Below are 101,304 nucleotides of genomic sequence, written 5' to 3'. Positions count from 1 at the left end.
CGGACTGCGTGAACGGGTCGCCCGGCTTCAGCGAGAACGCGAAGCGGGTCGCGGCCTCCTGCTTCGGATCTTCGATGTCGACGGGGCCCTTGAACGTCAGGTCGACCGTCGACACGACGGTCTGCGGCCCCGGATCGACCGCGATGCGCACGTCGCGCTTGCCGTCGCGCATACGCACGTCGGTGCGCACGACCGGCGAGAAATAACCGGCTGTCGCGGTCAGGTCGCGCACCTGTTGCGGCGTGGCGGTCACGAGGAAGTCGAACTGGTCTTCGCTGATGTCGTCGCGCTTCGCGAAGCGCGCAATATCGAGATGCGACTTGAGCAGCTTGCGGACCGAGCGCGGCGCGTCGATGTCGACGTCGTACTTCGCGTGGGCCGGCAGCGCGAAGAACGCGGCGACGCACCCCGCGAGGACCGCCCGCGCGGCGCGGGCCGCGGCGCCGGCGCGATTGCGTGCCGCGCGCGGGCCCGGGTCATGCGCCATGTGTGCTTGCTGGTTCGACTGCCCCGCCAAATATGACCTCGCCCTCGGTTGTCACGGTTTCGTGGAAACCCTGTATTTGACCACAGGGCAGCGGCCATGCCCGCACGCGCAAGGCTTTGACGCTTGCGCGCAACGGCGCGCACCGGCCGGGGCCGCTTCGCCGCAGGTGCGGGCCCGCGGATTCGACGCGCGATTGGCGCCGGCCGTTCCCGCGATGCGGTAAAATCCCGCCAACGCGAATCCGGCGCATCGTGCGCCGCCCGAAACGGAAAATCCAGCCATGCCGTACCAGTCCGACGTCACGCAGTTCCTGAACCAGCTCAAGCAGCAGAAGCCGACGCTCGAGGAAGAGCAGCGCAAGGGCCGTTCGCTGCTGTGGGACAAGCAGCCGATCGACCTCGAAGAGCGCGCCGACCAGCAGGAATCGCGCGTGAAGCAAACGTCGTACGTCTACTACCAGAACTTCTGACGACGTGAGCGCCGCCGACGAGGCCAGCGCCGCCCGGCAGGACGACGCGATCGCCGCGCCCGCGGGCGCCGATTCGACGCCCGACACGGTCGACGGTGTCGCGGCGTTCGCGCGCCTGTACGGCGAGCCGCTCTTCAAGCTGCCGCAGGATCTCTACATCCCGCCCGACGCGCTCGAGATCTTCCTCGAGACGTTCGAAGGCCCGCTCGACCTGCTGCTGTACCTGATCCGCAAGCAGAACTTCAACGTGCTCGACATCCCGATGGCGCAGGTCACCGCGCAATACCTGGGCTATGTCGACCAGATCCGCACGTCGAACCTCGAACTGGCGGCCGAATACCTGCTGATGGCCGCGATGCTGATCGAGATCAAGTCGCGGATGCTGCTGCCGGTCAAGAAGGCCGACACCGGCGACGAAGCGGAGGATCCGCGTGCCGAACTCGTGCGCCGCCTGCTCGAATACGAGCAGATGAAGCTCGCCGCGCAGCGCCTCGACCAGTTGCCGCAACTCGGCCGCGACTTCCTGCGCGCCGAGGTCTACATCGAGCAAAGCATCACGCCGCGCTTTCCCGACGTGAACTCCGACGACCTGCGCGCCGCGTGGGCCGACGTGCTCAAGCGCGCGAAGCTCGTCCAGCACCACAAGATCTCCCGCGAGGAGCTGTCGGTGCGCGAACACATGAGCCTGATCCTGCGCCGGCTGCAAAACGCGCGCTTCATGGAGTTCGCCGACCTGTTCGACACGTCGCGCGGCGTGCCGGTCGTCGTCGTGAACTTCATCGCGATGCTCGAACTCGCGCGCGAATCGCTCGTCGAGATCACGCAGCCGGAGCCGTTCGCGCCGATCTACGTGCGCCTCGCGTACCTCCCCGCTTAAGGCCCGCGCCCGCCCTTCCCGTTCTCCCGATTCACGCCGACGCTCGCCGCTTCGCCGCGGCGGGTGGCCGCGCCCCCCAGTCGCCGCTCGTTTTTCGGCACGCCCGATTAAAAAGTGAACGATCGTTCTCTTTTCGATGCGTTTGGCGGCCAAATCCTCTACAATCCGCCGACGCCCGATGCGCCGCCCGCGCGCCGGCGTTCTCCGCTTCGACCCCGACGCCGCTGCCGCGGCGCCAACGCGCGCATGCGCGAGGAACCCGCTACCCGATCATGAAAGTCATCAGCTCGATCCATGAACTGCGCGACCAGCTGCGCGGCCAGAACCGCACGGCGTTCGTGCCGACGATGGGCAACCTGCACGAAGGGCACCTGTCGCTGATGCGCCTCGCGCGCCAGCACGGCGACCCGGTCGTGGCGAGCATCTTCGTCAACCGGCTGCAGTTCGGCCCGAACGAGGATTTCGACAAATACCCGCGCACGCTGCAGGACGATATCGAGAAGCTGCAGAAGGAAAACGTCTACGTGCTGTTCGCGCCGACCGAGCGCGACATGTACCCGGAACCGCAGGAATACCGCGTGCTGCCGCCGGACGATCTCGGCGGGATCCTCGAAGGCGAATTCCGGCCCGGTTTCTTCACCGGCGTGTGCACGATCGTGTCGAAGCTGATGGCCTGCGTGCAGCCGCGCGTCGCCGTGTTCGGCAAGAAGGACTACCAGCAGCTGATGATCGTGCGCCGCATGTGCCAGCAGCTCGCGCTGCCGGTCGACATCATCGCGGCCGAAACCGTGCGCGACGAGGACGGCCTCGCGCTGTCGTCGCGCAACCGCTACCTGTCGGCCGACGAGCGCCGGGAGGCGCCCGAACTCGCGAAGACGCTGCAGCGCATGCGCGAAAGCGTGCTCGGCGGCGAGCGCGACCTCGGCAAGCTCGAGCAACAGGCGCGCACGCACCTGGCCGAGCGCGGCTGGGCGCCCGACTACCTGTCGATCCGCCGCCGCGCGAACCTGATCGCGCCGAGCGCCGCCGAACTCGAAGCCGGCGAGCCGCTCGTCGTGCTCGCGGCCGCGAAGCTCGGCGCGACGCGCCTCATCGACAACCTGGAAATCTGACGGGCCGCCCGCCCGCGCCTCTCACGACGCATCACGGAGACACCATGCAGCGCCACATGCTCAAATCGAAGATCCACCGCGCGGCAGTCACGCACTGCGAACTGCATTACGAAGGCTCGTGCGCGATCGACGAAGACCTGCTCGAAGCGTCGAACATCGTCGAAAACGAACGGATCGACATCTGGAACATCAACAACGGCGAGCGCTTCTCGACGTACGCGATCAAGGGCGAGCGCGGCAGCGGGATGATCTCGCTGAACGGCTCGGCCGCGCGCCGTGCGCAGCTCGGCGACCTCGTGATCATCGCGGCGTTCGCGATGGTCGACGAAGCCGAACTGCAAGCCGGCTGGAAGCCGAAGCTCGTGTTCATCGACGACGGCAACAAAATCAAGGGCCACCGCGATCACGTGCCGACGCAGAACTGGACCTAACCTGACCGGCCGCCCGCGTGCCGTGGCGCGCGGGAGCGGCTGCGCCGCCTGTGGTCGAAGGGCCGGATCCCGTGCGACACGGGATCCGGCCCTTTCTCATTTCAGCGCGCGCCGGCCTCGGGGCCGCGCGATCGGATCAGGACGCCTTGGCGGCCTTCTCCGCCTTCGGCGCAACGCGCTCGGCCCATTCGACGATCGGCCGCCACTGTTCGAGATCCTTCTCGACGCGGCTCTTCGCGACATCCCACAGCGTGAGGCCGTGCGCGGCGATCTGCACGTAGTTCTGCGTGTCGCGCACGTAGCCGAGCACCGGCAGGCCGAGCCCTTCGACGAAGCGGTGCAGCTGGTCGGACGAGCGCGTGCGCGCATCGACCCGCATCCCGACGATCCCGACCTCGACGCTGCCCTTGCGCATGGCCTTCTCGCCGGCGAGGCGCTCCAGAAACTGCTGGGTCGCGAGAATATCGAACATCGACGGCTGCAGCGGCACGATCACCTTGTCGGCCAGTTGCAGCGCGACGCCGAGCCGGTTGCCGTGCAGGCCGGCCGGCGTATCGATCACCGCATATTCGAGGCCGCGCGGCGGCTTCGACGGCGCGTCCGGATCGAGATCCCATGACTCGATCGCCGGCAAGCCGGCCGGCCGCAGGTCGAGCCATGCGTGCGCGGACTGCTGCCGGTCCAGGTCGGCGAGCGCGACCCACGCGCCCTGCGCCGCGAAATAGCCGGCAAGATTGGTGGACAGCGTGCTCTTGCCCACGCCGCCCTTCGGATTCGCCACCACGATCACCGTCATGAATTCCCCCGAAAAAGCCACGCGGCACCGGCCGCATGGCTGGCGCCGCTCGATTGCGGATACAGGGAGCGATGATATCGGCAAACGGGGGATCACCGGAACGGGTCGCGCTGAACCGCGCCCCTGATACTTCCTTACACGCGCTGAACCGCGGCCTCCCGGGCGCCGATCGCGAACGCGCCGCCGCCCAGCAGCGCCTGCACGGCAAGCGTGACGGCCCAGAAGGCCGGATATTCCCAGCCGCCGTTCGGCGACGAGAAGCTCCAGCCGTTCGGCAGATGCGCGGCCGTCGCGCCGAGCATGAACGGCAGCAGCGCGAGCGCGGCAACCCGCACGCGGAAACCCGCGAGCAGCGCCAGGCCGCCGGCCAGTTCGACGAACGTCGTCAGGTATGCGAGCCAGCCCGGCAGGCCGATCGACGCGAAGAACTGCGCGGTGCCGGGCAGCGTGAAGACGAACACCTTCTGCGCGACGTGCGCGAGGTACAGCACGCCGAGCGCGACGCGCAGCAGCATCGCGGCGAAATCGTTCAGGCGATTGGGGTTCATGGCGGATTCCTTCGTGAGTGGATGAGAATGGGCCCCACTCTATTCGAACCGATTTGGCCGATAAACATGCCAATCCGCTTTAACTGATTCCCAACAGGAACGAATAAGATTCAAAAAAAGGGGCACGACCGATCATGCCCCGATCCCCACTTCAGTACCCGCTCTTGCCTTGTGTGGCGTCGCCGGAACCGGACTGGCCGCCGCCCGGTGTGTACGAATCGCACGCGTGCGCAACCGCCGATGCGCCCAGCAGCGCCGCGAGCAGCACGCTCCACCACCATCGAACCTTCATCATCGGACTCCTTCAGGCGGACCTCCGCCCTCCTTGTGTTGTACGCGATCCGGCGGAAAAAGCGAGGGCGGCCCGGAGCCGCTTCAGCGAAACTCGGCGTACAGCGCGTCCAGGTCGAGATGTTCGGCGAACGTGTCGGCCAGCCGTTCCAGCGATGCCTCGCGCAGCGCCGGATAGTCGATGCGCTCCGCGCCGTCGAGCCCGGCCCACGCGAGCAGCGCCGCGCACGCGTCGGGCGCGTCGAACAGCCCGTGCACGTAGGTCGCGAGGATCTGGCCGTCGGCCGAAACCGCGCCGTCCGGGCGCGCGCCGTCCTGTGCGGTGTCGGCTGCCAGCGCCAGCGCGGGCGCGGCGAGCGCGGGCCCGCGCGTGTCGCCCATGTGGATCTCGTAGCCGCGCACGGCGGCCCCGCACGGCAGCGTGAGATGACCGGTCACGTTCTTCAGCGTCTTGTCGGGCTGCAGCGTCGTGTCGAAATCGAGCAGCGCGAGCCCCGGCACGCTGCCGGGCGCGCCTTCGAGGCCGAGCGGATCGTCCAGCGTGCGGCCGAGCATCTGCATCCCGCCGCAGATACCGATCACCTTGCCGCCGTAGCGCAGGTGGCGACGGATCACCGCGTCCCAGCCCGCGTCGCGCAGCCATTCGAGATCGCGCTGCACGCTCTTCGAGCCGGGCAGGATCAGCAGGTCGGCATCCGGCACCGGGCCACTCTTCCAGTACGTGAACTCGACCTGCGGATGCGCGCGCAGCGGATCGAAATCGGTGTGGTTGCTGATGCGCGGCAGCGCGGGCACGACGACGCGCAGTACGCCGGCGGCGCCACGTGCGGCGGCGCTGCGCGCCTGCGCGGGCAGCATGTCCTCCGCATCGAGCAGCAGCCCGTGCAAGTACGGCAGCACGCCGAACACGGGCTTGCCGGTCTGCGCGCGCAGCCAGTCGAGCCCCGGTTCGAGCAGCTTGAAGTCGCCGCGGAAACGGTTGATCACGAAGCCGCGCACGCGCGCGCGCTCGCTATCCGACAGGCACGCGAGCGTGCCGACCAGATGCGCGAACACGCCGCCGCGGTCGATGTCGGCGACGAGCACGACCGGGCAGTCGACGCGTTCGGCAAAGCCCATGTTCGCGATGTCGCCGTCGCGCAGGTTGATCTCGGCCGGGCTGCCTGCGCCCTCGACGATCACCGTGTCGTAACCGGCACGCAGGCGCGCGTACGACTCGAGCACCGCGTCGAACGCGACCGGCTTGTAGCCGTGATATGCCCGCGCGTCGAGGTTCGTGCGCGCCTTGCCGTGAATGATCACCTGCGCGCCGCGATCGCTCGTCGGCTTCAGCAGCACGGGGTTGAAATCCGTATGCGGCGCGACGCCCGCGGCCAGCGCCTGCAGCGCCTGCGCGCGGCCGATCTCGCCGCCGTCGGCCGTCACCGCGCTGTTGAGCGCCATGTTCTGCGGCTTGAACGGCGCAACGCGCGCGCCGGCACGGCGGGCCAGGCGGCACAGGCCCGCGACGAGCGTGCTCTTGCCCGCGTCGGACGTCGTGCCCTGGATCATCAGCGTACCGCGCGGCCGCGGCTCGGGTGCATTCATCGTGTTAAAGGTCGTCGCGAAGCAAAGGCCGCATTATCGCCCGCGCCGGTACGCCTGCGCCGTTACAATCACGCGATGATTCCGCACGACCTCACCTTCGTCCTCGGCGGCGCTCGCTCGGGCAAGAGCGCGCATGCCGAGCGGCTCGCGGCCGACAGCGGCCGCCCCGTCACCTACATCGCGACCGCGACCGCCGCCGATGCCGAATTCGCGCAGCGCATCGCGCATCATCGCGCGCGCCGGCCGGCCGACTGGGGGTTCGCCGATGCACCCGTCGACCTCGCCGGCACGCTCGCGCGGCTCGACGATCCGCATGCATGCCTGCTGGTCGACTGCCTGACGCTGTGGCTCACGAACCTGCTGTGCCCGGCCGCCGGCGAACCGCTCGACGATGCGCAGTACGCCGCGCAGGTCGAGCGGCTCGAACACGCATTGCGCGGCACGCGTGCGAAGGTGATCGTCGTCAGCAACGAGATCGGGCTCGGCGTCGTGCCGCTCGGGGCGGCCACGCGCCGCTACGTCGACGAACTCGGGCGCCTGAACCAGCGCGTCGCCGCGCTCGCGACGCGCGTGACGCTGCTCGTCGCCGGGCTGCCGCTCGACCTCAAGACGGGAGCGCCGTCATGCTGATGCTGTCGCTGCCCGTCGTCGCGATGCTCGCGGTCGCGGCCGCGATCATCGACCGCGCGATCGGCGAACCCGCCGGCTGGCATCCGCTCGTCGCGTTCGGCCGGCTCGCCGCGCGCATCGAAGGCGCATTGAACACGGGCCGGCGCGGCCGCGTAGTCGGTGTCGCCGCGTGGGCCGCGGCCGTCGTGCCGCCAGTGGCCGTCGCCGCATGGCTCGTGGCCGTGCTGCCGTGGCCGCTCGCGGCCGCGCTGCACGTCGCGCTGCTGTGGTTCGCGCTCGGCGCGAAAAGCCTCTCCGACCATGTCGCGCCGATCGCCGCGGCGCTGCTGCGGCGCGATCTCGACACCGCGCGTAAGCTGACCGCGCGCATCGTGTCGCGCGACACGAGCGACGCCGACGAAGGCGCGTTGTCGCGCGCGGCCGTCGAATCGGCGCTCGAAAACGGCAACGACGCGATCTTCGGCGCACTCTTCTGGTTCGTCGTCGCGGGCGGCCCCGGCGCGCTGCTGTTCCGGCTCGCGAACACGCTCGACGCGATGTGGGGCTACCGCACGCCGCGCTTCCTGACCTTCGGCTGGGCCGCCGCGCGCCTCGACGACGCGCTGAACTGGATTCCTGCGCGCCTCACGGCAGCAAGCTACGCGCTGCTCGGCGACACGGGCGCCGCATGGCGCTGCTGGCGCACGCAGGCGCGCCACTGGGACAGCCCGAACGCGGGCCCGGTAATGGCCGCGGGCGCCGGCAGCCTGAACGTCCAGCTCGGCGGCCCGGCCGTCTATCACGGCGAAATCGAGGATCGGCCGGCGCTCGGCACCGGTGCAACGGCGACCGCCGTCCACATCGTCGCCGCGCTATCGCTCGTCACACGCACGCTCGCACTGTGGCTCGCGCTGCTGGTCGCGAGCGGCGCTCTCGTCATGGCCACCCATCATGTCTGACACACGCATCGCGCACGGCGGCAACCTGCATGAAGCCGCACGCCGCCACGGCATTCCGTACGACGCGTGGCTCGACCTGTCGACCGGCATCAATCCGGTCGGCTATCCGGTGCCGCCCGTCCCGGCCGACGCGTGGCGCCGGCTGCCCGACGACGGCGACGGCCTCGCGGCCCGTGCCGCGCAGTACTACCACGCGCCCGATCCCGCACACGTGCTGCCGGTCGCCGGCAGCCAGGCCGCGATCCGCGCATTGCCTGCGTTGCTGCCGACCGGCGACGCCGGCGTCGCGTCGCTCGCGTACGGCGAATACGCGCCCGCGTTCGCGCGTCACGGCCATCGCGTCGTTCCGCTCGACATCGGCACGGATACGCTGCCGGCGACGCTGCGCCACGTCATCGTCGGGAATCCGAACAACCCGACCGCCGAATTCGTGCCGGCCGAGCGCCTGCTCGGCTGGCATGCGCAGTTGTCGGCCCGCGGCGGCACGCTGATCGTCGACGAGGCGTTCGCCGATACGGGCGCGACGCAATCGCTCGCGCCGCAGGTTGATCGGCCGGGGCTCGTCGTGCTGCGCTCGGTCGGCAAGTTCTTCGGTCTCGCCGGTATCCGCGCGGGCTTCGTGCTCGCATGCCCCGAACGGATCGTCGCACTGCGCGACATGCTCGGCGCATGGACGGTCGGCGGCCCCGCGCGTCACGCGGTCGCCGCGGCGTTCGCGGATCGCGCATGGCAGGCCGCCGCCCGCGAACGGCTCACGGCCGACGGCGAGCGGCTGGCCGCACTGCTGCGCGCGCATGGCTTCACGGTTCGCGCGACACCGCTGTTCAGCTGGACCGACGATCCGCGCGCCGCGGCGCTGCATGCGGCGCTCGCGGCACACGGGATCTGGACGCGGTACTTCGCAAAGCCGTCGAGCGTGCGCATCGGCCTGCCGGACAGCGAAGCCGAATGGCAGCGCCTCGGTGTTGCGCTCGCGCACTGCGTGCCGACGCTGCAACAGGAATCCGCATGAACCCGCGCATGTTCCGCCGGCTCGCGCCGGCTGCGACGCTGGCCGCGCTCGCTCACGCGCCGTTCGTTCATGCCGATGTCACGACGCGCGACGACGCCGGCAATACGGTTACGCTGCCTGCACCCGCGCAGCGCGTGATCAGCCTCGCGCCGCACGCGACCGAGCTGGTCTACGCGGCCGGCGGCGGCGCGAAGCTCGTCGGCACCGTCACGTACAGCGACTATCCGCCCGCCGCGCAAGCGGTGCCGCGTGTCGGCGACAACAAGGCGCTAGACCTCGAACGAATCGCGGCGCTGAAGCCGGACCTGATCGTCGTCTGGCGGCACGGCAACGCCGAGCGGCAGACCGACGCGCTGCGCGCGCTGCATATCCCGCTGTTCTTCAGTGAGCCGAAACATCTCGACGACGTGTCGTCGTCGCTGCGCCGGCTCGGCACGCTGCTCGGCACGCAACCGGCGGCCGATGCGGCCGCGGCGTCCTTTGCGCACGACATCGCGACGCTGCGTGCACGTTACGCCGCGCGGCCGCCCGTCACGATGTTCTTCCAGGTCTGGGACCGCCCGCTGACGACGCTCAACGGCGCGCACCTGATCAACGACGTGATCGCGCTGTGCGGCGGCCGCAACGTGTTCGCGTCGCTCAAGCCGCTCGTGCCAAGCGTCACCGACGAGGCCGTGCTCGCGGCGAATCCGGAAGCGATCGTGACGACGAGCGCCGGCGCGACGCGCTCGGACGAACCGTTGCCGAGCCTTGCACGCTGGCGCGCGTGGCCCGCGCTGACGGCCGTGGCGCGCAACAACCTGTTCGCGATCGACGGCGATCTGCTGACGCGGCCGTCGCCGCGGATCGCGCAGGGCGCGGCCGCGCTGTGCGAGGATCTCGATGCCGCGCGTGCGCGGCGGCCGGCGCGCTGATTTCCGCTGACTTGCGCGTTTGCCGCGCACCTACTGATGCGTTCGTGCTTGAGGTGGTTCGATCGCGCGTTGTGTCGTTCACATGCTGACTCAGGCGAGCCTATTCGTCCCAGTGCACGACTTCCCATGTTCGCGCCGCGTCGTCCGCACGCAGCCAGACGACACCGCCCGTCGGCACCGGCCGCGACAGCAGCGTATCGAGCGGCACACGCAACACATGCGATGCGAACGCGCGGATCACACCCGCATGCGTGACCGCCCATTGCGTCCGATCGACCTGCGCAACCGCGTCAGCCTGCCGCGCAACCCGCGCGGCGAACCGCGCGACGCTTTCGCCGCCATGCGCGCACGCATGCATCAGGTCGGCCGCCCACGCATCGAGCGCTGCACGGTCGATATCGTCCCAGCGCCGCATTTCCCACGCGCCGAAATCCATTTCCTGCCAGCCGGCATCGCGCTGCAGCGGCACATCGAATGCGTGCGCGAGCCGTTCGGCAACCGAAGCGCATCGCGTCAGCGGGCTCGTCCAGAGCTGTTCGGGCGGCGGCGCGCCGAGAGCCGACAGATGCGCACGCACGGCATGCGCGCCGACGTCGGCCGACGCGGCGAGCGGCACGTCGCTGCGTCCGTAACACATGCCCGGCTCGACGCCGACGGCCGGATGACGGATCAGGACGACGTCCATCCGAGCACCACGAGATAGATCGCCAGTTCGCTCAGTTGCTGCGCGAAGCCGAGACAGTCGCCCGTATAACCGCCGATCCGTTTCACGAAGTAGCGGGCCACCCACACGCGCACGAGCACGAGCGCGACGCCCGCGGCGACACCCGTGCGCCAGTCCGGCCAGAACAGCCACGGCAACCCGAATACCGCCGCGACGCACGCCGCGCGTGCGCCCATCCGTTGCGCGACCGGCTTCGCCTTGCCTTCGGGCCGCACATAGTCGAGCGACATCAGCAGGCTGACGGCCGCCGCACGGCTCGCCGCATGCGCGGCGATCATCGTCCACGCGGCGCGCAGCGGCGGCATGGCCGCGAGCGCCTGCCATTTCAGGCCGAGCGCGATCACGAGCGCGACCGCGCCGAACGTGCCGATCCGCGAGTCGTGCATGATGCGCAGCACGTCGTCGCGCGTATAGCCGCCGCCGAACGCATCGCAACTGTCGGCGAGGCCGTCCTCGTGGAATGCGCCGGTCGCGAGCAGCGTCGCAGCCATCGACAGCCCGACCGCGATCGACGCGGGCAGCACGCGCAGCGCGGCGAGATAGACGAGCGCACCCCACGCGCCGACGCATGCGCCGACGAGCGGGAAATAGCGCGCGGCCTGGTCGAGATCGCCGGCTGCGTAGCCGATCGCGCGCGGCACGGGCACGCGCGTGAAATAGCCGAGCGCGACGAAGAAGTAGCGCAGTTCGGCACGCATGCCGCTTGCGCGATCAGGCGTCACGATTGTCGACGCCGGCGGACTCGAAGCTCGCCATCTCGCTGAGGAACGCAGCCGCCGCGCGCACGAGCGGCAGCGCGAGCGCCGCGCCCGTGCCTTCGCCGAGCCGCAGGTCGAGCGCGAGCAGCGGCTTCGCACCGAAATGCTCTAGCATGCGCCGGTGCCCGGCCTCGTGCGACGTATGCGAGAACACGCAGTAGTCGCGCACGCCGGGCGCGATGCGCTCGGCGACGAGCAGCGCGGCCGTCGCGATGAAACCGTCGACGAGGATCGTCATCCGCTCGCTCGCGGCCGCGAGATACGCGCCCGTCATCATCGCGATCTCGAAGCCGCCGAACGTCGCGAGCACGTCGAGCGGCGCGATCGCGTGCGAGTGCTTGACGAGCGCGCGGCCGAGCACCGCGCGCTTGTGCGCGAGGCCCTGGTCGTCGAGGCCCGTGCCGCGCCCGACGCACGCGTCGATCGGCACGTCGAGCAGGCGGCTCATCAGGCACGCGGCCGACGACGTGTTCGCGATCCCCATCTCGCCGAAGCCGATCACGTTCGTGCCGAGCGTTGCATGCAGGCGCACGCGTGCCGCACCGGCCGCGAGCGCCGTCATCGCCTCGTCGTGCGTCATCGCCGGCTCCGTCGCGAAGTTGCGCGTGCCGCGCGCAACCGGCAGCGACACCAGCCGGTCGGACAGCGGAAGCGGCGACGCAACGCCCGCATCGACGATCTCGAGCGTGCTCTGCGCGACGCCCGAGAACGCGTTGATCGCCGCGCCGCCGGCCAGGAAGTTCGCAACCATCTGCGCGGTCACCGCTTGAGGGTAAGGACTCACGCCCTCGGCCGCGATCCCGTGGTCGCCGGCGAACACGATCGTCACCGGGCGCTGCACGGTCGGCCGCTCGGTGTGCTGGATCAGGCCGATCTGCAGCGCGACCGCCTCGAGCTGGCCGAGGCTGCCGGGCGGCTTGGTCTTGTGGTCGATCACATGCTGCAGGCGCTTGCGCAGCGCGTCGTCGAGCGGCGCGATCGCGGGTGGGAAGTGGGTCGGAGTCGTCATCGGGAAGCCGTGTCGTTGGCGCGGCCTGCGCCGCGCATCATCGGAAAGGAAAAGGTCATTGTCGCTCGGGCCACGCAGGTAATAGCGCGTCGCGGCCATGCTCGCGGATCAGCACGAGCGGATAGCCGAATGCATCACTCGCACGCTCGGGCGTCAGCACGTCGTGCACGGGGCCGGCCCACGCATGACCGCGGCCGTCGAGCAACAGCGCATGCGTCGCGAAACGCCGCGCGAGATTCAGGTCGTGGCACGAGAACAGCACCGTGCGCGGGCCCGCGTCAAGCCACGCTGCCAGCGCCGTCAGGCAGTCGATCTGGTGATGCAGGTCGAGATGCGCGAGCGGCTCGTCGAGCAGCATCAACGGCGCATCCTGGCACAGCGTCGCGGCCAGCGCGACCCGCTGCCGCTCGCCGCCCGACAGCGACAGCACGTCGCGCGACGCGAGCGCGGTCAGGTCGAACGTCGCGAGCGCGTCGCGCGCGGCCGCGCGATCGCCGTCGCGCTCCCAGCCCCAGCCGCCGAGATACGGAAAGCGGTTGAGCAGCACCGTGTCGAACACGGTCGCGCTGAATGCATCGTGCAGTTGCTGCGGCATCAGCGCGCGACGCTGCGCGAGCTGCGCGGGCGGCCATGCGGCGAGCGGCCGGCCGTCGACCTCGACCCGGCCGCCGGCCGGCGGGTGCAGCCCCGCGAGCGTCGCGAGCAGCGTCGTCTTGCCCGCGCCGTTCGGCCCCGCGACGCACCAGATTTCGCCGGGACGGAAGGCCTGCGTGAAGCCATCGAGCAGCGTGCGCGCGCCGGCCTTCAGCGTCAGGTCGACGGTCGCGCAGGCCATGTCGTTGACGGAAGCAGCGGCGTGCCGCGCAGTACCTGTCATCGCATCGGCCTCCTCAGCAACATCCACAGGAACACCGGCACGCCGATCAACGCGGTCATCACGCCGACCGGCAGTTGCGCGGGGGCGATCGCGGTGCGCGCGAGCAGGTCGGCCGCCATCACGCCGCCGCCGCCCGCGAGCATCGCGGCCGGCAGCAGCATGCGCTGGTCGTTGCCGAATGCGAGCCGCAGCGCGTGCGGCACGACGAGGCCGACGAAGCCGATCGTGCCCGCCGTCGTCACCGCGGCCGCCGCGGCCAGCGACGCGACGAGATAGATCCGCACGCGCAGGCGCGCGACGGGTACGCCGAGCGCAAGCGCGGTCGCGTCGCCACGCAGCAGCACGTTCAATTGCGGCGCGGCCGGCAGCGCGACACATGCGGCCAATAGCAGCGCGCCCCACGCGAACCACGGTGCGGTCACGCCGTTCAAGTCGCCCGTCAGCCAGAAGATGATCCCGCGCAACCGCGCATCGGGCGCGAGCGACAGCAGCAGCGTAACGAGCGCGCCCCACCCTGCCGCGATCACGACACCGGTGAGCAGCAGCCGCGGCGACGCGTCGCGCGCATCGCCGCGCCACAGCTCGCGGCGCGCGAGGCCGAGCACGAGCGCAACCGACACGAGCGCGCCGGCGAACGCCGACGCATCGACGAGCCACCACGCACCGCCCGCGATCATCGCGACCAGCGCGAACCCCGCCGCGCCGCCGGACACGCCGAGCACGTACGGTTCCGCGAGCGGGTTGCGCAGCAGCACCTGCAGCAGTGCACCGGCAAGCGCGAGCAGCGCGCCGCACGCGAAGCCCGCGAGCGCGCGCGGCAGGCGCAGCGTGCGGACGATGTCGGCGAACAGCGCATCGCCGCCATGCGGCGCGAGCGACGCGAGCGCCTGCCACGGCGACATCGGCACGCTGCCGATCGACAGCGACGCGACGAACAGCAACGCGACCGCGGCGGCCAGCGCGGCCCAGATCGCGGCGGCGCGCGCGGCGCTCATGCCGCGCACGGCGCTGCGCACGACGCGCGGCGCATCCGCTTACTGCTGCTGCCAGCCGAGCGTGACATAGGCGCCGCGCTTCGGCGTGTTGTAGGCATATGCAAGCTCGTAGTCCTTGTCGAGCAGGTTGTCGATGCGCGCGCTGACGTACCACGACTTCGTGATGTTGTAGCGCGCGGACAGGTTGACGATCCCGTAGCCGCCGAGCCGCCCGCCGCCCGGATCGTTGCGCGCGCCGCTCACGAGCCATTCGCCGCCGACGCGCCACGCGCCGAATGCGCGGTTCACGGCCATCGACGCGAAACGTCGCGCGCGGCGGTCGAGATCCTGATTCTGCGTTTCGTTGACCGGGTTCTGCAACGTGGCGGCAACCCGTACGTCGGTCGCGCCGACATGCCCCTGCCACGACCCTTCAAGCCCCTGCACCTTCGCGCTGCCGACGTTCTGCGCAATATAGTAGAAACCGCTCCCGTCGGGCCGATAGTTGATCAGGTTCGCGTAGCGCGTCTGGAACGCGGTGAGCCGCATCACACCCACTGTGTCGGACGCGTACTGCAGCGCGGCCTCGATCGAATGGCTGTGCTCCGGCTGGATCGACGGGTTGCCGGCCATCGGGTAATAGAGGTCGTTGAAGCTCGGCGCGCGAAACGCGTCCGAATAGCTCGCGGTCACCTTCCAGCGATCGGTCAGTTCGAGGCCGTAGCCGAGATAGTAGGAATTGGCGCCGCCGAAGTCCGAGTACTGGTCGCGGCGCAGGTTCGCCTGGAACTGCTGGCGGCCGAAGCGCCCCGAATAACCGATCCAGCCGGAATTCACGTGACGCTGCGGCGCGGCATACGCATTCGACATGAATTGCTGGTCGAGCCGCTCGTAGCCGGCCTGGATCAGGTGATCCGGTGCGATCCGGAAATCGTTCTGCCACGTGTACTGGCGGTTGTCGGTATTGAAGTGATCGGTATAGACGCCGTTCAGCGCCGACTGGCTGCGATCGTTGCCGGTCGACACGCTCAGGCGAGCGGTCCACCAGTCGGTGAGCTTGCCGTTCGCGAACGCACGCACCTGCTGTACGCGCGAATAGAGGTTGTTCAGGTCGGTCGGCACGCCCCACGCATTGTCGTAGCTGTTGTTGCCGTTCGACTGGAAATAGCTGACGCCCGCATCCCAGCGGTCGTTGAAGCGGTGGCGCAGCGCCGCGGTGATGCTCTCGTTCAGGTAGCCGTTCGCATTCGGGTTCGCGTTCGGCTTCTTCGCCGGGTCGAGCGCGGAAAAACCGTTGTCCTTGTCGCGTGCGATCGACACGCTGAACGTCGTCTTCCCGTCGCTGTCGAGCCGGCCCGCTACGCCGGCCTGCTGCGTCTGCGTGCCGTAGCTGCCGACGCCGACCGCGAAGTTGAAGCGCGGCGGATGATTGCCGCCGTCCTTCGTGAACACCTGCACGACGCCGCCGATCGCGCCCGAGCCGTACAGCGACGACACGTTGCCATTCACGATCTCGACGCGCTCGATCTGATCGAGCGGCAGTTGGCTCAGTTGCGCGGCACCGAGACTCGCGGAATCGACCCGCACGCCGTCGATCAGCACGAGCGACTGCGTCGACTCCGCGCCGCGCAGAAACATCGTCGTGCTCGCGCCGGGGCCACCGTTACGCACGATCTGCGCGCCCGGTGCGAACGCGAGCAGCGTCGGCAGGTCGGCGCCCGGATGCGCGGCGATATCCTGCGCGTCGAATACGGTGGTTTGCGGAATCGTGTCGGCCAGCGCCTGCGGCGCCCGCTGCGCGGTGACGACGACCGGTTCGAGCATGGTCGCAGCGGCAGGCCGGGCCGTTGGCGCGGCGGACGTTGCCGCGGGTACGGCGGGCGCCGCGGCATCGGCATTCGCCGCGGTCTGCGCGGCGGCGGCAAGCGGCAATCCGCAGAGCGCGCCGAGCGCCGTGCGGACGATTGGGGTCAGCATGAAGATAAATCCCGTGAAGCACTGCGCACCCCGCCTCCCCGCAGGCCGCGCGTCACGAAGCCCGTGCGGGCTCCCCGCCTCGGCCGGTATCCGGGCTGGCGGCGTACCGGCTCGCCTTCCCGCGCGATGACGCGCAGTGGCCCGCGCCCGCGTGCGAAACCTGCACGCGGAACGCGCCTGAGCCGGCCTGCGTCACTGGACGCGGCCGCTTACCGTTGCGGGGGCAGCGCAGGTTGGCGGCCTCCCGGCGGAGCCCGCTCCCTGCTTCCCGTTTAACCGCGCGTTTCACGCGCGAGCACCGAGGCGGCGCCAGTTTAGGAGCCGCTCGCGCGAGCGTCAAGGAAGCGTCCGGACCCGCACGTGGCGCGCCTATTCGCGGCAAGAAGCGGGGGTGTTACGACTGGAAACGTTACAGATGTCGGATTGCGCGTTATTCCGCGCTAAAATGCTGGGTCTTTAGAGGACGCAGCAAATGCTCAACGAACTCGAAACCCTATCTCAAAATATTGGCCGTCTGATTTCGCTGAACAAGCGCTATCACTCGGAACGGCTCGCGCTCGAGGAGCAGGTCGCGCAATTGCGCGCGGAAGCGGACACGGTCCGCGCGGAACTCGCGCAACTGCGCGATGAACGCAATGCGCTCGCGGCCGAGCGCGACACGCTGTCGGCAAAGATCGACGACGCGCAGGTGAAACTGAACGCGATTCTCGAAAAGCTGCCGCGCTCGAAAAGCGCGGAGCAAGCCGACAACCAGCTCGACCTGCTGGATGCGCAGGCGCGTACGGATGGCGATGACGCGGCCAGCCACGGAGAACATGCATGAGCACCAAGCAGATCGAAGTCTCGATTCTCGGTCAGGCCTATCGTCTCGCCTGTTCGGCCGAGACCGAAGCGGCACTGCTCGAGGCGGTCGCGCGCGTCGACGCCGAAATGTCGAAAATCCGCTCGAACAGCTCGGTACGCGGCACCGATCGCATCGCGGTCATGGCGGCACTGTCGCTCGCATCGGAATTGCTGCGGCTGCAAACGAGCGTGCGGCACGGCGAAGCATTTCCGGCGGAGGAAATCCGTCGTACAATGCACCAGATGAACGAACAGCTCGGCGCTGTGCTCGCACAGCACGAGACGCAGTAAGGTTTTAATCGATGCGTCGATTCTCCTTGATCTCGGCGATCAACGGTGGTCAAATTGGCGCATCGAAACACAGTTCAGTCAGCTTCCCTGCCTGGTTCGCCAAGGTCATATATTCCTTGAACCAATGCCATGTGCACGGTTGCGGAAATTTGTAGCACGGGCGCGCGCGTCACTCTGTCTGATGTACCCGAAGTGCTGCTAACTGCGACCAATTCTGAACCTCAGGTTCAGGATGCCGGCCTAGCGGCCAAGGCGGGGGCCTATCCAACGGCATCGGGCGAGTCCCGGTGCCGTTTTCTTTTTCAGGGTCTGTTTGCATGCGGAACGCGCATGCAAACAGACCATCATGCCTCCTGCTGCGTCGATCACGATCCATGCAATACTGGCTGATGAAGTCCGAACCGGACGAAGCAAGCATCGACGATCTCGCCAACGCACCGCAGCGCTCGCTGCCGTGGACCGGCGTGCGTAACTATCAGGCGCGCAATTTCATGCGCGACACGATGAAGATCGGCGACGGCGTGCTGTTCTATCACTCGAGCTGCCCCGAGCCGGGCATCGCAGGCCTCGCCGAAGTATCGTCGACGCCCTACCCCGATCCCACACAGTTCGATCCGAAAAGCCCCTATTACGACCCGAAGTCGACGCAGGAAGCGCCGCGCTGGCTGCTCGTCGACGTGCGCTATGTGAAAAAGTCACCGCTCGTGCCGCTCGCCGCACTGCGCGAACACGACGAGCTCGCCGACATGCGCGTGCTCGCACGCGGCAACCGGCTGTCGATCACGCCCGTCACGCGCGCCGAATGGCGGTTCATCACCGAAAAGCTGATGAAGTAGGCGCACGCAGTAGGCGCACGCGCCAAACGTCAAATCTGGTCAGCACGCGCTGCCGCCGCGGAACTCGCGGGTCTTTCGCGCAGCCTAAGCAACCGCTGTCGGCCAATCGGGCCGGCTGTTGTTTTTTTCGCGCGGTACGCCCGCGTCGCGCACGCGTGATCCGCGTACGCGCCCTCGCACAAGGAGTCCAACAATGACCAAGAAATCCGCACTCGCGCTGTCGCTCGCACTCGCCGCCGCCGTTCCCGTCGCACTGACGCTCGCGTCGCCCGCCGCGCACGCGCAGACCGCGAACCCGCACTTCCCGGAACCGGCGGGCGTGCTGTCGCTTTCGTCGCAGGCCAGCGCCGACGTGCCGCAGGACATCATCCACATCACGCTGTTCTACGAGCAGCAGGCAAAGGATCCGGGCAGCCTCACGTCCGCGCTGAACCAGCGTGCCGATGCCGCGCTGTCGCAAGCGAAGGGCGTATCGGGCGTCACCGCGCACACGGGCGCATTCTCCGTGTATCCGAGCACCGATCGCGACGGGAAGATCTCCGCATGGCGCGGCCGCACCGAGGTCGCGCTCGAATCGCGCGATTTCGCCGCGGCGTCGAAGCTTGCAGGCCAACTGTCGAACCTGATGCAGGTCGCGAACGTCGAGTTCTCGCTGTCGCCTGAAGCGCAGCGCACGGCCGAGCAGAAGCTCACGACCGAAGCGATCAAGTCGTTCCGCGCCCGCGCTGACGAAGCCGCGAAGGCGTTCGGCTACAGCAGCTACACGATCCGCGACGTCAACGTCGGCAGCGGCCGCAACGTGCAGCCGTACCCGCGCATGATGGCGATGGCCGCGGCGCCGATGGACAGCGCGAAGATGAGCGCACCGATCGCGGTCGAAGGCGGCAAGGCCACCGTGTCGGTCACCGTCAACGGCTCGGTGCAGATGAAGTAACGCGCAACGCGCGGCTTTCGGAAATGAAAAACGCCGGCCCGAGGGCCGGCGTTTTTCATTTGCACGCGTGTTGCCGATGCACGCGCCAGTTGCGCGCGCATCGGTATCGCATCACGCTGCCGCATTCACCGCGCGGCGACGATACGCCCAGACCATCAGCGCGATGCCCCCGAGGATCATCGGCAGCGACAGCCACTGCCCCATCGACAGGCCGAGCGCAAGCAGGCCGAGGAAATCGTCGGGCTCGCGCGCGAACTCGACCGTGAAGCGCGCGAGGCCGTAGCCGATCAGGAACAGCGCGGACGCGGCGCCCATCGGCCGCGACTTGCGCGAGAAGAAGAACAGCGCGAAGAACAGCGCGATGCCTTCGAGCGCGATTTCATAGAGCTGCGAAGGATGGCGCGGCAGCATCTGGTACTGCATGAACACGTCGGCGAGATGCCACTTCTCGACGAGCGCCGGATGTTTCGGCAGCCACGCCGCATCGTCGCGCATCGCGCCCGGGAACAGCATCGCCCACGGCGCCGCCGGGTCGGTCACGCGGCCCCACAGCTCGCCGTTGATGAAGTTGCCGAGACGCCCGGCCGCGAGCCCCGTCGGCACCATCGGCGCGACGAAATCGGTGACCTGCAGCCAGTGGCGCTTGCGCTGCCACGCGAACAGCATCATCGCAAGCGTCACGCCGAGGAAGCCGCCGTGAAACGACATGCCGCCCTCCCACACCTTGAACACGTCGAGCGGATGCGAGAAGTAGAAATCGGCCTTGTAGAACAGCACGTAGCCGAGCCGGCCGCCGAGCACGGTGCCGAGCACGCCGTAGAACATCATGTCGTCGATGTCCTTCGCGGTCCAGCCCTGCGCCGCGACGTGCGGCAGTTTCAGGCGGACCCGGCCGACGACGATCGCCGCGATGAAGCCGACGAGATACATGAGGCCGTACCAGCGCACGGCCAGCGGCCCGAGATGGATCGCAACGGGGTCGAAATTCGGGTGAATGATCATGGGTTAGCGAAGAAGTTTTCGAATGCGGTACGGCCATCGCGAACGCGCAGCACCGCGCATTGGACGGCACCGGTGCTCCATCGTTCACGTCACGCGGCGAGGCCCTGCGCACGCACGACGTCGATGAAGCCGGCGAGCACGGGACTCACGTCGCCCGTGCGCCACACGAGGCCTGTCTCGACGACCGGTGCGTGACCGGCGAGCGGCCGGTAGACCACGCCGGTGCGCCGCAGGTTACGCAGCGATTGCGGCACCAGTGCGACGCCCATGCCGGCCGACACGAGGCTGACGATCGTCTGCATCTGGATCGCCTCCTGGCCGATGCGCGGAGTTTCCCCCGCCGCGCCGTAGCAGCCCGTAATGATGTCATAAAAGCCGGGCGCCAAACGACGCGGAAAGATCACGAGCGGCAATGCGGCGACATCGGCGAGATGCACGGGTTCGTCCTCGGGTGCGTCGGATGCTGCGGCCGGCATCGCGACCACCAGCGGCTCGCGCACGACGGGCAGGTACGACAGCCCGGCCGCGTGACGCGGCGGCACGGGCGGAATGACGAGCCCTGCGTCGATGCGGCCGGCGACGAGCTCGTCGATCTGCACGTCGCTCGTCGCCTCCGCGAGCTGCAGGCGCACCTGCGGATAGCGCGCGCCGAACGCGCGCAACAGCGACGGCAGCAGCCCGTAATCGGCGGTCGACACGAACGCAAGCGACAGCGAGCCGGCCTCGCCGCGTGCGAGCCGCCGCGCGAGCGGCGGCAGCGCATCGGCCGACGCAAGCAGCCGGCGCACGTCGGGCAACAGCGCCGCGCCGACCGCCGTCAACGCCACCGAGCGCTTGGTGCGCACGAACAGCGCGACGCCGAGCGCATCCTCGAGCGCCCGGATCGCCTGCGACAGCGGCGGCTGCGTCATCGACAGGCGTTCGGCCGCGCGGCCGAAATGGCGCTCGTCGGCAACGGTCATGAAATAGCGCCACTGGCGCAAGTCGGGTGTCGGATCGGCCATGCGTCACTCATTCGCAAAACGACTTAATAGGCGACAAATAATATATTGGACATCCCAATCCGGACACTCCATTCTTGTTTCATCCGAACCGGCGCGCCGCTCACGGGCGTCGCCCAGACAACGATGGAGTCCCCCATGCCGTACAACCGTCGCTCGAAGCACATCACGCAAGGCGTGGCCCGTTCGCCGAATCGCTCGATGTATTACGCACTCGGCTACCAGAAGGACGATTTCGACAAGCCGATGGTCGGCATCGCGAACGGCCATTCGACGATCACGCCGTGCAATTCCGGCCTGCAGCGCCTGTCGGACGCGGCCGTCGCGGCCGTGAAGGCGTCCGGCGCGAACCCGCAGATCTTCGGCACGCCGACGATTTCGGACGGCATGTCGATGGGAACCGAGGGCATGAAGTACTCGCTCGTGTCGCGCGAGGTGATCGCCGACTGCATCGAGACCTGCGTGCAAGGGCAATGGATGGACGGCGCAGTCGTCGTCGGCGGCTGCGACAAGAACATGCCGGGCGGCATGATCGCGCTCGCTCGCCTGAACGTACCCGGCATCTACGTGTACGGCGGCACGATCCGCCCCGGCCACTGGAAGGGCCGCGACCTGACGATCGTATCGTCGTTCGAGGCCGTCGGCGAATTCACCGCGGGCCGGATGTCGCAGGAGGATTTCGAAGGCGTCGAGCAGAACGCGTGCCCGACGTCGGGTTCGTGCGGCGGCATGTACACCGCGAACACGATGAGTTCGTCGTTCGAGGCGCTCGGGATGTCGCTGCTGTACTCGTCGACGATGGCGAACCCCGACCAGGAGAAGGTCGATTCGGCGGCCGAATCGGCGCGCGTGCTCGTCGAGGCCGTGAAGCGCGACCTGAAGCCGCGCGACATCATCACGAAGGCGTCGATCGAGAACGCGGTGTCGGTGATCATGGCGACCGGCGGCTCGACCAATGCGGTGCTGCACTATCTCGCGATCGCGCATGCGGCCGAGGTCGACTGGACAATCGACGACTTCGAGCGCATCCGCAAGCGCGTGCCCGTGATCTGCGACCTGAAGCCGTCGGGCCGGTACGTCGCGACCGACCTGCACCGGGCCGGCGGGATTCCGCAGGTGCTGAAGATCCTGCTCGATGCGGGGCTGCTGCACGGCGACTGCATGACGATCACCGGCCGCACGATCGCCGATGAACTGAAGGACGTGCCGAGCGTGCCGCGCGCGGACCAGGACGTGATCTTCCCGATCGACCGCGCGCTGTACAAGGAAGGCCACCTGGCGATCCTGAAGGGCAATCTCGCGGAAGACGGCGCGGTTGCGAAGATCTCGGGCCTGAAGAACCCGGTGATCACGGGCCCGGCCCGCGTGTTCGACGACGAGCAGAGTGCGATGGATGCAATCCTCGGCGACCGGATCCGCGCCGGCGACATACTCGTGCTGCGCTATCTCGGCCCGCAGGGCGGCCCCGGCATGCCGGAAATGCTCGCGCCGACGTCCGCGATCATCGGCAAGGGGCTCGGCGAATCGGTCGGCTTCATCACGGACGGCCGCTTCTCGGGCGGCACGTGGGGCATGGTGGTCGGCCACGTCGCGCCCGAGGCGTTCGTCGGCGGCACGATCGCGCTCGTGCAGGAAGGCGACTCGATCACGATCGACGCGCACCGGCTGCTGCTGGAACTGAACGTCGATGATGCCGAGCTCGCGCGCCGTCGCGCCGCGTGGAAACAGCCGGCGCCGCGCTACACGCGCGGCGTGCTCGCGAAATTCGCGGCCCTCGCCCGGCCGGCGAACCAGGGCGCCGTCACGGGTTGACGCGATATCGCCGCCGCATGCGCCCCCAATGGAAATGGCCGCCGGGGGAACGCGCAAAACGTGCGTTCCCTTTGCTTTTATAATGCGCGGACCATGAAGCCGGCCGTCCCCGCCGGCGGAGAACCGCATGAAACAGACGATATTGCGCGCCCTGCTCGTGATGCTGCTGACCGGCGGCGCAGCGGCGGCGCGCGCCGATCAGGCCGACGGGCTCGCGCTTGCGCAGCGCAAGAACTGCATGGCCTGCCACGCGGTCGGCAAGCCGCTGATGGGCCCGTCGTTCCGCGACATCGCCGGCAAGTATGCGTCGCGCGGCGATGCCGTCGATTACCTTGGCCAATCGATCGTGAAAGGCAGCGTCGGTGTATGGGGCAGCGTGCCGATGCCCGCCAATACGCAACTGACGAGCGGCGAAGCCCACGCACTCGCGCAATGGGTACTGTCGCTGCGCTGAACCGGATGCCCCGGCGGGCATGACCGTTGTGCCGGGCGCCGCCGACAGGCGGGCTTGCCCGTCGCCGGCAGCTTCGCCGGCACTTACTGGAACCACCCTTTTTTCTGTCGCCGGAACGACCGGGCGTTCAGCCCGAATGACCGGCGCGGCGGCGCGCGATCTCTTCGTCGACCGCGTCGCGAACCCAGTCCATGACCTCGGTTTCCAGCGTCAGCGCCACCTCGCGCGTGACCTGGCCGACCAGCCAGGCCGAATGCTCGTGCAGCGCGTCGCGGCAGCGGGCCTCGATGGCCTCGCGCCCTGCTCCGGTCAGATAGCTCGTCAGCCGATTGCGCAGGCGCTCGGCGATATGCTGCGCATCTTCCGGCGTCAGCCCGACGGCTGCCTGCCCATCCGGCTGCGGCGCCGCGACCGGTACGACCACCTCCGGCATGGCCGCTTCAGACGCGTGGTCAACCGCATCACGCGCCACCTCTGCGAACGCATGCTGCGGCACATCGTCGTCGGCCAGCGACGACCGGAGCGGCGCATTCATGACCGCTGCGTCCGCGGCGACCACGTGCTCCGCGGCGCCCGGTTCGGCCGGCGCATCGGTCTCGCCCATTGCCGCCGCAGCAGCCGTCGCGACGTCGCCCGGCAGCTCGACCGCCGGCACGTGCAGCGTCGGCACGGGTTCGATCACGACAAATTCGGGGTCGGCCTCGGTTTTCGTGGAATCGGCCGGCGCGATCACGTCGGTCAACACCGGAATCGCCGCGCCGGCGTGCGGCTGCGGCGCGTCGGGCGCGGGCGAGCGCGCCGGCACCGGCTTGCCCGGCACCAACACGTCGGTCAGCGTCGGGATCGAGGATGAATCGGCTTGTGTCACGGGAACGCTCCGTCGACGGTTGCGGCTAGCTGCCCTGCTTGTAGTTGTTCAGCGCGTATCCGCGATCGCGGTAGAAGCGATAGCGGTCGCGGCCCGCGGCCAGTTCGTCCGGCGCGTTGCCGACCACTTCGAGCAGGCGCTCGAAGCGGGCGAACTGCGCGGGCACGGCCGCGCCGAGGTTCAGCAGCACGTGATGATGCGGCGCCTTGTCGAGATCGGCGGCCAGCACGATCGGCGTGCCGGCCGCGTGCTCGCTGTCGACGCCGCAATGCGGAATGAAATCGAGCGGCGAGAACGTCCAGAGCCGCTCGTCGAGCGCGCGCAAGCGCGCGGGCTCGGCGAGCACGACGACCGGCTGCCCGGCCTGGTAGGCCTTGCGCAGCAGCCGGCACGCGTACGCGAGCGAATCGCCGACGTTCGAGTGGAAATCGATCCGCGTCATTGCCCGCGCACCCGCATCGTCGTCAGCACCGCCATCACTGGCCGGCGCGGTCGATCAGGAACTGCGCGAGCAGCGGCACCGGACGGCCCGTCGCCCCCTTCGCGGCACCGCCCTTCCATGCGGTGCCCGCGATGTCGAGGTGAGCCCACGGATAGCTGTCGGTGAAGCGCGACAGGAAGCACGCGGCCGTCACGGCACCGGCCGGGCGCCCGCCGATGTTCGCGATGTCCGCAAAGTTCGACTTCAGTTGTTCCTGGTACTCGTCGTCGAGCGGCATGCGCCACGCCGGGTCGTTCGCCTCGCGCGACGCGTCGAGCAGTTCGCCCGCGAGCGCGTCGTCCTTCGAGAACAGGCCGCTGTTGTGGCCGCCGAGCGCGATCACGCACGCGCCCGTCAGCGTCGCCACGTCGATCACCGCGGCCGGCTTGAAGCGCTCCGCATACGTGAGCGCGTCGCACAGGATCAAGCGGCCTTCGGCGTCGGTGTTCAGCACCTCGATCGTCAGGCCCTTCATGCTCGTGACGATGTCGCCCGGCTTCGTCGCGTTGCCGCCCGGCATGTTCTCGCAGGTCGGCACGATCGCGACGACGTTGATCTTCAGGCCCATCTCGGCAACCGCGCGCATCGTGCCGAGCACGGAACCGGCGCCGCACATGTCGTACTTCATCTCGTCCATGCCCTCGCCCGGCTTCAGCGAGATGCCGCCCGTGTCGAACGTGATGCCCTTGCCGACCAGCACGACCGGCGCGGCCTTCGCGGCGGCGCCCTGGTAGTGCAGCACGATGAACTGCGGCGGCTCGACCGACGCGCGTGCGACCGACAGGAACGAGCCCATCTTCAGCGCCTGGATCTGCTTGAGCCCGAGCACCTCGGCCTTCAGGCCCCAATCCTTCGCGAGCTTCTTCGCGGTATTGCCGAGATAGGTCGGCGTGCAGACGTTGCCGGGCAGGTTGCCGAGGTCGCGGGTAAGATCCATCCCGTTCGCGAGCGCGACGGCCTGCTTGACCGCGACCTTCGCTGCCTTTTCGTCCGACGGATCGACGCTGAACACGACACGCTTGAGCGTGTGCGACGCCGGTTCCGGCTTGCTCTTCATCTGCGTGAAGCGGTAGGTCTCGTTGCGCAGCGCGAGGATTGCCGCGCGCACGCCCCAGTCGGAGCTGCGCTCGTCGACCGGCAGTTGCGCGAGCGTGAACGTGACCTGCACGACCTTGGTCGCCAGCAGCGCACGCCAGGCGGCCGTGGCCGCGTCGTTATAGGCTTTCTGGTTGAAAGCATCCTGCTTGCCGAGGCCGACGAGCAGCACGCGCGACGCGCCGATGCCCGACACTTCGTGCAGGAACAGCGTCTTGCCGCGCTTGCCGTCCATGTCGCCGGCCTTCACCACGCGCGAAATCAGTCCCTTGGTGGCCGTGTCGATGTCGAGCGCCGCGCCGGAAAGCGTCTGCGCCTCGAAGATGCCGAGCACGATGCAGTCGGACTTCCCGGTCAGGAACCCCTTGGCCTCGCCTTTGCTCCAATCACAGCCTTTTATGCTAAAGTCCATCGCGCTTGTCCTCGGATAAAATCTGGGCTAAGGATGAAAGCCGCAATTATCCGCTATTTTTCCCGTGGCGGCGCGAGCGCTCCACCACGCGTGCGCAGCCTCCCGCCCTCTTCTCATCAAGAATGATCTTCGAACGCTCCCTCCAGCGCGAGCTTGCGTATACGGCTGGCGCCGTGTTCATGGTGCTGCTCACGATCATGCTCACGACGATGATGATCCGCATCGTCGGCTACGCCGCGTCCGGCGAAATCGACCCGCGGGACGTGCTCGTGCTGATCGGCCTGACCGTGATCGGCTATCTCGCCGTGATGCTCGTCGTCACGCTGTTCGTGTCGATCCTGTTCGTGCTGACCCGGTGGTACCGGGACTCCGAAATGGTGGTGTGGCTCGCGTCGGGCGTGAGCCTCACGCGCCTCATCAAGCCGATCGGCGTGTTCGCCACGCCGATCATCCTGCTGATCGCGTTCTTCGCGTTCGTCGGCTGGCCGTGGTCGAACCAGCAGAGCAAGATGATCAAGGCACGCTTCCAGCAGCGCGACGAGATCTCGCTGCTCGCGCCGGGCCAGTTCCGCGAGTCGGCCTCGAACCATCGCGTGTTCTTCATCGAGAAGATGACGCCCGACCAGAGCAAGGTGCAGAACGTGTTCGTGACGTCGACCGAGAACGGCAAGGTCAACGTCGTCGTGTCGCAGACGGGCCATACGGAAACGTCGAAGGACGGCGACCGCTTCGTCGTCCTGGAAGACGGCCGCCGCTACGACGGCACGCCCGGCCAGCCGAACTTCAAGATCATGGAGTTCGAGCGCTACGGCGTGAAGATCACCAGCAAGCCGGTCGTGAACGTGCAGACCACCAACAGCACGCCGACGCCCGAGTTGCTGCGCAACCCGACGCGCGACAACCTCGCGGAATTCGCGTGGCGCGCGGGGCTGCCGCTGATCGCGCTCAACCTGATGGTGCTCGGCATCCCGCTCGCGTACCAGAACCCGCGCCGCAGCCGCACGATCAACCTCGTGATGGCCGTGCTGATCTACCTCACCTACTCGAACCTGCTGAACGTCGTGCAGGCGCAGATCGAGCAGGGCAAGATGTCGTTCGGCGTCGGCCTCGTCGGCCTGCATGCGCTCGTCGCGGCGATCGTCGCCGTCATCTTCTGGTTGCGCGTGCGCAATCGTCCGCTGTTTACACGCGCGCTGTTCGGCCGCTCGGGAGCATGATCGATGCGGCTCTATGAAAAGTACTTCGCGCGACAGATCTACGTCACGTTCGTCTTCATCCTGTTCGCGTTCTCGGGCCTGTTCTTCTTCTTCGACCTGATCAGCGAACTGAACTCGGTCGGACACGGCAACTACAAGTTCGGCTACGCGGTGATGCGCGTCGCGCTGCAGACGCCGTCGCGCTTCTACGAGATCATCCCGGTCGCCGCGCTGATCAGCGCGATCTACGTGTTCGCGCAGATGGCCGCGAATTCGGAATTCACGATCTTCCGCGTGTCGGGCCTCGCGACCAACCAGGCGCTGCGCTCGCTGCTGAAGATCGGCGTGCCGCTCGTGATCGTCACCTACCTGATCGGCGAATTCGTCGGCCCGTACGCCGACCAGTTGTCCGAACGCGTGCGGCTGCAGGCGCTCGGCGCGTCGGTGTCGTCGAACTTCCAGTCGGGCGTGTGGGTGAAGGACACGCTCGCGGCCCGCGAAAACGGCGAACAGGTCACGCGCTTCGTCAACGTCGGCAGCCTGTCGCCCGACTCGACGATCAGCAACGTGCGCATCTACGAGTTCGACTCGAAATTCCAGCTGCAGAACGTGCGGATCGCGCAGACGGGCCGCTACGAGCCGCCCGGCCACTGGCTGCTGACGGGTGTCACCGAAACGGAGCTCACACCGATCAAGCCGATCAGCGGCCAGCCGGCCGACGCGCTGAACCCCGTCTACCGGTCGCAGCAGGTATCGCTGCCCGAATACCGGCTGCGTTCGGACCTGACGCCGCAGATCCTGTCGGTGCTGCTCGTGTCGCCGGAGCGCATGTCGATCATCAACCTGTTCCGCTACATCCAGCACTTGCGCGAAAACCAGCAGGACACGCAGCGCTACGACATCGCGCTGTGGCGCAAGCTGCTGTATCCGTTCGCGGTGTTCGTGATGCTCGTGCTGTCGCTGCCGTTCGCGTATTTGCACACGCGCGCCGGCGTGGTCGGCGTGAAGGTGTTCGGCGGCATCATGCTCGGCATGAGCTTCCAGCTGCTCAATACGCTGTTCTCGCACATCGGCACGCTGAACACGTGGCCCGCACCGCTCACCGCCGCGACGCCGGGCCTGATCTATCTCGCGCTCGGCCTGTTCGCGTTAAAGTGGGTCGACCGGCACTGAGCGCCGCATCACGACGGAGACTTCGACATGAGCTCGCACGGCATCGTCCTGTTCGGCCACGGCGCCCGCGATCCGCGCTGGGCCGAGCCGTTCGAGCGGCTCGCCGCGCGGCTGCGCGGCGCCGGCTCCCCGGCGTCGCACGTGTCGCTCGCGTTCCTCGAACTGATGACGCCGTCGCTCGGTGAGGCCGTGGCCGCGCAAGTTGCCGCCGGCTGCACGCGCATCACCGTGGTACCCGTGTTCTTCGGCCAGGGCGGCCATGTCCGCCGCGACCTGCCGCAGCTCGTCGATGCATGCCGCGCCGCGCATCCGGGCGTCGAGATCCGCTGCGCGACGGCTGTCGGCGAAGACGACGGCGTGCTCGACGCGATCGCACGCTATTGCATCGACCGCATCGGCGACGACGCGTAGGCGCAACGGCGGCTCCAAATAAAAAAGCGCTGGCTTCCGCCAGCGCTTTTTTCGTTTCGGACTGCGGCCGGATTCCGCTCAAGCCGCATCCCGCAGCGGATCGCCCGTTTTCGCGTGCCGTGCGCGCTCGGCGAACGCGTCGCCGATCATCAGCAGGCTCGGTTCCGCGGGATCGAGCCACGCCTGCGCGTCGCCCGCCGCCATCTGCGCGAGCGTCAGCGTCAGCGAGCGCTCGCGCGCGGTGCTGCATGCCTCGACGATCGCCACGGGCGTCGCCGGCGCACGGCCGGCATCGATCAGCTCCTGCGCGATGCCGGGGGCGCTGTCGCGGCCCATGTAGTAGACGATCGAATCGGCGCGCGCGGCTTCGCGGATCTCGTCGCTGCCCGGCGCACGGCTGTGCGTCGCGAACGCGACGCTGCGCGACACGCCGCGCAGCGTCAGCGAACGCTTCAGCGTCGCCGCGCCGGCCAGCGCCGCGGTGATGCCCGGCACGACCTCGTAGTCGATGCCGGCCTCATCGAGCGCGCGCATCTCCTCTTCGGCGCGACCGAACAGCATCGGGTCGCCGCCCTTCAGCCGCACGACGCACGCATGCTCGCGCGCCGCATCGACGATCTGCTTGTTGATGAAGTGCTGCGCGGTCGAGCGCTGCCCGCAGCGCTTGCCGACCGCGATCCTGCGCGCGTTCGGCGCGTAGTCGAGCATCGCGGGCTCGACCAGCGCGTCGTGCAGCACGACGTCGGCCTGCGCCAGCAGCCGCGCGCCGCGCACCGTGATGAGGTCCGCTGCGCCCGGCCCTGCTCCGATCAGATGTACCTTGCCCATGTTTGTCGCTTCGCTTGTCCTGCGGACGGCGGCGTCCGGCTCGCGCCGCCGCATGGCGGCGCGGTTTGCCGGTGGTTACGCCGAGAACGCCCGGATCATGCCTGCGGCGACCGTGTGGTGCGTCGCCTCGTCGATCAGCACGAACGCGCCCGTGCCCGGATGCGCGTCGTAGGTGTCGCAGACGATCGGCTTCTGCAGCGTCAGCGCGACGCGGCCGATGTCGTTCATCTTCAGTTCGTGACGGTCGGTCGCGTGCGACAGCGTATGCACGTCGAGCACCTGCTTGACCGCGCCGATCTTCGCGAACACCGTGCTCGTGGTCTGCTTCAGCAGGTACTTGCGCTGCTGCGACAGCGGCGCTTCGTCGAACCAGCACAGGTCGGCCTCGAGCTTCTTGGCCGGCTCGACCGGCTCGACGGTCGTGACGAACATGTCGCCGCGCGACACGTCGACATCCTGTTCGAGACGGATCGTCACCGTCTGGCCCGCGAACGCTTGCGCGACGGACGCGGTGCCGCCCGGCACCGGCGCGACGATCTCGGCCACCGTCGCGGTGCGGTTCGACGGCAGCACGACGATCTCGTCACCGACCTTCACTTCACCCGACTCGATGCGGCCCATGTAGCCGCGGAAATCGTCGGCCGAGCTGCCGTCCTGGCGCGCGACCCACTGCACCGGGAAGCGCAGCGCGTCATGCGCCTGCGTCTCGACCGGCAGCGCCTCGAGCACGTCGAGCAGCGGCTCGCCCGCGTACCACGGCATGCGCTCGCTCGCGCCGACGATGTTGTCGCCCTTCAGCGCCGACACCGGCACGAAGCGCACGTCGTCGAGGCCGAGCTGCTTCGCGAGCGAAACGTACGCGTCGCGGATCTCGTTGAAGCGCGCCTCGCTGTAGTCGACGAGGTCCATCTTGTTGATCGCGACGATCACGTGCTGCAGCGCAAGCAGCTTGACGATCGCGCTGTGGCGTTTCGTTTGCGGCAGCAGTTCGGCAACGCCGTTCTCGACCGTCACGCGCGTCGCGTCGATCAGGATGATCGCCGCGTGCGCGGTCGACGCGCCGGTCACCATGTTGCGCGTGTACTGCTCGTGGCCCGGCGTATCGGCGATGATGAACTTGCGCTTCGCGGTCGCGAAGTAGCGGTATGCGACGTCGATCGTGATGCCCTGCTCGCGCTCGGCTTCCAGGCCGTCGGTCAGCAGCGCGAGGTCGAGCTCGTCGCCGACCGTGCGCTTGTTCTTCGCGCGCGACAGCGCGGACAGCTGGTCGGACAGCACGGCCTTGCTGTCGTACAGCAGGCGGCCGATCAGCGTGCTCTTGCCGTCGTCGACGCTGCCTGCGGTGATGAAGCGCAGCACGCCGAGGTCTTCGTGATTTTCGATGATGCTCATGATGTGAATGTCCTCGTGTGCTTCAGAAATAACCTTGCTTCTTGCGCTGTTCCATCGCGGCTTCGGAGGTCTGGTCGTCCATCCGCGTCGCACCGCGCTCGGTGATCTCGGTCACCGCCGTCTCGGCGATGATCTTCTCGACGTCGTCCGCGTCGCTCTCGACCGGGCACGTGCAGCTGATGTCGCCGACCGTGCGAAAGCGCACCTGGGCGACTTCGCTCGTCTCGCCGTCGCGCATCGGCGTGAGCGGCGTGACGGGCACGAGCAGGCCGTTGCGGCGCACGATCTCGCGCTGATGCGCGTAATAGATCGACGGCAGTTCGAGGTTCTCGCGCGCGATGTACTGCCACACGTCGAGCTCGGTCCAGTTCGAGATCGGGAACACGCGCAGGTGCTCGCCTTTATGCAGCCGTGCGTTGAAGAGGCTCCACAGCTCAGGGCGCTGTGCCTTCGGGTCCCACTGGCCGAATTCGTCGCGGAACGAGAAGATGCGCTCCTTCGCCCGCGCCTTCTCTTCGTCGCGGCGCGCGCCGCCGATCAGCGCGGTGTAGCCGTGCTGCTCGATCGTCTCGAGCAGCGTGACGGCCTGCGCGGCGTTGCGCGAATCGGTTTCGCGGCGCAGCACGACCGTGCCGCGTTTGATCGAATCCTCGACGTGGCCGACGATCAACTCGGCGCCGAGCTCCTGCGCGCGGCGGTCGCGGAAATCGATCACTTCGTCGTAGTTGTGGCCCGTGTCGATGTGCACGAGCGGGAACGGCAGCGTCGTCTTGCGGTTCGCGCCGAGGCCGAACGCCTTCAGTGCCAGATGCAGCACGACGACCGAATCCTTGCCGCCCGAGAACAACAGCGCCGGCTTGCTGCATTCGGCGACCAGTTCGCGCAGGATGTGGATCGACTCGGCTTCGAGCCAGTCGAGGTGGCCCATGCGGCTGTCGCCGCCGGTGGCCGGGGCAAAGGCGGATTGCTCGAGCGTCGTGCTCATGATTTCAGTCCTTCTCTTCTGGGTTCGTGCCGCCCGCTGTCGCTGGCGGCGCAATATTCAGTTTTTTGTCGGGCTTTCAGTGCGCAGCGCCTGCTTCGGCACTCGCGGGAATCGGCGTGATCGTGATGTGCAGCCCGCATTCCTTCGTGTCGCGCGATTCCCACCACCAGCGGCCCGCGCGGCTGTCCTCGCCGGGGCGGATCGCGCGCGTACACGGCTCGCAGCCGATGCTCGGATAACCGCGCGCGTGCAGCGGGTTCACCGGCACGTCGAACGCGCCAAGGTACGCCCACACATCGGCTTCCGTCCAGTCGGCGAGCGGGTTGTACTTCGCGATCCCGCGCGCTTCGTCCTGTTCTTCCTCGTGCAGCTCCGCGCGCGTGACCGACTGCTCGCGGCGCTGGCCCGTGACCCACGCGCCGACATCGGCCAGCGCGCGGTTCAGCGGCTCGACCTTGCGGATGTGGCAGCACGACTTGCGCAGCTCGACGCTCTCGTAGAACGCGTTCAGGCCGTGCTCGGCGACGTATTGGTCGACCGCATCCTGCTGCGGATGGAACTGCTCGATCTCGTAGCCGTAGCGCTCGCGCACGCGGTCGATCATGCCGAGCGTTTCAGCGTGCAGACGGCCCGTGTTCAGCGAGAAGATGCCGATCGACACGCCCTTCGACAGGATCGCGTGCGTGAGCAGCATGTCTTCCGCGGCGAGGCTGCTCGCGAACTTCACCTTCTCGTGACGTGCGCCGATCTGCGCGAGCAGCGCGTCGAGGCGCTCGACCTTCGCGGCGAGTTCCGGCGTCAGCGCGGTAGCGGTACTCATGCGCCCACCTTGGCGTCGGCCGCGGCGGCGCGGCGGCGGAACAGCGGCGCCGGCTCGTCGAACGCGCCCTGGTAGCGCTGCGTGAATTCCGTGAACGCATTCAGCGCGTCGTGGATGTCCCTGTCGGCACGCACCGCGAATGCGTCGAAGCCGCAACGCGACATGTACAGCAACTGGTCGCGCAGCACGTCGCCGATCGCGCGCAGCTCGCCCGTCCAGCCGTAACGCTCGCGCAGCAGGCGCGCGATGCTGTAGCCGCGGCCGTCCGCGAAGCGCGGGAAGTCGACGGCGATCAGCGAAATCGCGCCGAAATCGGCCGCGAGATCGGCCGGCTCGCTGTCCGGCGCGAGCCACACGCCGAGTTCGTCTTTCGTCTTCGCGGCGACGAGCGCCGCGCGCTCGGCCTGCCACAACGCGAACGGCACCAGCACCTTGCCGGCCGGCAACGCGTCGACCGCGGGCAGCGCACCGTCTTCCGCCGCGCGCACGACCTGCCATGCATCGTCGATCACTGCGCGGTTCTTGATAATCGAAGCCATCTGCAAATTCCTTCTACCCGGTTGGTTACGCGTTCACTGCCTGGCGCGCCGCATACACGCGCTCCTTGAACGGCGCGATGCCGATGCGGTCGTACGTGTCGACGAAACGCTCGCCGTCGATGCGTGCTTCGACGAACGTGTCGATCAGCTTCGCGATCACGCCCGGCACTTCTTCCGCCGAGAACGACGGCCCGATCACGCGGCCGAGGCGCGCGCCGTTCCGGCCCGTGCCCTGCTCGCCGCCGAGCGACACCTGGTACCACTCGGCGCCGTCCTTGTCGACGCCAAGGATGCCGATGTTGCCGACGTGGTGATGGCCGCACGAATTCATGCAACCGGAAATGTTCAGCGACAGGTCGCCGAGGTCGTACACGTAGTCGAGATCGTCGAAGCGCTGCTGGATCGCCAGCGCGATCGGGATCGACTTCGCGTTCGCGAGCGAGCAGAAATCGCCGCCCGGGCACGCGATGATGTCGGTCAGCAGGCCGATGTTCGGCGTCGCGAAACCGGCCGCCTTCGCCTTTTCCCACACCGCGAACAGGTCGCGCTTCTTCACGTTCGCGAGGATCAGGTTCTGCTCGTGCGACACGCGCAGCTCGCCGAACGAGTATGCGTCGGCCCAGTCGGCGACCAGTTCCATCTGCCGGTCGGTCGCGTCGCCCGGCGCCACGCGGTGATCCTTCAGCGACAGCGTGACGGCCGCGTAGCCGGACACCTTGTGCGGCGCGACGTTGCGCTCGACCCAGCGCGCGAACGCCTTGTTCTCGAGCAGGTGCTGTTCGAACGATGCGTCGGTGTCGGCCAGCTTCTCGTAGACGGGCGGCTTGAAATACTGCGACACGCGGTCGACTTCCGCCTGCGTGAGCGTCGACGGGCCGTCCTTCAGGTGCTGCCACTCTTCCTCGACCTGCTGCGCGAACTTCGCGGGCGACAGCGCCTTCACGAGAATCTTGATGCGCGCCTTGTACAGGTTGTCGCGGCGGCCGAAGCGGTTATACACGCGCAGCACGGCTTCGCAGTAGGTGAGCAGGTGCTGCCACGGCAGGTCTTCCTTGATCACCGCGCCGATGATCGGCGTACGGCCGAGGCCGCCGCCCGCGAGGATGCTCGCGACCACCTCGCCCTGCGCGTTCTTCTTCAGGTACACGCCGAGATCGTGGATCTGCACGGCCGCGCGGTCGTGTTTCGAGCCCGACACCGCGATCTTGAACTTGCGCGGCAGCCACGCGAATTCGGGATGGAACGTCGACCACTGGCGCAGGATTTCCGACCACGGACGCGGATCGACCTCCTCGTCCTGGGCGACGCCCGCGAACTGGTCCGCCGTGATGTTGCGGATGCAGTTGCCCGAGGTCTGGATGCCGTGCATCTGCACCGACGCGAGCTTCGCGAGGATCTCGGGCGTGTCTTCGAGCTGGATCCAGTTGAACTGGATGTTCGAACGGGTCGAGAAGTGGCCGTAGCCGCGATCGTGTTCGCGGGCGATGCGCGCCAGCATCCTGAGCTGGTCGCTGCGCAGGTTGCCGTACGGAATCGCGATGCGGTGCATGTACGCATGGCGCTGCATGTACAGGCCGTTCTGCAGACGCAGCGGACGGAATTCGTCTTCGCTCAACTCGCCCGACAAGCGGCGGCGCACCTGATCGCGGTACTGCGCGACACGCTCGTCAACGATCGTCTGGTCGTATTGGTCGTACTGATACATTCGGGGACCCCAGGGGTTTTCGTGGTGACCGCGCGACGTCCTAGCCACGTCGCGCCCGAATCTCCGTTCCGCCGCCCTCGCCGGCCTTCCGCTGCCCGGCTGGATTGCTAATGACGAAAACAGATATCCATATTTGAAAAACTCCGGTGAATCGTAATAAACTCGCCTTATATTTCAAACGACTAAAAAATTCTGTTGATATGCGGAAGGGTTATAAATGAACCTGCACCAATTTCGCTTCGTGCGCGAGGCCGTCCGGCAGAATTTCAACCTCACCGAGGCCGCCAAGGCGCTCTACACGTCGCAGCCGGGGGTGTCGAAGGCGATCATCGAGCTCGAGGACGAGCTGGGCGTGGAGATCTTCACGCGGCACGGCAAGCGCGTGCGCTCGCTCACCGAGCCGGGCAGGATCATCCTCGCATCGGTCGAGCGGATTCTGCAGGAGGTTGAAAGCCTTAAAAGGGTCGGGAAGGATTACGCCGCGCAGGACCAGGGCAACCTGACCATCGCAGCCACCCACACGCAGGCCCGCTACTCGCTGCCGGCCGCGATCGCCGAATTCAAGAAACGCTTCCCGAAGGTGCACCTGTCGATCCTGCAGGGCAGCCCGACGCAGGTGGCCGAGATGGTGATCCACGACCAGGCCGATCTCGCGATCGCGACCGAGGCAATCTCCGACTACAAGGAACTCGTGTCGCTGCCCTGCTTCCAGTGGCACCACGCGGCCGTCGTGCCGGCTGATCACCCGCTGCTCGAACGCAAGCCGCCGTCGCTCGACGATCTCGCGCAATATCCGCTGATCACGTACGACGACGCGTTCGCGGGCCGCAAGAAGATCAACCAGGCGTTCGCGCTGCGCGGGCTGTCGCCGGACATCGTTCTCGAGGCGATCGACGCCGACGTGATCAAGACCTACGTCGAACTCGGCCTCGGCGTCGGCATCATGGCCGACATCGCGTTCAATCCCGAGCGCGACCGCAACCTGCGCCTGATCCCGGTCGGCCACCTGTTCGGCAGCAACGTGACGCGCGTCGCGCTCAAGCAGGGCGCCTACCTGCGCAGCTATGTGTATACGCTCGTCGAACTGCTGTCGCCGACGCTGAACCGCAAGCTGATCGAGCAGGCGCTCAAGGGCGAATCCGAATCGTACGAACTGTAAGGTAAGCGCCCCCGGACCTGTCGCTTCGCGCCAGGCCCCCCAAGGGGGTCATCCCCCTAGGGGACTTCCTTCGGGGCGGAAAACTTGGGTCGGCCCGGCGTTTTCCTGAAATCGGCGTGTATAAATACAGGGGCGCATATCGCGCCCCTTTTTGCTGCCCGACGGAGATTCCCGCATGACGCTTCCCGCCCTGCTGCGCCGCGCCGCCGGCGCCGCCCTCGTGCTGGCCTGCGCGGCCGCGCATGCCGACCTGAAGGTCGGCGTCGACCTGTCGTCGACAGGCCCTGCCGCCGCGATCGGCATCACGAGCAAGAACGCGATCCTGATGTGGCCGAAAACGATCGCCGGGCAGCCGGTGCAGGTAACGGTGCTCGACGATGCGTCCGACCCTGGCACCGCGGTGCGCAACATCCGCAAGCTGGTCGACGAGGATCACGTCGACGTCGTGATCGGGCCGAACATCACGCCGGCCGCGCTCGCGGCGCTCGACGCGGTGGCCGCCGCGCAGACGCCGATGATCACGCTGGTCGGCTCCGGCGCGATCGTCGAGCCGCAGGAAGGCGCGCGGACCTGGGCGTTCAAGATGGCGCAGAGCGACCGCGCGATGGCCGACGTGATGACGCGCGCCATGTCGAATCGCGGCGTGAAGACGGTCGGCTTCATCGGCTTCGCGGACAGCTACGGCGACAGCTGGCTGAACGAGTTCACGCGCTTCGCCGACCTGCGCAAGATCCGCGTCGTCGCGACCGAGCGCTTCAACCGTACCGATGCGAGCGTCACGGGCCAGGCGCTGAAGCTGATCGCGGCGAAACCCGACGCGATCCTGATCGCGGGCTCGGGCACGCCGGCCGTACTGCCGCAGCGCACGCTGATCGAGCGCGGCTACAAGGGCGCGATCTATCAGACCCACGGGATCGCGACGCCGGAATTCATCAAGCTCGGCGGCAAGGATGTCGACGGGACGCTGTTTCCGACCCAGCCGGTCGTCGTCGCGCGCACGCTGCCGGCCGACCATCCGGCACGCAAGGCCGCGCTCGCGTTCGTCGATGCGTACGAGGCGAAGTACGGTGCCGGCACGGTCACGCAGTTCGCGGGCGACGCGGCTGGCGTCTACCCGCGCCTCGCCGACGCGGTCGGCCGCGCACTGAAGACCGCGCAGCCCGGCACGCCGGCGTTCCGCGCGGCGCTGCGCCGCGAACTCGAACGCGCGCACGAGCTCGTCGTGCCGAACGGGGTCGTCAACACCAGCGACAAGGATCATGTCGGGCTCGACCAGCGCGCGAGCGTGATGGGGATCGTGAAGCAGGGCCGGTTCGTCTACCTGAGCCAGTAACTCGCGCGTCGGCAACCGGGTAGCTTGCCCGGCATCCGGATTTCCGCCATAATCCGCGTTTCGCCGCACACAATCGCGTGCGCGGCCAGGAACAAGCCCAGGTGGTGAAATTGGTAGACGCAGGGGACTCAAAATCCCCCGCCGCAAGGCGTGCCGGTTCGATTCCGGCCCTGGGCACCAATAATTCTTCCGACAAATGCCGTAGAATTCCAAGAAACCCCGCAAAATCAAGGTCTTGCGGGGTTTTTCTTTTCCCTGTGGTCCGAGTTGCTCCTTGGACAGCCGGTGGAATTGGGTGGTATTTTTGGTGGTATCTGGCTTTCCTTCGCCGTTTTTCCGGCTGGAGATACCACCATGCCACTCACAGACGCCCAGGTTAAGAACGCCCGCTACAATCCCGATGGAACCGGAAACCGCCTCGCCGACGGTGGCCGTATGTACGTTCAGCTCGACAAGTCAGGCGCAAAATACTGGCGGATGAACTACCGGTTCGCCGGCAAAGACAAGACGCTCGCGCTCGGCGTCTATCCGGACGTTTCGCTGTCGGCGGCCCGGAAGAAGCGCGATCAGGTACGCGAGAAGCTGGCTGCCGGGATTGATCCAGGCGTGGCCAAGAAAGCTGAAAAGCGCGCCGTGCGCATCGCCGCGGCCAATTCGTTCGAAGTCGTCGCTAACGGCTGGATGGAAGAGCGCAAGACGGTTGTACAGGCCGCTCAGCACACAAAGACGTTAGCTCGTTTTAAGCACGACGTACTCCCGTGGCTGGGCAGGCGACCGATTTCCGAGATCGATGCACCAGAGATCCTGACCGTGTTGAAACGCATCGACAACCGCGGTGCGCGTTTTACGGCGCATCGCGTGCGCAGCGAGATCAGCCGGGTTTTCCGATACGGCATCAAGGAAGGGCTGTGCAAAACGGACCCGGCAAAGGACCTGATCGGCGCTATTCCAGCTCCGGTCCAGCAACATTTCGCGGCCATCACCGAACCCATCAAGGTGGGGGAAATGCTACGAGCGTTTGATGGGTTCTCGGGAACATTCCCGGTGCTCTGTGCGCTCAAGCTGGCGCCCATGCTATTCGTGCGGCCCGGAGAATTGCGGCAAGCCGAATGGTCGCAGTTCGACCTGGACAAAGGAGAATGGCGGTACCTCGTCAGCAAGACCAAGACGGCGCACTTGGTGCCGCTCGCCATGCAGGCGGTTGCGATCCTGCGCGAGCTGTATAGCCTGACGGGGCAGGGACGCTACGTATTCCCGGGGGCGCGCTCAAGATTACGCCCGATGAGCGAAGCGGCCGTCAATGCAGCGCTGCGCCGACTTGGCTATGACACCCGCACAGAAATTACCGGTCACGGGTTTCGAGCAATGGCACGGACCATCTTGCACGAGGAACTCGAGCACAAACCGGAAGTCATCGAGCATCAACTCGCGCACGTCGTGCCGGACAACCTCGGATCGGCATACAACCGAACAAAGTTCATTCGGGAACGACGGGCCATGATGCAGGAGTGGGCCGACTATCTCGATCGGCTCAAGGATGGAGCGGACATCGTTTTGATATCCGCACGGCGGTAGCCCACGCAACTTGGAAGACGCCCTTGCTAGCCGCGACGCTAGGGCAAATGCACACGGTCTAGATCCCACGCCCCTATCAATCCGGTGCCGTCACCGTCGCAACTCACGCTCGACAGCCAGTTGTGCGCGGCGGCGTCAATTACCCGGGAGTAACATTATCCCGTGAGGCAACACGACCGGCCAAAGTAGTTGACGCTCTACAGCGTTGTAAATTGGGATGGTAGTCGGGGTAGGATAATGGTCTTTCGAGCCATAGTCGGCGATCTCCCCAGGGGGCCGCACCCATTATCTCGCACCGATGCCCCTCGACTACCCTACCCTCGATGCGCTGCGCACGCGCCACCCCGCCTGGCGCCTGTTACGTTCCGATCATGCGCCGCTGGCGGCCAGTTTCCTGCACCGCGTGTTCGTCGCACCAAACGTCCGCGTGGTGGCGGCTCCTGTTCTCGCCGAAGCACTCGAGGACGAGCTTTACGGGTTGCGCGAACAGCTCGGCGAAGGCGCTTTCCCGAAGCCCGCGCTCGAGTATCTGAACGACTGGGCCGGCCCCGAAAAGGGATGGTTGCGCAAGTTCTATCGGCCAGGTTCCGATGAACCGCAGTTCGACCTGACCCCCGCTGCGGAAAAAGCGATCGCTTGGCTCGGCGCACTGACGGAACGCAGCTTTGTCGGCACGGAATCGCGGCTCTTGACACTTTTCGAACTGCTGAGGCAGATGGGCGAAGGTAGCGAGGCAGACCCGGAAAAGCGCCTTGCCGAGCTCCACGCACGGCGCAGCCAAATCGACGAAGAAATCGCTCGCGTGGAGGCTGGTGACGTTCGGCTGCTTGACGATGTCGCGCTCAAGGACCGCTTTCAGCAATTCATGCAGATGGCGCGCGAACTGCTCACCGACTTCCGCGAAGTCGAACAAAACTTTCGGCTGCTGGATCGGCATGTGCGCGAGCGAATCGCGCTCTGGGAAGGATCGAAGGGCGCGCTCATCGAGGAAATCATGGGCGAGCGCGACGCGATCGCTGATTCGGATCAGGGCAGCAGCTTCCGGGCGTTTTGGGATTTCCTGATGTCGAGCCGCCGGCAAGAGGAACTCTCGGAACGGCTCGATCGCGTGCTCGAGTTGCCGCCGATCATGGAAATGCGGCCCGACGCGCGCATGCGGCGCGTTCACTATGACTGGCTGGAAGCGGGCGAACATACGCAACGCACAGTTGCTCAGCTCTCGCAGCAGCTTCGACGCTTCCTCGACGATCAAGCGTGGCTCGAAAACCGCCGCATCATGGACATTCTGCGCGGTATCGAAACGAAAGCGCTTGCGCTGCGCGAAGCGCCTCCGCCAGGCCCGGTCATGGAGATCGAGACCGCATCCGCTGATGTCGAGCTGCCAATGGAGCGCCCGCTTTACGTGCCGGCGCTGCGCCCTCTCATCGCCAACGTCGCGCTCGAGATCGGCGAGGCGGAACTTGATGCGTCGGCACTCTATACGCAGATCGTCGTCGATCGCGCGCGCCTCGCAGGCCATATCCGCCGATGCCTCCAGGATCGGCCGCAAGTGACGCTTGCCGAATTGGCCGCTTCACAGCCGCTCGCGCATGGGCTCGCCGAGCTCGTCGCCTATATGCAACTGAGCGCCGAAGCGGGATCATTTCGGACGACCGTCGACGAGACGATCTCCGATACCATCGAATGGCAGGCGAACGACGCCAACGGAACAGTAATCGTCAAGCGTGCGACCATGCCACGCGTGATTTTCACAAGGTAGAGATGACGGAAGAACAGCAAACCTCGTCGCTTGGTCGAGGTGATTTGCCGGCGGTTGCGATCGCGCTGCTCAAGGGCGTGGTTTATCGCGATGGAAACGAGCGCCTCTGGGCCGCACTGCTCGAATTGCAGACACAAGTGCGCGACTACGTTGCCGTACTCGGCCTCGAACTGGTCGTGGACGAGGCGGAAGGCTACGCCTTCGTAAAAAGCCGCGCCGAGCACGACGCCGAATTCGACGGGGACCAGGCCAAGCTACCCCGGCTCATTGTCCGGCGCCCACTCTCGTTCCCCGTGAGCCTGCTGCTCGCGCTGCTGCGAAAGAAACTGGCGGAATGGGATGCTGGCGGCGGCGACACGCGGCTCGTTCTTGCACGCGAGGACATCGTCGAGCTCGCACGTGTCTTCCTTCCCGCAAGCACTAACGAGGCACGCCTAGTCGATCAGATCGATACGCACGTGAACAAGATCGTCGAGCTGGGCTTCCTGCGCCGGATGAAGACCACGAGCGGGACGCCGACATTCGAGGTACGGCGTATTCTCAAAGCGTTCGTCGATGCGCAATGGCTGCTCGATTTCGACGCGCGGCTCGCGGGCTATCGGGCGCACCTTCAAGATTCGACGGTTTCGGACCAACGGGAGAGTCGCGATGAATGAACCGCGCACGCTCGGCCTCGATTTTGCCGCCGACGACACCCTGACGGGCTTTCGCCTTGAGCGGCTCGAGGTTTTTAACTGGGGGACCTTCGACGAACGGGTCTGGGCACTGCGGGTCGATGGCCGCAACGGCCTGCTGACAGGAGACATCGGTTCTGGCAAGTCGACGCTCGTCGACGCCATCACCACCCTCCTTGTGCCCGCGCAGCGCATTGCCTACAACAAGGCGGCAGGCGCGGACAGCAAGGAACGCACACTGCGCTCGTATGTGCTCGGCCACTACAAGTCGGAGCGCAACGAGGTCACGGGAACCGCGAAACCCGTGAGCCTGCGCGACCACAACAACTATTCGGTGATCTTGGGGGTATTTCATAACGCCGGATACGATGCCACGATCACACTCGCACAGGTGTTCTGGATGAAAGACGCGCAGACTCAACCCGCGCGATTCTTCGTCTGTGCCGAACGCGACCTCTCGATCGCAGCCGACTTCTCGGGCTTCGGCACCGACATCGCACAGCTGCGCAAAAAGCTGCGCGGATTGGGTGCCGAAATCGAGGACACATTTCCGAAATACAGCGCCTGGTTCCGGCGGCGCTTCGGAATCGAAAACGAACAAGCGCTCGAGCTCTTTCATCAAACGGTATCGATGAAATCGGTGGGCAATCTCACCGACTTCGTACGCAGCCACATGCTCGAGCCGTTCGAGGTCGCACCGCGCGTGGATGCATTGATCACTCACTTCGACGATTTGAATCGCGCGCACGAAGCGGTCCTGAAAGCAAAACGCCAAGTGGAACTGCTGACACCGCTCGTCGACGACTGCGACCGCCACACCGAGCAAGGGCATGTTCTCGAAGGCTGGCGAGCGTGCCGTGAAGCATTGAAGCCCTACTTCGCTGGGCTCAAGCTCGGCCTCATCGAGCGCCGCCTTCAATTGCTCGTTGAGGATCATGCGCGGGCGACCTCGCGAAAGGCTCGGCACGAAGAAGCGCGAGACCAGGTGCGCCAGCGCGTGGACGATTTGCGCCGCGCAGTGGCCGAACAAGGAGGCGACCGCATCGCGCAACTCGAGGTCGAAATGCGCGAGCAGGAGCGAGAAAGCGCGCGACGCCGCGAACGCGCGCAACGCTATGCCGACATCGTTACGCTGCTCGGAGAAACCGGGGCCACGGATGAGGCTGCATTCGTTTCCCAACGCCAACGTCTGGCCGAGCAGCGCGGCTCGCTCGTCGACGACGAAGCGCAAAAGCAAAATGCGATTACCGAATGGAGCGTGGCATTCCGCGAAGGGAAAACGCAGCGTGATCTGCTAGAGGACGAAATCGCGAGCCTGAAAGCTCGACGCAACAACATCCCGAAGGAACAGGTCATGATGCGCTCGAGCCTGTGCTCGGCACTCGGCCTGGAGGAAGATGCCCTGCCGTTCGCGGGCGAACTCATTCAGGTGCGCGAGGATGCGCGCGATTGGGAGGGCGCCGCCGAGCGCGTCCTACGCAACTTCGGCCTGTCGCTGCTCGTGCCCGATGAGCACTATGCGAACGTCGCGGCGTGGGTCGATCGCACTCATCTCCGGGGGCGGCTCGTCTATTTTCGCGTGCGCTCTGAACGCGCTGCGCGTGTAGCCGAGGCCACGGAGCTACACCGCGACTCGCTCGCGCACAAGCTCGCGATCAAGCCCGATTCGCCGTTCTATGGCTGGCTCGAGCGCGAAATCGGCCGCCGTTTCGACTATGCATGCTGCGACACGCAGGAGCAGTTTCGACGCGAGACCCGCTCAATCACGCATGCTGGCCAAGCGAAAGCGCCGGGGGAACGCCACGAAAAAGACGATCGCCACGCGCTTGACGATCGCAGCCGCTACGTTCTTGGTTGGAGCAACACAGCCAAAATTGCCGCCTTCGAAGCACAACGGCGAGCGCTCGAGGTTCGGCTCGGCGAGATCGGGCAACGGCTAGGAGAGGCCCAAAGCGAGCACGCCAAGGTGCGAGAGCAGCTCGAAGCACTTGCGCGTGCCGGCGAGTTCGTCGAGTTTCGAGAAATCGATTGGCCGAGCTGCGCCGGTGCAATCGCGCGCCTTGCGGACGAAAAAGCGCGCCTCGAATCGGCAAGCGATGCCCTCGCGGAGCTAACGGCTCAGTTGGATTCGGCCCAAGTAGCGTTGAAGGAGAGTGAAGCGGCGATCTCTGAAACCGACTCTGAACTGGGCGGCATACTGGCCAAGCGGGAGGCGGCCCAAGCGTTGCTTAGCGAGACGCACGCGCTCGTTGAGCACGTGAATGCTGAACTTGCAGAACGAATCGAGGCTCTGCGAGCAGAGATCCTCGGCGAACATCAGCTTTCCGTCGAGTCGTGCGACAACCGCGAGCGGGATGTGCGCGAGGCGTTGACAATCCGCATCGACAATGAAACGAAGTCGCTCGGCCGCCTTGCCGAAAGAATCGTCAAGGCCATGGCGGCCTTCAAGGATGCCTACAAGCTCGAAACGGCCGATTTCGATGCGAGCCTCGACGCGAGTTCAGAGTACCGCGACATGCTCGCGCGGTTGCAAGCGGACGATTTGCCGCGCTTCGAAGCGCGCTTCAAAGAGCTGCTCAACGTCAATACGATAAATGAGATCGCCAACTTCCACGCGCAACTCGCGCGCGAGCGGGAAACGATCAAGGAACGCATCGAACGCATCAACGAATCGTTGCGACAAATCGACTACAACGCGGGCCGATACATCGTCCTCGAGAGCCAGCCCAGCCCCGACGCGGAGATCCGGGAATTCCAGAGCGACCTGCGTGCTTGCACCGAGGGCGAACTCACCGGCTCAGACGATAGCCAATACTCGGAGGCCAAGTTCCTGCAAGTCAAACGGATCATTGACCGCTTCCGCGGCCGCGAAGGGTTGACCGAACAGGATAGGCGCTGGCGCGCCAAAGTGACCGACGTGCGCAACTGGTTTCTATTCGCCGCCAGCGAACGTTGGCGCGAGGACGACAGCGAATACGAGCACTACTCTGACTCCGGCGGTAAATCAGGTGGCCAGAAGGAAAAGCTCGCCTATACGATCCTTGCCGCGAGCCTCGCCTATCAGTTCGGCCTCGAATGGGGCGCCGCGCGTTCCCGATCGTTCCGCTTCGTCGTCGTCGACGAAGCGTTTGGCCGAGGCTCCGACGAATCGGCGCAGTACGGTCTCACATTGTTTCAAAAACTGAACTTGCAACTGCTGATCGTCACACCGCTGCAAAAGATTCACGTCATCGAGCCTTTCGTTTCGAGCGTCGGATTCGTTCAGAACGAGGGCGGGCGCGCCTCGAAGCTGCGCAACCTGTCGATCGAGGAGTACCGCGCGCGCAAGGCGGAGCTCGAGCGATGAATTGGACAACGACCGCTGACCTGCGCACGCGCCTCCAGCGTCTATGGGAGCGCGGCGAATGGCTGGGAAGCCTCGTAAACGGAGCCGAGGGGTTATTCCCGCTACGCCTTGCGATAAAAGGCCCGAACTCGTCCGAGTTAGCTGAACGCTTCGACGCGGTACGCGCATGGATCGCAGGGATTGCTGCGACACCGCACGTACGCATCGAATGGCGCGAGGTCAATCATCGTATTCTCGGCACGCAACGCGTGCCACAGGCAGCTTGGGTCGATAGTCTGGACGATGCGCTTGCCCTCGCCGGCAAGCGCCGTGACGCTACGCAATTCGAGCGGCTTCTCGAACTCACTCGCGCCCGCCAGCCGAAGCTCACCACGTGGCTTGCGCAGCGCCCGTTGCAAGCGCTCGAATTTGCGGGCGATTGGGAACGAATGCTGGCTGTCGTCGATTGGCTGCAAGCACATCCGCAGCCGGGCATATATCTTCGCCAAGCCGAAATCGTCAACGTCGACACGAAATTCATCGAGGCACGGCGCGGCGTGCTCGCCCAATGGCTCGATCTCGTGCTGCCGTCCGAGGCGATCGACAGCAGCCGGACAGGCGCCGCCCAATTCGCTGCTCGCTACGGGTTCCGCGACAAGCCTCCTCGGATTCGATTTCGCGTGCTTGATGAGGGGCTCGCCGTTCTGCCCGGCATGGGCCGGCCCGACATCGCACTCGACGCAGACAGCTTCGCGCGCCTCACACTGCCGTGCCGCCACGTGTTCATTACGGAAAACGAGATAAATTTTTTGGCGTTTCCCGATGTTCCGCAGTCGATCGTGCTCTTCGGGGCCGGCTACGGTTGGGACGCGCTAGAGCCGGCGCGATGGCTCATGGACTGTGCGCTCCACTACTGGGGCGATATCGACACGCACGGCTTTGCCATTCTCGATCAATTGCGTTGCCGATTCCGGCACGTCGGCTCGTTCTTGATGGACCGCGCGACACTGATGGCGCATGAAACGTTCTGGGGGAACGAAGGCGATCAGGTCATACGCGATCTACCGCGACTCACAGTGCAAGAGCGCGAACTCTTTGACGACCTGCGTGACAATCGGATTCGTCATGGATTGCGTCTCGAGCAAGAGCGCGTGGGATTCGAGTGGGTCAGGGCGGCGCTAGAGGAAAGGGCTTGACTGGACCTATCCGCGATTTCGTGGGCGAGGCAATGGAATGGACGCCTTCCTACACACCTGACGGGATTCATCCCGCCTTTTCCACAGACAGTCGTAACCTTCATGGTGGGCGCTCCCGTTCAGTTCAGGTGGTTGACGTAGCACTCTCCACTTTGGCACATCCATGCCCGTTGTGTGGGGGCGTCCACTCCATTAACGCCTCCGTCATTTCTGATCCGCCATGAATACCCACTGACTATAGTGGACCTTGCCCCTGAAGCTTGCATCGCGTTCCGGAAATCCGTCACGTTTGTATGGCACCCCGTCGGCAAGGCTGTATAAACCGATAATGCCGCCGCCCGGACCTGTCACGATTCCCCATTCCGCACCACCCGTAAGCGGGTCGATATAGACCCGCCGGAGATGGCGAACCACTGTTGGCATACGTTTGTCGAGCACCAGATCCTCTAGGGTTTTCGGAAAAGTCCCGGCTACCGGTCCGCGTCGGCTATAACTTTCCAAGGCACGCCGCATCTCGTCACCCCGCGCCAACAATTCTGACTCCCGGTCACGTTTCTGCAAGGTGCTCCATAGCACCCCGAATTGCATCAGCATGACGCCGAGGATCGCGATGGCTACCATCAGACCGACGTAGAGTGCGCCCCGCTGTCTCCCGCGCCTCGTAGAAGGACGGCGCTTCGTGGGCAATGCGCGCTCCGCGTGCCTGTCGGTCTGGTCGTGTAGTTCTCCGTACCGTGTATATGGCCGCAACACATCAGAGCCGCGGCGAGTGACAATCGGCACGCTCCCGTTACCAATCTGCATATTTGCTTCCATCCAGAGCCTTGTTCTGCGCGCCGCTGTGCACGTCGCCAATCTTGCCGCTATCGTCCTGTTCCACCTTCCAGGTATCGGCCCGATCGGTGATCGGGTCGGTTGGCACAGCCCGGATGTAGCGAAGACTTACCAGTTCGTCCAGCGAACCCGGACCGCCGCCACGATCTTCACGATAATGATCCAACGCTAGCCTCATCGCAGCCAGGTTATGCCTCAGGACGGTCTCCCGGGCGCGATCATGCTGCCGAATGTAGCGTGGTGCGACAATCGTGAGCAACGTCGCGAGAATCGCCATGACGACAAGCAGTTCGATCAGCGTGAACGCACCGATCCTTCCAACGTCCCCGCGCCGCTCACCAGTCTTTGTAGTGGGTGCCATTAAGCGCCTCGCCATCGCTGCTTGAATACACATCGAATACATCCAAACCTTCGCGCGGCTGATCCGGCGGGCTGACATAACTACGTAGTTTCCAGGTCTGCTCGGCGGGCCTGTCGGGACAATCGCACATCGGATCGCGGGGAATTCTGCGCATGAAATAAATCTTGACGCCCGATTTCGTCGCTTTCCGATCGTCTACGCCATCCACCAGGACCTTTAGCGTAGGTGGATAACCGCTGGCATCGGCCACCTTTTCGATCAGCCCCTCGTCCGATGCCTGTTTGTAGGAGTCAATCGCCCGTCGGATTTCCCGTAGCGAGCGGCGCAACTCCAATTCGCGATCGCGCCGGGCCGATACTTCAGCGAGCGGAAATGCCGCTGTAGCAAGCAACGCCATCAAGGCAAGCGTCATCATCAGCTCCACCATGGTGAATCCTCTTGTTGTCGCCTTGCTACTCATTAAATGCTCCTCACGAACCCGACCATGCATGACTGGTCACGGGTATCTAAACATGGTCGATCTGCTCCGGGCTTCCCAATTCAGAGTATCGCGACGTGCTCTTATGTACCTCGTCCGACATCGGGCTAATTTCTATTTCCGCCTGTCTGTTCTGTTGACACACTGCCCGGTGGCACACCGGTTTGCTGCGACGCAGACGCAGGCCCGCCAGATGACGCCGTACTGCCGTTTGCCCCTGTGGCGGCCGGCGGAGTGTTCACTGGCGTCGCTTGGCCGCCAGGTGACGCAGCCGGCCGGGGTACCAAGGAAGCGACAGGCGGCGGCAAGGGTTGCCAGTTACCGCTCGGCGCAGAGACAGGCGGTGACGGCGCAGCCGTGCTGATAGAAGTCGCCCCCGAGACGGTTGCATTCAGATCCTTGCTATTTGGCAACACCACGTCATCGATCGAAGTACGTGATTCAGTACCGCTCATGAAAGTACTAATTTGTGCTGCGGGCAGATCAATATTGCGTTCGATACGGGGGGTAATCACGACTATGATCTCAGAGCTTTCCTGGGAGGAGCCCTCGGTCCCAAACAGCTTGCTGCCGACCAACGGCAGCCGGCTCAGGAACGGCAAACCGTTGACATTCTGAATATCTGAGCGACGGATCAGCCCCCCCACAATCTGAGGTTCGTTGTTGCGGGCCGTCATCGTAGTCTTGGCGCCGCGTGTGCCCAGCACATAAGCAATCAGCCCAGTCGTGGTTTTGACCGGCGAAACGATATTGCTGATATCGATTGCCAGTTTGATGCTGATTTCATCGCTCAGACTGATGTTGGGTTCGATCTCCAATTTCAACCCTACCTCCTGGTAAGCGACCGACTCGGTCACCACGCCGTTTGCATTGGTCGTCGTCACGACAGGCAGCCGCTCACCTATATTGATAACTGCCTGTTCACGATTCTTGACCCGGATGCGCGGATGAGCCAGCATCTCCACCCGGCCGGCCTTGGCCAGCGCATTGATCTTGGCTACCGGATCACCAAACCTGACCAGCAGGTCATCCTTTGTAAGATTGGTGAGATTGCCGATCGGAATACCTGTTGCCCCACTGACCAGCGAGAAGTCGAAGGATTCCGGATACTGGATACCCAGTTCGCGCGCGTCGGACGTGGACATCTCCAACGCCTGGACCTCCAGCGTAACTTCAGATTGCGGCAAATCCAGCGCCTGAACCAGACGCTCAACCGCGCCGATGGTGTCGAGGCCGTCACGCACTACAACAGCATTCAGGCGCTCATCGACCTGTACCTCCCTCGGCTTGAGAATCTGTTTGACCTGCGCCGCGACCAGCTTGGGGTCGGCGTAGCTCATGAAAAAAACCCGCACCGCAAGATCCCGATATTCACGCAATTTATCTGGACGTGCTGGATAAATCAGAAAGGTGTTCGCATTCAGTGCTTTCTTCTCCAGTTGCCCCGTCAACAGCAGGAGATTGATCGCGTCTTCAGCGGTGGTCCGTGTTGCAGCGATAGTCACGGGTATCGAAGTATTAACATCCTTGTCGAAAGTGAAGATAGCGCCGGTCAGCCGAGAAATTGTCGCGAACGCACTTGACAGCGGCTGAGCATTAAAATTCAGCGATATCGTGCGCTTGAGCGCCGGGCTCACGCGCGGAGCGAGATTGTCGGCACTGGCAAGGGTGCTCGTGATTTCGGCTCGCAACTCCAGCGCTTCCGGGTCGTTGGGGAATTCGCTGAGAATCTGCCTGACGTTTGCGAGGGCCTTGCGTGGATCGCTATGCTCAAGGGTCCGTGCCTCATCGAGCAATGGACGCAGGCGAGCTCGGGCCCTGATGCGCTCGATCTGCCGCCGAACGCCCAGATTACCCGGATCGTATTGCAGAATGACCTCGAGCGCGGCAATAGCCGCATCGTCCTCGCCATCAGCCAGCAATTGCTGGGCGTCGCGGCTGTAGGCCACCGCCAGCCGGTCGAGCGCACCGTAGTATCGGGTCGCCAGACGGATGTCGTCGGGATGCTTCGTCTTTTCGTCATGCAGAATATCGACCGCGCCGCGCAGATCTCCCTGCTCAGTCGCGGCCTCACTTGCGCGCAGGCCGCGGTCAACCGAGCACCCCGTTAGCAGCAATACGGTCCCACACAGGAGGAGAACCGTTCTAATAAACATAGTGCGCTCTCATAAAGTGTCCCGCAGGCTCTCCGCCTAGTTCTTTCCAGACATCCGCTTTGCCTGCGGCAGGCTCGAAATAATGCAAACATTTTCTGACTACCTTCAGTTCGAACTGGTGATCTTGATCGTCTGGTGTTCGCCTAACGGCAGATACGTCACTTTGATCTCCCGCGCGGTCAGATTGTCCAGTCGATAGCTTCCAGCAAAAACCTGCCCGGGCGAAACGCTGTTCTGCACGTCACATTTGTGACACAACACGTATTGGTCGTTCCCGCTCTGCAGCATCACGATGTTCTGTTCTCCTTTGAAACGCCACTGTCCGGTCACAACAAACGGTGGCGGCGGGGCCTTGGGGGGCGGCGCACGTACGGGCTTCGCGGGCGACTGCGGAGGAGCCCACGAGTGCACAGAAAACAGATTGGGGGCCACGGAGTTCTCTGTTTCTGTCGTATTCGCGATGCGTTCCTGATGCGCGACCGGCTCCGATGCTGCAGTTTGCTCATTTGCAGGTCGCTGTCGCTGCGTAGCGATTGCCTGGGATTCTGTCACCTGATTGGCAACCTGGTCCTCCCAGTACACATAGCCACAGCAGAACGCCGTAGCAATCAGCAATATCCACAGGTAGCGCGGCATCTTCACGACTGCGTCCCGAGAAAACTGAAACGCAGGCGAATCTCGAGTGTCTCGTCACCGATAGCCTTGCGTTGCACTTGCAGTTGTTCGACGCGCAGACCGGGCTCGCGTTCCAGTTCGGCCAACGCCCGCCGAAGCGCCGGATAGGTGCCGCGCAATGGCATGTCGACGCTTAGCCGACGCAACCGGTTTTCGGCGTCATCCGCCTCCTGATATGTCACTTCACCGAGAATGAAACCGTTTCTGGTCAATGTCGCATAGGTCCGATCGAGTTCCTGCAGAAAACCACTAGCCGCAGGCAAGGATCCGACCGGGGTTGGAAGCATTGACTTCGTTTTCTGTGGCCGCATCCTCAGGCCCTGCAGGACTGCAGTTTCGCGCACTGCCAGCTGATCGCGCAGGGGGCGGAGAATTCCCCACTGAAACGCCAGCGCGACCACGATCACCGCAAGCAGAAAAATCCCCAGCAGACCAAGTCTCTGATGCTGAACTGCAACCTCCCATCGCAGACGTGGGAGGAACTGCCTTGTGATATCGGCTCGCAACTGCATGGTCGTCAGTTCGCCACGCTCAGGAGAATGCGCGCCATTACCGGTCGATACGGGGCGTCTGTCTTCACTGTGGTCTGCTGAATCTGAGCACTCGTCCCCTTATTGGCACCGAGCCGTTCTGCGAACGCAAGCGTATTGCTCAATCCGTTCGATTCGGTTTCCAGATTCACCCTGCCTGCTGAAAAATCGGCGTCCAGCGAAAGCAACACAATATCGCCCGAAAGCGTTAGACCTAGAACATCCAGCGTCGGCAGGACAGACCTGTCCTGCCGGCTAAAGGCGGCCAGCTGTTTCTCCTGCTGCGGCGACACATGCAACGAAGCCTGCAACGCCGTCTCCTGTTGTGCCACCTCCGCCGAGAAACGCTCTTCCTGCAAGGTCACCTGTTCATCTTCGGCCTCGAACTCGGACCAGTCTCGCCACAACAGCATCATCAGGATGGCCGCGATCACGCCAAGCAGCGCGATCAGCCTGACGGCACGCGGTTGCGGATGCAACCAATCCAGATACGGCACCGAGTTCTGGCGTATCAGCGCGGGCACTTTTCGCAACGCGGCACCCCATATCGACAGACGTGGCATCAGGCCACCTCCGGATACCAGAGAAAACCGCGCCCCAGCCAGTGCATTGGGATGCGATCTTGTCCCTGGACAGATTCACCGTCGTCTGCGATCCACGCCGATGAGGCGGATTGACCGAGCAGCATCGACGCCATCGACAAGTCTGCTGACACGTCAGCGCCCGTTGTGCGTAGACTGCAAATGCCCGTCCACTGGCCAGCTCTCCGATACAGACAGTGAATCGCGTGTGCTTCAGGCACCGCGAGTACGCAATCAGCGGGAAGACGTTTCCAGCCGTATCTTGCCGCTGCCATCGTGATGGGCATGCAATTGAGAAAACGCAGGTGATGGGTACGGAACAGCGTGCGCAAATCGCCCAGCAGTTCACGGTCCATCGCTACCGCAATGCGAGGCGCTCCATAGCCAGCCTGCTCGACAGCGATAAGCCACGGTTCCATGTGTGTCACCTCGTACTGTTCGGCAAACAGGGCCTGCGCATAAGCGGTCCAGTCCGCCACCGAGTACAGCCCATCCTGCCACTGGAGCAACGCGTAACGCGTGTGCGGAAAACCAAGCAGCACTGTGACGCTGTCCAGCCGACGGGCCCAGCCCCGTGGCGCCATCTCCAGCAGGTTGGCGCATGCTTCGAGTGACTCACCCGACATTACCTCGCGCCAACTCGCGCTACGCGAACCGAACGCGGGCCGGCAGGCCCAGCTGGCGCTCGCTTCCCCAATCGTCAGCAGATGTTCAATAAAGAGCGATGACACGATGCACCTCTTGCAGTGTGGTCTGTCCGTCGGCCGCATTGGCGAGCGCAACCTCACGCATTGTTATGTGACCAGCCTCACGCGCGGTTTCACGCAGCGCTGCGGCCGAAGCCCGCCGCAACAGGCCATCCTTGAGCGCATCAGTGATCCGCAGCACTTCCGCCACCGCCAGCCGGCCGCTATAGCCCGTCCCTAGACAGGCATTGCATCCTGCTCCAACCCTATAGCGCCACTGTGAAGTCACATGCCGTGACAGCCCGGCGGCATTGGCCAGCATGTGTTCGGGCTCCGCCGGCGCCGCACAGTGCTCGCAAACACGCCGTATCAGGCGTTGCGCAACGATGCCATTAAGCGCCTCGACGAAACTGGCCGGTTCGACACCCATGTAGAGGAAACGCTCAAGCACGCTAAACGGAGTATTCGCGTGTACAGATGACATGACGAGGTGACCAGTCAGCGCAGCCTGCACCGCGATGGCGGCGGTTTCGCCGTCGCGGATTTCACCTACGAGAATCGTATCCGGGTCATGTCGCAAGATCGAGCGCAGACCGCGCGCAAATGAGAGCCCCTTCTTTTCGTTGACCGGGATCTGCAATACACCGGACAGTTCGTACTCGACGGGATCTTCGATCGTGATGATCTTCTTTTCGCCTGTATTGGTTTCGGACAGCGCGGCGTAGAGGGTAGTCGACTTACCGCTTCCGGTCGGTCCGGTGACAAGCAGCATCCCGTATGGTTCGTTGGCGAGCAACCGGATGCGCTCTATCGTTGCCGAATCGAGACCCAGCGATTCCAGCCGCAACGATTCGCCGCGCTGTGATTTATCCAACACTCTTAGTACCGCATCCTCGCCGTGAATGCTCGGCATGATCGATACGCGAAAGTCGATATCGCGACCGCGAATGCGCGCCTTGAACCGTCCGTCCTGCGGGACGCGACGCTCGCCGATATCAAGTTCGGCAAGCACCTTCAGCCTCGACAGGGCCTCTTCGGCCGTCTCTACCCCGCCCATCTGTCCCATCTGCCGCAATACACCGTCGACGCGGTACTTCACCGTCAGGCCTTCCGCCGTACTTTCCACGTGGATGTCGCTAGCGCGGCTTTGCAACGCGTCCAGCAGCATCGAATTGACCAGTCGTACGATGCGGCTTTCGTCGCGTGCGATGCTGGATACCGAAATCTCATGCGCACCGTCGATCGTGCCGGCCGTGCCCTCCTGCTCGGCTCCGAACTGTTCCATTACACGCTCGCTCCTCTCGGCGCGTCGCAGTTGGTCGGTCACGGCGTTGGGCAGACTCATCGCCAGCATCAATTGACGGGCGGACGGCAGCGTACTTGCCCAGTTGCGCACATCCAGCGACAGCGGATTGGCCAGAACGAGATAGACGCGCCCGTCAACATCCACCGGCAACGCCGCATGTGTCAGCGCTTCAGTGAGTGGCAGCAAATCGAAGCGCCAATTCTCACCGATCTGTTCGGGCCGAAGCGGATGCAGACCCAACGAACCGGCGAACTCAGGCAACAGGTCAGGCTGGGCCGCAAGTTGTCGGGCAACGTACTCGCCAGCCGGCAATTCCTGCCGCAGTATCTCTTCCTGCCAATGTCGTGAGTGCGTCATAAGCCATCACCCCTGGATGCTGCCGGCAAGTTCGAAGATCGGCATGTACAGCAGAAATACGATCAGGCCAACCAGTCCGCCGACGACTAGCATCAGTATCGGCTCAAATACCTTGCTGAACAGGTCAAGCGAGCGGGTGAGGGCCTCGTCATGAAACTGCGCGATCCGCTCGCACATTGCCGGTAGCTCACCGCTCTGTTCGCCCACGCGCAGCAGGCGCTCCGCGACTGGCGTCGTCAAATGATGAAGCGTCAGCGCTCCAGAAAGCAGCCTGCCCGCCTTGATCCCAGTCATCGCCGCAGCCAGGTCAGAGCGCCTCTCTTCTGGCAGCAGACCACCGATCATCTGCAGCGATGCAATGATCGACATGCCGCCGGACAAAAGCATGCCCAGCGTACGGTAAAAACGCGCCAGCACAAACAGCTCACGGATTTCCGACAGACGTGGAATACGCCAGAAAACCATCATAAGGCGACGTCGGACCCAGTGCGTACGCAAAAGCACGAACAGCCCAATGAACGTGCCGGCAATCGCGCCGCCAAGCAACATCCCATGCACACGAACCAACCCACCCCACCAGACCATAAAGCGCGCCGCAACTGGCAACTCGCCAATCGAGTCGAAAACCGACGCGAAGCGCGGAATGACGAAGAACAGCAGGAACAGCAGGATCAGACCGCCGATGGCGACGACCACCACAGGATAGATCAACGCGCTCGTGAGGCGCTTGCGCACAGTGTCCAGGTGCGCTTCGTAATGGTGATAACGCTTCAGTGCGATCCCGAGCTGGCCGCTGTGCTCGGATGACTCGGCAGTCGCGACCAGCAGCGGCGGAAATACATCCGGACGCAATGCCATTGCTTTCGAAAACGCCTGCCCCTGATACATCGCTTGCAGCAGGTCATCGAGCACTTTGCGCGTCCCGCCTTGTGGGGCTTTGTCACGCAGCGTCTCGATTGACTCGACCAGTACCAGTCCTGCATCAAGCAATACAGTCAACTCCTGGATGAACAATCCGAGCGCAAACTTGCCTTTGCGCTTAGCCGGAATGAGACGGCCAGCCGCATGCAGCGACACTAACTTGCCGCCATCGGCCAATGCGAGACGTCGAGCGCTATCGAGATCCGCCGCCTCCAGCCGTAGCCGTTGCAGACGACCGCCGCGAATAATCCTGACGTCGAATTCGCTCATTGTGCCGCCCGCCCATCAGGTACTGCCCTGGCATTCGACTGACGTCGGCGCTGTTCGCACAATTGACCGTAGTAGCGCCAGACTTTCATCGCGTAGCGTTCGCGCAAACTGTCCCGGTCGGCGGCATAGCCCGCGTTGTACGCACCTACGGCCTGCCACGTGTAACCGAACCGCCGCACCGCGGCAGCCAGAACCCACGCGCCAACAATTACCGAAGTGCACGGCTCAATCAGTTGCGCTTCAAGGATGCCGAACCGCGCAAGTTGCGGTAGGTGAATACTGTTGACCTGCATCAGCCCGATGTCGCGACTGCCGTCTCGATTGAAGTTGTACGCCCGAGGATTGAAGTTGGACTCCACCCTGGCGATTGCGTACAGCAACAGCGGATCAATCTGATACCGGTCGGCCGCAACCTGCCAGCAATACGCATGCGCCTGCAGTGGCAAGAGCAGTAGCGACACACTCAGCCACCCGCATGCGGCGCTCAGGACCTGTCGCAAGCTTCGTGCGTCAAAAGCCGTAGACAATATCTGCGGCATAGCCCGCTCCCCCCGGTTTTGCATCGCTGCCGAGTGAAACGATCTCCACTTCGTGCGACTCGCCCGGATTCCTCCAGACGTACGGATGGCCCCATGGATCCATTGGCACCTCCCTGCTCAGATAGGGTCCATGCCATCCGTTTGCGCCGGACGGTTTGATGACCAGGGCATCCAATCCTTCCTGTTGCGTCGGAAAGCGCCCGACGTCCAGACGAAACTGGTTGGCAGCGTCGGCGAGTGTTTTCATCTGTCCTTGTGCCGCCTTGACCTTGGCCTTGTCGACCTGCGAGAAAAGCTTCGGACCAACATAGCCCGCCAGTACCGCGATGATCAACAGGACCACCAGCAATTCAAGCAAGGTGAACCCACTGATGCCTCGGCCCAGACGCCGTCGCCCCCCCCTCCATATCAATTCCATATTGCCTCCTTGAGGAGTTCAGCCGGCGCCCCGTTCTCTCTGACCAGTTCACTCGACCCGGACTCTTTTTCCATACCGCTACACCACTTGGTCGTTCGTAGCGGACATATACAACAGGGGGGGAATTCGAGCCCGGTGAATTATTTCCGATGCTTAACGTCAGCCGTTCGTAACTGCTGGTCAAAGCGCGAGGTCCGTAGTCGGCTTCGCACGATACTGCGCCAGCGCTCCACATGAGAATGGCTCGCGCGAGTAGCCACCAATCAGCGTCGCCACTTCCGATGAAACGTCGCGACATGCTCTATGCGGCTCGCACCGACTCGCTGTGGCATCTCCTAGCCGTTCATTGCCCGCCCGTATGAGTAACCAGCAACGCGCCGCCCGCCGACACGATCCATGCATAGTTCGCGTTCAACGCATCCATCGAAGGCAGACCCGTAGTCTGGGCCGGCACGTTCTGCGCCTGCCACGTGGTGCCTGCATCCGTCGTGCGATAGATTAGACCGATCTCCGTGACGATCCAGCCCGTATACTCGTTGATAAACTTGATCGCGTTGATCGTTTCGGCGGCTGGATTACTCACACTCGTCCACGTCTGGCCGCCATCGGTCGTCATCAGAACCGTGCGTGCGCCGGCAACCCAACCGTGCTCGGTGTCGCTGAACGACACGCTCTTCAGCGCGACCGTCGTCGCAGTCTGGTATTGCACGTTCCAGGTCTGACCGCCGTCGGTGGTGGCGAGAATCTTTCCCCCGTCATCCACGGCCCAGCCATGGTTCACATCGGCAAAGTCGAGCGCACGCAGCGCCGGCTGGCTCGTGTCGCGATTCTGCTGCGTCCACGTCTGACCGCCGTCCAACGTCGCGACGATGCCGTTACCCTGACCGACTGCCCAGCCGTGGAGCAGGTCAGTGAACTTCAAGGCGGTTAGTCCGAAAGTTGAGCCGCTGGCTATACTGCGCCACGTCTGGCCACCGTCACCAGTTTGCAGGACGTTACCGTTGCCGACGAGAGCCCACGCGTGAGCGTCATCGACCGCCGAGACACTGAGGACTGGTGCGGACGCCAAGAACTGCACAGCCCAATTAATGCCGCCATCGGTGGAATGGATAATCGCACCGTCCTGCCCCACGATCCAGCCACTGTTCGCGCTAGCGAACGAGATCGCATTTAGCGCTGTCTTCACCGGCAATACTGGCGCGAGACACCAGCCAGTGCCCGCAAATTCAGGATTCGCACAGACCAGATCCTCGAGCGGATCCCGATCCGCGACGACCAATGTCATCGAGCCGGTGGCGCTGCCGGTCAACGTGTCAGTCACCGTCAGGCTGACCACGTATGAGCCCGCGGCAATGTAGGAATGCGACGGTGCGAAATCGACGCTGGTTGCACCATCACCGAAATTCCACTCATAAGTCACTGGATTGCCTTCCGGGTTCTCGAACGTCGCAGAGAATCCTGCCGATTCCCCGAGCTTGAGCTCCTGAGGTCCTTGCACGATAACGCCATGCGGCGGCTGAGGGGCCAACACTGTCACCTGCGCGGTGGCACTCGCGCTGTTGGCAGCAGCGTCCGTGACAGTCAGGGTGATTTGGTGCACGCTCGCTGCACCAGTGTAGGTGTGATTGACCGTCTGCCCAGTGACCGGCGCCGAGCCGTCGCCAAAATTCCACATATAGCTCAGCGCCAGTCCGTTGGTCGACTCGGCAGTCCCTGAATACGTGTACGCCGTGTTCAGCCGGACCTCAGGGGGCGCCACAATCCCCGGATTCAGCGGTGGTACGACCGGTGCATTCATCGTCGTTATCTGGGTGCTCGCCGTTGCGCTGGCGCCAGAAGGGTTAGTCGCGGTAACCTGAATCTGGTACGTGCCCACCGCGACAAAGACGTGGCTGGTCTGCGCTCCGACCGCCGTGCCACCATCGCCAAAGGTCCAGGTATAGACAAGCGGTGCCCCGTTGGGGTCGGTTGACGACGCCCTGAATCCGAATTGAGCACCCACTTCAGGTGGGACCCGGGCAGTCAGGATGAGCGGTGTCGACGGAGGCGCAGACGGTTCCGGCGGCGATGTCGCAGCGATGACGACGTTCGAACTGGCGCTCGCCTTCGCCCCATGGTCGTCGATCACCGTCAGCGTCACGGGAAACGTCCCGCCTGTCATATAAACGTGACTAACCTGTCCGCCTTGGGCGGAAGTACCGTCCCCAAAATCCCACGCTAGGCGGACGTGACTGCCAGATCCGGTTCCACTGAAGGATATGGTCTGCCCTGCTTCCGGTGATGGCGGACTAATTGCGATGATCTGTGCCGTCGGTGGGACGTACGCGGCAGCCGAAGTATTTCCAAGACCGCTGTGACAGGCCGCAACTAGGAGCGCACTGCCGAGCGCGATGAACCAGCGCCAAAACAAACCACTCACGTCAGTTGCAAGCAAGCACATCGCCTCCCCCCCACGAACACGACTGCAATCTTGTCGAAACATCGCGCAACCTATGGCATGGGCAATTAAGACGAATGCAGCGGCAAAATCGCAATACCATGCGAGTTAAATCGAGGGTAAATCCACAATACAGATTAGTTGCACCGCCGGCAGTAGGCCGGTTTGTTGTGCAGTGACAGCGATTACGTTAATCATACGTTCGCACGCACCCGATCCACTTAAACGTCGAGAGCAAGCAAGTCTCCCATCATTTTCGAGCAACGGCCCCATTCCAGCCAATTGCCTGCCCGCTAAGTTTTCGCGCGATCTTCTATTCTGACCCGCTGGAACTTAATCGCATTCACTCCTCATTCGCCGCCTCCGCAAGCTTTTTTGTATTCCAGCCGATTTACGTTCTCATTGTAGAAATTCTCTGACGGAAAGCAAACCAAATCCGTCACGCTCGCCACCATGAAGTCTCATGCTTGGTTACAAACCCTCTATTCACACAATGCCGTACCCCCTCATGCCGTACATGACATCAGGTGCACCCAAACAGTTATGTGCGGTTTCGCACATTCACTTCGAATAATTCGATTAGAGTGACCTCACCGAAGCCCAAAACAATCTACATGATCATCAAGCAACCTCGATCTGACTTGTTTGTTTTTTTGGGGAAACGTGACTATAGTTTCATGACGTTGAAGTCGAAAAAGCACAAATCATCGAAGATGATGACGGAAGAAGCATCGAGGCTAACGGCATGAACCGCTATGACGAAATGAGTCAGTAGTGGAGCAACAAGATGAAGGGGCAAGGCCGCGGCTTAACCATATGCATTTTATGCTCTTGCAGACTAGCTGTCATTGGGTTCGCGATCGAACCGATATTTATTCAACTTTCCCGCTCTCAATTGCGTTTGCGTAATTATCATGTGGGCAGCGTCTTTCTCGATGCGCTAGCCGATTTTATTTAAGGAGAAGATGGCGTGAAATCAATCATTTTCGGTGCTATTCGTTATCGCCCGTTTCCTAAGACACGCGCTGCCTTCTGGCTTTCCTTCATCACGGCCACCGGCACTGCGATCGCACCGCTTCAGGAAGCGGCCGCGCATGGCGCGGTCGGCTTCCCGATCGCGCGTCAGTATCAGTGCTACTTGGAAGGGGGCTTCGGGAACGGCAACCCAGCGGACGTGCCACAAAACGATTGCCGCGCGGCATATGAGGCAGGGGGCAAATTATATTGGCCCTTCCAACAATGGAACGAGATCTCGGCCAACCCAAACAACCAGGGTAACAGTATGGAGGACGTCAGGAGGGCGGTTCCCGACGGACGTTTGTGTGCAGGCGGCGACGAAAGAAATCGAGGGCTCGACACACCAACGACCTGGAGAAAGACGAGGATTATCCCCAAGAATGGGCATATCGAATTAATCTGGGAAAATTCCCAGGCCCATAATCCGGCACGCATGCGCATCTTCATCAGCAAACCTTACTATAACTCGGCACAATCGCCGCTCCGTTGGGAAGACTTGGAAAAGATTTACGACGAAGATGCATCGCCCCCCGTGCCCGCAAACGGAGCCGGGCATCTGCCTGGCACGATCCAGACCTTTTATAAGCTTAATGTCAGTCTTCCACCGGGCCGGACAGGCGACGCCGTCATCCTCAGTTACTGGCAACGCAAGGATAGCGGCAATGAAGGCTTTTTCAACTGCAGTGATGTGACAATCGCTGCTGACGAAGGTAATCCAGGGTTCCCGTGGATCGAGAGAGGGAGCTACGTCGAAAGAGGCTTTGCGCCACAGCCAAACCAGCAGGTCCGCTTCCGTGTGATGGGTGGCAGCGCGAGGGGACTTGAAGTCGTCGACGTCTATCATCGGATCACTGCGGAAAATGCCGGCGTACAGATCTGGGCGAAGGAACTTGCGGATTTGCTAAATCGGCAGCACGCTAACTACGTGACAATCGGCGTACGGTCCGGCGACACGATTCACTATGACCCGTCCGATGTATCTGCCAACAAGGTATGGTTGAAAGCAGGTTACAGTTTAGCGATGGGTATCGTTATTGGCGATATACCTGAACCTGGAAAACCTAGTGCGCATATCACAGCACCGGAGTCGGTTGTGGAACACAGCCCGACCCAGTTCTCCGCTCAAGGATCGCAAGGTGAAAAACTGACGTACATCTGGACCATCCCGTCCTTCAAGCCTGACACGGCAACCACGGAAAACGTTACTGCGACAGCCGGCCCGACGCAACCGTCGCCTGTAACGGTGACGTTGACGGTGACCGACGACAAAGGACAGAAGAGCGAGGCCCAAAAATCCATCACCATCACGCCTATCGGCGGCGGTGGTGGGGAGAAATACGATCACGTCTTCCCAGAAGGCCTTGGCAGCTACCAGGCCGGTACAAAAGTGCTGCAGCCAAAGAATAACCATATCTACCAGTGCAAGCTATTTCCCGCGTCAGGCTGGTGCAACATCTGGACAGCATCCGCCACGCACTATGAACCAGGCACTGGGTCGAATTGGCAAGACGCGTGGACTGATCTCGGACCAGGAGAATCCGGGCGCTAATGTCCCATATCGGCAAGCGGCATTTCGATTCCTGACGGGCGGGAAAACCCGATTACACCGTGCGACTGGATCTCCATACCGCTTTCCCTACAGGGATTCGCTAGGACTGCTCGACTTGCGAAACACGCTACCAAGTTGAGTCGCCGAAAGGGGCAAAAGCACCGATGACGCAGCTTCGTCAGAGATTGGACGGATTTTGAGCAAGCTCAGAAAGGCGAAGCCAGGCAGCAAAGCGTCCGTCGATTTGATTGCGATAGAAGGAAGCGCGCAGTATGGAGTCGACCCTGAAATTCCGCATGCACACCGGCGTGGTCAATGGCTTCAGGCCAATGGCCACGGCGAACCGGCGCTTGTCGTCGGACGTGTAAACCGAACCGTTGTCGGTCAGCTACTCGTTTTCGGACCGGGTATGCAGTTCGTTGCCAAACCGATTTTCCACTGCAGCCAACATCACTTCGCGCACGATGTCGCCGCCGTGGCCTGCTGTTATGGCCAGCTCATCGCTTCACGGTCGCAGCAATCCAGCGCAAACGTTACGCGCAGCGGTTCGCAGTCGCACTGCGGAACTCGAAACCGTCCGAGCACCATCGCTGATTGCAGCACGCGACGACCACCTTGCCGTCATGTCGACGATGTAGCCAAGGCGGATTCGTGCGGCGCTGCATCAGCAGCTCGTGAGTTAGCATGACGCGGTAGATGCGCTGGCATTGAACGGTACCAGCCCAGCCCCAACGCGCTCGTTGCGCAACGTGCCCCAAACCCGGTGTCGATGGCCATAGCTGGGCGAATCGCCGCCGACCCAGCGGATCTCCTCGACCACGCTCTCATCGTCGGTCTGCCTCGATTTTTTGCTCGACCGTACTCGACTGCTTCCCGGAAAATCTCGTTCTCCATTGTTCTTTGCCGAGCATCCGTTGCAGCTCACAAATCTGCTGCTTGACCGCATCGGCCAGCTCCGATGCCGGAACCACTTCCTAGCCAGCCTTGACTGCTGACCGGCTCCCGTTCTGGTACAGCTTGCGCCAGTGGAACAGCTGGTTCGGGTTCACGCCGAAGTGAAAGGCTATGTCCGGTGTTTCAGCGAGCCGCTCCAATTGGCGGTGGCCACTCACAATGTCCAGAGTGGCTCCGCCCGCTATGCCGTAAATGTATCCAGTGATTGCGGGAGAATTCAAGGCCGGGCTGCAGTTGGAATGACCTCAAACTGCGAGCGATCCTTGCCTTCGATCCACGCCGGCGGGCGACCGCGCCCGCTCCAAGTCGCGCCCGTGCTCGGGTCCCGGTAGCGGACGACTTTTCGCCGTTTTGCCGAACGGGGAAAAGCTTCGTGCGGTTTAATCGCGAATTCCGCGATCACGGCCCGCACTTTTTCGATCGCCCCGCTTCGTTCCAACGCCTTGGCGGCGTCGATCTGTTTAGTGAGAGCGGTGTGTTCCGCGAGTAAGGCTCGATATGACTTCATTGTCTCGGCTCCGTTGTGTGAAAAGCGAGTAGGGCTCGCTGGCCAACCCCGTTACAGGTCCCGCTAAAAAGTCAAGTCCCGATAGCTTGTAGTCCGGTTATTCGAACTCGTGGGGGCCAGCTCAAAATGAAATTCGATCCGCCTGAGGATGTTCGAACAGCTAAGCGAACAACCGGGTTTCGGGAATGATTCGTGAATGTGAGCACGTCGCTCGAAATGAGTGCGTGCGATCGACCACTCAACGACAGTTGCCGAGCCCGTTGCCGCTTCGCGGTCACCGGCTGAATTCCACAATGGCGCATACCTTGTCGATGCCGTTCGGAGACGCAGCCGTGATCTACTTGGACGACAGTAGGTCGTTGAGTCGAGCCGGTCGACGAGTTTGCTCTCGATCTTGTGCGACACCCTTCCCGGACGTAACCGGAATTCCGCATGTAAGGCGGTTACGACTCAGGCCTCGTCGCTGAATCGCTCCGGGCAAAGTAGCGCCACTGTATCTCGCCGCGCTTTTCCAATCGTGCCGGAGCCGGTCATCTTGAGCACGGCCACGCCGACGGGAAGTGGCAGCACGCCTTGATGATCTTCCGATGCTGCACGTGCAGCAACTCAATGGCATTCGTGGGATAAACGATCTTCCGAACGTTCGGCGCGAACGCGCAGCAAGGAATCCCCGTCCCTCAGGCCAGCTGCCAGAGCGTAACGATTGGCCAGCATTTCATGCACCACGGGCAGGCGTCGAACGCGTCCAGCGACACGACCGCACATTGCGATCTTTCCAGTTCGAAGTCGAGCGAGTTTCTGCTAATACAATTAAGGTTGCGATTCGCGGCAAGCCCCCCGACGATCTATGATGTGTCAGGCAAGAATAGGCGCGTCCGCGCTCGATCCCCTCAAGTTCTGGCGGCGCCTCACATTAAGTACGGTGTCGCAGAAAGACAATACCGCCAAAGGCCTCAACTACGCGCCGAACCAGTGGAAGGCCCACTATGCACGTCGATGACGGCGGCGTGGCAATCGACGACAACGCAGCCGAATATGCCTTGCGCGCCGTCGCTCTGGGGCGACAGCTGACGACGCAGCAGTACCTGCACCTTCTCAGCCAAGGCTTCAGTCATACAGCAATGCCACCACCTACGCCGACATATCGCTTACGAATTGTCGGTCAGTGCATCAGCACCCCACAATTCCCGGTGCGGTTCACGTTTTTCGTACCCCATCGAAGTAGATAACATACGGCTCTGACCACGCAGGTGCAGAGACCGATTTCTCGGCTCGGCCATCCGCGATCCAGAACGTAATTTTCCCATCCTGCCGCCACTCCCCCGGAAAGTGGAAGGTCTCCCATGTCCTCTCTGGACCCGACATGGCAAAATCGTTACGATCAATTCTATCCGGGACGCCCGTCCACTGTATAGAAGTCCTAACGCTCACATATTGCATGGGGGAACGCATATATTTTCCAGTCACCTGCAAGAGTTTCGATCGATTGGGCAACTTCCCGCCGTTGGGTATGACCTGCCCTGTTGCGAAGTCGCGTATCATAAAGATTCCCAAGTCTGATTCGTCCGCGTACGTAGCCGTCAACATCCAGGCTTTCGAGGATGGGATCCGGTCACCCACTCCGGCGTTGCCAACTGTCAACCTATACTCCCGAACATCATCAATACGGAAATTGGTTTCCCAATCCCCGGTGGCCGACACGGGAGCGACCGCCATCCGTGTCTTTCCATCACTGTAGATGCCCACCAACTTCGTGTTCTGGGGCGCCGCGCCAGATATCGAAACCAACGGTGTCGACGTAACCGCACCGTCGACGAGTAGATCGTTATTCGCGTCCTTCACTGACGTAATCTTCAGCATGGCACCTCCGCGGAATGATGTGGAATGCGCGCAGACTCTCGCTCCATACAATAACGGAACAACTCCAGTCAGCGAGCGATGCTGATCCGCTTGGGATTTCCGGACCAGATATAGAGAGAGTTCTGCAGCGTGAATCGCGTCTGTCAGCACGGTTTGGATCGTCGTCAATGACGCGCGTCGTTACCTTCCACTTCCGCGTGAGTTCCCCTCGTCAAGGCGTAGCAGTGGCGGGTTGAACCTGCAGATAGTTTTGCAGGTACTCCTCGAATTCCGCCCTTACCTCCGGATGCCGCAGCGCAAACTCGACAGTGGCTTTCAGATATCCCAATTTGCTGCCGCAGTCGAACCTCGCGCCGAAGTAGCGATATGCAAGCACCTGTTCCTCCGAGAGGAGCGATTGCAACGCATCGGTCAACTGCAGTTCGCCTCCGGCACCCGGCCTCAACGTGCGAATATGCCGGAAGATCGTCGGCATCAGTACGTAGCGACCCACCACGCCGAAATTCGACGGCGCGTCATTCGGCGCAGGTTTTTCGACGATATCTGACAGCTTGATCACGTTGTCTCCCCACATGCGGCCGTCGACGACGCCGTACGAACGGCTATCCTCGCGTGCGATCGTTTCGACCCCGACAACCGAGCTGTGGTAGTGGTTGAACACATCGATAAGCTGCTTCACGACTGGTTGCGTGCTATGCAGCAGGTCGTCCGCCAAGATCACGGCAAACGGACTATCACCCACTAGCTTTTCCGCACATAGCACCGCATGCCCGAGACCCAGTGCCGTTGCCTGACGCACGTAGAAACAATCCACGTTGGCCGGTTTGATATTGCGTACGACGTCCAGCAGTTTCTCCTTGTTGCGCGCCTCGAGTTCAGCCTCGATCTCGTAAGACTTGTCAAAATGATCTTCGATAGCACGCTTGCTACGCCCCGTGACGAAGATCATTTCGGTGATGCCGGCTTCGATCGCCTCTTCGACCGCATACTGGATCAACGGCTTATCTACGATCGGTAGCATTTCCTTCGGACTTGCCTTGGTGGCCGGCAGGAACCGCGTTCCGAGACCAGCTACAGGAAACACCGCTTTGGTGACTTTCAGCATGGCATGTATTCCCACATCAGTTGAAAATTTCCGACTGCAGTTAATCAATACAAGTATGCAATTCCTTAGTAGGCACCATCACGATGCAACACCACACCGATCGTTTTGAAAAGGATTGCAATATCCCCCCAAAGCGACCAGTTCCGTACATACCATGCGTCAAGAAAAACACGCCTTGCATAATCCGTGTCATTTCGACCGCTGATTTGCCAGAGCCCGGTCATCCCTGGCTTCGCCAACAGGTAATATGCAGCGTCGTCGCCGTAACGTTGAATTTCCTTTTCCACCACGGGCCGAGGTCCGACGAGGCTCATGTCACCCCGCAGCACATTCCACAGTTGTGGTAACTCGTCAAGGCTGGTCTTGCGCAACAAAGTGCCTATCGGCGTGATTCGAACATCATTCTTCAGCTTGAAGTCCCTCTCCCACTCCGCTCGCGCCACTGGATCGCGCTCGAGCAGTTCCCTGAGGACTTTATCCGCATCAACCACCATCGAGCGGAACTTGAAGCACTTGAATTTTTTCCCGTTCTGGCCGATCCGCGTGTGACCGTAAAAAGCCGGACCACCATCTCTCGCGACCAATATAGTCAGAAGCGCAAATACGGGGAGCAGCATGACCATCAGGAAGCCACCGGCAATTACGTCGAACATCCTCTTCAGCACTTTCGCTGAAAACCGCGCGAGATTGTTCTGCACGCGCAGCATCATCACTTCATGGCCGAAGAAATAGGACACGTCCGTACCGCTAAGCGGCACACCTCGCATCGGTGCCATTACCGTCACCTCCCGAATCCCACTTTGCGTGAGCTCACGAACCCACGCGTTGCGAAGCTCTCGATCATCGGGCTCCAGTGCAATCACAACCTGTGCGCCCGACAACGAATTGAGCATGAACGGCGCAAGTCCCGCCAGGACCGGTACATTCCCTACAAACTTCACATCCGTTCTGGCGTCTGGCGCGACATAAGCCACCACGTCCGCGCCGAGATATGACTGGCTTGAAATCACCCGCTTCGCTTCCAGCGCGGCCTCGCCGCAGCCGACGATCAACGTCGGCCGCTTCCACAGATTTGCCTGATCCAATACCTTCTTCGCTAGCGCCCGAAATGTCGGAACGAGAATAAATACGCTGCTCCACGTCAGCGCCCACCAGCCCCGCGAGAACATGCCTTTTGTCAATGTCGTCAAGGCAAGATGAGCAACGGCGAGGACCACGAGTGTTTCGAAAACTTCCCTAAGCTCACGCCAGAACGGCCGACGAAAACTGTAATGCCGTACTCTCAACCAGAACCACGCCGTTCCGGCGAACGAGAGCAACAGAAAAACCATCATTGGCTGTCGACTAATCGCTTTCCAAACGCTAATCTGCGGTTCGCTTGCGAAAGTTCCGAGGAAGCGAGTCGTGATCAACAAGGCCACGGCGAACCCCAGCACATCGGCGGCAGCCAACGCAGCCTTGATGGTCAAAGCCGGAAACGGACGAAGCTCAAGTTGCGGCACTGACAGACTACCAATACCAATTGTTGAATTCACTTTGCCCTTCCTCGCGTTGATGTGGGTGCCGCTGACCAGAATTAAATTTCCGTTACGCAGTGCAGATTTCAATCTCCAAATTAAATTTCTCAATGCAAAACATCACAACAAGATCAACACCACCCACTTCACAATTAAACTCCATCGTACATATAACTTTCGCATGACAAATCATTTACCAAGCAATAACATAAATTGATACGCCATTTGTTTAATCGGAAATCTCTTTAGCATCGCACGCGTCGATGGCAGATGACACATCGTTATCGGAGATGCTATTTGAAACTACTTTCAAGATCGGTTCGGATTCGCACAGAAGATGCTATAACGTCCGCAGGTGGCCCGTGCAACCTGAGCGTCGGACGATACACCCCGCCCTGAAGAGCGACCAAACCGTGAGCTCTGTCAGTTACGCGACATCGTCTTGAAGCAGGTCGCGCAGATACTTCCCGTATGCATTCTTCGCCAATGGCATCGAAAGCCTTTGCAATTGCTCAGCGTCGATCCATTTCCTGCGATAAGCCACTTCTTCGGGACATGCCACCATCAGGCCTTGCCGCTTCTGCATTGTGGCGACGAAATTCGTCGCATCGGCCAGTGAATCATGTGTTCCTGTGTCAAACCACGCGTAGCCACGTCCCATGATTTCAACATGCAATTTCTCCCGCTGGAGATATCGAAGGTTGACATCGGTGATTTCCAGCTCGCCTCGAGCAGACGGTTGAATATCAGCAGCAATGTCACAAACATGGCGATCGTAGAAATAAAGGCCTGTCACTGCATAGTTTGAGCGCGGCTCGGCCGGCTTTTCCTCGATAGACAAGGCCCTGAAATGCGGGTCGAATTCGACAACGCCGTACCGCTCCGGATCACGGACGTGGTATGCAAATACGGTTGCTCCGTCAGTCCGCTTACTGGCGACATCCAGCTGCGTCACTTGGTCGTGACCGTAGAAAATGTTGTCACCCAGGATCAACGCGGATGGTGCGCCGTTGACGAACGACCGCCCAATGATAAATGCCTGCGCGAGTCCGTCGGGAGACGGCTGTTCCGCATACTGTAAGTTCATGCCCCAGCGACTTCCGTCGCCGAGCAATTCAACGAAACAAGGCAGATCTCGTGGCGTCGAAATCACCAGTACGTCTCTAATACCTGCGACCATCAACGTGCACAATGGGTAGTAGATCATCGGCTTGTCGTAGACGGGCAGTATCTGCTTGGATACCGCGTACGTGATCGGATAAAGACGCGTCCCTGATCCACCAGCAAGAATTATTCCTTTACGCATGGCTTGCACCAATTAGATTGAAAATAATGTAGAACGATATAGCGCCAGACTCCGAATAAGCTAGCTCGTTGGAGATCGATATTCTCTAAGGAAGAAGTCGAACTGATCCACACATAACCTACCGTTGTACCCTGACGCGCTCGTCACCTACGAGTCTCGCCACAAACACTGCTCATATCGAGCCTGACGCACCGCGAAGACGTATGCCCTCGGCAATGCCACGCAGCACGCTCCTTCGGCCGGCCGGGGTGAATCGCACACACTTGACCAGCATTGCCGTGACTGAGTAGACTTGGGCAATCAGAGAATATGGAAAACTCAGGTTCTTGCGGCTGAAGTAAAGACGATTTCGTGTGCAGTAGAACAGACTGAACGGACTTTCATCGCCACCAGTGGAAAAACTCACCTTGTGAGCGACGAGCGACAAAGGAACGTAATATAGGTAAATTCCTGCATGATTCATTCGCCAAACGAAATCAGTATCGTCGTAATAGACGAAATAACTTTCATCCATCATTCCAATTTTGGCGAAGACGCTTTTATGCAGCGCCATGAAACATGTGGGAGCGTACTCGGATGATCCCGGATCATCGAACTGCCCGATATCCTCGTCACCGTCTCCTATGTGCGTCGTGATTGCCTTCACGCGGGAAATCGTACCTCCTGCGCACCAAATCCGGTTGGTACCGTGATATAGAATCTTCGGGAAGGTTGCGAGCAATGCAGTACCAGCATCGATTGGCTTTATCAGATTTGAAACTGTGCTCGGATCGCGAAAATCGACGTCATTGTTGGCCAGCAGCACGTACTCGCAACCATCTGCGAGGGCCATGTCGATGCCCTGATTATTGCCTCGGGCCACGCCAGCATTCGCATCGTTAAATATAACCTCCGCGGGTATCCCTGCCTCGCGGGCTAACGTTCTGGCAATGGCACTGCCGCTATCTTTTGGACTATTATCGATCACGTAGAGCTTAATCTCCACATTGACCTGCATTTTAAGACTTTCAAAAAAATCATGTAACACATCATCGGATTGATAAAGTACTGTCACCACGCCAACCAGCGGCTTCACACGCTTCTCGTCCATCGCTTCACCTCCATTCAGGCTACAGCCTGGCTAGCTTGATACAAGCCTTTTGACAGCATTTCTACAATACTCTTATCATAATTGTCCGGCTGCACATCTTGTCCGTTAACCCATGCGGCGAAGCGCGCAATACCGTCATCAAAACTCACTTTCGGCTCGTATCCAAGAAACTCTCGCGCCCGCGTCAAATCCGCGTAATTGTGACGGATATCGCCAAGACGAAACGCACCAGATACATTGATCGGCACATTGCTTCGATACAGTTCTCGAAGTTTCCGTGCGACGTCGATCACTGCCGTACGTTGTCCCGATCCGATGCCAAAAACGCGTCCGTTCGCGCACGGATTCAAGAGCGCGGCCTGCGTCGCATCGACAACATCGTCGATGTACACGAAGTCCCGACTCTCACTCCCGTCTTCGAATACATTGATTTCGTTTCCGTTTCTGATGCGTGTCGAGAATATCGAAAGGATTCCCGTATACGGATTCGACAGTGATTGACCCGGTCCATAGACATTCTGATATCGGAGAGCAGATGCGCCGATTCCAATTGATCGGCAGACCGTCATCACCATAAGCTCCTGGTCGTACTTCGTGATTCCGTATACGGACGATGGATGAATTTTCGAATCTTCGTCTGTCGGAAGGCATTCCAATAGTTCACCTGAAATCGGGCAAATATAATCGAATTGTCCTGCCAACAAATCCCTCTCATCACGGGCCTCGGGATAGACAACGCCTAGTGCGGGCGAGCGATACTTTCCTTCTCCGTAGATCGCCCGTGACGATGCAACTACCACCTTCCGCACGGTGTTACTTCGGTTCTTGACGAGAATGTCCAGCATCAGACCGGATCCACCGACGTTCACATCGATGTAGTGGCCGACCTCATACATCGACTGGCCCGTCCCCGTCTCCGCTGCGAGGTGGATAATCGCGTCCTGACCAGACATTGCACGTTCCAGCGTAGCACGGTCACAAACGGACCCTTCAATTACGCGTACCGAACTTCCCAACGACCGGAACAGTGCCGAGTTGTTGTACGGATCGGTGCCATGAATCTGTTCCGAAAGATTATCCAGCACCGTAATCGTTGCATTCTGGTCAGCGAGTTTTCTGGCAAGGTGTGACCCGATGAACCCGGCGCCGCCCGTAATAAGAACTTTCATGATGTTCATCGCTCCCAGGATTGAGTTTTCGGACAATATCTTCTGATGACACGTGCCGGATTTCCGGCCACCACACAGTAGTCGGGTACGTCGCGCGTTACAACGGAATGACTGCCTACTATCGAATGACGCCCGATTACAACATTTGGCAAAATAATCGAGTTGAAGCCGATAAAACTACCTGCACCGATCACAACACGGTTACCCTGAGTACGCAGGCGCATGCCGATTCGTACGGGATCTTGGATATCTTCGAAGGGGTGCTCAACATCCACAATCGCGCAACCTCCAGTTATCGTTACGCGGTCCTGAATTTCTATCGAAGAGCCGCACACGATATGAACATTCTGCTCGATATTCACGTCGCTTCCGATTGACAACCTGGGGGGAATGCATAAATCGCTTACAACAATCTCTATTCTTGCACCCGACCTAATTAAAACTCGATCCCCCAGGTAAGCGTGGTGAACATTTACCAGCAAGCACGGTTGGAAAATCACGCTTCCTTTTCCGATCCGCCCAAACACATGTGAATACCACAGCTTCGCCTTCAATCTGAAATAGCCATGTTTCAGCGCATTTATCCGATCTATACAACGCAATTCTCCAAACTTCACGAGACTTCTGGCTAATACACTCATGCGCGCGCCGCCGAACGTCCGGCCACCTGCTTTGCGAACGCGTACAGTGAACGGAGAATTTTCGGTCGATGGCGCATTGCGTACAAAACTTGTTGCTTTACACCGACGTCCGCGAATTCGGTACTCTTCCGAATGCAGTGCTCGAACTGATCGTAGAATCCGTTCTCTAGGTATAGAATCGCCGAGCGCAGAAAGACACCCGCCCTGCCCCGGTCAACGATTTCCGGTTTCATGCCGAGCGCTTCGGCCATGTTGCAGGTACGCATCAGATCCAGAATGTTGGTTTCGTGGCGCGCTGGATTTCGGATCACCGTCGACGTGAAGCCATTCGGATTCACTCGATAGACACCCAGGTCCTGATCCAAATAGGCAGCACGGCTCCCATGGAGACACTGCACAAGGTTCGCCACATCGGCAACCACCTTGAGCTCCAGATCGATTGCGTGGCGCCGTCGTAATGCCCCGCGAAACATTACCGAGCTGGTGAAAAAGAATGGTCCGTGCTCGATCAGGAATTCCGCATCAAACACCGCCGGTTTCACACGGGCCAAGGGGAAATTAACAGGCTCGCCGTTCAAGGCATCGACCGTCCGCATCCTGTGCACCACCATGCCGAATTCGCGTTGTGTTTCGAGGAATTCGAACTGGCGCGCGAGCTTGCCAGGCAGCATCAGATCGTCCCCGTCTATGGTGGCAATGTACTCGCCTGACGCATGAGCCATGATATCGGCAAGATTTCTGGAGTATCCGATGTTATGTTCGTGCGTAATGAGTGTGATGACGCCTGGAAATTTATAACGAATCGATTCAATCACGCTTACAGAATTGTCAGCCGACCCATCATCACCAACGATTATTTCGAACGGCACATCGATTTCCTGACTCAAGACGCTTTCGAGACATTCACCAATGTACCTCTCGAGGTTATAGCACATAACTACTACAGATATGACTGGACGATCATCTGATTTAATGACAATTTCTTTCATCTTCGACCTCTCAGTTCATTGCAAATCGCCCCACCAGATCACGTGCTTTGCGTTGGGAGATTGGTGACACCATGATCGTCGCCGCTACCATCAACAACCACATGCAGCACAAGATAAAAAACAACGCTATACGGGATACCTGGAATGGCACTGCGTAGTGAAACCCAATGCCCAGCAGTCCTGTCACCGCAATGCGAGTCACCAGTCCCCTGTACCAAACCGGGTTGATACCGGGCAAAAATCTGCGATGTACAACGCCGACCCAGATAAACAATTGCAACAAGTTTATGGTGAGCCATGTATAGGCTGCCCCGCGAACCCCATAATAGAGCGCCCCGAATAGAACCGCAGGCACAAGAATCGCGACGAATCCCAGATTTCCCTTGATATGCAATGACAAGTTTCCGTCTGCATACTGGATAAGAAAGGACAGACCAGCGATAGCTGAGCAGCCATTTCCGAGAGCGTAGCATTGAAGAATTTGCAGCGCATACTGATTCGGCGGAAAGGATGGAGACCACAGCTCAAAAACCAGATCTGGTACGCTTGCAAATAGAATCGCAACAGGAATAACGATGATCATCATGATTTCGCTGGCGAGAAGATACCCCGACACTAGCAAACCGGAATCCCGTGCACTATCGGCTGTGAATCTGGGAGTAAAAGACTGCTGGATTGGATTGGCGAGCAACAAAATTCCGCTTGCAAGGAGCGTCGCCATACTGAAAACACCGAACACGGGCAATGACAGGATCTTCGACAGAATGATCTTGTCCGTCTGCGTGGACGTCGCCCACATCAGCGCCGAGAACGCGATCGACAATGACAGTCGCGCCCGAGCCACAAGAACGTCACGTGAGAACGTTCGGGTGAACATTGGAGCGCCGATCGCCCGGCCAAGCAGAACGCGCATGGTCAGCGCTTCACCCACGATTGTGCCCAATTGCCACAAGAAGAACACGTCCACGCGCGGCCACGCAGCAATTAAGGGAACCACCAGGACAGCCCGAATAACAGCGAATATCATGATGACCACGTTCAATGAAGTTTGACGGTCTATGCCTACCATTCCGCCGCGGTAGAGCGAGGACAGCCAGCGTGCAGACACGGTCAGCACCATCATGACGAATGCCACCTCGATTTCATGCGTAGGTATCGCTTTCGCCTTGAACCAGGTGCTCGCGAAAAACGGCGCCGCTAAAACAGACATGACAATGAGCAGCGCACATATTGCGCTAACAAACTTCTCCAGCGATTGCAACAGCACTCGAACTTCGTTTTTTTCTGCATCGTTACCCGCGCGGGCGAGCTCGCGGCACAACGTAGGCGACAAACCCAGATCCAACAATTGGACCCACGCGAGCAATACTGCATTGAATGCAATCAGGCCGTACGCTTCCACGCCAAGATGTCGTACATATACCGGCACCATGACCATGCCAAGAATTACAGTAACAATCTGACCTGCGTAATTTGAAATCAGGCTGCGCTTGAGCATCGTCGTATGTGAATGAAATTCCGGGATTGTTCGGATGATGCGATGCGGACCCAATACGCTCATCATCATCGGTCACTGCTGGGCGAAATCGCACGTCTGTCTTGCGTGACGTAGCAGATATGTCGTACTGATCTAATAAGCCTCCCTAGCTGATCGCGACATTATGTTGCTGGCTCAGCAATCCCACTCATGACACTCAGCTGTGCCGCCTGCACAGGGTCTTCCGATCTCCACAAGGCATATCGAACCGCACCGGGCAAAGCCAATTTAGTGGTGGAAAATCATCGAGAATGTACGGATTCGCACACTGCTCCGGCAGTGCACGGCACGGTTTCATTGTTGGACCTGGTACACGACGGGAAAAGAGAAGGCGGTGGCAGGTAGCTGTGAAGGTTGCTTTCAACGATCGGGGGCCTCCTCGTTCCGGACACGACCTCACACGACGATTGATACGTCCGATATGCGTCGGAACTCGCAAAGCAAAGGACAATCCAACACGCTATAGAGATGCCTCTCGTTGTAGCAAGTACACGTATTGACGAGGTCGTGCACAGTTTGTGCCGCAGCCCGGGACCTGCCCGTCGTTTTACGGGCGACGCAAACCGTAAAAATCTAAATCCGGAGCATGCTGATGAAGCAGAAAACACAAAGGATCGCTTCGTATCGTCAGGTACCCGCGGCATGAGTGTGCGCGACATCCAGGCCTTTCCGATCGGGCGCTAGGGCAGCTTGATCTGGGAGAGCTATACGCTCGGAGCAATGTTATCGCGGGTGTTCTTCGACACGCCACAGGTCAGCAAAGCCGGCAGCGAGGCCTTCCTGACTCCAAGCAAACGGGCGACGGCCGACGCGATATGCCGCTCCGGATTGATCGCACCAGGTTCGGACTTGACTTGTCAACAGAGATGTGCAGTCGCCGCGATATTCTGATTGTCGTGAACGAAGAGCCGAATGAAGTGGCCGGGGACATCCGCCCTGTCGGTGGAGCGCCCCAGCACGGCCGTCCACGCCTGCGTCGCGTATCCAATTCGCAGCAGTCGGGAATATGCAGGCGGTCAAGATGACGAAGTAATTGCGCAAGCATGGCGTCGATCTATGCGACCGCGAGCGAAGAGACGGCGATGGTGTGCACTGCGGTGGAACAATGCCATTTTCGACTGATTTGCATGAACCACTGGATCTATGGATAGCACTCGGCCTCGAAAAGCCGCTTGCCCTCCGCATCCTTCGCAGCGAGTACGGGCTCATATTCGAGCGGCCAGTCAATATTGACCCTCGGATCGCTCCACAGGAGGCTCCTTTCATATTCTGGAAACCAGTAATCGGTCACCTTATAGACGAATTCTGCCGACACCGACAATACGATGAACCCATGCGCGAAGCCTGGTGGAATCCAGAGCTGACGATGATTCCTTGCACTCAGTTTGATCCCCACCCATTTGCCGAAATTCGGAGAACTGATGCGCAAATCCACCGCGACATCGAAGACCTCCCCCGCGATCACACGCACAAGCTTGCCCTGCGGACGCACTATCTGATAATGAAGACCGCGTAGCACACCGCGCATCGAGCGCGAATGATTGTCCTGTACAAACTCGAAGCCTTGCGCGACGCTCTCCTCGAATTCGTGCGCATTGAAACTCTCGAAGAAGAAGCCGCGTCCATCATCGAACACGGTCGGTTCGATGATCTTCACCTCAGGAAGTACTGTAGAGGTCACGTGGATAGCCATGTTGCCTTGCTCCATGCGGAAGCATCGGTCGATCTCCGAAGGCAGGAAACCGGCACCCGATCTGCCGATTCCCGCCATTTTGCGACAGCCTGGTCACGCCTGCTTTGCATAACTACCCACCTCTCGGTCCGACTTCTCGCTGAATGAGACTTCGTCAACCCACGCCTGGTTATCCAGATACCAGCGTACGGTTTTTTCCAAGCCGGTTTCAAACGTCTCTGCCGGTTCCCAGCCTAGTTCCGCCCGCACTTTGCTTGCATCGATCGCGTAGCGTCGATCGTGGCCGGGCCTGTCCGGAACCATCTTGATCTGGTCACGATATGAACCGGACGACTTCGGCCTAAAGCGGTCGAGAAAATCGCACAGTGCTCCCACGACGTCCAGGTTAGTGAGCTCATTCCGGCCGCCGATGTTGTACGTCTCCCCTGGTACACCTCCCGCTAATACTTTGCGGATCGCGGTGCAATGATCGCCCACATAAAGCCAGTCTCGCACGTTCATTCCGTCCCCGTATATCGGTAACGCATTCCCCTCAAGCGCTCGCGTAATTAGCAAGGGAATCAGCTTTTCCGGGAACTGGAACGGTCCGTAGTTGTTCGAACAGTGTGTAATCAAAGTTGGCAAACCGAACGTGTGATGCCATGCCCTCACCAGATGATCGGAGCCCGCTTTGGTGGCCGAATAGGGGCTATTCGGTGCATAGGGCGAGGTTTCCGAAAACGGTGCATCGGTCGGCCCCAGAGACCCAAATACTTCGTCAGTGGAGACGTGGAGAAAGCGAAACGCTGTTTTCTCGCCGTCCGGCATTCCCACCCAGTATCGCAGTGCTGCTTGCAGCAACGTGAAGGTACCAACAACATTGGTCCGAACGAACTCGTCCGGTGCCGTTATCGATCGGTCAACATGGCTTTCGGCAGCAAAATGCACGACTGCCCGCGGTCGATATCGGTCAAAAATTCGATCGATTTCATCTCGGTCACAAATGTCGGCGTGAATAAACATACATTTCGAAACTTTCCCGAAATTCTTCACCGCCGCTCGATTCCCTGCGTAGGTTAGTTTGTCTATATTCATTACCGCCTCTGACGTGCCACGCCCCCAGTCGATCAAGAAATTTGAACCGATAAATCCCGAACCACCTGTCACAAAGATCATGAAATACTCCTGATTGGGCCCCTTCACCAACAAAAATCCATTCACAGCACAAGAGGCAACCTCAATTTAATTAAAAGTATATATATACCAATCGCTCACAAATTTTAATCATCAATCACCGAGCAAGGCAAACCATACAATCCACCCAAGATTAATCAATCACCATTCCATTTATGGCATGCACGGCCAATAAACAATGGCTATATTGAAAAGATCGGTGTGTTCGTAACGGAGGGTCTGGCACTCTGCGCGCGTGGAAACGTTTATTCACCGCTCGCCCCACCTGCAATTCAACGGGCCGATTGGGATCAAGTCCGTTCTTCCGATTGGTTATCCGTCAGGAAATCACTGTCTTGCCGGCTAGCCGACAAGACAAATTTCCACAGACTTTTCACTTAATGCGCCAGGGTATTAGATAATCACCACCGCACCACCTCTGTACGATTTCGCACATTATCCATTTCAGACCATATTATTTAATCTCAAATACATCGGCCATATCCTGATCTGATCTAAGCCACTATCTGGTTATGATTCAGGTATGCGGACGTATAACCATAGTTACGCCGTTCACTGCGGCGCAGCGGCACGGCGTTAAAGACGGCACCGACTGTCCATGCGCCGGCACGCTCGAGTCTGGTGACGGTTTCTTCGATTTCTTCTTCCGTTTGCGTACCCGAGCGAAGCACCAGGACGGTCCTGCCCGCACGGTTTGCGACGATTGCGGCGTCGCTCACAGCAAGAAGCGGTGGCGTGTCTATTATCACCAGATCGAAGCGCCGCTTGAATTCTTCGAGCAACGATTTGAAGCCTGGCATCGTCAGTAGCTCGGACGGATTGCTCGGATACTTTCCGCAGGAGAGGAGCGACAAACCAGGCATCCCGGCTGTCTGGATCGCTTGATCGATATTCAGCCTTCCCGCCAGCAACTCGGCAAGTCCCCCGGAGTTCGATTTTCCAAAGAATGAGGCCAGCCTGCCGCAGCGCATGTCTGCATCCACGAGCAAGACCCGTCTTGTCGTTTCCGCTTCAAGTACGGCAAGATTGGCCGCAATAAAGCTCTTCCCTGTTCCGGGCGTAGGGCCGGTCAATACGACAACGCCGTCATCGGCTTTGCCTGTTTCGTTGAGGTGCAACGCTGTACGAACACCACGCAAAGCTTCAACGGTCGTATCATGCGGGAAGAGACGAGCCAGCAAGTAATGCGACGTCGCGGGTAATGTACTTTCCTCTCCCGAGCTTCCAACGCGGTGGTTGCTGGAAAGCAGCAGCGACGGTTGGCGATGGCTCCCTTCTTCAGTTGATTTGAAGGTAAGTCTACGAGGCATAGTATGCCCCAGCCGCACCTGTTCTGCGCTGAAGAGAATCGATCCTAATACGGGCACACGCATGTTTCGTTCGATGAATTTTGAATCGGTTACGCCAGTCAGGTATCGGCTACGCGCACATACGAACAAGCTGCCAAGCATCAGGCCGATACCCACGCTTGCAGCCATGACGATCGGAATGGCGGGAGACACCGGGTCAGCCGGACGAATCGCGCTGTCGACGATATGCACGTCGCCAGTCGTGCCCGCGCGACGCACGGTCAACTCCTCGGCCTTGTTCACCATCGCAATGTAGATCGCCTCGGCCACCTTTGCGTTGCGACTCAAATCCGCATTCGTCCGTTCTGATGCCGGCATACGGGTAAAGCGGGAATCGAACTGCGCCTTCGCAGCATTCAACTGCGCGAGCTGCTGATCGATATTGCGCATCGGTGCACTGCCTGGTGTGAAATTTTGCAACATCTGCGTGCGTTGCAATTGCAGCATGGCGATCTGCCGCTCGATGTCGATGCCCCCTTGCAGGTAGGACTGGGCTTCCGCCGTAGGCCGCAACGAGCCGACAGAAGCCTCATATCCCATCAGCGTGGTCTCGGCCTCTCGCAGCTCCTCGCGCAATCGAGGTAGTTCGTTGTTGATGAAGTCAAGCGTCTTGCTGTCATTTGCCCGGCGCTCCGCAATGGTCGCCGCTACATAGCCCTGCGCGATTGCATTGGCAACATTGGCGGACACTGCAGGATCGTTGCTGTCGAAGGTAATCTGAACGATACCGGTCTCCCGGCCTTTCTCGACGATCTTGAGGTTGCCTGAAAACCGCTGCAGCGCGTTTACGCCATTCCAGGCCACGACATCGAACTCAGTATGCGCCCGTGCGTCAAGTCGTTTGACCAGTATCGATGTTCCGCCTGCCTCGACCCGTTCGCCTACCTTGCCGCTCAGCAGGACGTAGCCACTGGTGTCAAGCAGCTCAAACGTCCCGTTCTCCAGTGTGCGCAGGCGGAGCTTCTTGTTCTCGAGATTCTCCGGAACGTGCAGCGAATCGATATCGATTCGCTCTCCACCCCACGCATAGGAATCGAGCCCGAGCCATGGACGAGATGGCTCGCCCGGTGTCGCGAACTTACGGGCAATCGCGCCAAGGAGCGGCACCATGTGCGGCTTGACCGTAATGTCATATCCATAGTGGGTCAACACGGGGTCGAGTACCCTCCGGCTCTGCATCATGCCGATTTCGGCATCGGTCCGGGGCGGTTTTTGCCCCAGCACCAGTTGCCCTTCAGGCGCGAAGCCGAGTGCATTGCGATCCTGAGCATCAACCCGGATCACGGCGCTCGATGAATATACCGGCGAAACCAGCCAGACGTATGCACCAGCCAGCATCACCACGACGAGGGTAATGCCTGCCACGGTCCACAAATGGTCGCCTAACAGGCGGATCACGCCTCGTGCATTTGGCGCGTCTTCGGGCAACCCTCCAAAATCCCGGGCGTTGATATTCGGAATGTTCACGTTAGTCGTTCCTGTAAGCCTTGATCGATTGAAAGGAGATTCGTGACAATGCGCGATTTCACCGGGTTGCGGCATAAAAGAGATACATACTCGTCACCGTCGGCAGAAGTTGGTCCAGCAAGCGGTTGAGTCGAGCAATATTCGCGGTGCCCACGTAGACCACATCGAGCGGCTGAAGATTGAACTGCGTGGACAAAAGAATGGCGTCGACCTGGGTCATGTCAAGCCGGTATATGCTTGGCTTCGTCGGATCATTCAAAGTCCGTCGAATGACTAGTATCTGACGCGGTTGTGCACTCTGAGGATTGATGCTGTTTGCATTGGCGAGCGCATCGGCAAGCGTCAGTCGTCCCTTGTCCATGAATAGGGTTTGCGGCTTCGAGACTTCACCGAGCATGAACACGCGGCTCGCGTTGTGATCGGGAACGTAGACGATGTCACCCGTCTCGAGAGCGATATTCTGCGAAACATCGCCGCGATCGAGTGTGCGCTGAACGTCCAGCACGTAGGTCTTACCGCCGCGGGTGAGTTGCACACGTTGCAGGTCCGCATCGGCGAGGGAGCCGCCCGAACGCGTGATCGCATCGAGCACCGTGAGCTTCATATCGGTTATTGGGAGTGAGCCAGGATTTTTCACTTGGCCGGCAAGCTGGATCTGCTGGCTGCGAAACTGGATAACGCGTACGTCGAGTTGGGGCTTGACCGCATATCCCGCGAGCTTTGAAGCCAGTAATGCGCCGATCTGCGCAGTTGTCTTGCCTGCTACGAATACCCGCCCCAACGTCGGGAAGTAGATGGTTCCGTCAGCCGAAACGCGCTGGCCATCCGGTGTAACCTGCACGCCCGGGCCGCCTGAACCAGTTCCGGAATTCGCGTTCTCGAGGGGGGGAAGCGGTATGGTGGCCGCGCCACTGACGGTCAGTTCCGGGTGCCCCCACACCGTGATTCCCAGGATATCGCCATGCCCGACACGGTAGTCCTCAGACTGACGGCGTGGCCCATGGGGCAGCATTGTGGTATCGGAATCGCTGAAATGAGCCTGCTTGGAAATAACATTGGCATCAATCAAATTGACGGAGTAGACGGGTGGCGATGCGTTGCCCGTCGTTGCTTCTTGCATTCGCGATGCATCGAGGTAAGGGCCAGGTGCGAACGTGCAGCCTGCCATCACCCAACTTGCCAACAACGCGAGAATCTTGCCCGTTTTTCTCATGATGGTTATCCGGTAACAATGAGCCAGTGGGACTGGGAATGAATTGCCGAGCATCGGTGGTGTGACCAGTCGACTTTCGGCCATGGAGACATCTACGGAGCCACGTTCAGCATCCGATCGTACAAATGCGCCGCGCCAGGTAACTGCCTTGCGGATTCGACGGAATTTCCGCGACACGCGGCGTCCTGCCACCGGCGCTGTCTTCCGCGGCGTTGTCATAGATGAGACGCTGGAACTCGCGCTTGACAATGCCGTAGCACTCGCACGCGTAACCTTCCAGACCGCGCCGGTCCAAGATGGTGATTCTTCCTCGGCGTTGGGAGATGAGTCCGGCGTCTTGCAGCTTTCCTGCGGCTTCGGTAACGCCTTCACGACGAACACCGAGCATCGTGGCAATAAGTTGCTGAGTCACGGCCAGTTCGTCGGTCTTTAAACGATCGTGCGTGAGCAGCAACCAACTACTCACCTGTCTGACGATGTGGTGACGTCGATTGCATAGCGAGTTTTGCGCGACCTGTGTCAACAGTGCCTGAATGTAATAGAGCATCAGCCGATGAATGAAGCCATGCCGATCAAACTCGCGTTTGAAAAGCTGTGCATTCATCGCATACGCATACCCGCTGCTACGGACTTCGATGCGGGTCGGCATCGTGAAGCCCCCCGTCAGCACTGGAACACCGATTACACCCTCGTTTCCAACCGCTGCAACTTCGGCAGTAGCCCCGTCGGCCATCAGGAAAATCATGGAAATGATCGCAGACGTTGGGAAGTAAACCTTCTTGACTGTTTCTCCGGCATCGGACAACAACTGGCCGAACCGAAGCTGGACAAGTTGCAGATGGGGAGCGAGCGCGTCGACTTCCGACGCGGGTAACGATGCTAGAAGATGGTTTTCGGATTGTGTATTCATCATCGGGCGTGAAGGTTTGCGCTGGGTCGTTTGACATACCACTGCAAAAATCGGCGGAACTGACCGGCCAAGATGCACGAAGGTTTCCGCGCTGCACCAGGCCCAACTTCGGTGCAGGACGACTGCAGACAGCCATCTGCAGCTGACTCAGTTCGTATTGCGATAAACATGCCAGACAATATAAGTCTTTGTTTTATAAGATATAAAAATAGACCGTTTAAAACACGCCTCGAATTTCTACTACAATTGTCTCGAAAATGAGTTGTTCTTCGGGGGACTACCCGTGTATCGGCACATCACACAGGATGCTGCACCGCACTCAAGGCGCCCGCCACCCATGATGCAAAGGACTCCCGGCAGAACGCCCACGCATTCGGAGAGCGGATGGACGCAAACGCCAACTGGTGATATTCGATCGAATTTGCGTCAGATCTGATACGAACGAAAGTGAAGCGTAAGCCCTCGCTAGGAGTCTCCGCTCAACCGTTACCGGCGAATGCCAGCTTGAAAAACGAATGACACCCTCAAGCGGTCGTGTCCAAAGAAGTTTTGTCAGCGACCGGTCCTCTGTGCGAATCCGCACCGATCAAGACTCCGGCGCCCCATAGCATCACCTGACCTGCTAAAGCGGGCTCAGCGATGCGTGCGAACGCAGAATGAACGATCACGGAGGTGCCGCGATGAGGGTCGCGCTTGTTCACGATTGGCTGGTCACGTATGGTGGGTCCGAGAAAGTTCTTGAACAAATCATCGAATGCTTTCCCGACGCGGACATTTTTAGTCTGGTGGACTTTATTCCTGAACGTTCGTTTCTGAAAGGCAAACACGTAAGGACGTCATTCGTCCAGAAGCTACCTTGGGCCAAGCGCCGCTATCGTGGTTATCTTCCCCTTTTTCCGCTGGCTATCGAACAGTTCGATCTTTCGGGCTACGACTTGATCGTATCCAGTTCGCATGCCGTCGCCAAAGGCGTGCTCGTGGGCCCCGATCAATTACATGTGAGTTACGTCCATTCACCCATTCGTTACGCGTGGGATCTGCAACATCAGTATCTGAATCAAAGCGGTCTGGTGAAGGGTATCCGTTCTTTTCTGGCGCGCGCGACGTTGCATTACCTCAGGACATGGGACGTCCGTACCGCAAACGGTGTCGACACGTTTCTAGTCAATTCTGGGTTTATCGGGCGTCGTGTCGAGCGTGTCTACCGTCGCGACTCCCGCGTGGTATATCCCCCCGTCGATATCGAAGCATTCGAGCTGTGCTCACGAAAAGATCCTTTTTATGTGACCGTCTCACGGATGGTGCCGTACAAAAGGATGGATCTGATCGTCGAAGCGTTCACTGCGATGCCCAATCGCAGCCTGGTGGTAATCGGCGATGGCCCCGATATGGACAAGGTACGCGCCAAGGCAGGCGCCAATGTCACGATCATGGGCCACCAGCCATTTCATGTACTCAAGGACCACCTGCAACGCGCCCGCGCGTTCGTCTTCGCCGCGGAAGAGGATTTCGGCATTTCAGTGGTCGAAGCACAGGCTTGCGGAACCCCTGTAATCGCATTTGGCAAGGGGGGGGCATGCGAAACAGTGATCGACGAAACACGGCCCCATTCAACCGGCCTGTTCTTCGAGGCCCAGACAGTCGAGGCGATCCAGTCTGCCGTGGAGCGATTCGAGTCGAGTATTGGTCACTTTTCCCCAGTGAGCTGTCGTCTCAACGCCGAACGCTTTTCAAAAGCTGAATTCCGGCGCGGCTTCCTCACTGCGCTCCTGAGTGCAACGGAATCCCGCCAGCACTTGCAGGCGATACATGCGATCCGGGCATCACTCATCCAATCGCTCCGCGCGACGGAAACTCAAGAGCAACGTCAAGCGGAAGTCGCGGTGAATTTCGACTGATCACCTGTTTCGATTGCGCGCCGGTCACAGATGAACCATCTTTTAGATCAGGATCGGACAGCTTTCAAGTATATTCGCCCGGCACTACGTTGGAATAATGAACAGCCAGCAGCAAGGTGCAAGAGCAGTCCTGGTCGGTTGACCTGAATGCTTGCCTGGTGTCGCAAATTTTGTACGTTTCCGAACGTATGAATCACTCGCCCTGCGCGATAGTTGGCCGGAACAAAGTGGCTGCAGCACGGAAGCGACAAGCGCATTCGGTCGATGATTCGATATTGGCATAACGATGTTCGGTCTGAGCGGCAACGTATCCCAATTCTCCAAGGAGTTTGCAATGTCCAATTCAGCCGGCCTGTCCGGATTACTCGACCAGGAAAGTGCGCTGTCCCGACAAGGAAAAAACGGCTCCGGCCAACTGACATCGTCGAACGCCCATCACATCGCAAACGATGGCGCCGAAAATGATACCTATCTCTCCACCCTTATCAAGGCAGGCCTCCTTATTTCCACCGGAGTTGAGGGTTTGTATGGCCGCAGCGCGACCTTCGAGGATGTTGTCGACAAGCTGAGTGAGTTGATTGGTCGATGGGGGGCGGGCAAAGACGTTGAAGTTCTCCGCTTTCCGCCCGCAATGAACCGTCAAATTCTCGAGCAGAGCGGTTACTGGAAACACTTTCCCGACCAGATCGGCAGCGTATTCTGTTTCAGTGGCGACGAGCTCCGACATCAACGTCTGCTGAAATGTCTCGACAATCAGGAAGACTGGACTGAAGACGTCAAGCCGACCAAGATCGCCGTCACCCCTGTCGCCTGTTATCCGGTCTATCCAGTGATGGCTCAGCGTGGCCCGCTTCCTGCAGGAGGCCGGCTCATCGACATCTTCTCGTACTGTTGCCGGCACGAACCCTCTAACGAGCCAGAGCGTATGTTGATGTTCCGGCAGCGCGAATTCGTATGCATGGGAACGGCCGCGCAGGTTCAAGCATTTCGGGAGAACTGGATCGAATATGCGACGGACATGATTGACTCGCTCGGACTGCCGGCGTCCATCGAACTCGCCAACGATCCATTCTTCGGTCGCGTCGGGAAATTCATGGCGGATAGTCAGCGCCAAAAAGCATTGAAGTTCGAGCTGCTCGTTTCGGGTATCAATCCGGACAAACTCACTGCCTGCGGCAGCTTCAACTACCATCAGGACCGCTTTAGCACGCTATGGAAGATACATACCGACACAGGTGAAATCGCACACACTGGCTGCTGCGGATTTGGGCTTGAGCGTCTGGCACTTGGTTTGTTCAAACATCATGGCTTCGATACCGTCGAATGGCCGCAAAAAGTACGTGCGACGCTGTGGGGACGCACCTCTTCCTGACAATGCCTTTCTCAACGCGCCTGTAGGGCTTCAGTGTCAAACGTGCAATGCGTTCGGATCGACGTCATCGGTTGAGTTCAGATGATCCTCGGCCGTCACAATGTCCGAATTCATTGCGCAGCGACATGCACGCCATGCGGCACAGTATGCGAGCCTTGTCGAGGCAACACGTCTCGTCACTCCTCAATCGCAGGAAATCATTTTCCAATCTCGGCTTTAGCAGGGAGACCTCGACATGAAAAACACACTGCGGCACATCATTTCCGATATGAAATGCCTGGACGTGCCCATCGAAGTACTGGCCGACCATAGCGATCTGTATGCTGTTGGCCTGACTTCACTGGCATCTGTACAGTTGATGATGGAAATTGAGCGTGAATTTCGAATCAGAATTCCGGATTCCATGCTCAAGTATGAGCTCTTTTCGAGCATCGATTCGCTGGCGGCGGCGATCACTCGATTGCAGCATTCGAATGTAGCTGGATGTGCAACACCAACCGCTCACACCGCACCTGATTCCGACAGCACGGTCCGTGCAGCGTCGCCTGCGAGTCACTGACGGTATTCACACGACGTTCGCTTCGCCCGTGTCCGTGAGCGTCATGTCGAGCAACCGGCGATGGCCGAACTGTCGGTCAGACGCGGTATCCGCTTCTCCCGATCTGGGTGCCGCGACATCGTGTGGTCGAAGTTTGCAGACATAGACCACGCTGTCACTGGACAAGATCATCACGCACGCAAACGCAGCGCTCGCTTGTACCCAAATGGCGCACCCTTCGAGTCGCGTGAGGATCTTTGCTCTTCATCGCAGCATGCTCAACAATGTCATTGACCGTATGGTCCAACATCCGGAATACACAAGATGGCGTCGGCGTCGAGAAATCAAAGGACCGGTCAATCAAACGCCGCCCAATCTGCCCGACGATACGTGCGCTTACGCACGGAACATCGACCGCAAGCATCAGACAGTACCAGAACCCGGGCGCAAACGAGAACGCGGCGGTTTGCATGCAGTCAGTCACTCACTTCTGGCCCGCATGGCCCTTCCCTGTCGGAGTCGTACAACCATGCAGCATCCTGCTACCGATAACATGCACCTGCCCCTTCACTCGGACTCGCGGCCGCAGGACAACTTCGATGCAATTCGCTTGATTGCGGCACTCGTTGTCCTGTACGGACATGCATTCCCGTTAACGGGGAGCTCCTTGCCAACGCAGTTCGGAAACGAGGTGGCCACGATTGCCGTGAAGGTATTCTTCGTAATCAGTGGTTACCTTGTCATCGAAAGCTGGCGGCGCGACCCAGCCGTTGGCCGATATTTAATCCGTAGAATTTTGCGTATATTTCCTGGCTTGGTGGTCAATATATTGCTGTGCGCATTTTTGCTGGGCCCCATCGTCAGCACACTCCCGCTCGGCGAATATTTTGGATCGCCGCTCTTGCCGCGCTATCTCGAGAACATAATTCTGCGACCGGCCTCGTTGCTTCCCGGCGTGTTTCATACCGTACCGTACCCCGATGCCGTAAACGGGTCACTTTGGACGTTGCCGATCGAGTTCGGCATGTACATCGCTACTCCGTTGCTGGTAATGCGAGGCGCAGGACAAAAGACGCGTATCCTCGTCGGGTGCGTCGCACTGTGCGCAGCGAGTCTGTATCTGGTTCGCATCGCGCATCTCGAACTCACCGGTCATGGACGGGCCATCCTCGATGCCTTCAACGTAGCCCCTTACTTTCTGCTCGGCGCCGCATGGCGCATTGTCGCGCCGCAAAGTGCGTTCAAGTTGCAAGTAGCCATGCTCGCATTACCCGCACTCATGCTGATACCCGGGGACAGCGTTGCCTACGAGCTTGGTCTGTTCGCGATTCTGCCATATGCAATCCTGGCGCTTTCGCTCGCGAGACCGGCCGCATTCGGATGGGTTCGGCGTTTCGGGGATTTTTCATACGGCGTCTATATTTACGCGTTTCCTGTTCAACAGACCGTCGCTCTCTTCTTTCACACGAACCGCCATCCGCTTCTGAACGCTGCGATATCCGTGGCACCTACGCTGCTGCTTGCCGCAGCTTCATGGCATTTCATCGAAAAGCGATTTCTCGCGCTTAAACCGCGGGGATCACCCGCACAATACGAAGCAACAACCGCGAAACCCGCCACCGGCTTATGATGGATTTTTCCGAACCTTGAAAACATCCTCTCGAGATTCGCATACATTTTCCATCGGCACCAAAAAAGTATCATAATTTATTTATAAGTAATTTAAAACAAGACCAATTTCCCCTACATCTATTTTACTGTATTTTTAAGGAGGTCAAAATGGCGCGACCTTTCGATGTTAGCAAGTTGTTTTATGGCATGAATATTCACCCACAATACAACGGCGCACCATGGCACAGGACGCCTGCGGAGGTGATCGACGAGGTGCATGAGCTTGGGTGCACTGTGGCGCGGATAGACTGCTACAACCCCGAAGTCGATGCAGACATCGTCCTTGAGCACATATACGAAGCCGAACGAAAAGGCATCCTCGTCGTACCTTGCCTCGGCTACGATGAACCTATTATAGAAAATGATCCGGATGGCAACTATGACGTCGGGAAATATTGCGGGGAGGAGTTCGCAAAAGTCCTGAGTGACCACTGTCCGATCTACGAAGTATCGAATGAAATTTCTGTATTTTGCAATGGTGTAGGCGTCCCTGGAACAGAACCCTCCCATTACGATCAAGAGAAGTATATCAATTGTCGCGAACTAATTCGCGGCGTCATTGACGGAATAAAGTCTGTACAAATCGACGCCAAAATCATCATAGGTGGTGGCGTGACAGTACTCACGGGATTCAACAAATTGTTGTGGAATGGCACAGAACCAGACGGCTCCGGCGGTCACCCCTTGGTTCGCTGGGATTACACTGGTTGGCACTGGTACGAATCCAGTGGAGCGATCGACCAAGCTGGAGACGGCACGGGTGTGCCGTACAACGTAATTGAAGACCTTGCTAGGTTTGGAGTCCCGATCTGGATCACCGAACTCGGTTTCGATGCGTTCAACAGCGACTTCCCTCAGCAGTCTGTCTACGTCAACGCAGCTTTGACTGAGTATCGTAAGCATCGGGACGTGTACAACGTCATCAACACCTGTTGGTACGCGCTATACGATGATGGAAGCGGCGACTTCGGTCTGATCCAGGTGCAGGCCGACGCGTCTGCCGCAGCTGAAGCAAACAGGGATACGAAAGCATACTCGAAACAAAAATCACGAGAGGCCCTGCTGGCTTATACGAGTTCAAAGTCACGTCGGGCCTCCGCAGGCATCACGGCTTCACGTGGGAAATCCCCTGCCGCCGCTGGTGCAAAACCTGAATCGCTGGAAAGGAAACCTGCTCACGAAACCTTCATGACGTTTGTATCCGCGAATCCTGATGACGATCAATCTGGCGAGGAATTCCACACCGCCGAGTACACGTTACCGATAGCGCTGTACCAAAGGTTGCGTGATGCTGCCGCTGAACATCATGTGTCCGAGAACGACGAGCTGGTTCACCGGCTCGACGCAACCTTTACGCCACTCTGGGCGCTCTACGAAAACTTGAAAAGCGCCGCGGAACATAACGGCGTTTCACTCTTCGATGAAGTCGTCACAAGACTTGAATCAACGTTTTCAGAACGCAAATGAGCGAGCACGGCGTGCTCGGGATCATCGTGAGCCAGCCCGGAAGTACGGGGGTTGAGTGACGTGAGTGAATTCAACGACATCCGCAGGAGTTTGGCGTGGCTTCAGTAGACGGCGTATCACCGTGCGAGTCCATCAGTCTACGACCGTTCAACGAGATCGCTCATTCCGAGGCGGTCAATGCAACGGACTTTTTCGCTTTCCAGAGCCTCGTCAACAGCCTCGTGGCGCGCCTACCCTCCGACATACGCCACGTATGCAACGCCGCAAGCCTCTCCCGCCGCGCCTCGATCCACCGACCAACCTGCCGTGGGGGGCTCCTGCTGAGCTTCAATGCCACCACCTACATGGTGTAGTCGCACCTGCATAGTCCGCCGGCGCCATTGAACTTCCGCGAATCGCACCGTTGTTCATAATGCTTCTCGCGACGACGCCGACGCTGCAATATGCCAGACATTTGTCTGATCAGGTCGGTCCCGCGACCCGGGGCCGATGGCCAACTGCGCGGGCCCACTCGTGTTGTCGGTGGCGATGCCGGTGCTGCTCCGCTCGTCACAGCTTGGCCAAAGCCGACGACCGCGCGTTGCTCGATCTCCGGTGTGCTTACGAGCCCACTCGAACGCGAGTATGGATCGTAGCGTGTCAGTGTGCCTTCGGGTAATGCGTCCGATGCACGATTCCCACTGGACTGGTACGATTGCGCGACGCTCGCGCGGCAGCCCATCCATCTTCTGCGCTCACATCACCACATCCTTCGGATCGCTGTTTGCCTGATGGCTTGACAAGGCCTGCGTACAAATCGCTCAAAGGCCGAGGAAGTAACTCCCCGGAAAACCGGGGCAATCGAGCTTACGAAACGTGACGCTCGAGGATCTCCAATAACTGACGGGCGGAGAAATCCCAACGGAAGCCGCGTGCACGCGCATAGCCACGCGCACGCAAGGACTCCCGCATCGCGGGATTGGTCATCAGCTGCGCCACCTTGATAGCGATGTCGTTGACGGACCATGCGTCACAGTACATTGCCGCGTCGCCACATACTTCCGGCAGCGCTGCTTCGCGCGAAGCGATCACTGGACAACCGCAATACATCGCCTCAAGAGGCGGCAACCCAAACCCTTCGTATAGCGAAGGAAACAGGAAACATCCGGCTTGCTCGTAGAGCGCCTTTAACTCGCCATCCGAAACAAAGCCGGCCGCGACAACGCCCTTCGACAAATCGAAGTCTGACTTCGCCTTTGCATTGAAGACACGCAGATCACACGCGCCCACCACTACAAACTGCCAATCGTGATTTCCGCCGAGTTGCTCCACGGCGGCAAGAACCCGAGCCAGATTTTTTCCCACCGAAAGGCTACCGACGACAAGTACGTAATTGTCCTTCGTCAGGTTCAGTCGTGAAAGAATGCGTGCGTCCGATACTATTCTGTCGAAGTGATCGACGCCATTATGTATGACCGAAACACGCGATTCCGCAATGTTCAAGCGCTGCAGAATCCGTTGCCTCGAGAATTCCGAAACGGTCACGATATGGCATACCCTTCTTCTCAGTATCGCGTACGCGACTCGATACCATAGTCTGTACTTCCAGGAGTAGTTTTCCGGCAAATCATAGACCGCGACGTCATGCACCATCAATACCTGCTGCCTCGCAAACAGTGGACCTATGTTGCAAAGACTGAGCAATGTTCGGTCACCGATCGCAAGCGGCAACGCAAACTGCTCCCAGAGCGCGCCCTTTAGCCAACGAGAGGTTATTTTCGCGCCGGGGAATACGACATCTTCGCCGCCAATTGAAGGCAATAGCAATGGTGGCATACCGCCGTCCGGAAAGAGCTGCGCGAACGCAACAGCGAGCTCATACCCGACCCGCTGCACTCCAGTCATTCGCTGTGACGCGAATTTCCCATTGATCGCGAAGTCTCCATGCCTTGCACACTTTCGACGGATGTCGAAAATGGTCTGGCCTCCGTCCGGGATTCGTCGTGCGGCGGATGTGACGTGCGCATGTGATGCCGTGGATGGTGCATTGGAATCCGTAATAATCTGGCTCATCGGGTTAGCCTCTCGCAATTTCGTCACGACGGTGCGCCCCCTCGTCAGCTTCTCGCCTTTGCCATCCGAATGGCGTTCGACATGCCGGCACGGTGCGATCGGACGGAATTTCGCACCCTCGATACACGCGCCGCACGGCACGTGCACGGCATATTAGGCGGCAGTCTGCATGCCCCGAACGTGCGATGTCGCGCATAGCACGTGGCCTGCGACAAAGTGCGATTCCGCACCGAACCGTCGATTCGATGCGCGCAGCATGAACTGTCAGCATCGACGTGCCGTCACCGCAATGCCGCGGCATACCTGAAATCGCTCTGCATACTCCGCCGAACCTCATGTCCAGTATGATCAGTCCACCTCGCCTTGATCATGTCGACGCTATGCGTGCGATCGCGGTCATACTCGTGATGTGGACGCACTACGCCGAGCTATACAGACAGATTGCAAGTTCACAACTCGTACTCGATGCGATACAGGAATCGATTAATTTCGGCAGGATCGGCGTAGTCATCTTCTTTGGGATTAGCGGCATGCTAATTCCGAATAGCTTGCGTGGATCGTCTCTAGGTGGCGCTCGCCGCTTCGTCATCCGGCGGTTCTTCCGACTGTATCCAGCCTTCTGGCTGTCACTGCCGATTGGCTATCTCGCTTACTGGACGCTGTTCGGCAACAAGATGGCGCTACCGGATCTCGTCGCGAACGTGACGATGATTCCAACCGCATTCGGACGTGACGAGGTCATGCCGCATTACTGGACGCTCGAGACGGAGCTGTACTTTTACGTCTTGTGCATTGGTTTGCATCTGCTCGGCGGACTGCACCGAATGCGCACCCTTTTCCTGACCTGCGTGAGCCTATGTGCGGCGTTCGTTGTGACGTCAGTGTTGAAAATCATTCCCGCGGATGCACTCGGGCAGTACAAAGGCATGCTGTATCACCTCGCGATCATGTTTTGGGGAGCCTGCTTTCGACAAGCCTATGAGAATCCGCAGGCCAGCGTGACGCTCGGTATCCGGCGAATGCGGCGGTGGTCCGTGTCGATGTCAAATCGCGCAGCATTCGCAGCCATAACGGCGATTGTCGTAGGAATAGCCGTATTGATGGCCGGAGTCGACTTGCTCCGCCACGACCTGAGTCATGTCTCGGCGTCCATTGGCTACATCGTAGGAATCGCGACGTTCCTGCTTTTCGCAACCGTCATGCCCGTCCGTGCAAGATTTTTCGCGTGGATCGGCAAGATCAGCTATTCGATTTACCTGCTGCACGGTATACCGCTCTACCTGATCTACTGGTACTGCAAGGGACACGACCTGATCGGAGGCCCCCTGGGACTCTACATGGCCGTGACCGTTCCGCCTGCACTCGCTCTGTCGTGGGCAAGCTACCGGTATGTCGAAACGGCCGGCATTCACGCGGGGTATATGCTGACGAGCCCGGGCGGGACACGTTCTAGCTCGTCATCGGCCATGAGCATCCCTCGCACCACCCTGGACTCTGCCCGTCCCGCGCCCATTGTCCGCGAAGATCCGTGACATCACGCTGCTCCGGGACGCCACGTTTCGCCCCTCCCCGTGGCAAACCAGAAGAATCCCCGCGGCGGCATCGGTCAACCGCGATTGCACACTGAATTCAACAGACACCGTACCTTTCGTGGCCGCCCAAGCCCGGGAGCAAGATCGCAAGACAAGGGGCGCCAAGATAACCGTTGGTGTTTTGCCTTCATGCCGATCAGCCGGAGGTTTTGATGTACGTCAGAACGATTTCGATGCTCTTCTATTTGTTCTTCACCTGCGTGATCTTCAATCCGCAAGTCTCTGGCGTCACCATCTACCTTTACACCATCTTGCCATTTCTGGATCTGGGCTTCGTCACATTTCTGCTCTTGACGTTGCGCCGCTGGATCGTACCCATGGGAATTGCGATCATGGTGTGCCTTCTCGGCAGCCCGATGATGGCGGCAAAAATCGTATCCATCGCCGTGTGCGTCGGCTATCTGATGTATACGATCGCGAGGAGAATCGAGTATCTGCACGGCTGGATGGCCGTCAACATTCTGGTCGGTCTTGCGCAGTTCGTGCTCTACTACGTAGACTACGGACTGTCGATTCAGTTGGGACCCGATGAAGTGTCGAAGATGCTTTGGGGTGAGGCAGCAACCCAGACCAACACAAACTACTACGAGATCCTCTACTTCGCGCGCGTCAGCGGATTTTCGCGCGAGGCCGGTTTTTTCGCGTCGCTTCTGTCGGCATCGTTCGTGCTGTATCTCTTTCAAGGCGGACGCAACAAGTGGATGCTGGCGCTATATTGCCTGGGGTTGTTCATCAGCCTGTCGAAAGCGTCCTTTGTTCTGGTAATTTTCGCGCTCCTGTATCTGGTGCGAAGGCAATTGCGTACAGTCCACCCCCTTGTTTCGCTGGTCGCCTTCTTCGCCATCACGATGGTGCTTGCGCTCTATATGAACCAGCACGATTTCTTCGGATCCGAAACGTTCGCACACCGCCTGGCCGGCTACCCGTTCCTGCTTGATGCGCACTTCGCGGACCTCGTGCGAGGCATTACCGCTCGGCAACTGAATGACGAATACGGCTATTTGCCGTATGTGTTTATGAACCGGGATCTCTATTTCATCAGCGACGTCACCTTTACCAGCATTCCAGGCCTGTTCGCCGATTTGGGATTGCTCGCCGCGCTCGTATTGCTGGGTGTGTTCGCCTTCACTGCAAGCGACGGGTTCGTCATGCTGCTTTGCTTGCTGATCACGGCAACCGTCGGCATGACGACGGTGACATCGTTCGTCCCGATCGCATATCTGATCAGCTACTGGCCGCGCTTCGTCGCGTATCTCAGCGTACAGCGTCAGCACGGAAATCCACCGATGCGCTCACGATTCGTCGCGCCTCCAACGCCTGCGTCGGTAACCGCCTACCCCGATCGAGGCGCACGATGAACTTCCGTCGATATACCGCTCACTATCGATCGCTGGTGCGCACGCTGCTAGTCGCGTTGCCGCCACTATTGCTTCCGATCGAATGCCTGGCGCAACTTCGTAGCGTTAGCGAAGCAACTTCTCTGTTTGGTCTGCCGGGTGAGCGAGTATCGCTGAGTTTCGAGGCGGCATCAGTCGATGCGTTGGGTGCAAACCTGACCGTACAGGTGTTTCCATTTGACGACATTGGCAAGGCTGCCCCCACCCCAATCGCCACTTACTATCGCAAGATCGACGCGACGCAGCAGCGCCAGCCGGTGAGTATCGCAGCCATGATGGCGAAACCAGGCTTCTATCGGGCGGAAGCCGAGTTGCACTCACTGTCGGGCACGCCGCTCGGTCATACGTCGGCGACGTTCGCAATCGTGCCCAAGCGCAGTAGTGACACGCCCGCGGACTTTGGCATCGTCACGCACTTCGCACAAGGTCAAGGTTCGCCGTCAATCTTGCTGCCACTGATCAAGCAAGCCGGATTCTCGTGGATTCGGGATGAACTCTACTGGCAGGAAATCGAAGCAGCACCCGGTCAATTCAGTTTTCCGGTGCACTATGACGCCTTCCTCCAACAAGCCTCCCGGCTGGGAATTTCGCCGCTCATCGTGCTCGACTACGGCAATGCGGGCGCATACCCGCGCATCTTCGGATCATCACTATTTCCTCAGACAGCAGAAGCCCGGACACTCTTTATCCGCTATGTCAGCAACGTCGTGAAGCGCTACGGCAAAGTTGTCAAGCATTGGGAACTGTGGAACGAACCCTCCTTCAACCAGATCGGCTACTCGAGCTATCTCTCGCTGCTGAAAGCGTCCTATTCCGCCATCAAGAAGGTGAGCCCAGATGCGAAGCTCATAGCCTGCGGTGGAGGCGGCATAGGCGGGGGGGCCGGGGGTGAATGCGCCATCCAGCTCATCAAGGACGGTGGACTGGACGACCAGGATGGCTTCAGCGTCCATCCCTACATGTCACCAAATACGCCAGAACTGGGCTACCCGGCAAAGGGCGGCCCCATCGACGTCGTCAGTATTCCGACGACATGGCCATATCTGAAATCGCTCGCCGTACAGCACCCGAAAACGAATGGCCGGCACCTCCAGGTCTGGGTCACGGAGTTCGGCTGGCCCGTGAATTCCAAGGTGCAGGGACAGGATGAAACGAGCCAGGCCGCCAATCTGGCGCGTAGCTATTTGCTATCACGGCGCTACGACGCGATACGTGTGCTGTTCTGGTATGACTTGATGGACGATGGCACCGATCCGGACAACTATGAGCACCACTTCGGATTGCTGCACCACGATCTTTCACCCAAACCCGCATTTGTCGCCGCATCCGTGCTTGCCACAACACTGGGAAGCCGATCATGGCGCGGTGCACTCGTGGATACCGATGACGTCAGGGTGTACCAGTATGGCATCGGCGACACGATCACGGCCGGCTGGACAATCGGCCCCGCCCGACGCGTCGTATCGATAAATTTGCGTCCGGGCCAGTACATCCAGCGAGACTGGCAAGGTGTGGAGACCCCTGTCACCGTCGCCTCTCAACCCTTCGAGTGGAAACTCGGACCGCTGCCCCGCTACCTCCTTCCGGTGCGGGAACCAAACTAGCTCATGCGGCCCAGGGCATGCTCACGCTATCGTAGTCGATCTCGATCAACGCGAATTCGCGAACGTTATGGGTGTCCGACCGCGACAAGTGCGTCGAGCACTTGAAGGTTCGACCGGCTCACCTTGCCTCGTTGGTAAGGCACGTCAAGTTCGGGCGACTGAATCAGGCATTGGAAATTTTCAGCTCCGATACAGACCTTTACCTCATTGTGCAAGCAGCTTGCTAGCTTCTGCTGTCGCGAAACAACCTGCTGAACCAACGTGTCGCGGCATTTCTGGCGAAAGCCGTCAATGACGTGCGTCGAGGCGCGTCCGCGATTCGCCGGCGCGCCTCGATTTCGTCATGCGACAGCATGCGCTCGGTACGCACGTCCGCGCCCCGTGCCACCATGCACAGCGCAGCGACAACGATGATCGCGATGATTTCCAGTACTGCGATGATGATCAGGAGATGCATAGCTTTCGATAATATGTCAACGAACCGCGAACTTGAGCTTGCCAGCGATGCAAGTGTGCCACAGCCTGCGGGCAACGCTGTCATCAGGAAGTCAGCCCAGGATGCCAGCGACCGAGGAATCTGAACGTGCGTAATTTCCGCTGCCATGCATGCGACGGGCCATGTGTTCGAATTCGTACATTTCCGGCGCCGGACCGGAGCTACATTCGGTCCGGTGAAATCTGTGCGGCACGTGATCAGCTCTCGACAACTGCTCTCTCGCAAATCGAATGGACCCGCTTCATGCGACTGCTCATGTACTTGACGAATTTCGGCGACCCGTACCTCACCATTCCGCTCGCCGGACTGATACTGGTGTGGCTCGCAATGACGCGCTCGACGCGTGCCCTTATCATCTGGACGTGCGGCATTGCGATCAGTGGGTCAGTCGTCGCGGCCAGCCGGGTTGTTCATGTTATCTGGGGCGTAGAAGTGCCCGCGTTGAATTTCACGGTAGTCAGCGGTCATACGATGCTTGCGGGTGCGGTATACCCCACCGCGCTCTCTATCTGCGAGAACCGTACGTGCAAGACGACGGCGATCGGGCCATATGTCGGCGGCCTCGCCTTCGCCGGCGCAATAGGCATTTCTCGCGTACTGCTCGGCTTTCATTCCACGTCAGAGGTGATCAGCGGACTGTTGTCAGGCGTACTCGTGGCTACACTGACCTGTATCAAGCTAACGCTTCCACATGTTCCCCGTGCTAGAACCGCCGGGTTCACCCTACCCGACCCGACGCCTTTCGCGGCGGCAGCACTTGCTGCCGTCGTCATGTACCACGGAAAGATCGCACCGGTATCGGCATCGATCGATCGCAATGCCGTCGAGCTATCGCAATGGGGCAAGACGCAGGTCGAGAAAATTCGTCAATGACATGGACGCATGGTGACGTTGTGCGCTTCCGAGCTGACATGACACTCCTTCCCTGATGTCCATCACGGGTTCGTCACGTGGAGAAACCTCGGGATCTCAGAGTGTGGGATACCCCCTAGTCAAACAACGGGTCTTGTAACCGGCTTGAAACCCGGGCCACCAAACTGCGTCTACGGAATCCGCCTCGATTCCCTTGTCCCGAGATCCCTGATTTCAAAGCAAGTGCACCGAAATAAAAAGTAACCAAGTTGCGCACGGAATGGAATCTCCATTGCATAAAATTACCGGCCATTTCCACACAAGCCCCCACCGAAGCACAACTCGTAAATATTTCCACCCCCCTCTTAATCGCCCCACATTCAAGTTAAAATTTCCTGCAGCTTCCGCATCAGACACCGATCACTTCAATTTCAATTCAGCTCCAATTGCGCGCAAACGTTTTACGTCATACAATTGAATCACTCGGAAGCAAAACATCGCAAATTCACTATCATTACAAAAAAAATATTTCCATACCGTATCCCCCGAAATCAAACCAAGAATTAAGTTTCTGTTTAGATCATGTCGATGTACTTGCTGAGCCGACCGCCTGCCCGTCGCACGGATAACATCGCTTCGATACTTCTGTACCGGTGAACAGTCAGCAATAGCCTGGCAGGCATCGCTCATGGACGAGGTACCTGTACCAGGCGCTTGCTGATTGCCTGCCCTGGAGAGGTTGGCGCTGACCGAGGCACACCGGTCGCAGCCAGAGAAATCCAAGGGATGCCGCCCGCCCATGTCCACGCGCACCGGACGTGAGCGACAGCGAATGAAATCAAAATGAAAGGTTTATAAAAAGACGGGCTGTCAATTATATATGATATTTATTATTACAAGAATTCGTGAATGCTCCATTAGAAATACCCCCCCACTCCCCCTACATTCCCTCCCGCCGCACCTCAATTTAGTTAATAATAGTGAGGAGAGCTTCTTGAATTGACAAGTCAGATTTCTGACTTAGCACAGCCCATACCAACAAGATCGAGAAGTGTGCGCGCCAGCTGGTTAGATTTCTGACTTAACCTGATTTAAATCGCACGCGGCAAGTTACGAAATCATGGTGAACCCTGATTCGCTTCGATGCGAACACAACCAATATCGCACGATCTAATCGCATCCGATTCGATCGGCGTCCGCATCTGTGCAAGTGCTACCCATGCCCGAGTGTTTCGTGTGCGACTGGAGCGACTCTGCAATTTTCGAGCCGCGGTCTCGAACTGAAATCATCAATTTTGGAAATGATCGTGCCTGCGACTGCTTCTACTCAAGACTCGACCGACCAGCTGAATGATCCGGCGAAACGTCGTAGACGTTGGACGCAGGAAAAAAAATGGGAGATCGTACGCGAGAGCTTCGACCCCACGAAATCTCTGCATATGGTCGCAGCCCGGTACAACGTCAATCCGAGTCAGTTGTCGCGCTGGCGCCGGCAGTATCGGGACGAGATTCTGTCGGCAACGAAGGTCGACGAGGAAGCCGCGGAGAACACCAGGCGAACTGAATAGGCAAGCCGGGTTCGATGCGGCAGTAGCTCTAAATATTGACGGCAGACGTCTCCTGCACGTCCCATGGATGCGGGCCGCCCGACGCCGGCATCGGTGCGGGGCTTCGCAGTTCAGCAAACATTCAACGACGGATGCGTCGGTCGCGATCGGGTCGCGCCCGACGTTCCGAACGTCATGATCGGCCAGTGCTTCGTCTATACATACGAGGCGCGGCTACATTAGAGAGGGCGATTATGCAAGAGCCGCACCATTTCATTTCCCCGATTTTGCAAGCTGCCGCGCCATCTCAAGCAACCACACATCTGCGTGAGCAAACACAGTCGCCCCCCATCCGTCCGTGCCTGTATGTGTCACGACACCCCGACCCGGCACTGGTGGCCCTTCTCAGGGAACGACACTGGAACGTACAGTGCACGAAATCCGCTCATGACGCGCGACGGCTCGAAAATCCCGGGGTCGCCCGTGCCGGCATCGTCGATCTTGACGGCTTCAAGGCGCGCGACCTCGCCGCGCTGGAGCCGATCCTGCGCCACAAGCAGATCGGCTGGATAGCGCTCGTGAATGCCGAGCGTCTTTCCGAGCCGGACATCTGCAAGTTGATCCACCAGTATTGTTTCGACTACGTGAAGAAGCCGCTGACGCGGACGATGATCGATTGTCTGGCCAGCCACGCTTACGGAATGGTGATGTTATGCGATCGCGGACTTGCGACCGATGTCGCAGCCACCGCCGGCAACGAGATGGTCGGCACATGCGACGCGATGCAGCAGTTGTTCCGGACGATTCGCAAGGTGGCGAACACCGACGCGGCCGTGTTCATCTCCGGCGAGTCGGGCACCGGAAAGGAGCTGACCGCGCTCGCAATCCACAGACAATCTGCACGCCGCAAGGCACCGTTCATCACGATCAATTGCGGTGCGATCCCGCACCACCTGCTGCAGTCCGAACTGTTCGGCTATGAGCGTGGCGCATTCACCGGCGCGACCAAGCAAAAGATCGGCCGCGTCGAGACTGCGCACGGCGGCACACTGTTTCTGGACGAAATCGGCGACATGCCGCTCGAGAGTCAGGCCAGCATGCTGCGCTTCCTGCAGGAAGGCAGAATCGAGCGGCTCGGCGGCCATGAATCGATTCCGATCGACGTGCGGATCATCTCGGCCACGCACGTCGATCTCGAAACTGCGATACGCGACGGACAGTTCCGCGAAGACTTGTTTCATCGCCTGTGCGTGCTGCGCATCGACGAGCCGCCGCTGCGCGCGCGCGGCAAGGACATCGAATTGCTCGCGCATCACATGCTACTGAAATTCAATAGCGACGGCGCGCGAAAGATCCGCGGTTTCACGCCGAACGCGATCGAGGCGATGTACACGTATCCCTGGCCGGGCAACGTGCGCGAGTTGATCAACCGGATCCGCCGTGCAATCATCATGGCCGACAGCCGTCTAATCTCAGCCGCTGACCTCGATCTCGAAAAATTCACGGCACAACAGCCGACGACGCTCGCCGAGGCTCGCGAGCGCGCGGAAAAGAGCACGATCGAAGCCGCACTGCTGAGGCATCGACGGCGGCCTTTCCCGGTGGCCGCAGAGCTGGGGGTCTCGCGAGCAACCCTGTACCGACTCTTGAATACATACGACCTTTAAGCGTCCTGGTCAGGGTTATTGAATATACTATGCCTCGCATGTTCAATTCCCGGCCTATCCGTTGCGGCACAAGTTTTCCCGGTAAACTGGTTTCATGCCGCTAGCGGCATGAAACCAGTTGTTGTCGATTGGGACGTGCCCATCGACCGGATAACGCGTGAGCGCCTCCCAGCGCCTTGGCGATCGCCGATCCCTCGGAGACCAGCTTACGCTGGGCAATCATCCACTCATGTTAGGCATCGGCGATCGGACGGGCGCGCTCCTGGCGCACTTCACGTCTTCGATCAGCCGTGAGTTCTGCAACATCGCGCTCGACCGCGTAAAGTTTGCCGAAGTATTTCAGCGCCTGTTCGGCGATTTGACTTTTGTTGCTGGTGAACAGCTCAAAGAATTTTCGTCTCGCATGGGCAACGCATCCGATCTCGGTGATCCCCAGCTCGAATCCGGCTTTGTAGCCTTTATGGTCATCACAGACCAGCTTGCCGCGCCAATCACCGAGGAACGTTCGAGCATGTTCACCCGCACGACTATCGGCGAACTCATAGATGACGGCACGCACGTCGGCGAACTGCGTGGTGGCATACGCCCATACGTATGCGCGCTGCGTCTTTCCTTTGCCTGGAACCAGCATTTGCACCGGTGTCTCATCGGCGTGCAACACACCGTGCTGTAGAAGCACTTCGCGAAGCGCCTCGATCAGCGGCTGCAACCGCACGCCGCAAACGCCTGTTGACGGCGGTGTAATTCCGCGCTTTTTGGGCGGCGCAAGCCCGAGCGAATCAATCAAGTAACAAGGGGCCGTGAGGCCCCTTCGTTTTGATACTGCGGTGCTTCACGTCAGAACGGCGGGTCGCGTTCGCGAGTGCGGTCGTGCACTTCGGGGAAGCGCTGCTCATGCAGCAGTTCATGGAGTTGGGCGCCGTAGAAGTCGGTCACGACGGCGAGCAGATCCTCGAGCAGCTCGAACACGGCGAGTGCCTGCTCTGGCGTCCAGTCGTCGGGAACGACGAACGGCAGGCCACGACGACGTCCTGATGGGAGCAAG

General features: G+C 61.0%; 88 protein-coding genes, 1 tRNA gene, 1 other RNA gene, 6 pseudogenes and 1 riboswitch. Of the genes and pseudogenes, 39 read left to right on the top strand and 57 right to left on the bottom strand.

Annotation, left to right across the window (positions count from 1 at the left end; translation table 11 throughout):
- A pseudogene (locus tag BT264_RS30870) lies at nt 1–517 on the bottom strand (outer membrane protein assembly factor); the annotation flags it as partial.
- A gap of 250 nt (nt 518–767) precedes the next feature.
- Here BT264_RS30870 and BT264_RS30865 point away from each other — a divergent pair.
- From BT264_RS30865 to panD, 4 genes are all read left to right on the top strand, one after another.
- Nucleotides 768–956 (top strand): DUF3460 family protein, encoded by a 189-nt coding sequence (locus tag BT264_RS30865; protein WP_034178757.1) that lies wholly within the window; start codon nt 768–770, stop codon nt 954–956.
- Between the two features lie 4 nt (nt 957–960).
- Nucleotides 961–1,833 carry a segregation and condensation protein A gene (locus tag BT264_RS30860; protein WP_034178758.1) on the top strand — a complete coding sequence of 291 codons (873 nt, stop codon included), beginning with the start codon at nt 961–963 and terminating at the stop codon, nt 1,831–1,833.
- Nucleotides 1,834–2,105: 272 nt separating this feature from the next.
- Nucleotides 2,106–2,945, top strand: coding sequence for a pantoate--beta-alanine ligase (panC, locus tag BT264_RS30855; protein ID WP_072443531.1), 840 nt, complete (start codon nt 2,106–2,108; stop codon nt 2,943–2,945).
- Nucleotides 2,946–2,989: 44 nt separating this feature from the next.
- Nucleotides 2,990–3,376, top strand: coding sequence for an aspartate 1-decarboxylase (gene panD, locus BT264_RS30850; protein ID WP_031398432.1), 387 nt, complete (start codon nt 2,990–2,992; stop codon nt 3,374–3,376).
- Between the two features lie 136 nt (nt 3,377–3,512).
- On the opposite strand, the gene BT264_RS30845 is transcribed toward panD, so the two are convergent.
- The 4 genes from BT264_RS30845 to BT264_RS30835 form a co-directional block, all read right to left on the bottom strand.
- The gene (locus BT264_RS30845) at nt 3,513–4,172 is read right to left on the bottom strand and encodes a ParA family protein (RefSeq protein WP_072443533.1); all 660 of its coding nucleotides are present in this window, start codon (nt 4,170–4,172) and stop codon (nt 3,513–3,515) included.
- A gap of 134 nt (nt 4,173–4,306) precedes the next feature.
- Nucleotides 4,307–4,720, bottom strand: coding sequence for a DoxX family protein (locus BT264_RS30840; protein ID WP_072443535.1), 414 nt, complete (start codon nt 4,718–4,720; stop codon nt 4,307–4,309).
- Nucleotides 4,721–4,871: 151 nt separating this feature from the next.
- Nucleotides 4,872–5,015 (bottom strand): hypothetical protein, encoded by a 144-nt coding sequence (locus BT264_RS39385; protein WP_175964185.1) that lies wholly within the window; start codon nt 5,013–5,015, stop codon nt 4,872–4,874.
- A gap of 80 nt (nt 5,016–5,095) precedes the next feature.
- Nucleotides 5,096–6,598 carry a cobyric acid synthase gene (locus BT264_RS30835; protein ID WP_072443537.1) on the bottom strand — a complete coding sequence of 501 codons (1,503 nt, stop codon included), beginning with the start codon at nt 6,596–6,598 and terminating at the stop codon, nt 5,096–5,098.
- A gap of 75 nt (nt 6,599–6,673) precedes the next feature.
- Here BT264_RS30835 and cobU point away from each other — a divergent pair, with 75 nt between their 5' ends.
- Genes cobU through BT264_RS30815 form a run of 4 tightly spaced genes read left to right on the top strand, consistent with a single transcriptional unit; the run spans nt 6,674 to nt 10,092 of the window.
- Nucleotides 6,674–7,228 carry a bifunctional adenosylcobinamide kinase/adenosylcobinamide-phosphate guanylyltransferase gene (cobU, locus tag BT264_RS30830; protein WP_072443539.1) on the top strand — a complete coding sequence of 185 codons (555 nt, stop codon included), beginning with the start codon at nt 6,674–6,676 and terminating at the stop codon, nt 7,226–7,228.
- Nucleotides 7,222–8,166 carry an adenosylcobinamide-phosphate synthase CbiB gene (gene cbiB / locus BT264_RS30825; protein ID WP_072443541.1) on the top strand — a complete coding sequence of 315 codons (945 nt, stop codon included), beginning with the start codon at nt 7,222–7,224 and terminating at the stop codon, nt 8,164–8,166. The genes cobU and cbiB overlap by 7 nt, the downstream gene beginning before the upstream one ends.
- Complete coding sequence (cobD, locus tag BT264_RS30820) at nt 8,159–9,178, top strand: threonine-phosphate decarboxylase CobD (protein WP_072443542.1); 1,020 nt, start codon at nt 8,159–8,161, stop codon at nt 9,176–9,178. The genes cbiB and cobD overlap by 8 nt, the downstream gene beginning before the upstream one ends.
- On the top strand, nt 9,175–10,092 hold the full coding sequence (locus BT264_RS30815; protein ID WP_072443544.1) for a cobalamin-binding protein: 918 nt from the start codon (nt 9,175–9,177) through the stop codon (nt 10,090–10,092). The genes cobD and BT264_RS30815 overlap by 4 nt, the downstream gene beginning before the upstream one ends.
- Nucleotides 10,093–10,192: 100 nt before the next feature.
- Here BT264_RS30815 and cobC read toward each other — a convergent pair whose 3' ends face one another.
- Genes cobC through BT264_RS30785 form a run of 6 tightly spaced genes read right to left on the bottom strand, consistent with a single transcriptional unit; the run spans nt 10,193 to nt 16,411 of the window.
- Nucleotides 10,193–10,777: an alpha-ribazole phosphatase gene (gene cobC, locus BT264_RS30810; protein ID WP_072443546.1), complete on the bottom strand. Its 585-nt coding sequence runs from the start codon at nt 10,775–10,777 to the stop codon at nt 10,193–10,195.
- Nucleotides 10,762–11,514 carry an adenosylcobinamide-GDP ribazoletransferase gene (locus BT264_RS30805; RefSeq protein ID WP_072443547.1) on the bottom strand — a complete coding sequence of 251 codons (753 nt, stop codon included), beginning with the start codon at nt 11,512–11,514 and terminating at the stop codon, nt 10,762–10,764. Before BT264_RS30805 ends, cobC begins: the two co-directional genes overlap by 16 nt.
- A 13-nt stretch (nt 11,515–11,527) precedes the next feature.
- Nucleotides 11,528–12,583, bottom strand: a complete 1,056-nt coding sequence (gene cobT / locus BT264_RS30800) for a nicotinate-nucleotide--dimethylbenzimidazole phosphoribosyltransferase (protein ID WP_072443662.1) — start codon at nt 12,581–12,583, stop codon at nt 11,528–11,530.
- Between the two features lie 55 nt (nt 12,584–12,638).
- A complete protein-coding gene (locus BT264_RS30795) occupies nt 12,639–13,460 on the bottom strand; it encodes an ABC transporter ATP-binding protein (protein ID WP_072443549.1) in 822 nt (273 codons plus the stop codon).
- On the bottom strand, nt 13,457–14,455 hold the full coding sequence (locus BT264_RS30790) for a FecCD family ABC transporter permease (protein WP_072443665.1): 999 nt from the start codon (nt 14,453–14,455) through the stop codon (nt 13,457–13,459). The genes BT264_RS30795 and BT264_RS30790 overlap by 4 nt, the downstream gene beginning before the upstream one ends.
- Before the next feature lie 39 nt (nt 14,456–14,494).
- Complete coding sequence (locus BT264_RS30785; protein ID WP_072443550.1) at nt 14,495–16,411, bottom strand: TonB-dependent receptor domain-containing protein; 1,917 nt, start codon at nt 16,409–16,411, stop codon at nt 14,495–14,497.
- 63 nt (nt 16,412–16,474) lie between these two features.
- A riboswitch (cobalamin riboswitch) is annotated at nt 16,475–16,729 on the bottom strand.
- Between the two features lie 154 nt (nt 16,730–16,883).
- Here BT264_RS30785 and BT264_RS30780 point away from each other — a divergent pair.
- From BT264_RS30780 to BT264_RS30760, 5 genes are all read left to right on the top strand, one after another.
- Nucleotides 16,884–17,234: an ATPase gene (locus tag BT264_RS30780; RefSeq protein ID WP_006478092.1), complete on the top strand. Its 351-nt coding sequence runs from the start codon at nt 16,884–16,886 to the stop codon at nt 17,232–17,234.
- Nucleotides 17,231–17,545 (top strand): cell division protein ZapA, encoded by a 315-nt coding sequence (locus tag BT264_RS30775; RefSeq protein ID WP_011352906.1) that lies wholly within the window; start codon nt 17,231–17,233, stop codon nt 17,543–17,545. The genes BT264_RS30780 and BT264_RS30775 overlap by 4 nt, the downstream gene beginning before the upstream one ends.
- Nucleotides 17,546–17,626: 81 nt before the next feature.
- A non-coding RNA gene (gene ssrS / locus BT264_RS30770) (6S RNA) lies at nt 17,627–17,808 on the top strand.
- 111 nt (nt 17,809–17,919) lie between these two features.
- Nucleotides 17,920–18,381, top strand: coding sequence for an EVE domain-containing protein (locus BT264_RS30765; protein ID WP_034178770.1), 462 nt, complete (start codon nt 17,920–17,922; stop codon nt 18,379–18,381).
- A gap of 193 nt (nt 18,382–18,574) precedes the next feature.
- Nucleotides 18,575–19,315, top strand: coding sequence for an SIMPL domain-containing protein (locus BT264_RS30760; protein ID WP_072443552.1), 741 nt, complete (start codon nt 18,575–18,577; stop codon nt 19,313–19,315).
- A gap of 111 nt (nt 19,316–19,426) precedes the next feature.
- Here the strand turns inward: BT264_RS30760 and lgt are convergent, their stop codons facing one another.
- On the bottom strand, nt 19,427–20,317 hold the full coding sequence (gene lgt / locus BT264_RS30755) for a prolipoprotein diacylglyceryl transferase (protein ID WP_072443554.1): 891 nt from the start codon (nt 20,315–20,317) through the stop codon (nt 19,427–19,429).
- 89 nt (nt 20,318–20,406) lie between these two features.
- Nucleotides 20,407–21,321: a LysR family transcriptional regulator gene (locus BT264_RS30750; RefSeq protein WP_072443556.1), complete on the bottom strand. Its 915-nt coding sequence runs from the start codon at nt 21,319–21,321 to the stop codon at nt 20,407–20,409.
- Nucleotides 21,322–21,456: 135 nt separating this feature from the next.
- Between BT264_RS30750 and ilvD the strand changes: the two genes are divergently transcribed.
- Both ilvD and BT264_RS30740 read left to right on the top strand, forming a co-directional pair.
- Entirely contained in the window at nt 21,457–23,130 is a 1,674-nt protein-coding gene (gene ilvD / locus BT264_RS30745) for a dihydroxy-acid dehydratase (RefSeq protein ID WP_072443557.1), read from the top strand.
- A 127-nt stretch (nt 23,131–23,257) separates the two neighbouring features.
- On the top strand, nt 23,258–23,584 hold the full coding sequence (locus tag BT264_RS30740; RefSeq protein WP_072443559.1) for a c-type cytochrome: 327 nt from the start codon (nt 23,258–23,260) through the stop codon (nt 23,582–23,584).
- A 127-nt stretch (nt 23,585–23,711) separates the two neighbouring features.
- Here the strand turns inward: BT264_RS30740 and BT264_RS30735 are convergent, their stop codons facing one another.
- From BT264_RS30735 to BT264_RS30725, 3 genes are read right to left on the bottom strand one after another with little or no spacing between them, the layout of a single operon-like run.
- Nucleotides 23,712–24,452, bottom strand: coding sequence for a DUF2486 family protein (locus BT264_RS30735; protein WP_072443561.1), 741 nt, complete (start codon nt 24,450–24,452; stop codon nt 23,712–23,714).
- 25 nt (nt 24,453–24,477) lie between these two features.
- Nucleotides 24,478–24,894, bottom strand: a complete 417-nt coding sequence (locus tag BT264_RS30730; RefSeq protein WP_048250341.1) for a DNA polymerase III subunit chi — start codon at nt 24,892–24,894, stop codon at nt 24,478–24,480.
- A 34-nt stretch (nt 24,895–24,928) separates the two neighbouring features.
- A complete protein-coding gene (locus BT264_RS30725; protein WP_072443563.1) occupies nt 24,929–26,440 on the bottom strand; it encodes a leucyl aminopeptidase in 1,512 nt (503 codons plus the stop codon).
- A gap of 122 nt (nt 26,441–26,562) precedes the next feature.
- On the opposite strand from BT264_RS30725, the gene lptF reads away from it, so the two are divergent.
- Genes lptF through BT264_RS30710 form a run of 3 tightly spaced genes read left to right on the top strand, consistent with a single transcriptional unit; the run spans nt 26,563 to nt 29,220 of the window.
- Nucleotides 26,563–27,657 carry an LPS export ABC transporter permease LptF gene (gene lptF / locus BT264_RS30720; RefSeq protein WP_072443565.1) on the top strand — a complete coding sequence of 365 codons (1,095 nt, stop codon included), beginning with the start codon at nt 26,563–26,565 and terminating at the stop codon, nt 27,655–27,657.
- A 3-nt stretch (nt 27,658–27,660) separates the two neighbouring features.
- Nucleotides 27,661–28,809 (top strand): LPS export ABC transporter permease LptG, encoded by a 1,149-nt coding sequence (gene lptG / locus BT264_RS30715; protein WP_072443567.1) that lies wholly within the window; start codon nt 27,661–27,663, stop codon nt 28,807–28,809.
- 27 nt (nt 28,810–28,836) lie between these two features.
- Entirely contained in the window at nt 28,837–29,220 is a 384-nt protein-coding gene (locus BT264_RS30710; protein WP_072443569.1) for a sirohydrochlorin chelatase, read from the top strand.
- A 78-nt stretch (nt 29,221–29,298) separates the two neighbouring features.
- Here BT264_RS30710 and cobA read toward each other — a convergent pair whose 3' ends face one another.
- The 6 genes from cobA to BT264_RS30680 form a co-directional block, all read right to left on the bottom strand.
- Nucleotides 29,299–30,048 (bottom strand): uroporphyrinogen-III C-methyltransferase, encoded by a 750-nt coding sequence (gene cobA / locus BT264_RS30705; protein ID WP_072443571.1) that lies wholly within the window; start codon nt 30,046–30,048, stop codon nt 29,299–29,301.
- 75 nt (nt 30,049–30,123) lie between these two features.
- Nucleotides 30,124–31,440, bottom strand: coding sequence for a sulfate adenylyltransferase subunit 1 (locus tag BT264_RS30700; protein WP_072443573.1), 1,317 nt, complete (start codon nt 31,438–31,440; stop codon nt 30,124–30,126).
- Nucleotides 31,441–31,462: 22 nt separating this feature from the next.
- Entirely contained in the window at nt 31,463–32,425 is a 963-nt protein-coding gene (gene cysD / locus BT264_RS30695; protein ID WP_072443575.1) for a sulfate adenylyltransferase subunit CysD, read from the bottom strand.
- Between the two features lie 76 nt (nt 32,426–32,501).
- Nucleotides 32,502–33,245 (bottom strand): phosphoadenylyl-sulfate reductase, encoded by a 744-nt coding sequence (locus BT264_RS30690; protein WP_072443577.1) that lies wholly within the window; start codon nt 33,243–33,245, stop codon nt 32,502–32,504.
- Nucleotides 33,242–33,784 carry a DUF934 domain-containing protein gene (locus BT264_RS30685; RefSeq protein ID WP_034178786.1) on the bottom strand — a complete coding sequence of 181 codons (543 nt, stop codon included), beginning with the start codon at nt 33,782–33,784 and terminating at the stop codon, nt 33,242–33,244. Before BT264_RS30685 ends, BT264_RS30690 begins: the two co-directional genes overlap by 4 nt.
- A 25-nt stretch (nt 33,785–33,809) precedes the next feature.
- Nucleotides 33,810–35,489, bottom strand: coding sequence for a nitrite/sulfite reductase (locus tag BT264_RS30680; protein WP_072443579.1), 1,680 nt, complete (start codon nt 35,487–35,489; stop codon nt 33,810–33,812).
- Nucleotides 35,490–35,706: 217 nt separating this feature from the next.
- Here BT264_RS30680 and BT264_RS30675 point away from each other — a divergent pair, with 217 nt between their 5' ends.
- The 8 genes from BT264_RS30675 to BT264_RS30640 all read left to right on the top strand — a co-directional run bounded on the left by BT264_RS30675 (nt 35,707) and on the right by BT264_RS30640 (nt 46,510).
- Complete coding sequence (locus BT264_RS30675; protein ID WP_034178788.1) at nt 35,707–36,648, top strand: CysB family HTH-type transcriptional regulator; 942 nt, start codon at nt 35,707–35,709, stop codon at nt 36,646–36,648.
- Between the two features lie 175 nt (nt 36,649–36,823).
- Nucleotides 36,824–37,981, top strand: a complete 1,158-nt coding sequence (locus BT264_RS30670; protein ID WP_072443581.1) for an ABC transporter substrate-binding protein — start codon at nt 36,824–36,826, stop codon at nt 37,979–37,981.
- Between the two features lie 95 nt (nt 37,982–38,076).
- Nucleotides 38,077–38,161, top strand: a tRNA-Leu gene (locus tag BT264_RS30665).
- Between the two features lie 174 nt (nt 38,162–38,335).
- Complete coding sequence (locus BT264_RS30660; RefSeq protein WP_072443584.1) at nt 38,336–39,556, top strand: tyrosine-type recombinase/integrase; 1,221 nt, start codon at nt 38,336–38,338, stop codon at nt 39,554–39,556.
- A 298-nt stretch (nt 39,557–39,854) separates the two neighbouring features.
- Nucleotides 39,855–41,315 carry a DUF3375 domain-containing protein gene (locus BT264_RS30655; RefSeq protein WP_072443586.1) on the top strand — a complete coding sequence of 487 codons (1,461 nt, stop codon included), beginning with the start codon at nt 39,855–39,857 and terminating at the stop codon, nt 41,313–41,315.
- A 2-nt stretch (nt 41,316–41,317) separates the two neighbouring features.
- On the top strand, nt 41,318–41,971 hold the full coding sequence (locus BT264_RS30650) for a DUF4194 domain-containing protein (RefSeq protein WP_072443588.1): 654 nt from the start codon (nt 41,318–41,320) through the stop codon (nt 41,969–41,971).
- On the top strand, nt 41,964–45,335 hold the full coding sequence (locus BT264_RS30645) for an ATP-binding protein (RefSeq protein ID WP_072443590.1): 3,372 nt from the start codon (nt 41,964–41,966) through the stop codon (nt 45,333–45,335). Before BT264_RS30650 ends, BT264_RS30645 begins: the two co-directional genes overlap by 8 nt.
- Entirely contained in the window at nt 45,332–46,510 is a 1,179-nt protein-coding gene (locus BT264_RS30640; RefSeq protein WP_072443592.1) for a DUF3322 domain-containing protein, read from the top strand. Before BT264_RS30645 ends, BT264_RS30640 begins: the two co-directional genes overlap by 4 nt.
- A gap of 204 nt (nt 46,511–46,714) precedes the next feature.
- Here BT264_RS30640 and BT264_RS30635 read toward each other — a convergent pair whose 3' ends face one another.
- The 13 genes from BT264_RS30635 to BT264_RS30575 form a co-directional block, all read right to left on the bottom strand.
- On the bottom strand, nt 46,715–47,131 hold the full coding sequence (locus tag BT264_RS30635; protein ID WP_072443594.1) for a type II secretion system protein: 417 nt from the start codon (nt 47,129–47,131) through the stop codon (nt 46,715–46,717).
- Nucleotides 47,132–47,300: 169 nt separating this feature from the next.
- Nucleotides 47,301–47,705 (bottom strand): type II secretion system protein, encoded by a 405-nt coding sequence (locus tag BT264_RS30630; RefSeq protein ID WP_072443596.1) that lies wholly within the window; start codon nt 47,703–47,705, stop codon nt 47,301–47,303.
- Nucleotides 47,680–48,165: a prepilin-type N-terminal cleavage/methylation domain-containing protein gene (locus tag BT264_RS30625; protein ID WP_072443598.1), complete on the bottom strand. Its 486-nt coding sequence runs from the start codon at nt 48,163–48,165 to the stop codon at nt 47,680–47,682. The genes BT264_RS30630 and BT264_RS30625 overlap by 26 nt, the downstream gene beginning before the upstream one ends.
- A 125-nt stretch (nt 48,166–48,290) precedes the next feature.
- Nucleotides 48,291–50,339 (bottom strand): secretin N-terminal domain-containing protein, encoded by a 2,049-nt coding sequence (locus BT264_RS30620; protein ID WP_072443600.1) that lies wholly within the window; start codon nt 50,337–50,339, stop codon nt 48,291–48,293.
- A 105-nt stretch (nt 50,340–50,444) separates the two neighbouring features.
- A complete protein-coding gene (locus BT264_RS38685) occupies nt 50,445–50,975 on the bottom strand; it encodes a hypothetical protein (RefSeq protein WP_110281420.1) in 531 nt (176 codons plus the stop codon).
- A 2-nt stretch (nt 50,976–50,977) separates the two neighbouring features.
- Nucleotides 50,978–51,526, bottom strand: a complete 549-nt coding sequence (locus BT264_RS30610; RefSeq protein ID WP_072443604.1) for a GspMb/PilO family protein — start codon at nt 51,524–51,526, stop codon at nt 50,978–50,980.
- Nucleotides 51,527–51,531: 5 nt separating this feature from the next.
- Entirely contained in the window at nt 51,532–52,107 is a 576-nt protein-coding gene (locus tag BT264_RS30605) for a hypothetical protein (protein ID WP_072443606.1), read from the bottom strand.
- Nucleotides 52,107–52,856, bottom strand: coding sequence for a hypothetical protein (locus BT264_RS30600; RefSeq protein ID WP_072443608.1), 750 nt, complete (start codon nt 52,854–52,856; stop codon nt 52,107–52,109). The genes BT264_RS30605 and BT264_RS30600 overlap by 1 nt, the downstream gene beginning before the upstream one ends.
- Nucleotides 52,837–54,474 (bottom strand): GspE/PulE family protein, encoded by a 1,638-nt coding sequence (locus tag BT264_RS30595; RefSeq protein WP_072443610.1) that lies wholly within the window; start codon nt 54,472–54,474, stop codon nt 52,837–52,839. The genes BT264_RS30600 and BT264_RS30595 overlap by 20 nt, the downstream gene beginning before the upstream one ends.
- A 6-nt stretch (nt 54,475–54,480) precedes the next feature.
- Entirely contained in the window at nt 54,481–55,665 is a 1,185-nt protein-coding gene (locus tag BT264_RS30590) for a type II secretion system F family protein (RefSeq protein WP_072443612.1), read from the bottom strand.
- Nucleotides 55,662–56,126 carry a lytic transglycosylase domain-containing protein gene (locus tag BT264_RS30585; RefSeq protein ID WP_244137491.1) on the bottom strand — a complete coding sequence of 155 codons (465 nt, stop codon included), beginning with the start codon at nt 56,124–56,126 and terminating at the stop codon, nt 55,662–55,664. Before BT264_RS30585 ends, BT264_RS30590 begins: the two co-directional genes overlap by 4 nt.
- Before the next feature lie 49 nt (nt 56,127–56,175).
- A complete protein-coding gene (gene gspG, locus BT264_RS30580) occupies nt 56,176–56,622 on the bottom strand; it encodes a type II secretion system major pseudopilin GspG (protein ID WP_072443614.1) in 447 nt (148 codons plus the stop codon).
- A gap of 343 nt (nt 56,623–56,965) precedes the next feature.
- Nucleotides 56,966–59,062 (bottom strand): PKD domain-containing protein, encoded by a 2,097-nt coding sequence (locus BT264_RS30575; RefSeq protein ID WP_072443616.1) that lies wholly within the window; start codon nt 59,060–59,062, stop codon nt 56,966–56,968.
- Nucleotides 59,063–60,038: 976 nt separating this feature from the next.
- On the opposite strand from BT264_RS30575, the pseudogene BT264_RS30570 reads away from it, so the two are divergent.
- Both BT264_RS30570 and BT264_RS40590 read left to right on the top strand, forming a co-directional pair.
- Nucleotides 60,039–61,109: pseudogene (locus BT264_RS30570) on the top strand (lytic polysaccharide monooxygenase); the annotation flags it as partial.
- A complete protein-coding gene (locus BT264_RS40590) occupies nt 61,098–61,625 on the top strand; it encodes a PKD domain-containing protein (RefSeq protein ID WP_371287123.1) in 528 nt (175 codons plus the stop codon). The pseudogene BT264_RS30570 and the gene BT264_RS40590, both read left to right, overlap by 12 nt.
- Nucleotides 61,626–61,923: 298 nt before the next feature.
- Here BT264_RS40590 and BT264_RS40195 read toward each other — a convergent pair.
- The 17 genes and pseudogenes from BT264_RS40195 to BT264_RS30485 all read right to left on the bottom strand — a co-directional run.
- Nucleotides 61,924–62,692, bottom strand: a pseudogene (locus BT264_RS40195) (DDE-type integrase/transposase/recombinase); the annotation flags it as partial.
- A gap of 104 nt (nt 62,693–62,796) precedes the next feature.
- Entirely contained in the window at nt 62,797–63,087 is a 291-nt protein-coding gene (locus tag BT264_RS30555; RefSeq protein ID WP_072443622.1) for an H-NS histone family protein, read from the bottom strand.
- Between the two features lie 953 nt (nt 63,088–64,040).
- Nucleotides 64,041–64,202, bottom strand: a complete 162-nt coding sequence (locus BT264_RS39380) for a hypothetical protein (RefSeq protein WP_177318424.1) — start codon at nt 64,200–64,202, stop codon at nt 64,041–64,043.
- Nucleotides 64,203–64,284: 82 nt separating this feature from the next.
- Entirely contained in the window at nt 64,285–64,947 is a 663-nt protein-coding gene (locus tag BT264_RS30550; RefSeq protein ID WP_072443624.1) for a hypothetical protein, read from the bottom strand.
- Between the two features lie 211 nt (nt 64,948–65,158).
- A complete protein-coding gene (galU, locus tag BT264_RS30545; RefSeq protein WP_072443625.1) occupies nt 65,159–66,052 on the bottom strand; it encodes a UTP--glucose-1-phosphate uridylyltransferase GalU in 894 nt (297 codons plus the stop codon).
- Between the two features lie 65 nt (nt 66,053–66,117).
- Entirely contained in the window at nt 66,118–67,521 is a 1,404-nt protein-coding gene (gene wbaP / locus BT264_RS30540) for an undecaprenyl-phosphate galactose phosphotransferase WbaP (protein WP_309146472.1), read from the bottom strand.
- A gap of 475 nt (nt 67,522–67,996) precedes the next feature.
- Nucleotides 67,997–68,875, bottom strand: coding sequence for a glucose-1-phosphate thymidylyltransferase RfbA (gene rfbA, locus BT264_RS30535; RefSeq protein WP_072443629.1), 879 nt, complete (start codon nt 68,873–68,875; stop codon nt 67,997–67,999).
- A gap of 172 nt (nt 68,876–69,047) precedes the next feature.
- Nucleotides 69,048–69,965 carry a glycosyltransferase family 2 protein gene (locus tag BT264_RS30530; RefSeq protein WP_072443631.1) on the bottom strand — a complete coding sequence of 306 codons (918 nt, stop codon included), beginning with the start codon at nt 69,963–69,965 and terminating at the stop codon, nt 69,048–69,050.
- 14 nt (nt 69,966–69,979) lie between these two features.
- A complete protein-coding gene (locus BT264_RS30525) occupies nt 69,980–71,134 on the bottom strand; it encodes an NAD-dependent epimerase/dehydratase family protein (protein ID WP_072443669.1) in 1,155 nt (384 codons plus the stop codon).
- 5 nt (nt 71,135–71,139) lie between these two features.
- Nucleotides 71,140–71,496 (bottom strand): acyltransferase, encoded by a 357-nt coding sequence (locus BT264_RS40395; protein WP_305729466.1) that lies wholly within the window; start codon nt 71,494–71,496, stop codon nt 71,140–71,142.
- A 275-nt stretch (nt 71,497–71,771) separates the two neighbouring features.
- Nucleotides 71,772–72,764 carry a glycosyltransferase family 2 protein gene (locus tag BT264_RS30515; protein ID WP_072443635.1) on the bottom strand — a complete coding sequence of 331 codons (993 nt, stop codon included), beginning with the start codon at nt 72,762–72,764 and terminating at the stop codon, nt 71,772–71,774.
- Nucleotides 72,765–72,774: 10 nt separating this feature from the next.
- The gene (locus BT264_RS30510) at nt 72,775–74,331 is read right to left on the bottom strand and encodes a lipopolysaccharide biosynthesis protein (protein ID WP_256260740.1); all 1,557 of its coding nucleotides are present in this window, start codon (nt 74,329–74,331) and stop codon (nt 72,775–72,777) included.
- Nucleotides 74,332–75,442: 1,111 nt separating this feature from the next.
- On the bottom strand, nt 75,443–75,994 hold the full coding sequence (rfbC, locus tag BT264_RS30505; RefSeq protein ID WP_072443672.1) for a dTDP-4-dehydrorhamnose 3,5-epimerase: 552 nt from the start codon (nt 75,992–75,994) through the stop codon (nt 75,443–75,445).
- Nucleotides 75,995–76,087: 93 nt separating this feature from the next.
- Nucleotides 76,088–77,149: a dTDP-glucose 4,6-dehydratase gene (rfbB, locus tag BT264_RS30500; protein ID WP_072443674.1), complete on the bottom strand. Its 1,062-nt coding sequence runs from the start codon at nt 77,147–77,149 to the stop codon at nt 76,088–76,090.
- A 512-nt stretch (nt 77,150–77,661) separates the two neighbouring features.
- Nucleotides 77,662–79,983: a polysaccharide biosynthesis tyrosine autokinase gene (locus BT264_RS30495; protein ID WP_256260739.1), complete on the bottom strand. Its 2,322-nt coding sequence runs from the start codon at nt 79,981–79,983 to the stop codon at nt 77,662–77,664.
- Between the two features lie 58 nt (nt 79,984–80,041).
- Nucleotides 80,042–81,196 carry a polysaccharide biosynthesis/export family protein gene (locus BT264_RS30490; RefSeq protein ID WP_072443641.1) on the bottom strand — a complete coding sequence of 385 codons (1,155 nt, stop codon included), beginning with the start codon at nt 81,194–81,196 and terminating at the stop codon, nt 80,042–80,044.
- Nucleotides 81,197–81,302: 106 nt separating this feature from the next.
- Nucleotides 81,303–82,109: a Crp/Fnr family transcriptional regulator gene (locus tag BT264_RS30485; RefSeq protein WP_083534249.1), complete on the bottom strand. Its 807-nt coding sequence runs from the start codon at nt 82,107–82,109 to the stop codon at nt 81,303–81,305.
- Nucleotides 82,110–82,786: 677 nt separating this feature from the next.
- On the opposite strand from BT264_RS30485, the pseudogene BT264_RS30480 reads away from it, so the two are divergent.
- The 5 genes and pseudogenes from BT264_RS30480 to BT264_RS38675 form a co-directional block, all read left to right on the top strand.
- Nucleotides 82,787–83,953 (top strand): annotated as a pseudogene (locus BT264_RS30480) (glycosyltransferase family 4 protein); the annotation flags it as partial.
- Between the two features lie 385 nt (nt 83,954–84,338).
- On the top strand, nt 84,339–85,376 hold the full coding sequence (locus tag BT264_RS30475; RefSeq protein WP_083534264.1) for an amino acid--[acyl-carrier-protein] ligase: 1,038 nt from the start codon (nt 84,339–84,341) through the stop codon (nt 85,374–85,376).
- A gap of 235 nt (nt 85,377–85,611) precedes the next feature.
- A pseudogene (locus tag BT264_RS30470) lies at nt 85,612–85,848 on the top strand (acyl carrier protein); the annotation flags it as partial.
- A 595-nt stretch (nt 85,849–86,443) separates the two neighbouring features.
- Nucleotides 86,444–87,544 carry an acyltransferase family protein gene (locus tag BT264_RS30465; RefSeq protein ID WP_256260738.1) on the top strand — a complete coding sequence of 367 codons (1,101 nt, stop codon included), beginning with the start codon at nt 86,444–86,446 and terminating at the stop codon, nt 87,542–87,544.
- Between the two features lie 149 nt (nt 87,545–87,693).
- Complete coding sequence (locus tag BT264_RS38675) at nt 87,694–89,052, top strand: glycoside hydrolase family protein (RefSeq protein ID WP_143155783.1); 1,359 nt, start codon at nt 87,694–87,696, stop codon at nt 89,050–89,052.
- An 846-nt stretch (nt 89,053–89,898) separates the two neighbouring features.
- Here the strand turns inward: BT264_RS38675 and BT264_RS30455 are convergent.
- Nucleotides 89,899–91,104, bottom strand: a complete 1,206-nt coding sequence (locus BT264_RS30455) for a glycosyltransferase family 4 protein (protein ID WP_083534246.1) — start codon at nt 91,102–91,104, stop codon at nt 89,899–89,901.
- A 335-nt stretch (nt 91,105–91,439) separates the two neighbouring features.
- Here BT264_RS30455 and BT264_RS30450 point away from each other — a divergent pair, with 335 nt between their 5' ends.
- From BT264_RS30450 to BT264_RS30440, 3 genes are all read left to right on the top strand, one after another.
- The gene (locus BT264_RS30450) at nt 91,440–92,636 is read left to right on the top strand and encodes an acyltransferase family protein (protein ID WP_072443650.1); all 1,197 of its coding nucleotides are present in this window, start codon (nt 91,440–91,442) and stop codon (nt 92,634–92,636) included.
- A 212-nt stretch (nt 92,637–92,848) separates the two neighbouring features.
- Nucleotides 92,849–94,054, top strand: a complete 1,206-nt coding sequence (locus BT264_RS30445) for a hypothetical protein (RefSeq protein WP_072443681.1) — start codon at nt 92,849–92,851, stop codon at nt 94,052–94,054.
- The gene (locus BT264_RS30440) at nt 94,051–95,697 is read left to right on the top strand and encodes a glycoside hydrolase 5 family protein (RefSeq protein ID WP_072443652.1); all 1,647 of its coding nucleotides are present in this window, start codon (nt 94,051–94,053) and stop codon (nt 95,695–95,697) included. Before BT264_RS30445 ends, BT264_RS30440 begins: the two co-directional genes overlap by 4 nt.
- 223 nt (nt 95,698–95,920) lie before the next feature.
- Here the strand turns inward: BT264_RS30440 and BT264_RS30435 are convergent, their stop codons facing one another.
- Nucleotides 95,921–96,154: a hypothetical protein gene (locus BT264_RS30435; protein WP_072443654.1), complete on the bottom strand. Its 234-nt coding sequence runs from the start codon at nt 96,152–96,154 to the stop codon at nt 95,921–95,923.
- A gap of 282 nt (nt 96,155–96,436) precedes the next feature.
- Here BT264_RS30435 and BT264_RS30430 point away from each other — a divergent pair, with 282 nt between their 5' ends.
- The gene (locus BT264_RS30430) at nt 96,437–97,066 is read left to right on the top strand and encodes a phosphatase PAP2 family protein (RefSeq protein ID WP_072443656.1); all 630 of its coding nucleotides are present in this window, start codon (nt 96,437–96,439) and stop codon (nt 97,064–97,066) included.
- A gap of 399 nt (nt 97,067–97,465) precedes the next feature.
- Here the strand turns inward: BT264_RS30430 and BT264_RS38670 are convergent, their stop codons facing one another.
- Complete coding sequence (locus tag BT264_RS38670; protein WP_143155784.1) at nt 97,466–97,735, bottom strand: hypothetical protein; 270 nt, start codon at nt 97,733–97,735, stop codon at nt 97,466–97,468.
- Nucleotides 97,736–98,352: 617 nt separating this feature from the next.
- On the opposite strand from BT264_RS38670, the gene BT264_RS30425 reads away from it, so the two are divergent.
- Complete coding sequence (locus BT264_RS30425; protein WP_177318425.1) at nt 98,353–98,613, top strand: transposase; 261 nt, start codon at nt 98,353–98,355, stop codon at nt 98,611–98,613.
- A 233-nt stretch (nt 98,614–98,846) separates the two neighbouring features.
- The gene (locus BT264_RS30420) at nt 98,847–100,259 is read left to right on the top strand and encodes a sigma-54 dependent transcriptional regulator (protein ID WP_072443660.1); all 1,413 of its coding nucleotides are present in this window, start codon (nt 98,847–98,849) and stop codon (nt 100,257–100,259) included.
- Between the two features lie 117 nt (nt 100,260–100,376).
- Here the strand turns inward: BT264_RS30420 and BT264_RS30415 are convergent.
- A pseudogene (locus BT264_RS30415) lies at nt 100,377–101,031 on the bottom strand (IS66 family transposase); the annotation flags it as partial.
- 65 nt (nt 101,032–101,096) lie between these two features.
- Entirely contained in the window at nt 101,097–101,303 is a 207-nt protein-coding gene (locus tag BT264_RS30410; RefSeq protein ID WP_072467058.1) for a hypothetical protein, read from the bottom strand.
- Nucleotide 101,304: the final 1 nt, after the last annotated feature.

This window comes from Burkholderia sp. NFPP32 (genome assembly GCF_900119325.1).
Classification (GTDB): Bacteria; Pseudomonadota; Gammaproteobacteria; order Burkholderiales; family Burkholderiaceae; genus Burkholderia; species Burkholderia pyrrocinia_C.
This window is presented reverse-complemented; position numbering and strand designations above follow the sequence as displayed.

Bases quoted from the DNA above. Each gene is read 5' to 3' on its own strand.
- BT264_RS30865 (WP_034178757.1), top strand. From the start codon at position 768: ATGCCGTACCAGTCCGACGTCACGCAGTTCCTGAACCAGCTCAAGCAG.
- BT264_RS30435 (WP_072443654.1), bottom strand. From the start codon at position 96,154: ATGCATCTCCTGATCATCATCGCAGTACTGGAAATCATCGCGATCATC.
- lgt (WP_072443554.1), bottom strand. From the start codon at position 20,317: ATGATCATTCACCCGAATTTCGACCCCGTTGCGATCCATCTCGGGCCG.
- BT264_RS30670 (WP_072443581.1), top strand. From the start codon at position 36,824: ATGACGCTTCCCGCCCTGCTGCGCCGCGCCGCCGGCGCCGCCCTCGTG.
- panD (WP_031398432.1), top strand. From the start codon at position 2,990: ATGCAGCGCCACATGCTCAAATCGAAGATCCACCGCGCGGCAGTCACG.
- BT264_RS30730 (WP_048250341.1), bottom strand. From the start codon at position 24,894: ATGACGCGGATCGATTTCCACTCGAACGTCGGCGATTCGCTCGCGTAC.
- BT264_RS30530 (WP_072443631.1), bottom strand. From the start codon at position 69,965: ATGGACGAGAAGCGTGTGAAGCCGCTGGTTGGCGTGGTGACAGTACTT.
- BT264_RS30795 (WP_072443549.1), bottom strand. From the start codon at position 13,460: ATGACAGGTACTGCGCGGCACGCCGCTGCTTCCGTCAACGACATGGCC.
- BT264_RS30780 (WP_006478092.1), top strand. From the start codon at position 16,884: ATGCTCAACGAACTCGAAACCCTATCTCAAAATATTGGCCGTCTGATT.
- BT264_RS30550 (WP_072443624.1), bottom strand. From the start codon at position 64,947: ATGCTGAAGATTACGTCAGTGAAGGACGCGAATAACGATCTACTCGTC.
- panC (WP_072443531.1), top strand. From the start codon at position 2,106: ATGAAAGTCATCAGCTCGATCCATGAACTGCGCGACCAGCTGCGCGGC.
- BT264_RS30465 (WP_256260738.1), top strand. From the start codon at position 86,444: ATGCAGCATCCTGCTACCGATAACATGCACCTGCCCCTTCACTCGGAC.
- BT264_RS30440 (WP_072443652.1), top strand. From the start codon at position 94,051: ATGAACTTCCGTCGATATACCGCTCACTATCGATCGCTGGTGCGCACG.
- BT264_RS30555 (WP_072443622.1), bottom strand. From the start codon at position 63,087: ATGAAGTCATATCGAGCCTTACTCGCGGAACACACCGCTCTCACTAAA.
- rfbA (WP_072443629.1), bottom strand. From the start codon at position 68,875: ATGCGTAAAGGAATAATTCTTGCTGGTGGATCAGGGACGCGTCTTTAT.
- BT264_RS30700 (WP_072443573.1), bottom strand. From the start codon at position 31,440: ATGAGCATCATCGAAAATCACGAAGACCTCGGCGTGCTGCGCTTCATC.
- BT264_RS38675 (WP_143155783.1), top strand. From the start codon at position 87,694: ATGGCGCGACCTTTCGATGTTAGCAAGTTGTTTTATGGCATGAATATT.
- BT264_RS30675 (WP_034178788.1), top strand. From the start codon at position 35,707: ATGAACCTGCACCAATTTCGCTTCGTGCGCGAGGCCGTCCGGCAGAAT.
- BT264_RS30445 (WP_072443681.1), top strand. From the start codon at position 92,849: ATGTACGTCAGAACGATTTCGATGCTCTTCTATTTGTTCTTCACCTGC.
- BT264_RS30575 (WP_072443616.1), bottom strand. From the start codon at position 59,062: ATGTGCTTGCTTGCAACTGACGTGAGTGGTTTGTTTTGGCGCTGGTTC.
- BT264_RS30805 (WP_072443547.1), bottom strand. From the start codon at position 11,514: ATGCGTGCCGAACTGCGCTACTTCTTCGTCGCGCTCGGCTATTTCACG.
- lptG (WP_072443567.1), top strand. From the start codon at position 27,661: ATGCGGCTCTATGAAAAGTACTTCGCGCGACAGATCTACGTCACGTTC.
- BT264_RS30630 (WP_072443596.1), bottom strand. From the start codon at position 47,705: ATGGCACCCACTACAAAGACTGGTGAGCGGCGCGGGGACGTTGGAAGG.
- BT264_RS30690 (WP_072443577.1), bottom strand. From the start codon at position 33,245: ATGAGTACCGCTACCGCGCTGACGCCGGAACTCGCCGCGAAGGTCGAG.
- BT264_RS30835 (WP_072443537.1), bottom strand. From the start codon at position 6,598: ATGAATGCACCCGAGCCGCGGCCGCGCGGTACGCTGATGATCCAGGGC.
- lptF (WP_072443565.1), top strand. From the start codon at position 26,563: ATGATCTTCGAACGCTCCCTCCAGCGCGAGCTTGCGTATACGGCTGGC.
- BT264_RS30845 (WP_072443533.1), bottom strand. From the start codon at position 4,172: ATGACGGTGATCGTGGTGGCGAATCCGAAGGGCGGCGTGGGCAAGAGC.
- BT264_RS30515 (WP_072443635.1), bottom strand. From the start codon at position 72,764: ATGAAAGAAATTGTCATTAAATCAGATGATCGTCCAGTCATATCTGTA.
- BT264_RS30785 (WP_072443550.1), bottom strand. From the start codon at position 16,411: ATGCTGACCCCAATCGTCCGCACGGCGCTCGGCGCGCTCTGCGGATTG.
- BT264_RS30710 (WP_072443569.1), top strand. From the start codon at position 28,837: ATGAGCTCGCACGGCATCGTCCTGTTCGGCCACGGCGCCCGCGATCCG.
- rfbC (WP_072443672.1), bottom strand. From the start codon at position 75,994: ATGGCTATCCACGTGACCTCTACAGTACTTCCTGAGGTGAAGATCATC.
- BT264_RS30610 (WP_072443604.1), bottom strand. From the start codon at position 51,526: ATGCAGTTGCGAGCCGATATCACAAGGCAGTTCCTCCCACGTCTGCGA.
- BT264_RS39380 (WP_177318424.1), bottom strand. From the start codon at position 64,202: ATGACTGAAGCCTTGGCTGAGAAGGTGCAGGTACTGCTGCGTCGTCAG.
- BT264_RS30760 (WP_072443552.1), top strand. From the start codon at position 18,575: ATGACCAAGAAATCCGCACTCGCGCTGTCGCTCGCACTCGCCGCCGCC.
- BT264_RS30625 (WP_072443598.1), bottom strand. From the start codon at position 48,165: ATGAGTAGCAAGGCGACAACAAGAGGATTCACCATGGTGGAGCTGATG.
- cbiB (WP_072443541.1), top strand. From the start codon at position 7,222: ATGCTGATGCTGTCGCTGCCCGTCGTCGCGATGCTCGCGGTCGCGGCC.
- BT264_RS30475 (WP_083534264.1), top strand. From the start codon at position 84,339: ATGTCCAATTCAGCCGGCCTGTCCGGATTACTCGACCAGGAAAGTGCG.
- BT264_RS38670 (WP_143155784.1), bottom strand. From the start codon at position 97,735: ATGAGCGATGCCTGCCAGGCTATTGCTGACTGTTCACCGGTACAGAAG.
- BT264_RS30595 (WP_072443610.1), bottom strand. From the start codon at position 54,474: ATGACGCACTCACGACATTGGCAGGAAGAGATACTGCGGCAGGAATTG.
- galU (WP_072443625.1), bottom strand. From the start codon at position 66,052: ATGCTGAAAGTCACCAAAGCGGTGTTTCCTGTAGCTGGTCTCGGAACG.
- BT264_RS30605 (WP_072443606.1), bottom strand. From the start codon at position 52,107: ATGCCACGTCTGTCGATATGGGGTGCCGCGTTGCGAAAAGTGCCCGCG.
- BT264_RS30680 (WP_072443579.1), bottom strand. From the start codon at position 35,489: ATGTATCAGTACGACCAATACGACCAGACGATCGTTGACGAGCGTGTC.
- BT264_RS30765 (WP_034178770.1), top strand. From the start codon at position 17,920: ATGCAATACTGGCTGATGAAGTCCGAACCGGACGAAGCAAGCATCGAC.
- BT264_RS30420 (WP_072443660.1), top strand. From the start codon at position 98,847: ATGCAAGAGCCGCACCATTTCATTTCCCCGATTTTGCAAGCTGCCGCG.
- BT264_RS30685 (WP_034178786.1), bottom strand. From the start codon at position 33,784: ATGGCTTCGATTATCAAGAACCGCGCAGTGATCGACGATGCATGGCAG.
- cobT (WP_072443662.1), bottom strand. From the start codon at position 12,583: ATGACGACTCCGACCCACTTCCCACCCGCGATCGCGCCGCTCGACGAC.
- BT264_RS30750 (WP_072443556.1), bottom strand. From the start codon at position 21,321: ATGGCCGATCCGACACCCGACTTGCGCCAGTGGCGCTATTTCATGACC.
- gspG (WP_072443614.1), bottom strand. From the start codon at position 56,622: ATGGAATTGATATGGAGGGGGGGGCGACGGCGTCTGGGCCGAGGCATC.
- BT264_RS30650 (WP_072443588.1), top strand. From the start codon at position 41,318: ATGACGGAAGAACAGCAAACCTCGTCGCTTGGTCGAGGTGATTTGCCG.
- cobC (WP_072443546.1), bottom strand. From the start codon at position 10,777: ATGGACGTCGTCCTGATCCGTCATCCGGCCGTCGGCGTCGAGCCGGGC.
- BT264_RS30790 (WP_072443665.1), bottom strand. From the start codon at position 14,455: ATGAGCGCCGCGCGCGCCGCCGCGATCTGGGCCGCGCTGGCCGCCGCG.
- BT264_RS39385 (WP_175964185.1), bottom strand. From the start codon at position 5,015: ATGATGAAGGTTCGATGGTGGTGGAGCGTGCTGCTCGCGGCGCTGCTG.
- BT264_RS30430 (WP_072443656.1), top strand. From the start codon at position 96,437: ATGCGACTGCTCATGTACTTGACGAATTTCGGCGACCCGTACCTCACC.
- BT264_RS30740 (WP_072443559.1), top strand. From the start codon at position 23,258: ATGAAACAGACGATATTGCGCGCCCTGCTCGTGATGCTGCTGACCGGC.
- BT264_RS30590 (WP_072443612.1), bottom strand. From the start codon at position 55,665: ATGAGCGAATTCGACGTCAGGATTATTCGCGGCGGTCGTCTGCAACGG.
- BT264_RS30510 (WP_256260740.1), bottom strand. From the start codon at position 74,331: ATGATGATGAGCGTATTGGGTCCGCATCGCATCATCCGAACAATCCCG.
- BT264_RS30840 (WP_072443535.1), bottom strand. From the start codon at position 4,720: ATGAACCCCAATCGCCTGAACGATTTCGCCGCGATGCTGCTGCGCGTC.
- BT264_RS30455 (WP_083534246.1), bottom strand. From the start codon at position 91,104: ATGAGCCAGATTATTACGGATTCCAATGCACCATCCACGGCATCACAT.
- BT264_RS30815 (WP_072443544.1), top strand. From the start codon at position 9,175: ATGAACCCGCGCATGTTCCGCCGGCTCGCGCCGGCTGCGACGCTGGCC.
- BT264_RS30775 (WP_011352906.1), top strand. From the start codon at position 17,231: ATGAGCACCAAGCAGATCGAAGTCTCGATTCTCGGTCAGGCCTATCGT.
- BT264_RS30660 (WP_072443584.1), top strand. From the start codon at position 38,336: ATGCCACTCACAGACGCCCAGGTTAAGAACGCCCGCTACAATCCCGAT.
- BT264_RS30655 (WP_072443586.1), top strand. From the start codon at position 39,855: ATGCCCCTCGACTACCCTACCCTCGATGCGCTGCGCACGCGCCACCCC.
- BT264_RS30525 (WP_072443669.1), bottom strand. From the start codon at position 71,134: ATGAAAGTTCTTATTACGGGCGGCGCCGGGTTCATCGGGTCACACCTT.
- BT264_RS30725 (WP_072443563.1), bottom strand. From the start codon at position 26,440: ATGGACTTTAGCATAAAAGGCTGTGATTGGAGCAAAGGCGAGGCCAAG.
- BT264_RS30645 (WP_072443590.1), top strand. From the start codon at position 41,964: ATGAATGAACCGCGCACGCTCGGCCTCGATTTTGCCGCCGACGACACC.
- cobU (WP_072443539.1), top strand. From the start codon at position 6,674: ATGATTCCGCACGACCTCACCTTCGTCCTCGGCGGCGCTCGCTCGGGC.
- BT264_RS40590 (WP_371287123.1), top strand. From the start codon at position 61,098: ATGGGTATCGTTATTGGCGATATACCTGAACCTGGAAAACCTAGTGCG.
- BT264_RS30450 (WP_072443650.1), top strand. From the start codon at position 91,440: ATGTCCAGTATGATCAGTCCACCTCGCCTTGATCATGTCGACGCTATG.
- BT264_RS30485 (WP_083534249.1), bottom strand. From the start codon at position 82,109: ATGATGAATACACAATCCGAAAACCATCTTCTAGCATCGTTACCCGCG.
- BT264_RS30490 (WP_072443641.1), bottom strand. From the start codon at position 81,196: ATGAGAAAAACGGGCAAGATTCTCGCGTTGTTGGCAAGTTGGGTGATG.
- BT264_RS30620 (WP_072443600.1), bottom strand. From the start codon at position 50,339: ATGTTTATTAGAACGGTTCTCCTCCTGTGTGGGACCGTATTGCTGCTA.
- cobA (WP_072443571.1), bottom strand. From the start codon at position 30,048: ATGGGCAAGGTACATCTGATCGGAGCAGGGCCGGGCGCAGCGGACCTC.
- BT264_RS38685 (WP_110281420.1), bottom strand. From the start codon at position 50,975: ATGCCGCGCTACCTGTGGATATTGCTGATTGCTACGGCGTTCTGCTGT.
- cysD (WP_072443575.1), bottom strand. From the start codon at position 32,425: ATGAGCACGACGCTCGAGCAATCCGCCTTTGCCCCGGCCACCGGCGGC.
- BT264_RS30640 (WP_072443592.1), top strand. From the start codon at position 45,332: ATGAATTGGACAACGACCGCTGACCTGCGCACGCGCCTCCAGCGTCTA.
- cobD (WP_072443542.1), top strand. From the start codon at position 8,159: ATGTCTGACACACGCATCGCGCACGGCGGCAACCTGCATGAAGCCGCA.
- ilvD (WP_072443557.1), top strand. From the start codon at position 21,457: ATGCCGTACAACCGTCGCTCGAAGCACATCACGCAAGGCGTGGCCCGT.
- rfbB (WP_072443674.1), bottom strand. From the start codon at position 77,149: ATGATCTTTGTGACAGGTGGTTCGGGATTTATCGGTTCAAATTTCTTG.
- BT264_RS30635 (WP_072443594.1), bottom strand. From the start codon at position 47,131: ATGGTAGCCATCGCGATCCTCGGCGTCATGCTGATGCAATTCGGGGTG.